Below are 115343 nucleotides of genomic sequence, written 5' to 3' on the forward strand. Positions count from 1 at the left end.
CCAGAAGCCCGCCGCCTTCTGCACAATGCGGCTATGTCGGCGAGTCGAACCGAAGCCTGGAAAGGGTTTTACCAAGAACAAAGAAATCGGGGTTTCAGCACCACTCAAGCCTTGGTGATGCTGGCTCGCAAGCTCGCTCGTATCGTATTCGCCCTGCTGAAGGGGCAGAGTGAATACCAACCGAAAACCAGTTGAGGGCTTCCCCTCAACCATAGAATCTCCCACAAAAAGATCTTCGCTGATCGTTATTTGATCAACCGCCAGGTGAACGGATACCGATATGGCACCCCTTCATTGGCTTTCACACCACCGATGATGGTCAAGACCAGCGCCCCAATCGCCACCAGGCCGAACAGGAAAAACCCGATAATCACCAGCATCAGCAGCAAGCAAATGGCGGAAGCAATGGCGACCGTGATCTGAAAGTTCAGCGCCTCCTTGCCCTGCGCGTCAATGAACGGGTCCATCTCGCGCTTCATCTGCCACAGAACCAGCGGGCCGATCAGCGTACCGAATGGAATCCAGATCCCCAGCAAGGCGGACAAGTGACAAAACATAGCCCACTGCCGAACCTCTTTGCTCGGGGTGGGAAGTAGCTGTTGCTCTTCACTCATGGCGCCCTCCTTGCCTACAGGTATCCAGATCAGTCGGCCAGTGCAGCCTTTTGCAGATCAAAGATTTCGTTCATGCCTTTTTTCGCCAGTTCCAGCATGGCGTTCAGCTCTTCAGGCTGGAACGGCGCGCCTTCGGCAGTGCCCTGGACTTCGATGAAGCCGCCAGTGCTGGTCATCACCACGTTCAGGTCGGTCTCGGCCGCCGAATCTTCCAGGTAGTCGAGGTCGAGCACAGGTTCGCCTTGATACATGCCCACCGACACGGCGCCGATCATTTGCTTGAGTGGGTCGCCGCCTTTCAGGCCGCCACGCTTCTTGATCACTTTCAAGGCATCGACCAGGGCAACCATGGCGCCGGTGATGGAGGCGGTGCGCGTGCCACCGTCAGCCTGGATCACATCGCAGTCAACGTACAGGGTGATGTCACCCAGCTTGGACATGTCCAGCGCAGCGCGCAGGGAACGGCCGATCAGGCGCTGGATCTCCAGGGTACGGCCGCCTTGCTTGCCGCGGCTGGCTTCACGCTGGTTACGCTCGCCGGTGGCGCGCGGCAACATGCCGTACTCGGCCGTCAACCAGCCCTGGCCCTGGCCCTTGAGGAACCGCGGCACGCCGTTTTCGACGCTGACGGTGCAGATGACCTTGGTATCACCGAACTCGACCAGTACGGATCCCTCGGCGTGTTTGGTGTAGTTGCGGGTAATGCGGATCGAGCGGAGCTGATCGGCAGCGCGACCACTTGGACGTTTCATAAGGGATACCTGTACGGGGACGGAAAACTGCGGAGCATTATAGAGCCGCCAGCCACGACTGGGCACTTCTAAAAAAATCCTCGGACGAGCGAAGGCTCTGCACAGCCCGCTGCCGACGACCTGCAGGCCTTTGTCACACCGTGTGTTTGGGCGCATCCACGCCACTGCGCTACAATCCTGCGCCTTTGCTGCCAGTCGGCTTAAATTCATTCATATCGGATTGCCGGAACGTCAGTTGCGCGCCGATCTGCATTGCGAGGTACCTCCATGGTGCACAGCATGACCGCCTTCGCCCGCGTCGAGAAAGCCGGGGGCCAGGGCACCCTGAGCTGGGAGCTGCGCTCGGTCAACAGCCGCTACCTGGAACCCCACTTGCGCCTGCCGGAGTCCTTCCGCGACCTCGAAGGCGCCGTACGCGAAGCGCTGCGCCAGGCTGTCTCCCGAGGCAAGCTCGAATGCACCCTGCGCTTCACCGAAGAAAATACCGGTAAACCACTGCAGGTGGACCAGGCACGCGCAGCACAACTGGTTGCGGCCGCCGAGACCATTGCCAGCCTGATCAAGAACCCGGCTGCGCTCAACCCACTCGAAGTGCTGGCCTGGCCCGGCGTCTTGGTGGGCGACGCGACCGACCCGCAAGCGCTGAACGCCGAGGCACTGGCACTGTTCAACCAGGGCCTCAAAGAGCTCAAGGCCGGCCGCGAGCGCGAAGGCGCGGAGCTGGCACGGCTGATCAACGATCGCCTGACGTCCATTGAAGAAGACGTGGTGACCCTGCGCGAACTGGTTCCGCAGATGCTCGCCACCCAGCGCCAGAAAGTGCTCGACCGCTTTGCCGACATGAAGGCCGAGATGGACCCGCAGCGCCTGGAGCAGGAAATGGTCATGCTCGCGCAAAAAAGCGACGTCGCCGAAGAACTGGATCGCCTGAGCACTCACATCATCGAAGTTCGCCGGGTGCTCAAGTCCGGCGGCGCCGCCGGTCGGCGCCTGGACTTCCTGATGCAGGAACTCAACCGCGAAGCCAACACACTGGGCTCCAAAGCCTTCGACCCGCGCAGCACCCAGGCTGCGGTCAACCTCAAGGTGTTGATCGAGCAGATGCGCGAACAAGTGCAGAATATTGAGTAAGGCAAACCCCATGACCCACAGCACCGGCACCCTCTACATCATTTCCGCGCCTTCGGGCGCCGGCAAGACCAGCCTGGTCAAGGCCTTGATCGACGCCCAGCCGCAGATCCAGGTTTCCGTTTCCCACACCACCCGCGCGATGCGCCCGGGCGAAGTGGATGGCGTGAACTACAACTTCGTCTCGCGCGAAGAGTTCGTGAAGATGATCGAGCACGGCGATTTCCTTGAGCGCGCCGAGGTGTTCGGCAATCTCTACGGCACCTCGCAGAGCCATCTGCAGCAGACGCTGGACGAAGGCCATGACCTGATCCTGGAAATCGACTGGCAAGGCGCCGAGCAGGTGCGCAAGCTGATGCCCCAGGCGCGCTCGATCTTCATCCTGCCGCCGAGCCAGGAGGCCCTGCGCCAGCGCCTGGACAACCGCGGCCAGGACAGCAACGAGATCATCGAAGGTCGCATGCGCGAAGCCGTCAGCGAAATGAGCCACTACGTCGACTACGACTACCTGATCATCAACGACGATTTCGCCCACGCACTGGACGACCTGAAGGCGATTTTCCGCGCCAATCAGTTGCAACAAAAACGCCAGCAGCAACGTTTTGGCAAATTACTGGCTGAATTACTCGGCTAAAGAGCCCTTCCCAAAACAGCTGCAAGGGCTTTACATTGGCACTTGCAGCGCGTTGAAGAGCTTGGTCAAAAAATCAGCGCTTCCCTAAACGCTGGTGATTTTTTAAACTGTTGAGTCCGCTCGCCCATCCGGGCAGCGCGCATATTGCATTTGCTACGAGGAAGACCATGGCCCGCGTAACCGTTGAAGACTGCCTAGAACACGTGGATAACCGCTTTGAGCTGGTCATGCTCTCTACCAAGCGTGCCCGTCAACTGGCCACCGGCGGCAAAGAGCCGAAAGTAGCATGGGAAAACGACAAGCCTACCGTCGTCGCCCTGCGTGAAATCGCTGAAGGCCTGATCGACTACGCAGCTATCGCCGAAGCCGAAATCGTTGAAGATGAACCGCTTTTCGCTGCATTCGAGGACGAGTCCAACGAGGCCGTCTAAGCCTATGCCTGGTCGACGTAGCACGGCGCGGGAACACAGCTTGCGGCAGGAGTCATCATGCCGAGCATAGACGCCCTCGCCGATCGCTTATCGACCTACCTCGGCAAAGACCAGGTCAACCTGGTCCGCCGAGCGTATTTCTACGCCGAACAAGCCCACGACGGCCAACGCCGCCGTAGCGGTGAGGCGTACGTCACGCACCCACTTGCGGTGGCGAATATTCTTGCGGACATGCACATGGACCATCAGAGCCTGATGGCGGCCATGCTGCATGACGTGATCGAAGACACCGGCATTGCCAAGGAAGCGCTGCAAGCACAATTTGGCGAAACCGTGGCCGAACTGGTCGACGGGGTCAGCAAACTGACCCAGATGAACTTCGAGACCAAGGCCGAAGCCCAGGCTGAAAACTTCCAGAAAATGGCCATGGCCATGGCGCGCGACATTCGCGTGATCCTGGTCAAGCTGGCCGACCGCCTGCACAACATGCGCACGCTGGAAGTGCTGTCCGGCGAAAAGCGCCGGCGCATCGCCAAGGAAACCCTGGAAATCTATGCACCCATCGCCAACCGGCTGGGCATGCACGCCATCCGCATAGAATTCGAAGACCTCGGCTTCAAGGCCATGCACCCGATGCGTTCCGCGCGAATCTACCAGGCGGTCAAGCGCGCCCGGGGCAACCGCAAGGAAATCGTCAACAAGATCGAAGAATCCCTCAGCCATTGCCTGGCCATCGATGGCATCCAGGGCGAGGTCAGCGGGCGCCAGAAACACCTCTACGGCATCTACAAGAAGATGCGCGGCAAGCGTCGGGCCTTCAACGAGATCATGGATGTATATGCATTCCGGATCATCGTCGACAAGGTCGATACCTGCTACCGCGTGCTGGGTGCTGTTCATAATTTGTACAAACCGTTGCCGGGGCGCTTCAAGGATTACATCGCGATCCCCAAGGCCAACGGCTATCAGTCGCTGCACACCACGCTGTTCGGCATGCACGGTGTTCCGATCGAGATCCAGATCCGCACCCGCGAAATGGAAGAGATGGCCAACAACGGCATCGCCGCCCATTGGCTGTACAAATCCAGCGGCGACGAGCAGCCAAAAGGCACGCATGCGCGCGCCCGCCAGTGGGTCAAGGGCGTACTGGAAATGCAGCAACGGGCCGGCAACTCGCTGGAGTTCATCGAAAGCGTGAAGATCGACCTGTTCCCGGACGAGGTCTACGTGTTCACGCCCAAAGGCCGGATCATGGAGCTGCCCAAGGGCTCCACGGCGGTCGACTTCGCCTACGCGGTGCACACCGACGTCGGCAACAGCTGCATTGCCTGCCGGATCAACCGTCGCCTCGCGCCGCTGTCCGAACCGTTGCAAAGCGGTTCCACGGTCGAGATCGTCAGTGCTCCCGGCGCACGGCCGAACCCGGCGTGGCTCAATTTCGTGGTGACCGGCAAAGCACGCACCCATATTCGCCATGCGCTGAAACTGCAGCGCCGTTCCGAGTCCATCAGCCTGGGCGAACGCCTGCTGAACAAGGTGCTCAACGGCTTCGACAGCTCGCTGGAAAAAATCCCGGCCGAGCGCGTGAAAGCGATGCTTGCCGAGTACCGCCTCGAACTGATCGAAGACTTGCTTGAAGACATCGGCCTGGGCAATCGCATGGCCTACGTCGTCGCCCGACGCCTGCTTGGCGAAGGCGAGCAGTTACCCAGCCCTGAAGGTCCGTTGGCGATCCGCGGCACCGAAGGTCTGGTCCTCAGCTACGCCAAGTGCTGCACACCGATCCCGGGCGACCCGATTGTCGGTCACCTGTCCGCGGGCAAGGGCATGGTCGTGCACCTGGACAACTGCCGTAACATCAGCGAAATCCGCCACAACCCGGAAAAATGCATCCAGCTCTCGTGGGCCAAGGATGTCACCGGCGAATTCAACGTCGAACTGCGCGTTGAGCTGGAACACCAGCGCGGCCTGATCGCCCTGCTGGCCAGCAGCGTCAACGCGGCCGACGGCAACATCGAAAAAATCAGCATGGATGAACGCGATGGTCGCATCAGCGTGGTCCAACTGGTGGTCAGCGTGCACGACCGTGTGCACCTGGCCCGTGTGATCAAGAAACTGCGCGCCCTGACCGGGGTGATCCGCATCACCCGCATGCGCGCGTAGCCACCCATCCATTACAAGGAGTCATTCATGACCAAGACTGTTATCACCAGCGACAAGGCCCCGGCCGCCATCGGTACTTACTCCCAGGCGATCAAGGCTGGCAACACCGTCTACATGTCGGGCCAGATCCCTCTGGACCCAAAAACCATGGAACTGGTCGAAGGCTTCGAAGCACAGACCGTCCAGGTGTTCGAGAACCTCAAGGCCGTGGCCGAAGCCGCCGGTGGTTCGTTCAAGGACATCGTCAAATTGAACATCTTCCTCACCGACCTGAGCCATTTCGCCAAGGTCAACGAGATCATGGGCAAATACTTCGACCAGCCTTACCCAGCACGCGCCGCCATTGGCGTTGCGGCCCTGCCAAAGGGTTCGCAGGTTGAAATGGATGCCATCCTGGTCATCGAGTAACGCGTCTGGCGCAGCCAATGGCTGCGCCGACCGCTCTGCTGTAAAGAAAGTCTGAAAGGATTCCACCATGCGCAAAGCGCTTGTTCTCTCGCTGCTCGCCCTGTTTTTGGGCGGTTGTGCCAGCAACCCTGCCGACCGTGATATCAGCGGCACCTGGATCAACCAGGCGGCGATCGATGCTGCAGCCAAAGGCGGCCCCCTGCGTGAAGCCCTCCAGGCCTATGGTCCGAACCTGGAGTGGGACGTCAATACCAAGGCCAGTCAGGCCCGCTACACCAATGGTTTTGAAAATGTCGAAGGCAAGTTGCTGGGCGAACAGTCCGGCGCCTGGAAAGTCGACTTTTATGGCAGCTCTGCCAGCGAGCTCAAGCGTGACGGCAAGCAACTGAGCCAGGCCGCCAGCGACAACGAACCCGAGCAGGTCTTCGACCGCGCATTGATTCCGGTTCCGGAAGGCGCACCGATGGGTGCCAGTTTCGAACGCGCGCTGTACACGGCGTACATGGGCGGTAGCTGGAAGGTCGTCAGCGGCCCCGGCGAAGGCAATAGCGTGCAGTTCCAGGCCGACGGCCAGGTCATCGGCTTGCCGGAAGCCGATCGCTATGCGCTGTGCCTGGCGGGTGATTGTGCATCGATGAGCGGTGGCAACGACAACATGTGGTTGCAACTCAACGGACAAGGAAACCCCTGGATCTTTGCACGCAAAGGCAAGGAACTGGAAATCTTCCAGGCGGTGAATACCGCCCAGGCAGACGAAATGCCCCAGTACACACCGGGCAATCGCAAGTGGCTGCTGGAAAAACAGTAATCCACACATGCCCCATGTGGGAGCGAGCCTGCTCGCGAAAGCGGTGTATCAGTCGACATAAATGTTGAATGTTACGACCTCTTCGCGAGCAGGCTCGCTCCCACGATTGATTCGGGCGTCTGGCAGTTAACAATTCCCTTCAATGATCGCCGCATAACCCTCGCGAAAACTCGGATACTTCGGCATCCAACCCAACGCCTTCGCCCGCGCGTTACTACAACGCTTGCTCCCGGTGCGGCGCACAGTGGCGTCCTCCGCCCATTCGGTCACACCCATGTACTCGCGCAACCAGCCCACCACATCCGCCAGTGCGGCGGGTTCGTCATCAACACCTATATAGACATCGTCCAGTGCCACGCCACGCCGGTCCGCCTCGAGCAGACAGGCCATCAAGCCGGCGGCGTCATCGGCATGAATTCGATTGGCGTACAGCGGCGGATCGATCGCCACGCGATACCCGCGGCGAACCTGGGTCAGCAACCATTCACGACCCGGGCCGTAGATACCGGTCAAACGCACGATACTGGCCGGGATGCCGCTATTGAGAGCAATCTGCTCCGCTTCAAGCATCACACGCCCTGAATAACCCGCCGCCACGGCTGGCGAAGTCTCATCAATCCACTCGCCCTGCTGCTGGCCGTAGACACTGCTACTGGAAACGAACAACAAGCGATTGGGCACCTGGCCATAGTCGTCCAGCCACTCCAGCACATGCTGCAAGCCCTGGACATAAGCGGCCCGATAACCCGCTTCATCGTGATCGGTGGCGGCCGCGCAATACACCAGGTAATCCACCGCACCGACCGGCCAAGTTGCCGGGCAGTCCTTGTTGAACAGGTCGCCGGCCACTCCGACAACCCCGTCGGGCAGGCGCGAAACGTCACGGCGCAGGCCATGGACTTCCCACCCGCCAGCCAACAACTGCGTGGCCAGGCGACTGCCGACATCACCGCAACCGGCGATCAAAACAGAGGGTGCGGACATCAGAAAACTCTCCTTGAAAATGGACAAACCAGCGCTGGCAATGGACGAGCGGCTAGCAATGCAGGAAAAAAAGAGACGCTATTACTTCTGTTAACAAGAATTACTTGCAATAATGCGGACCACTTTTGTTCTCGGCCTTACGAGGCCTGGAAGAACATTAACCGTCTTTTTCCTTCAGGTCCGGCCCAGCATGACACGTATTCAACTCTCCGCTTCGCCAACCAAACGACCTCGCGCCTGGAGCGCGGTGGCCGCCCTGCTACTCAGCCTGATGCTGGCGCCAACCGCGGCCTTTGCTGACGCACAAGCCCCCGCCACCCCGACTGCCGCCGCCGCACCTGCCCAGGCCGACCACGCCGGCCCGGCAGCGGCGCCGGTCGCGACCGATCCTGCCCAGGCAGTACCGGCAGACGCGATTGGTGAAGACGCTCCCGAAGTCCTCGAGGCCGACAACACCCTGGGCATGGCCCATGACCTGTCGCCGTGGGGCATGTACCAGAACGCCGACATCATCGTGAAAATCGTGATGATCGGCCTGGCCATCGCCTCGATCATCACCTGGACCATCTGGATCGCCAAGGGTCTTGAGTTGATGGGCGCCAAGCGTCGCCTGCGCGGTGAAATCGCCCAGCTGAAAAAGTCCGCCTCCCTCAAGGAAGCCAGCGCCACTGCGGCAAAGGAAGGCACCCTGGCCAACCTGCTGGTCCATGATGCCCTCGAAGAGATGCGCCTGTCGGTCAACAGCCGTGAAAAAGAAGGCATCAAGGAGCGCGTCAGCTTCCGCCTTGAGCGCCTGGTAGCGGCTTGCGGTCGCAACATGAGCAGCGGCACCGGCGTGCTTGCCACCATCGGTTCCACAGCGCCGTTCGTCGGCCTGTTCGGTACCGTATGGGGCATCATGAACAGCTTCATCGGCATCGCCAAGACCCAGACGACCAACCTCGCCGTCGTCGCCCCCGGCATCGCCGAAGCCCTGTTGGCCACGGCTCTGGGCCTGGTTGCAGCGATCCCTGCGGTGGTGATCTACAACGTGTTCGCCCGCTCCATCGCCGGTTACAAAGCGCAGGTCTCCGACGCGTCGGCAGAGGTCCTGCTGCTGGTCAGCCGCGACCTCGACCACCAGCCTGAGCGCAGCTCACATCCGCACATGGTGAAAGTGGGGTAATCGGCCATGGGCCTGCATTTGAAAGAAGGGGCAGACGACGATCTGTCCGAAAACCACGAAATCAACGTCACGCCGTTCATCGACGTGATGTTGGTGCTGCTGATCATCTTCATGGTGGCGGCCCCGCTGGCTACCGTAGACATTAAGGTCGACCTGCCCGCGTCCACCGCCAAGCCGGCGCCACGGCCGGAGAAACCGGTGTTCCTCAGCGTCAAGGCTGACCAGCGCCTGTTCCTCGGCGAAGACGAAGTGAAGGTCGAAGCACTTGGCGCCACGCTCGACGCCAGGACCCAGGGCAAGAAAGACACGACGATCTTCTTCCAGGCCGATAAAGGCGTGGATTACGGCGACCTGATGAGCGTGATGGACAATCTGCGCGCCGCCGGTTACCTGAAGGTGGGCCTGGTCGGACTCGAGACGGCAGCCAAGAAATGATCAATACGCGCCATAAGCTGACGCGTTACAGCGGTAGCCTGGCCATTGTGCTGGGCGTTCACGCGCTGGCCATCGCACTGGCCGTGAACTGGACTGCCAACCCGCCCATCGAATTGCCACCTCAGGCAATGATGGTCGAACTGGCACCGCTTCCCGCCCCGCCACCGCCTGCACCGCCGAAGGTCGTCACACCACCGCAGCCGCCCGCTCCGGTTGAAGAATTGCCGATACCCAAGCTTGCCGAAGCGCCGAAGGCCGAGATTGCCGTGCCCAAGCCGGTAAAACCCAAGCCGAAGCCTCAGCCGCCCAAACCGGTAGAGAAGAAGCCTGATCCGCCAAAGGAAAAGCCGTCGGAGGAGAAACCCGCCGACACGCAGCCGACCCAGGCGCCGACGGAGAAGTCCGCACAGCCCGCACCAGGCCCTTCAGCGGCTCAAGTCGCGGCCAAGGCGAGTTGGCAAGGCGCATTGCTGGCGCACTTGCAAAAGTACAAGAAGTACCCTGCCAGTGCACAGGCACGGGGCAAGGAAGGCATGAACCGTCTGCGTTTCGTGGTGGACGGCGAAGGCAACGTCCTGTCTTTCGAGCTGGTGGGCGCTTCGGGCACAGCCGATCTGGACCGGGCGACCCTGGACATGATTCGCCGAGCGCAGCCGCTGCCCAAGCCGCCGGCCGACATGCTGACCAATGGCTCCATCGAAATCGTTGCACCCTTTGTGTACTCGATCGACAAGCGCCGACGCTGATCACACCGGCCATCCAGGCCCCTGGCTCTGCAAAAGGCACCGATAAGGTGCCTTTTGCATATCTGGATACGGCAAACCGGTATTGCCCTGTGTTACACGCCACATACCTTCTGATAACGTGCGTCTATCGATTGCAGCCGGTATGCTTGGCTCGCAACTTCATGGACGCTTGCTATGACCCTCACAGAATTACGCTACATCGTTACCCTCGCCCAAGAACAACACTTCGGCCATGCCGCCGAGCGTTGTCACGTCAGCCAACCAACCCTGTCGGTGGGCGTGAAAAAGCTTGAAGACGAACTCGGTGTGCTGATTTTTGAGCGCAGCAAAAGCGCCGTGCGCTTGACCCCGGTTGGCGAAGGCATCGTCGCCCAGGCGCAAAAAGTACTCGAGCAGGCTCAAGGCATTCGCGAACTGGCCCAGGCTGGCAAGAACCAGCTGACCGCGCCGCTCAAGGTCGGCGCGATCTATACCGTCGGCCCATACCTGTTTCCGCACCTGATTCCACAACTGCACCGGGTTGCCCCGCAGATGCCGTTGTACATCGAGGAAAACTTCACCCACGTGCTGCGCGACAAACTGCGCAATGGCGAACTCGACGCGATCATCATCGCCCTGCCGTTCAACGAAGCCGACGTGCTGACCTTGCAGCTCTATGACGAGCCGTTCTATGTCCTGATGCCGGCTCAGCACCCATGGACGCAGAAAGAATCCATCGACGCCAACCTGCTCAACGACAAGAGCCTGCTGCTGCTCGGCGAAGGGCACTGCTTCCGCGACCAGGTACTCGAAGCCTGCCCGACACTGGCCAAGGGCAACGACGGCGCCAAGCACACCACGGTGGAGTCCAGTTCGCTGGAAACCATCCGCCACATGGTGGCCTCCGGCCTCGGCATTTCAATCTTGCCGCTGTCGGCGGTCGATAGCCATCACTACGCCCCCGGCGTGATCGAGGTTCGACCACTGTCGGCGCCAGTGCCATTCCGCACCGTAGCCATTGCCTGGCGTGCGAGCTTCCCGCGACCCAAGGCCATTGAAATTCTCGCTGACTCCATTCGCCTGTGCTCGGTGGCCAAACCCGCCGCACCGGTAACGGCCGGTTAAGCCACGCCATGACCGAGTTGTCGCAAGTGTCGGTGACGGCACTCAAGGGTGTCGGCGAAGCCATGGCCGAAAAACTGGCCAAGGTCGGCCTGGAGAATCTCCAGGACGTTCTGTTTCATTTGCCATTGCGTTACCAGGATCGCACTCGCGTAGTGCCGATCGGCGCACTGCGCCCAGGGCAGGACGCCGTCGTCGAAGGCACCGTCAGCGGCGCAGACGTGGTCATGGGCCGACGCCGCAGCCTTGTCGTGCGCATGCAGGACGGCACCGGCGGCCTGAGCCTGCGCTTCTATCATTTCAGCAATGCACAGAAAGAAGGCCTCAAGCGCGGCACGCGGATTCGCTGCTACGGCGAAGTGCGGCCCGGCGCCTCGGGGCTGGAAATCTACCACCCGGAATACCGCGCCATCACCGGCGACGAACCACCGCCCGTGGATGAAACCCTGACCCCGGTGTACCCGCTCACCGAAGGCCTGACCCAACAGCGTCTTCGGCAGCTGTGCATGCAAACCCTGACTTTGCTCGGCCCGAGCAGCCTGCCCGACTGGCTGCCGAAGGAACTGGCCCGCGACTACCAATTGGCGCCGCTGGCCGATGCGATCCGCTACCTGCATAACCCGCCTGCCGATGCCGATGTCGACGAACTCGCCTTGGGTCACCACTGGGCCCAGCACCGCCTGGCCTTCGAAGAGCTGCTGACCCATCAACTGTCCCAGCAGCGCCTGCGCGAGAGCATGCGTGCCCTGCGCGCGCCAGCGATGCCGAAAGCCACGAAGCTGCCCGGCCAATATTTAGCCAACCTCGGCTTTACCCCGACGGGCGCGCAGCAACGGGTGGGCAACGAAATCGCCTACGACCTCAGCCAGCACGAACCCATGCTGCGACTGATTCAGGGCGACGTCGGCGCGGGCAAGACCGTGGTCGCCGCGTTGGCTGCACTCCAGGCGCTGGAAGCCGGTTATCAAGTCGCCCTGATGGCGCCCACCGAAATCCTCGCCGAGCAGCACTTCATCACCTTCAAGCGCTGGCTCGAACCGTTGGGTATCGAAGTCGCGTGGCTCGCCGGCAAGCTCAAGGGCAAGAACCGTGTCGCCGCGCTTGAGCAGATCGCGGGCGGTGCGCCGATGGTGGTCGGCACCCACGCGCTGTTCCAGGACGAAGTACAGTTCAAGAATCTCGCGCTGGCGATCATCGACGAACAGCACCGCTTTGGTGTACAGCAACGCCTGGCGCTGCGGCAGAAAGGCGTCGGCGGGCGGATGTGTCCACACCAACTCATCATGACCGCCACGCCGATCCCCCGGACGCTGGCCATGAGCGCCTACGCCGACCTCGACACCTCGATCCTCGACGAACTGCCCCCCGGCCGTACTCCGGTGAACACGGTGCTGGTCACTGACACCCGGCGCGTCGAAGTGATCGAACGAGTGCGCGGTGCTTGCGCCGAAGGGCGTCAGGCCTATTGGGTGTGCACGCTGATCGAAGAATCGGAAGAGCTGACCTGCCAGGCCGCTGAAACTACGCACGAAGACCTCACCGCCGCCCTCGGCGAATTAAAAGTCGGCTTGATCCATGGACGCATGAAGCCTGCCGAAAAAGCGGCGGTGATGGCCGAGTTCAAGGCCGGCAACCTGCAACTGCTGGTCGCCACCACAGTCATTGAAGTCGGCGTGGACGTACCCAACGCCAGCCTGATGATCATCGAAAACCCCGAACGCCTGGGCCTGGCGCAACTGCACCAGTTGCGCGGCCGCGTGGGGCGGGGCAGCGCGGTCAGCCATTGCGTGCTGCTTTATCATCCGCCGTTGTCCCAGATCGGACGTCAGCGACTGGGTATCATGCGCGAAACCAACGACGGTTTTGTGATTGCCGAAAAAGACCTCGAACTGCGCGGCCCCGGCGAAATGCTCGGCACACGGCAAACCGGCCTGCTCCAATTCAAGGTCGCCGACCTGATGCGCGATGCCGACCTGCTGCCTGCCGTACGCGACGCCGCCCAGGCCTTGCTGGAACGCTGGCCTGACCATGTCAGCCCGTTACTCGACCGCTGGTTGCGCCACGGGCAGCAATACGGCCAAGTGTGAGCAGCGTCTCAGTTTCCAGGCGATGGCTTTGAGCAAGCTGGTTATACTCCTGAAATTGTTTTGGAACGGATACAGACCATGACCGAAGTTGCCCTCGCACCTGCTGCCCCGCACGCTCCGTCGGTCATTCGGCTGCTGCTGGACAAAATGGGCATTACCTTCGAAGAAGTGCTCGACCATCACGGCCTGAACGCTGCGCGCAAAGTCCAGGCCGTGCTGCTCGATGACAGTGTCGGCGCGCTGATGGTGCTGTATCCGCAGAGTCAATTGCTGGACCTCAATCGCCTGACCGAACTCACAGGCCGCCGCCTCACAGCCGTGTCGACCGAGCGTCTGCAGAAAATGCTCGGCAAACACAGCCTGAGCCTGCTGCCGGGCCTGCCATCGCTGACCAGTTCGCCCTGCCTGTATGAAGAAAGCCTGTTGCGCGAACCCATGGTGCTGGTCAATTCGGGGGAGCCGGGCGTGCTGCTGGAGATCACCAGCGAAGCCTTCAGGTCCATGCTGACCAAGGCCAGCGCCGCCAACTTCGGCGAGAACCTGAGCAGCATCCGCCCCAACCTCGATCGCCCTGACGATGACCGCGATGAGATCTCCCAAGCCGTCCAGGCGTTCACGGCGCGACGTATCCAGCAACGACTGGAAGCGACCATCGAGATTCCACCGCTGGCCGAAACGGCGCAGAAGATCATCAAGCTGCGCGTCGACCCTAACGCCACTATCGACGACATTACCGGCGTGGTCGAAACCGACCCGGCCCTCGCCGCACAAGTGGTGAGCTGGGCCGCATCGCCGTACTACGCCTCACCGGGCAAGATTCGTTCGGTAGAAGACGCGATCGTCCGGGTACTGGGTTTCGACCTGGTGATCAACCTGGCGCTGGGCCTGGCCCTGGGAAAAACCTTGAGCCTGCCCAAGGACCGCCCGCAACACAGCACTCCGTACTGGCAGCAATCGATCTACACGGCCGCGGTCATCGAAGGCCTGACCCGGGCCATGCCCCGCACCCAGCGCCCGGAAGCGGGCCTGACCTACCTGGCGGGCCTGCTGCACAACTTCGGCTACCTGCTGCTGGCCCACGTGTTCCCGCCGCACTTCTCGCTGATCTGCCGTCACATGGAGGTCAACCCACACCTGTGCCACAGCTACATCGAGCAACACCTGCTCGGCATCAGTCGCGAACAGATCGGTTCATGGCTGATGCGCTACTGGGACATGCCGGAAGAACTCACCACCGCGCTGCGCTTCCAGCACGACCCAAGCTACGACGGCACCTACGCCGAATACCCGAACCTTGTTTGCCTGGCCGTACGCCTGCTGCGCAGCCGGGGCATTGGTTCGGGACCGGACGAAGATATCCCGGACGCCCTGCTCGAACGTCTCGGCCTGAGCCGTGCTAAAGCCGAAGACGTTGTCAGCAAAGTGCTGGAGGCTGAAGTGTTATTGCGTGAGCTGGCGTCGCAATTCAGTCAACCCTAAAAGCTTCGCGGGCCAGCATCGCTCCTACAAGGATTTGGATCTTCCTGTGGGAGCAAGCATGCTGGCAATGGGTAAAGGTGGCCGAAGAAATCAAGCCAAGCAGCGCACCACATGGCCTGCTAGACCGCTTACGCGTCCATACCCACAAAAAACCACCCGGTGGTCCGGCAACACTGCGAGAGACGTGAAAAAGCCCTCAGTTGCGTCGAAAGCAATAAACCCTTTTCCGCCACCAAACGTCGTATCAAAAGACCCATCAGGAAGGTAACGCGCAACCAGGTTGACCAGCTCTCTACTATCACCAACAAACACTGCCAGCCCCACTAGGATTCGCCCGTCATCCTGCAAAGCAAGGCTTTTCACCACATTGTTTGAATATCCAGAATAAACAGATAACGCTGGCTGCCCCTCATTGAAATCTTTGGAAAAACTGCCATTCGAAGTTAGTGAAACGAGTAGCGTACTCCTTCCAGAAACGCTTGAGTTATCGCCTGCTGCTACCACCCCCCCGTCAGGCTTTAGTGCCATCGAAGTTAGCGTGCTAGATAAGTTAATACTCGGAATGGTCACAATACCAGTTCCTTTATCACCGTAACTTATGTCAACGCTTCCGTCCTGATTATAGCGAATGACATGGACATAGCCGTTATACTTAAAGAAAACCAAAACTTTACCGTCCTGCTGTAACAGTACCCCACGACTAAAACGCTCCTCCGAGCTAGCGGAAGCAATGAATACATAGCCCTTACCACCAAATGTTTCGTCCAATGAACCATTCTCGCTCAGTCGAATCACGATTACCCTAAAATCGCTTGCGCCGACTTTGATAGTCCGAGTCAAAACAATTTGACCATCCAGTGCAGTTGCGACTCCTCTAACACCGCTTGAGTAACCGGTTGATTTATCGACCTGCTCCCCCTCAGCTTCACTGCTGTGAAAACTGGCACCAGGATAGCTATTGCTATCAAGAAAATTGTAAACGTTATAACTGACTTGACCATCATTATTATCGCCAAACGAGGGATCTGGCGCACCATCCTTTACCTGCCGAACAATGGCGACAGTGTTATTTATCGCGCCACTAACAAGAAACTTGTCATCTGGCAACAAATCCAATGAGTTAGCATAAAAATAACCGATACGGGACGTCGGAACAACGACACTCCCACCACTGGCAAACGACGAGTCAAGTGATCCGTCTTCATTTAGCCTTACCATTTTTAGACTTGTATCGTCACCAGTAGTAACCATCAGCAATTTGTTTTGTGGCAGGGTAGCTATCGCCTGAGGAAAATCACTAGCGGCGACATTATCGATTGGAAAGGTTACAACACCTCCGATACCAAAAGTTTGATCGTAAAAATTCCCAGCTATTTTAGCTTGCGATTGACTCATGATCAGGCTCCACCAGGTCGGCATTGATGTACTAAGACCCCCACAATGGAGCATGTCCTCATTTAAAACACCTGTCAGAAATGATAGCTATACATTCTTTTGAGGCCAGATAACCGACTTATCAGGCCAAAAAATCGGAACTCAGCTACCTTTAGTTGGCTTCTTCCGCGGCTTCAAATACTTGGTCAACCCCTGGAACCAGATCACCAGCGCCGGGTTGCCCTTGATCTGAATCGACTTGTCCTGAATACCCGTCATGAACGCCAACTGCTTGTTCTTGGCCTGCATCGTGGCAAAGCCGTAGGCCGCATCCTTGAAGGCAATCGCAAACGCTGGCTCGGCATACACACCCGCCTTGCTGGTGATGCGCTGATCCTTCACCCGGAAGTGCCGCGCTACTTTCCCGTCCAGGGTCTGCAGTTGAAACACCAGTTCTTTATCACCCAGCTGCTGCTGAAACGCCGGATTGGTCCGACTGGCCTTACCCATCAACAAACCCAGCATCCACAGCAGAAAACGAAATTTCATGCGCAAGCCTCAGAAGAAAAATGAACGGCCGGCGCAGTGTAGCGATTAAATTCCAGAACGCCACCTTCCAGATATGTTTGGAGGAGATGCCTGGATTTTTGACGCCGATGACTACCAAGTCACGGACGAAAGCCTGCCTTTTCTGGACTCAGACGGGGTGTGGTGGGGCGACGTTATCCAGCACTCGATTTACCGCCAGTTCACCGAGCATGATCACCTGCTGAAGCGCCAGCATCGTACTGCGGTGCGCCCCCTCGAGCATTGCGGCGATTTCACTTGCCATCACGTTGGCCGACGCCAACGACTCACAGGCGTGGGCTAATAGCGTCTCGTTGTCGATGTCAGGCGCCACGACAAAGATCGCGCCGGGTGGATGAGCCCCGGTCATGACCAAGGCATTGGGTTTCAGGTAATGGTCCAGGGCGCGGGTGGCGGCATGGTGCAACTTTCTTGAAGTCGCGGACATGTACGGGGTAGTGCTAACGCTTTCTAATCCGGCGGGCAATTCTTTGGCCTTGGGCATGGTATATCTCCGATGAAGATTGGGAGTGACCAAACTAACCGTCGCGCTTCCGAAGGCCAACCTTAAAAAAGCGTCAGATGCTTCCTCAATTTTGTAAGGAAATTCATCATTTTCGAGATACGTTTAACGATTCCAAACCTGCCGTTTGGTAGCATAATCGCCATGGCCATCAGCAGAATGGTAAATAGGTAATTCATCGCACTCGGCTCTGGACTGCCCTCACACACCGATCCTGAACATGAAAAAAATCGTCCTGTAGGAATGGCCTAAGGCTGCGACATTTTGATGTTTGTCCCGCAAGCTTGCCGGAAACTTCCTGCAAGACGCGGGACGTATCTCGGGGTTCTTCATCCGCTAACCAAAGGATCGTTGGCCGTTACTCGATCACCGCGTAGCGATAGTTCACATTTGTCAGCCGCCCATGAATCGCCAGCATCACTTCGAACGTACCAGTGGTGCCGGTCGGCAAATGCACATCATGCCGGTTTGGGTCCAGATGCGTTCCTGGAGCGCCCACGATTTGAACTCCACTCGGCTCATACAGCTTGTCATCCGGTGTTTGGGCCTGAACAAATATTTCAGGCAGCCTGATGGTCAGCGAATTGTTTTGGCGTACTTTGCCCAAGTCGAAAATGCCCAAGGCTTGATTGTGGAAATTAATATTGGTGGTGGAAGGCATGGCATTCAACACAGTCATGTCTTCAAACCCGTTACTTTGAATCAACAGGTTTTTGAGGGCGGTCAGCCTGGCCATTGAGTCTGGCAGTTTTCCGCACAGATTATTGTTATTACCCACGTCGAAGCGTTCCAATCTTGTCAAATTACCGATCGACTCCGGAATACTGCCTCTCATAATGCCCAGCGGCCTTTGAGAGCTCAGATTCAACTGGGTCAGGCTGGTGAGATTCCCTATCCAGTCCGGAATTGATTTGAGTGCGCTGTTGATGAAGTGCGCCGACGTCAACTTTGCCAACGTTCCGAAGTCTTCAGGCAGGCGAGTGACAGGTTGATTTTCTATCATTACGTTTTGCAAATTGCGCAGATGCCCAATGCCTCGCAGGCTGGTGAACTTTCCAGGCGCCCCGCTCAGCACACTCAAGACCGTCACTTTATCAAGCATGTCCTGCGTCACGACATCGTCGATGGTCACCGGTATGCCCGTGGCTTCTGAAATATGTGCGGCCGCAATGTGCGCAAAAGAAAGGTCGTCAAAGAGCGTCCTTATCTTTGCCGGGATTATCACAGGGGAAAAAGCCTTTGCAATAGCAGTGTCCGAAGTCATGTCGTCACCTTGCCCGCATTTAATGAACTCCTTTTATAAACCATCGGTTGAAGTTCGGTAACTGTCATAGCTGACAGTTGACAAAAGCCACTTGGCTACATGCTTGATAAGCAAGACTTCTCGATTAACAAAAAATGGGCACCCAATCTCATTGGCGTGCCCATTCTTCAGTCCGCTCCCCTGAACTGCAGGTTCGCGAAACAGATTACGGATTAACACTGTCCTTCAACGATTTACCCGGTTTGAATGCAACAGTGTTGCTGGCCTTGATCTTAACCGGCTCACCGGTTTGCGGGTTTTTGCCGGTGCGGGCACCGCGGTGGCGTTGCAGGAAGGTGCCGAAACCTACCAGCGTCACGCTGTCTTTGCGGTGCAGGGCGCCGGTGATTTCTTCGAGAACGGCGTTGAGGACGCGGTTGGCCTGCTCTTTGGTTAGATCTGCTTTTTCAGCGATGGCTGCGGCGAGTTCTGGTTTACGCATATTAGTGAAGCCCCTTTGACGGTTTTTTGTTGTTATGTCCGTGCCGCCCTCTATGGAGCAGCGCCCAAAGCGCCGCAGGTGCTCTACTCTGCGGCAGACGGGAGTGAGGATGGCACGCAGTGAGGAGCCGCGCCAGTGTCGGCACGGCCAATGTACGGGCAAAATGGGGGTGATTCCGACAGAACGACCGGTATTTACGCCAGCAGTGCCGGAAGCTCTTTGTTGAGGGCCAGCTTTTCCATCACGGCTGCGCCTGTGAGGGCATAACCGAGCAGTTTGCCGTGGGCATCACGGCATAAAACCTTGATGTCGGCGCCCTGCCCTTCGACTGTCCAGAAGCCCTCCGTACCCCGTGGCGGCGGGGATACCACCAATGGGCACACCGGGGTTTTGACAGTGATCGGCATCGGGCCGTAGTTGACCACCGTCGGGTTGCCGGCAAGGGTCTGTGCCAGCGCTCTCGCACAACTCATCAGGGGCATCACGTACAACAGGTTCAGCCCATCGACCTCGGCACAGTCACCCAGGGCGTAGATGTTGGCATGGGACGTTTGCAGGTGCCGGTCGACCACTACGCCGCGATTGACCTGCAGGCCGGCAGCGGCGGCCAGGTCGATGCGCGGACGCAGGCCAATGGCCGACACCACCACGTCGCACGGTATGACCTGACCATCGGAAAGATGGGCCTCCAGGCCGTCAGCAACCCGCTGCAGGCGATTGAGCACCGGCCCGAGGTGGAAGCGTGCACCCAGGCTTTCCAGCCCGGCCTGGACCGCTGCGGCCGCTGCCGGGTGCAATAGGGTCGGCATGACCTGCTCGCACGGTGCAACCAGTTGCACCTCGTAGCCGCCCAGGGTCAGGTCGTTGGCGAACTCGCAACCGATCAGGCCGGCGCCCAGCAACAAGACCCGCCGCTTGCCGGCCGCAGCCGCGCGAAAGCGCGCGTAGTCTTCCAGATCGTTGATCGGGAACACGCAATCACCTGCATCACCTTCGATGGGTACGCGCACGGTTTCCGCCCCCCACGCCAACACCAGGTCACGGTAGATCACCGCTTCCTCGCCGATCCACAGGCGCTTGTGGCCCGGGTCGATGCCACTGATGCGGGTATGGGTGCGCACCTCGGCCTTCAATTGCTCGGCCATCGCGCCCGGTTCAGCCATGCTCAGGCCGTCGGCGTCCTTGTTTTTGCCGAAACCGGTGGAGAGCATCGGTTTGGAGTAGGAGCGCCCGTCATCGGCGGTAATCAGCAGGAGCGGGGTTTCGCTGTCGAGTTTGCGAAACTCGCGAGCGACGTTGTAGCCAGCCAGCCCGGTACCAACGATTACGACAGGTGCGTTCATTCCTTACTCCTCAGTTGTTCAGGCGGCGATTTCGATCATTTCGAAATCCATTTTGCCCACACCGCAGTCCGGGCACAGCCAATCTGCCGGAACGTCTTCCCAACGGGTGCCCGGCGCAATGCCGTCATCGGGCCAACCGTCGGCTTCGTTATAAATCAGGCCGCAGACGATACATTGCCACTTTTTCATTCAGGTAATTCCTCGGGATTCAGGCTATTGCCGGCGCGGACGGTCGATGGTTACTGCGTTGCCATCCAGCTCAAAGCGTTTTTTTACTGATCGGGCACGACAGATGCAAGCCGGTTCGGAGCATCCGGTGGCCCGGATCAATCAACATTGGTGGCTGACATGGTAAGCTCACAGGCTCCTTTGCTGCCAATAATGACTCATTGTGCAACACACAGAATCCCCCTGCCCTCCCCCAACCTGGCTCTTTCAAAGCCAACTGACGCCTCTCCCCGACACGTCTATCCTCGATTGGTTGTTCGATAATGGCTCGCTGACCAGGCGTCTCATTCATCTGACGAATGATGCGTTTAGCGTCACGCCATTATTCGAAGGGTGGCAGCCCCTGCGCACGGATGAATGCGCCGCGCTCGACCTGGCCGAGGGCAGTGAAGGCTGGGTGCGCGAGGTGTATTTGCGTGGCCACGGGCAAGCCCTGGTGTTTGCCCGCAGCGTAGCGGCGCGCAGTGCGTTGCAGGGCGACGGCTTGCACATGGACGAATTGGGCAGCCGCTCCCTGGGCGAACTGCTGTTTTGCGATCACGCCTTCCAGCGCCGTGCCATCGAGGTTTGCCACTACCCGCAGGCGTGGTTGCCGAGCGAAGTGCGGGCGCCCGGGCTGTGGGCTCGCCGCTCGCGTTTCGACCGTGGCGCCTTGAGTGTGCTGGTGGCCGAGATCTTCCTGCCGACCCTGTGGAGCGCCGCCCGCGTCCATCCGGAGAATTGCTGATGTACCAGAGCCTGCTCAAGTCCTTGAACCGCTTGAATCCCCGGGCCTGGGATTTCATTCAGCTGACGCGCATGGACAAGCCGATCGGCATCTACCTGCTGTTGTGGCCGACGCTATGGGCGCTGTGGATTGCCGGCAAGGGCTCGCCGTCGCTGGCCAATATCGTGATTTTCGTCCTTGGCGTGGTGCTGACCCGCGCGGGGGGCTGTGTGATCAATGATTGGGCGGACCGCAAGGTCGATGGCCATGTGAAGCGCACTGAACAGCGCCCGCTGCCGAGCGGCAAGATCAGCTCCAAAGAAGCGTTGGTGTTCTTTGCATTATTGATGGGCCTGAGCTTCCTGCTGGTGCTATGCACCAACGCGGCAACGGTCTGGCTGTCGTTCGGTGGCTTGGCGCTGGCCTTCACCTATCCGTTCATGAAGCGCTACACCTATTACCCGCAAGTGGTGCTGGGCGCGGCGTTTTCCTGGGGGATGCCGATGGCGTTCACTGCCGAGACCGGAGAACTGCCGGCGGCGGCGTGGCTGCTATGGATCGCCAACCTGATGTGGACGGTGGGTTACGACACTTACTACGCGATGACCGACCGCGACGATGACTTGAAGATCGGCGTGAAGTCCACGGCAATCCTGTTTGGCGAGGCTGATCGGGTGATCATCCTGACCCTGCAAGGGTTGGCGTTGGGTTGCCTGCTGCTGGCCGGGTCTAAATTCGAGCTCGGCGGCTGGTTCCATCTGGGACTGGCGGTGGCGGCGGGCTGTTTTGCCTGGGAGTTCTGGTACACCCGTGACAAGGACCGTATGCGCTGTTTCAAGGCGTTCTTGCACAACCATTGGGCCGGGTTGGCGATTTTTGTCGGGATCGTGCTGGATTACGGGTTGCGTTGACCCGTTTTCCTGTAGGAGCGAGCATGCTCGCGAAGATCTCACAGACGCCGCGGGGTGTCAGGCTTGCCGCGTTATCGTTGACCATCATCGCGAGCATGCTCGCTCCTACACGTTTACTTCTGCGACTCGTGCATGACGTGCCAGACGTCCTTCATTTTGTCGCCTTTCATGTCTCCAGGTTTTTCGTCCTTCACAAAGGTATAAAGTGGTTTGCCGTCATAAGCCCACTGCATCGTGCCGTCATCGCGTTTGATTGGCGTAAATTTGCCCTCGGCCTTGGCGCCCGCCGGTGCCATCATCGGCGGCCAATTCTTGGCACAATCACCATTACACATCGACTTGCCACCCTCGTCCTTGTCGAATGTGTACACCGTCATGCCTTTATGGTCGACCATCATGCCGCCTTTCATCATCGCCGGTTCATCGGCAAAGGCCATGCTCGGCAGCGTTAGCGCAGCAGTCACCAGCAAAGCCTTCCAGGATTGAGCAATGTGTTTCATGGAAACCTTCCGTTTGTGGTTGTCAGGATTCGGACTTAGAGCTTAGCCCAGGTTCATGACAATCGCCGGGTGACTAAAATACTGTCACACGACTGCAATAATTCCGTTATCTAATGCGGCGCAAGACAGTTAAATGACAAGAGGATTAAGGCATGGTTGGCAGGAGCATTCTGATCGTCGACGACGAAGCGCCCATTCGCGAAATGATCGCCGTTGCGTTGGAAATGGCCGGCTACGACTGCATGGAGGCGGAGAACTCCCAGCAGGCCCACGCCATTATCGTCGACCGCAAACCGGACCTGATCCTGCTTGACTGGATGCTGCCCGGCACGTCCGGCATCGAGCTGGCCCGCCGCCTCAAGCGCGACGAGCTGACCGGGGATATCCCGATCATCATGCTCACCGCCAAGGGCGAAGAAGACAACAAGATCCAGGGCCTGGAAGTCGGCGCCGATGACTACATCACCAAGCCCTTTTCCCCGCGTGAGCTGGTCGCACGCCTCAAGGCCGTGCTACGCCGTGCCGGCCCCTCCGATGGCGAAGCACCGATCGAAGTCGGCGGCCTGCTGCTGGACCCGATTGGCCACCGCGTGACCATCGACGGCAAACCGGCAGAAATGGGACCGACTGAGTACCGTCTGTTGCAGTTCTTCATGACCCACCAGGAACGCGCCTACACCCGTGGCCAGTTGCTGGATCAGGTCTGGGGCGGCAATGTGTATGTCGAGGAGCGCACCGTGGATGTGCACATCCGGCGCCTGCGCAAAGCCCTCGGCGATGCCTACGAAAACCTGGTACAAACCGTGCGCGGCACCGGTTACCGCTTTTCAACAAAAGCGTGACCCGGATTTCCCCGTTTTAGAAGTAGACAAGGACGCGCTTTCAAGTGAACCAAAACTGGCATGGCACCCTGATTCGCCACATGCTGCTGCTGGTCACCGCCTGCCTGGTGATCGGCCTGATCACCGGCTACTACGGCTGGAGCCTCGCCGCGGGGCTTGGGGTTTACCTGGCCTGGACCCTCAAGCAACTGCTACGCCTGCACGAATGGCTACGCCTGCACAAACCCGATGAAGCACCTCCCGATGGCTACGGCCTGTGGGGCGAGGTGTTCGACAGCATCTACCATCTGCAACGTCGCGACCAACGCGTTCGCGGGCGCCTGCAAGCGGTCATCGACCGGGTCCAGGAATCCACCGCTGCCTTGAAAGACGCGGTGGTCATGCTCGACAGCGACGGCAATCTGGAATGGTGGAACCGTGCCGCTGAAACCCTGCTGGGCCTCAAGACCCCGCAGGACAGCGGCCAGCCGGTGACCAACCTGGTACGCCATCCGCGCTTCAAGGAATACTTCGAGCAGGACAGCTACGCCGAACCGCTGGAAATCCCTTCGCCGACCAACGACCGGATGCGCATCCAGTTGTACATCACCCGTTACGGCAACAATGAGCACCTGATGCTGGTGCGCGACGTGACCCGTATCCATCAGCTGGAACAGATGCGCAAAGACTTCATCGCCAACGTTTCCCACGAGCTGCGCACGCCGCTGACGGTGATCTGTGGCTACCTGGAAACCCTGCTCGATAACGTCGAGGAAGTGAACCCGCGCTGGACCCGTGCCCTGCAACAGATGCAGCAGCAAGGCGGGCGCATGCAAACCTTGCTCAATGACCTGCTGTTGTTGGCCAAGCTGGAAGCCACCGATTACCCGTCGGACAACCAGCCAGTGGCCATTGATGGCTTGCTGCAGTCGATCAAGGGCGACGCTCAACAGCTGTCGGGCCAGAAGAATCAACAGATCACCCTGGAAGCCGACCCGACGATTCTGCTCAAGGGCAGTGAAGCGGAATTACGCAGCGCGTTTTCCAACCTGGTGTTCAACGCGGTGAAATATACCCCCGCCGAAGGCAGCATCCGCATCCGCTGGTGGGGCGATGAGCAAGGCGCGCACCTGAGCGTACAGGACTCCGGGATCGGCATCGACAGCAAGCACCTGCCGCGCCTGACCGAACGCTTCTACCGCGTCGACTCCAGCCGCAATTCCAACACCGGCGGTACCGGGCTGGGCCTGGCGATCGTCAAGCATGTCCTGCTGCGTCATCGCGCGCGCATGGAAATCAGCAGTGTGCCGGGCCACGGGAGTACATTTACCTGCCACTTTGCACCTGCTCAGGTCAGCAAATCCCGGGTGATCAGCACCGCCGACTGATACCGGCCAGCACACGCCACTAGGCAATTTCACGGTCAGCCGCTACATTGGCTGACTTGTGCCTGCCTTTCAGGTGCACTTTTTTCTTTTCATTCGATTACACGGAACCCGCAAAACTCCATCATGGACCCTTCCCCTGGCTTGACCCTCGCAACAATATTCGCCGACTTCGGCATGATCCTTTTTGCTCTGATCCTGGTTTTGCTCAACGGCTTTTTCGTTGCGGCGGAATTCGCCATGGTCAAATTGCGCTCGACCCGGGTCGAAGCCATCGCTGAGCAGCACGGCTGGCGTGGACACATCCTGCGCACCGTGCACAGTCAGCTCGATGCTTACCTGTCGGCGTGCCAATTGGGTATCACCCTCGCCTCGCTGGGCCTGGGCTGGGTCGGTGAACCTGCGTTCGCGCACCTGCTGGCGCCTGTACTGAGTGCCGTGGGCGTCGATTCGGCCGAAGTGGTCAAGGCCGTGTCGTTCTTCACCGCGTTCTTCATCATTTCGTACCTGCACATCGTGGTCGGCGAACTCGCCCCGAAATCCTGGGCCATCCGCAAACCCGAACTGCTGTCGCTGTGGACCGCCGTGCCGCTGTACCTGTTCTACTGGGCCATGTACCCGGCCATTTACCTGCTCAATGCCAGCGCCAACCAGATCCTGCGCATCGCCGGGCAAGGCGAACCCGGCCCGCACCACGAGCACCATTACAGCCGGGAAGAACTGAAACTGATCCTGCACTCCAGCCGTGGACAGGACCCGAGCGACCAGGGCATGCGCGTACTGGCCTCGGCCGTGGAAATGGGCGAACTGGAAGTGGTCGACTGGGCCAACTCCCGCGAAGACCTGGTGACCCTGGAATTCAACGCGCCACTCAAGGAAATCCTGGCGATGTTCCGTCGCCACAAGTTCAGCCGTTACCCGGTGTACGACAGCGAGCGCCAGGAGTTCGTCGGCCTGCTGCACATCAAGGACCTGCTGCTGGAGCTGGCGGCCCTGGACCACATTCCCGAGTCGTTCAACCTGGCCGAACTGACCCGCCCGCTGGAGCGCGTGTCGCGGCACATGCCGTTGTCGCAGCTGCTGGAGCAGTTCCGCAAGGGCGGCTCGCACTTCGCCGTGGTCGAAGAGGCCGACGGCAACATCATCGGCTACCTGACCATGGAAGACGTGCTGGAAGTGCTGGTGGGCGATATCCAGGATGAACACCGCAAGGCCGAACGCGGCATCCTCGCTTATCAGCCAGGCAAGCTGCTGGTACGGGGCGATACGCCCTTGTTCAAGGTCGAGCGCCTGCTGGGTATCGACCTGGACCACGTTGAAGCCGAAACCCTCGCAGGTTTGGTCTATGAAAGCCTCAAGCGCGTTCCTGAAGAGGAAGAAGTGCTGGAAGTCGAAGGCCTGCGCATCATCATCAAGAAGATGAAGGGACCGAAGATTGTGCTGGCCAAGGTGTTGATGCTCGATTGATGGGCTGATCCAGAGCCGAGTCGATCCCTTCGCGAGCAGGCTCGCTCCCACATTGGAATGCATTTCAAATGTGGGAGCGAGCCTGCTCGCGAAGGCGTCAGATCAGTCAACGCATTATTGTTTGCCCAGCGCGAAGTTGGGTAACGCCCCCATCGGTTGCTTGAACTGGTACGGGATCGACACCAGCCCCATGCCGGTATTGCGCTGCACCACGAAGTGCAGATGCGGCCCGCTGCTGTTGCCGGTATTGCCCGACAGCGCCAGCGGGCTGCCCACGACGACCCGCTGCCCTTCGCGCACGCTGACCGAACCTTTTTGCAGGTGCAGGTACACGCCCATCGTCCCGTCATCATGCAGCACCCGCACGAAATTGCCCGACGGATCGGTACCGCGCCCGGTCTGCCCGTTTTCGGTCTTCACCACGATCCCGCCCCGCGCGGCAATGATCGGCGTGCCTTCCGGCATGGCGATGTCGATGGCGTAGCGATTCCTCGGGCCGAAGTGGCTGTATTGGCCTTCGGCGCCCTGGCTCACGCGAAACGGTCCGCCACGCCAGGGGTACGGGTATCGGTAGGCCACGGCAGCGCCTTCGGGGTCGCCCAGGGAATATTCGAACTTGGGAAGGTAGGCGAGCGGCCGCCCGGCCCTGGTCGGCGTGAGCTGTGCCAGGCGAATGCTGCTTCGCAATGGCATTACCCGACGAATGGGACGACTCGGTGCACCGCTGACGTTGTTCAACCCGGTAAAGCTCAATTCGATTTCGACCGGCGCATACAGGTCATTGCGAACGTAGACGCTGTCCACGCCGTCCTTTTTCATGATCACGAGGTACACCTGACGCTCGAGGTTCTCGACCATGCGATCGCGGAACGTGAACACGCTGGAGCCTTTCGTGGGGCGGTCGCTGTAGGAGACCACGCCACTGGCGTCGGTGGACTTGTAGATGGTCACTGCCATGGCCGAAGTCGAGGCGATGAAAAGACCACAGAAAAACAGTAGGCGCGCGAACATGGGCGGGATTCTGTCGATTCAGGTTTGGGATTGAGCCTAGCAGGCGCAATGGACCTGTGAAGTCGGCAGATGTTCAGATGGATGTACGGTGATTTCGAGGGCCTCTTCGCGAGCAAGCTCGCACCTACAGGTCGGCGCAAACCCTGTGGGAGCGGGCTTGCTCGCGAAGGCGGTCTTAAGCGCCAGGAATGAAATGCTTCTGCGCCGTACCACGAGCGATCAATCGCGAAATGTAGTCGAGTTTCTGCGCATCCTGATCGACAAAGCGGAAGGTCAGCTGCAGCCAGTCGCTGTCGGGTTTGGGCTCGTGGGCCACCACAGCGTGCAGGTAGCCATTGAGGCGGGCCACTTCGGCACTCTCGCCCTGCTCCAGATCCAGTACGGCGCTGTCGAGGACCTGCGGCAGGCTGTCGGTGCGCTTGACCACCAGTAGCGCTTCCTTGAGGCTCAGCGCCTTGATCACGCACGGCTGGATGCCATTGGGCAGCCGCAGCTGACCCTGGCCGCGTCCACCGCCGCCAGTAGCAGCCACCGGAGCCTTGACCGGTGGGCTGTTGAGCAACCCTGGAGATGCTGCCGCGGGCGCCGGGGCACTCACGGCAGGCTTGCCACTGGTCAATGCGTTCAAGGTGTCGTTACCGAACGCCGAGATCGTTTTGGTCGCCGCCACGCTGATCAAGCTGTCGAGTTTGCCGACCTTGTGCAGGGCCTGCTTGACCTTGGTGATCAGTTGCTCGTTGGTGAAGGGTTTGCTGACGTAGCCGGAAACGCCAGCCTGGATCGCCTGGACGACGTTCTCCTTGTCGCCGCGACTGGTCACCATCACGAATGGCATGCCTTTGAGGCTGTCTTGTTCGCGGCACCAGGTCAGCAGCTCCAGGCCGGACATCTCTGGCATTTCCCAGTCGCACAGCACCAGGTCGAATGCCTCCCTGGCCAGCAGCGACTGCGCCTTGCGGCCGTTGACCGCGTCTTCGATGCGCATGCCCGGGAAATAGTTGCGCAGGCATTTCTTCACCAGGTCACGAATGAACGCAGCATCGTCCACGACCAACACACTGACCTTACTCATCCACAACCCCTTTAAAAAATCCCGGCGACCCCCAAACGAAAACGCCCGGCCAATAGGCCGGGCGCTTTAATTGGGCAATCTTACTTATCGTCAGATTTGCCCGGAACATTAGCGGTTTCGCCGCTGGTTCCTTCAACTTCTTCCTTCATGCGCTTGAGGCCCAGGTGACGTACGTCTGTGCCTCGCACCAGGTAAATCACCAGCTCCGAGATATTGCGTGCGTGGTCGCCGATGCGCTCCAGCGAACGCAGTACCCAGATGATGCTCAAGACCCGCGAGATAGAGCGTGGGTCTTCCATCATGTAGGTCGCCAGTTCACGCAGGGCCGTCTTGTACTCACGGTCGATGATCTTGTCGTACTGCGCCACCGACAAGGCCAGGTCGGCGTCAAAACGGGCAAAGGCATCCAGCGCATCACGGACCATGTTGCGCACCTGGTCGCCAATGTGGCGAACCTCGACGTAACCCCGCGGCGCTTCGCCTTCTTCGCACAGCTGGATGGCGCGACGGGCGATCTTGGTCGCTTCGTCACCGATGCGCTCCAGGTCGATCACCGATTTGGAAATGCTGATGATCAAACGCAAGTCGGACGCCGCCGGCTGACGACGGGCCAGGATACGCAGGCATTCTTCGTCGATATTGCGTTCCATCTGGTTGATCTGGTCGTCGATCTCACGCACCTGCTGGGCCAAGCCGGAATCGGCCTCGATCAGCGCGGTGACCGCGTCGTTGACCTGCTTTTCGACCAGCCCGCCCATGGCCAGGAGGTGGCTGCGCACTTCCTCGAGCTCGGCGTTGAACTGCGCGGAAATGTGGTGGGTAAGGCCTTCTTTACTAATCATGTTGGCGTCCTTGGAGCGTCCGGTAAGGTGCGGTGGACCGCAGCGTCAGTTTAGTGAGCAACAACCGCTTACTAGCCATAACGACCGGTGATGTAGTCTTCGGTCTGCTTCTTCGCCGGATTGGTGAACAGGGTATCGGTATCGCCGAATTCCACCAGTTTGCCCATGTACATGAACGCCGTGTAGTCGGAAACCCGCGCGGCCTGTTGCATGTTGTGGGTCACGATGACGATGGTGAACTTGGATTTCAGCTCGTAGATCAGCTCTTCGACTTTCAGCGTCGAGATCGGGTCGAGTGCCGAGCAAGGTTCGTCGAGCAGCAGCACTTCCGGCTCCACGGCGATGGTACGGGCAATCACCAGGCGTTGTTGCTGACCACCGGACAAGCCCAGCGCCGATTCATGCAGACGATCTTTGACTTCGTCCCACAGGGCCGCGCCTTTCAACGCCCACTCAACCGCTTCGTCGAGCACGCGTTTCTTGTTGATGCCCTGGATACGCAGGCCGTAGACCACGTTCTCGTAGATGGTTTTCGGGAACGGGTTCGGCTTCTGGAACACCATGCCGACGCGACGACGCAGCTCGGCCACGTCTTCGCCCTTGCGGTAGATGTTGTTGCCGTAGAGGTTGATCGCGCCTTCGACACGGCAACCGTCCACCAGGTCGTTCATGCGGTTGAAGGTGCGCAGCAGCGTCGACTTGCCGCAGCCGGACGGGCCGATGAAGGCGGTCACGCGCTGTTTCGGGATGTTCATGCTGACGTCGAACAGTGCTTGTTTGTCGCCGTAGAACAGGCTCAGGCCCGGCACTTCGATGGCCACGGTTTCCTGCTCGAGGCTCAGGCTCTGTTTGTCGCGACCCAGGGCCGACATGTTGATGCCGTGGGTATGTGCTTCGTGCTGCATGGGAGGCTCCCTGTGCTAACAAATTCGGTTCAATTTTTGTGGGAGCCAGCCTGCTGGCGAAGGGGCCATCAATGGCGCCAAAAGCTTCGCGAGCAGGCTCGCTCCCACATAGAAATAATTGCTGCTGCTAATCAGCTATCCAGCGCCTTGTACTTCTCGCGCAGGTGGTTACGGATATAAACGGCCGACAGGTTCAACGTCGCGATCACCAGCACCAACAGTAGCGCCGTGGCGTACACCAACGGCCGCGCGGCTTCGACGTTCGGGCTTTGGAAACCGACGTCATAGATGTGGAAGCCCAAGTGCATGATCTTCTGGTCCAGGTGCAGGTAAGGGTAATTACCATCCACCGGCAGCGACGGCGCCAGCTTCACCACACCCACCAGCATCAGCGGCGCCACTTCACCCGCGGCGCGTGCCACGGCGAGGATCATGCCGGTCATCATGGCCGGGCTGGCCATTGGCAATACGATCTTCCACAAGGTTTCCGCCTTGGTCGCGCCGAGGGCCAACGAGCCTTCACGCACGGTGCGAGGAATCCGCGCCAGGCCTTCTTCGGTGGCCACGATCACCACCGGCACCGCCAGCAGCGCCAGGGTCAACGATGCCCACAACAGGCCCGGTGTACCGAAGGTCGGCGCCGGCAAGGCTTCAGGGAAGAACAGGCGGTCGAGTGAGCCACCCAGCACGTAGACGAAGAAGCCCAGCCCGAACACGCCATAGACGATCGCCGGAACGCCCGCCAGGTTGTTCACCGCGATGCGGATCACCCGGGTCAGGGTGTTCTGCTTGGCGTATTCACGCAGGTACACCGCGGCCAGTACGCCGAACGGGGTCACGATCATCGCCATGATCAACGTCATCATCACGGTGCCGAAGATCGCCGGGAAAATCCCGCCTTCGGTGTTCGCTTCACGCGGGTCGTCGCTCAGGAACTCCCAGACCTTGCTGAAGTAGAAACCGATCTTGGTAAAGGTGCCCATGGCGTTCGGCTGGTAGGCGTGAACCACTTTACCGAGGCTGATTTCGATTTCCTTGCCGTTGGCATCGCGGGCAGTAAGGCTGTCGCGGTTGAACTGCGCGTGCAGATCGCCCAGACGGGCCTCGATGTCCTGATAACGGGCATTGAGCTCGGCGCGCTCGGATTCCATGTCCGCTTGCGCAGCGGCGTCGAGCTTGCCGTCCAGTTCCAATTTGCGGCCGTGCAGGCGGATGCGTTCGAGACCGGCGTTGATCGCGCCGATGTCGGACTTCTCCAGGGTCTTGAGCTGGGCAGCCAGCTGATTCACGCGGTTGATCCGCGCCTGCAGCTCGGGCCATGCAGCCTCGCCTTCGGCAATCACCTTGCCGTCCTGTTTGACGTTGACCAGGTAGCCGTAGAAATTGCCCCACTCACGACGCTCAAGCGCCATCAATTCGACCGGCGTTTTCTGATTGGTCAGCCACTCGCCGACGATCCACGTGAAATCGGTGCCGTTCAGGTCACGGTTGCCGACCTTGATCAGCTCGCGGGTCATGAACTCCGGGCCGTCCTCAGGCACCGGCAGGCCGGCACTCTTCAAACGCGCACGTGGCACTTCTTCCTTCTGCACCACTTCGCCGATGACCAAATGATTGGCCTGGCCCGGCACGTCGTAGCTGGCGTGGATCAGGTCCGCCGGCCAGAAGTGACCCAGGCCGCGCACGGCAATCACCGCCAGCAGGCCAATGGTCATGATGACCGCGATGGACACCGCGCCACCGCTGATCCAGACGCCCGGGGCGCCGCTCTTGAACCATCCTTTCAGGGAGTTCTGTTTCACAGACTTCTACCTTTCTTAAAGCGACGAGTATTTCTTGCGCAGACGCTGACGAATCAGTTCCGCGAGGGTGTTCATGACGAAGGTGAACAGCAGCAGCACCAGCGCCGAGAGGAACAGCACGCGGTAGTGGCTGCCGCCGACTTCCGACTCAGGCATTTCCACCGCGACGTTGGCGGCCAGGGTACGCAGGCCTTCGAACAGGTTCATTTCCATGACCGGGGTGTTACCGGTGGCCATCAACACGATCATGGTTTCGCCGACCGCACGACCCATGCCGATCATCAGCGCCGAGAAGATGCCCGGGCTGGCGGTGAGGATCACCACGCGGGTCATGGTCTGCCACGGCGTTGCACCGAGGGCCAGCGAGCCCAGGGTCAGGCCGCGCGGCACGCTGAATACGGCGTCTTCGGCGATGGAGTAGATGTTCGGGATGACTGCGAAGCCCATGGCCAGGCCGACCACCAGGGCGTTGCGCTGGTCGTAGGTGATGCCCAGGTCGTGGGAGATCCACATGCGCATGTCGCCGCCGAAGAACCAGTTCTCCATGAACGGGCTCATGTACAACGACAGCCAGCCGACGAACAGGATCACTGGAATCAGCAGGGCACTTTCCCAGCCGTCAGGGACTTTCAGGCGAATCGATTCCGGCAGTCGGCTGAAGGTGAAACCGGCGACCAGGATGCCGATTGGCAGCAACATCAGCAGGCTGAAGATGCCCGGCAGATGCCCTTCCACATAAGGGGCGAGGAACAGACCGGCGAAGAAACCGAGGATCACCGTCGGCATCGCTTCCATCAGCTCGATCACCGGCTTGACCTTGCGGCGCATGCCCGGAGCCATGAAGTACGCGGTGTAGATCGCCGCGGCGACGGCCAATGGAGCGGCCAGCAGCATGGCGTAGAACGCGGCTTTCAGGGTACCGAAGGTCAGCGGCGACAGGCTCAGCTTGGGTTCGAAGTCGGTGTTGGCGGCGGTCGATTGCCAAACGTATTTAGGCTCGTCGTAGTTCTCGTACCAGACCTTGCTCCACAACGCGCTCCACGATACTTCCGGGTGCGGGTTGTCCAGCAGCAACGGTTGCAGCTTGCCGCCGGCCTCCACGATCACGCGGTTGGCCCGTGGCGACAGACCGAACAAGCCCTGGCCTTCGACCACCTGGTCGACCAGCAGGGTACGGTGTGCGGTGCTGTGGAACACGCCGAGCTTGCCCGAGGCGTCGAGGGCGACGAAGCCCTTGCGGCGCTCTTCGGCGGTGATTTCAACGATGGGCGTGGTGCCCATCTGGAAGGTGCGGATCTGCTTCAGGCGCTGCTCACCATCCGGGTCGCGGGCCATGAACCACTGGGCCAGACCACCTTTGGAGTCGCCAAGGATCAGCGAGATGCCGCCTACGAGCTGGGTACTGGCGGTAATTTCGGCTTCACCGTTTTCCAGCAGTTTGTAGCGACCGTTCAGGCTCTTGTCACGCAAGCTGAAGACGTCGGCCTGGGCACGACCGTTGATCACGTACAGCCACTGCTGACGCGGGTCGACGAAGATGTTCTTCACCGGCTCGGTCATCTGCGGCAGATCGATGCGCTTCTGCTCGCTGGTGATTTCGCCTGTCATCATGTTTTCTTCGCTGGTCAGCGACAAAACATTGAGTTGCGAACCGGTAGAACCCACCAGCATCAGGGTCGAATCGTTGGCGTTGAGGCTGACGTGTTCCAGCGCACCACCCGCCTCGTTCAGCGTGATCGGGGATTCGCCATACGGGTATTCAATGGCTGGCGAGATGGTCTTCTTGCCGTCCGGGTAGCTGACTTTGTAGGTGTGGCGGAACACCATGGCCTGGCCGTTGGACAAGCCCACCGCCACCAGTGGGTGACCTGGCTGGTCGTCACCGATGGACGTCACGCTGGCACCGGCCGGGATCGGCAGATCGACGCGCTTGAGTTCGACACCACTGTCGATGTCGAAGAACAGTGCCTGGCCCTTGTCGGAAACCCGCATCGCGACCTGGTTCTGCTCTTCCAGGGAGATCATCAACGGCTTGCCGGCGTCTTGCATCCAGGCCGGCGTGATGGCGTCCTTGGATGTCAGGCTGGCCCCCTGAAACAGGGGCGCAACGACGTAGGCGAGGAAGAAAAAGATCAGCGTGATCGCGCCGAGAACGGCGAGGCCGCCCACCAGGACGTACCAACGGGTCAGGCGATCCTTGAGCGCGCGGATACGGCGCTTGCGTTGTAGCTCAGGCGTATTGAAATCAATTCGCTTGGGGGGATTTGTAGTCATTGTGGAATTGGCCAGATCATTCATTCGCACACCCTAGCGATCCTGTATGACAGAAAGATGACAGTGCAGTGACGCAACAAATCCGCCGCCCGGTGAAACCGGCAGCGGAGCGAAAAATTTGGGGGTGTTGGAACGCAATTCCGTGGCGAGGGGATAAATCCCCTCACCACACAAGCCCCCCAAAGAGATCCGGGGTTAGCCCCGGATCAGGGTTTTACTTTTTTGCGACTTCGGTACCTTCCTGCAGACCCAGGTCAGCCAGTGCTTTTGCTGCAACCTTGGCTGGCAGCGGGATGTAGCCGTCTTTCACCACGACTTCCTGGCCCTGCTTGGACAGAACCAGCTTCACGAACTCGGCTTCCAGCGGGGCCAGAGGCTTGTTCGGGGCCTTGTTGACGTATACGTACAGGAAGCGGGACAGCGGGTACTTGCCGTTCAGGGCGTTTTCTTCGGTGTCTTCGATGAACTCGCCGCCTTCTTTCTTGGCCAGGGCAACGGTTTTCACGCTGGCAGTCTTGTAGCCGATGCCCGAGTAACCGATACCGTTCAGCGAGGAGCTGATCGACTGCACGACCGAAGCCGAACCTGGCTGTTCGTTGACGTTCGGCTTGAAGTCGCCTTTGCACAGGGCTTCTTCCTTGAAGTAGCCGTAGGTGCCGGATACCGAGTTACGACCGAACAGTTGAAGCGGCTTGTTGGCCAGGTCACCGGTCACGCCCAGATCACCCCAGGTTTTGACGTCGGTCTTGGCGCCGCACAGGCGAGTCGAGGAGAAAATCGCGTCGACTTGAGCCATGGTCAGGCCCTTGATCGGGTTGTCCTTGTGCACGAATACAGCCAAGGCGTCCACGGCAACCGGGATAGCGGTTGGCTTGTAGCCATACTTGGTTTCGAAGGCTTGCAGCTCGTTATCCTTCATCTTGCGGCTCATCGGGCCCAGGTTAGCGGTGCCTTCGGTCAGCGCAGGTGGCGCGGTAGACGAACCGGCGGCCTGAATCTGGATGTTTACGTTCGGGTATTCTTTCTTGTAGTTCTCAGCCCAGAGGGTCATGAGGTTGGCCAGGGTATCGGAACCGACGCTGGACAGGTTGCCCGACACACCAGTGGTCTTGGTGTAGCTCGGGATAGCAGGGTCAACAGCGGCAACCGCGTTGGCAGTCGCAACGCCAGCAGCGACAAAAGTCATTGCCGCCATCAAACGCTTCAGTTTCATGCCTTACTCCTAGCAGATAGGGTGTGTTATTCGGGGCCAAGTATCAGCAGGCCGTGTGAACACTCTATGGCTGAAATATGACAATTGGATGAAAGGCCAGCATCTGCCGACAGATCGTTCCCACGCTCTGCGTGGGAATGCCTCAAGGGACGCTCCGCGTTCCAGCTTTAGGAAGGGCCGCGGAGCGACCTTGGCTGCGTTCCCACGCAGAGCGTGGGAACGATCGGCGGTGAATTAGCGCCCTTTCTTCCAGAGATACGCCCCCACCAAAATCCCGACCCCGCACAGCACCGCCACGTAATACGCCGGTCCCATCGGGCTTTCCTTGAGCAGCAGGCTGACGACCATCGGCGTCAAACCACCGAAAATCGCGTAGGCCACGTTGTACGAGAACGACAGGCCGCTGAAACGCACCACTGGCGGGAACGCCTTGACCATCACGTACGGGACCGCGCCGATGGTGCCCACCAGCAGACCGGTCAGGGCATACAGCGGGAACAACCAGTCGGGATGGTCGGCCAGGCTGTGATAGAACGTCCAGGAACTGGCCAGCAACGCCGTGCATCCGACAACGAACACACGCCCCGCACCAAAGCGATCCGCTAACGCACCGGCAATGATGCAGCCAATGCTCAGGAACACGATTGCCACACTGTTGGACTGCAACGCGGTGGTTGGCGCGAAGTGGTAGACCGTCTGCAGCACGGTCGGGGTCATCAGGATCAACACCACGATGGCGGCGGACAACAGCCAGGTCAGCAGCATCGAAATGGCAATTGCACCGCGATGGTCACGCAGCACCGCGCGCAACGGCACCTCCTCGGCCAGAGCCTTGCGCTGCTGCAGCTCGGCGAACACCGGAGTTTCGTGCAGCCAACGGCGCAGGTACACGGAGAACAGACCGAACACGCCACCGAGCAGGAACGGGATCCGCCAGGCGTAATCCGCCACTTCAACTGGCGTGTAAATGCTGTTGATCGCCGTGGCAACCAGGGAACCCAGCAGGATACCCGCCGTCAGGCCGCTGGTCAGGGTGCCGCAGGCATAGCCGACATGCCGTTGCGGTACGTGTTCAGAAACGAAGACCCAGGCACCCGGCACCTCACCACCAATTGCCGCGCCCTGGATCACCCGCATCAGCAGCAACAGGATCGGCGCCCACATGCCGATCTGTGCATAGGTCGGCAACAGGCCCATGATCAGGGTTGGCACCGCCATCATGAAGATGCTCAGGGTGAACATCTTCTTGCGCCCCAACAGGTCGCCAAAGTGCGCCATCACGATGCCGCCCAGTGGCCGCGCCAGGTAGCCGGCGGCGAAGATGCCAAAAGTCTGCATCAAGCGCAGCCACTCGGGCATGTCCGCCGGGAAGAACAGCTTGCCCACCACCGTGGCGAAGAACACGAAAATGATGAAATCGTAGAACTCCAGCGCGCCGCCCAGGGCCGACAGCGATAGCGTCTTGTAGTCGTTGCGGGTCAGCGGACGTGCGGATGGGGAAGGCTGCGCGATACTCGAGGGCGCTGTGGTCATGGCAAGGGCTTCTCTTATAGTCAGGTCTGCCGCCCCAACAACGCTGGCAAGGGCTCGGGCAGGACCGGCACGATAGCAAATTGTTCGAAAAAGCACATAGAGGCGCGTATTTGATGGGCAAAATGAGAACCGGACGGTCGTATCGGAGTCTATCGACCGATATACTCGCAATTGTGTAATAGCTTGTAAGGGGTTGCTGTGCGAAAACGCCTGTCAGGTTCATAGGCGATTTCGCAGAGTTTCCCTTTAGGCGCCTTACGAAAAACGTGACGAACGCAGTGAGTTCGGGGATGAATCGTTTTTCCAGGACGGCTATTTATCCGCTACACAACGAAGAGTCACGGGTCAGAGGCACCCCCCGCATGATAGAGCTCGAACAAGAAGATCCGATCCCGCAAGGCGACCTGGCCCTGCAAATTACCGCGCTTCCTCGCGAAACCAACGGCTTTGGCGATATTTTCGGCGGCTGGCTGGTGGCGCAGATGGACTTGGCCGGTACTGCGATGGCCAGCAAGGTGGCTGGCGGTCGCGTGGCCACTGTCGCGATCGACCGCATGGCATTCCTGGTTCCGGTCGCAGTGGGCGCCCAGCTCTCCTTCTATACCCAGGCACTGGAAATCGGCCGCAGCTCGATCCAGATGATGGTCGAGGTCTGGAGCGACGATCCACTGTCCAGCGAATGGCGCAAAGTTACCGAAGCGGTGTTTGTGTTCGTCGCCATCGATGGCAGCGGCCGTACTCGTTCGGTTCCGCCCCGGGCACGTTAAAAACGGGCTGCGTTAAACCCGATAAGCGTTTTGCGGTCCATTGCAGTCATTGTTACTGATCGAGAGCTGTCCCATGAGCACGCCCAACGTTGAAGCCGTCAAACTGGATGAACTGAACTGCTGGCGCATCCGCCACGGCCAGGCCGAATTGCTGGTGGCCCAGCAAGGCGCGCACATCCTCAGCTATCAAGTGGCCGGCCAGCCACCGCTGATCTGGCTCAACGACGAGGCCATGTTCAAGGCGGGCAAAAGCATCCGCGCCGGTGTGCCAGTGTGCTGGCCGTGGTTCGGCAACCTGGCGCGCAACCCGCAGAGTGTCCAGGCAATGCGCGTCAGCAGCGAACCCGCCGCCGCTCACGGGCTGGTACGGGCGATCGACTGGGAATTGGGCGGCATCGAGGCCGAGGGCGAAAGCCTGAAGATCGAGTTCCTCTTGCCTTGCCCCGAAGGCGGCTTGCCTGGCTGGCCGCACAAGGTCGACCTGAAGTTGAGCATTCGTCTGGATGAGCAACTGCATATCAGCCTGACCAGTCACAACCAGGGCACCGACACCGTCACGATCAGCCAGGCGCTGCACAGCTATTTCGCCGTCAGTGATGTGCGAAATGTGCATGTCGAAGGGCTGGACGGGCTGAGCTATATCGAGACGCTGGACGACTGGAAAACCGTGACCCAGTCCGGTGACTTGCACTTTACCGGCGAAACCGATCGCATTTACCTCGATACGCCGACCCAGCTCAGCATTGTCGACCCGTCCTGGGAGCGGCGTATCGAGCTCACCAGTTCCGGTTCACGTTCGGCTGTAATCTGGAACCCATGGACCGAACGCGCCGCGGCTTTCAGCGACATGGCCGACGATGGCTGGCAACGCATGCTGTGCATTGAAACGGCAAATGTGATGGGTGATGTGGTGGCTTTGGCTCCGGGGGCCAGTCATACACTCGGCGTGAGTATTGGCAGCAAAGTGCTTTAAGATCAAAAGATCGCGGCCTGCGGCAGCTCCTACACAGATCCCTGTAGGAGCTGCCGCAGGCTGCGATCTTTTTGCTTCACTCGATCACAGGTCCGATTCCTGCACCACCCTCACCTTCGCCGCGTCCAGCGCATACGCCGCATCCGCCAGGTCATTGCTGACCTTCTCGATCTTCAGCGTGCCGGTCACCCACAGCGGCGTGTAGATATCCTCCAGCTTCAAACCCTTGGGATAACGCACCAGCACCAATTGATTGGGTGGCGGCGGCGGTACGTGGATGCAGGCCCCCGGGTATGGCACAAGGAAAAACAAGGTGCTGCGGCCCTTGGCGTCGGACTCCAGCGGTACCGGATAGCCACCGATACGGATTTCCTTGTCGTTCATGGACGCTACGGTCTTGGTCGAATACATCACCGCGGGCAAGCCCTTGCTCTGCTTCATGCCACCTTTTTCAGTGAAGGTGCCATTGGCTTCCGGAGAGTCGTGGTCGATTTCAGGCATGGCCTCGAGGGCTTTCTGGTCCGACTTGGGCATCAGTTCGAGCCAGTCGGTTTCCGGCAGCTCGCCGGCATGGGCAAGGCCCGTACTCAGTAAAACAAGAGTCAGCAGAAGACGTCGCATGAAAATGCCCGGTAGGGTTAAGGAGATCGCCGGGCATTCTAGTCCTCCCGGGCTGCGCAGCCGAGAGGACTTTGTCGCTTGAGTCAGTTCTTTTTGATCAAGCCGTAGATCACCAGCAAGATGACGGCGCCCACCAGTGCGCCGATGAAGCCTGCGCCTTCACCCGCTTGATAGAGACCCAGAGCCTGGCCGCCGTAGGTGGCTGCCAGCGAACCGCCGATACCAAGCAGGATGGTCATGATCCAGCCCATGCTGTCATCGCCCGGTTTAAGGAAGCGTGCCAGCAGGCCGACGATCAAGCCGATAAAGATGGTTCCGATGATTCCCATGGCATTTCCCTCTGATTAAATGGCAGTGTCCAAAGCCTAGTCAGACTTTGGCATCCTGCCATGAGAGAACGGCGGTCCCTGAATGGTTCCGCCGCTGCCACATGAAACTGTTTTACTCGGCGATGAGCGCTTCGACCTTGAGGATCTGTGCGGCCAGCGTTTCGCGGTCTGCACAGCGCAGATTGGCGTGACCCACCTTGCGGCCGACCTTGAATGCCTTGCCGTAGTGATGCAGGTGGCAATCGGCGATGGCCAGGACTTTGTCGGTCTCCGGCACTTTACCGATGAAGTTCAGCATTGCGCTTTCGCCGACCTTGGCGGTTGAACCCAGCGGCAGGCCGGCGACCGCCCGCAGGTGGTTTTCGAACTGGCTGCACTCGGCACCTTCGGTGGTCCAGTGCCCGGAATTGTGTACGCGCGGGGCAATTTCGTTGGCCTTCAGGCCCCCGTCGACTTCAAAGAACTCGAACGCCATCACGCCAACATAATTCAGCTGCTTGAGCACACGGCTGGAATAATCTTCGGCCAAGGCTTGCAACGGGTGATCGGTGCTGGCCACGGACAGCTTGAGGATGCCACTGTCGTGGGTGTTATGTACCAGCGGATAGAACCTGGTTTCGCCATCGCGGGCGCGCACGGCGATCAGCGAGACTTCGCCGGTGAAGGGTACGAAACCTTCCAGCAGGCAAGCCACGCTGCCCAGCTCGGCGAAAGTGCCAACCACATCTTCAGCTGTACGCAGGACTTTCTGGCCCTTGCCGTCGTAACCCAGGGTGCGGGTTTTCAGCACGGCTGGCAGACCGATGGAAGCCACGGCGGCGTCCAGATCGGCTTGCGACTGAATGTCGGCGAACGCCGGGGTTGGAATGCCCAGGTCCTTGAACATGCTCTTTTCGAACCAGCGATCACGAGCGATGCGCAGGGCTTCGGCACTCGGGTAAACCGGCACGAACTGCGACAGGAACGCCACGGTTTCCGCCGGGACGCTCTCGAACTCAAAAGTCACCAGATCGACTTCATCGGCCAGCTGACGCAGGTGATCCTGATCGCCATAATCGGCGCGCAGGTGCTCGCCCAACGCGGCAGCACACGCGTCCGGCGCCGGGTCGAGGAAAGCGAAGTTCATACCCAGCGGAGTTCCCGCCAGCGCCAACATGCGACCCAATTGGCCGCCACCGATTACACCGATCTTCATCGTCAACAACCTCAGGCGATGCGTGGGTCTGGATTTTCCAGGACGCTGTCTGTCTGTTCAGCACGGAAGGTTTTCAGCACCGCGTGGAACTGCGGGTGCTTGGCGCCCAGGATACTCGCCGAAAGCAGGGCGGCGTTGATCGCACCGGCCTTGCCGATGGCCAGGGTGGCGACCGGAATGCCTGCTGGCATCTGCACGATGGAGAGCAGCGAATCGACGCCCGAGAGCATCGCCGACTGCACCGGCACGCCCAGCACCGGCAGATGGGTCTTGGCTGCACACATGCCAGGCAAGTGGGCTGCGCCACCGGCACCGGCGATGATCACCTCGATGCCACGCGCCTCGGCTTCTTCAGCGTACTGGAACAGCAGGTCCGGGGTGCGGTGGGCAGAGACCACTTTCACCTCGTAAGGGATGCCGAGCTTTTCCAGCATATCGGCGGTGTGGCTGAGGGTGGACCAATCGGACTTGGAGCCCATGATCACGCCAACCAATGCACTCATCGTCGTGCCTCTTCTCTCTGGGCGCCCGCAGGCGCATCAAAAAACAACAAGCCACGCAGAATGCGTGGCTTGATTGTACGAATTATGGCCAGGCGAACCGGCCGAAGGCCGCGCAGTATACCTCAATGAAGCAGATAAACAGCCCCCATTGCGACCATCTGTCACCCACCGCAAAGCACCGGATTTATTGACCTGAAGGTCAATCCAGTACACCACGAATTCCTGTTGGAGCTGGCTTGCCTGCGATAACGTCGACACATCACACATTTATGTTGATTTTGCTGGCCCCTTCGCGGGCAAGCCCGCTCCTACAGGGTTTTCATTGTGTTCAAGAATTGGTCGCGCCCTGCGCTGCCCCGCCTTCCAGCTTGCGCCACAACAACCTCACGTTGGCTTTGCGCACCAACGCGCAGCGGTACAAACGAATCTCCAGCGGCACATGCCATTGCGGGCCACCACACACCACCAATTCACCGCGCGCCAGCTCGGCGCGCACACTCAGTTGTGGTACCCAGGCAATCCCCAGGCCTTCCAGGGCCATGCTCTTGAGGCTATCGGCCATGGCGGTCTCATACACGGTGGTAAAGCGCAGCGCGCGCTGGCGCAGCAAACCATTGACCGAACGCCCAAGAAACGCTCCGGCGCTGTAGGCCAGCAATGGCACGCTTGCCTCGCCCTCCAGGTCGAACAGGGGCTTGCCCTGCTCGTCTGCCGCGCACACCGGGAGCATTTCGGTGTGCCCAAGGTGCAAGGAAGGAAAAATCTCAGGGTCCATCTGCATGGCCGCGTCCGGGTCATAGAACGCCAGCATCAAGTCACAACCGCCCTCGCGCAACGCATGCACGGCGTCGCCAACGTTGGTGGCGACCAACCGTGTGGCGATGTTCAAGCCTTCATTGCGCAGTTGCGCGATCCAGCGAGGGAAAAACCCAAGAGCCAGTGAGTGTGCCGCCGCGACTTGCATCACTTCGCCCTGCCCGCCTTCCAGATGATGCAGGTGGCGCAGCACCTCACCGAGCTGCTCGACCACGGTACGCGCGGTAACCAGGAACAACTGGCCTGCCGCCGTCAGCTCGACCGGCGTGCGGGAGCGGTTGACCAGGGTCAATCCCAGCGCGGCTTCGAGGCTGCGGATTCGGCGGCTAAAGGCCGGTTGAGTCACAAAGCGGCGTTCCGCTGCCTGGGAGAAGCTGCGGGTGGCGGCCAGGGCACTGAAGTCCTCCAGCCATTTACTTTCCAGATTCATCACATCCTCCCGGACACGCACCAAATTAGGTCGCACGCTCGCCGTCAACATGGCGTCACATGGGCATTATGCCGAATGTGCATAGGCCAGTGTTTAACAGCATTGGCCCAAAATTCTCCACAAGCCTAGCATTTGCAGTGTTCCGGCACAGCCCGGGTCCATATTGAGATGATTTCTATCATGTCCTCCGCTGCATCATTCCGCACAGAAAAAGACCTGCTTGGCGTACTCGAAGTACCGGCTCAAGCGTATTACGGCATCCAGACCCTGCGAGCGGTGAACAACTTCCGTCTCTCCGGCGTTCCGATCTCGCATTACCCGAAGCTGGTAGTCGGCCTGGCCATGGTCAAGCAAGCCGCCGCTGACGCCAACCGCGAGCTGGGTCACTTGAGTGAAGCCAAGCACGCGGCCATCAGCGAAGCCTGTGCACGACTGATCCGCGGCGATTTCCACGAAGAATTCGTGGTGGACATGATTCAAGGCGGCGCTGGCACTTCTACCAACATGAATGCCAACGAAGTCATCGCCAACATCGCGCTGGAGGCCATGGGTCACCAGAAGGGCGAATACCAGTACCTGCACCCGAACAACGACGTGAACATGGCGCAGTCGACCAACGACGCCTACCCGACCGCGATCCGCCTGGGTCTGCTGCTGGGTCATGACGCGCTGCTGGCCAGCCTCGACAGCCTGATCCAGTCGTTCGCCGCCAAAGGTGAAGAATTCAGCCACGTCCTGAAGATGGGCCGTACCCAGCTGCAAGACGCTGTGCCGATGACCCTTGGCCAGGAATTCCGTGCGTTCGCCACGACCTTGGGCGAAGACCTGGCACGCCTGAAGACCTTGGCACCCGAGCTGCTGACCGAAGTGAACCTGGGCGGTACCGCAATCGGCACCGGCATCAACGCCGACCCGCGTTACCAGCACCTGGCCGTTCAGCGCCTGGCCACCATCAGCGGTCACCCGCTTGTACCGGCAGCCGACCTGATCGAAGCCACCTCTGACATGGGCGCCTTCGTGCTGTTCTCCGGCATGCTCAAGCGCACCGCGGTCAAGCTGTCGAAGATCTGCAACGACCTGCGCCTGCTGTCCAGCGGCCCACGAACCGGCATCAACGAAATCAACCTGCCGGCGCGTCAGCCAGGCAGCTCGATCATGCCAGGCAAGGTCAACCCGGTAATCCCGGAAGCCGTGAATCAGGTAGCGTTCCAGATCATCGGCAACGACTTGGCCCTGACCATCGCGGCCGAAGGCGGCCAGCTGCAACTGAACGTGATGGAGCCGCTGATCGCCTTCAAGATCTTCGACTCGATCCGCCTGTTGCAACGCGCCATGGACATGCTGCGCGAGCACTGCATCACCGGCATCACCGCCAACGAAGAACGTTGCCGTGAACTGGTCGAGCACTCGATCGGCCTGGTGACCGCGCTGAACCCGTACATCGGCTATGAAAACGCCACCCGTATCGCCCGCATCGCCCTCGAAAGCGGCCGCGGCGTATTGGAACTGGTGCGCGAAGAAGGTCTGCTCGACGACGCCATGCTCGCCGACATCCTGCGCCCGGAAAACATGATTGCCCCGCGTCTGGTGCCTCTGAAGGCTTAACCAACGCTGTAGCACCGCTCACCAGGTCGAGGGACTAGACACCTCTCACCTTTTGAGGGCTTGGAGATTTCTCTCCAAGCCCTTTTTTTTACAAGCGAAAAGATCGCAGCCTTCGGCAGCTCCTACGGGGGAATGCGGTCCCTGTAGGAGCTGCCGCAGGCTGCGATCTTTTGATCTTGCACCACAACCGTGCAGACGGACGGCACTGTCATCGGTATAGTGCCGCCCCTCTTCGCGTGAGCGGTCGTCGGTAGCGAGGCCACAACCCATGCGAAACCCGAACTAACAACAAACCCGCGATATGAATCCGGGACGAACTTCGCCTGATCCGTTATGCCGTGCGCGAACGGATGTAACACGATGTTTCTTCCTGGCCAGCATCTGCCTACACAAAAAACAGCGAGGAATAACCATGCTCGAAGTCATTAACGACTTCCTCTCAGGGAAAGTACTGATCGTGCTCATTGTCGGGCTCGGTAGCTACTTCACGATCCGCTCGCGTTTCGTTCAATTGCGTCACTTCTTCCACATGTTCGCGGTGTTCCGGGACAGCCTCAAAAGCAGCGCTGGGCAACTCAGCTCGTTCCAGGCCCTGATGCTCAGCCTTGCCGGTCGTGTCGGCGCAGGCAACATCGCCGGTGTCGGTATTGCCGTGACACTGGGCGGCCCCGGTGCCGTGTTCTGGATGTGGGTGACCGCACTGGTCGGCATGTCCAGCAGCTTCTTTGAATGCTCCCTCGGCCAACTCTACAAACGCACCGATGCCGACGGCACCTTCCGTGGCGGTCCGTCCTATTACATTCAGCACGGCCTGCAGAAGCGCTGGTTGGGGATGATCATGGCGTTCCTGCTGCTGATCACCTTCGGCTTCGCCTTCAACGGCCTGCAATCCCATGCCGTGACCCACTCGCTGAACAACGCTTTCGGCCTCGACACCACCTGGACCGGCCTTGGCCTTGCCGTACTGCTGGGCCTGGTGTTCATCGGTGGGATCAAGCGCATCGCCAAGGTCGCCGACCTGCTGGTGCCAGTGAAAACCCTGGTGTACATCGGCGTGACCATCTACGTGATCGTGCTGCAGTTCGATCAGGTACCGGGCATGCTGATGACCATCGTTAAAAGCGCCTTCGGCCTTGACCAGGCATTTGGCGGCCTGATCGGCAGCGCGATTATCATGGGCGTTAAACGTGGCGTATTCGCCAACGAAGCGGGCCTGGGCAGCGCGCCGAACGTGGCCGCGGTGGCCTCGGTCGAGCACCCCGTCGCCCAAGGCGTGGTTCAAGCGTTCAGTGTGTTCCTCGACACCTTCGTGATCTGCACCTGCACGGCCCTGCTGATCCTGCTCTCGGGTTTCTACACCCCGGGCTTCGAAGGCGACGGTATTGCCCTGACCCAGAACTCCCTGGCTGCCGTGGTCGGTGACTGGGGCCGGATGTTCATTTCCGTGGCGCTGGCGTTGTTCGTGTTCACCTCGATCCTCTACAACTACTATCTGGGTGAGAGCAACCTGCGCTTTTTGATCGGTGAAAACCGCAAGGCACTGATGGGCTACCGTGCGCTGGTTCTGGTGCTGATCTTCTGGGGCGCCATCGAAAACCTCGGGACCGTGTTCGCCTTTGCCGACATCACCATGACGATGCTCGCGTTCGTCAACCTGATCGCGCTGTTCCTGCTGTTCAAGGTCGGCATGCGCATCCTGCGCGACTACGATGACCAGCGTGCAGCCGGGATCAAGACGCCGGTGTTCGATTCGAGCAAGTTCCCGGACCTGGATCTGGATCGCCAGGCCTGGCCAGCCAATCCGCCTACAGTCACCACCAAGGCCGAAGCCGTGCCGCAAGGCGTGCCCGCAGCGCAACGCTGATCGGTTAAAGTGCGAAATCCCTTGTGAGAGCGGGCTTGCTCGCGAAAGCGGTGTATCAGACAACACTAATGTCGCCTGACACTCCCTCTTCGCGAGCAAGCCCGCTCCCACAGGACATCATCGTTCTCGGAGCAGCTCCATGAATTCCTCGACCTACCCTGCCGCCCAGCACGTCATGGTGCTCTACACGGGCGGCACCATCGGCATGCAAGCCAGTGCCCACGGCCTGGCGCCGGCGTCCGGTTTCGAAGCGCGGATGCGTGAGTACCTGCACAGCCAGCCTGATCTCGTGGTACCGCAATGGCGCTTTCGCGAAATGTCGCCGCTGATCGACAGCGCCAACATGACCCCGGCGTATTGGCAGCAATTGCGTGAAGCAGTGGTCGATGCCGTGGACGTGCAAGGTTGCGACAGCGTGCTGATCCTGCACGGCACCGACACCCTCGCCTACAGCGCCGCCGCCATGAGCTTTCAATTGCTCGGCCTGCACGCACGCGTTTGCTTTACCGGCTCGATGTTGCCGGCCGGCGTGACCGACAGCGATGCCTGGGAAAACCTCGGCGGCGCCCTGGTTGCATTGGGCCAGGGCCTGGCTCCGGGTGTGCACTTGTACTTCCACGGTGAATTGCTGGACCCAACCCATTGCGCGAAAGTGCGCAGTTTCGGCCGTCATCCGTTCAAGCGACTGGAACGTCAGGGTGGTGGTGCGAAAGCGTCTTCGATTCCGGCGCAACTGCATTACAACCAAGCCCGGCAACAGGCGAACGTTGCAGTGTTACCGCTGTTTCCCGGCATCGGCGCCGAAATACTCGATGGCCTGATCGACAGCGGTATTCAGGGCCTGGTGCTGGAATGCTACGGCAGCGGTACCGGGCCGAGCGACAATCCCGGGTTCCTCGCCAGCCTGGAACGGGCGCGGGACGCGGGCGTCGTGGTGGTGGCAGTCACGCAGTGCCACGAAGGTGGCGTAGAACTGGACGTGTATGAGGCGGGCAGTCGTTTGCGGGTGGCCGGTGTGCTTTCAGGTGGCGGCATGACCCGTGAAGCGGCGTTCGGCAAGCTGCATGGCTTGCTGGGGGCAGGACTTGAACCTGCGGAGGTCCGGCGGCTAATTGAACTGGACTTGTGTGGGGAGCTGGCCTGATACATCGAAGCTTACCCATCAGCCTGTTTCCCACGCTTTAAAACTTTCCGCCAGACACATCAGGTGTCTGGCGGAAAACCTCGTCGATCAACTTACACCTTGTACTTGAAGCAACCGTGCCAGGGCCTCGGCCTCAACCGGCCGGCTGATCAGATAGCCTTGCACTTCATCACAATGTTCGGCTTTCAAAAATTCAAGCTGCTCCAGCCGTTCCACGCCTTCAGCCACCACTTTCAATTTCAAGCCGTGCGCCATCGCAATGATTGCCCGAGTGATCGCCGCGTCTGCCGTACCCTCTCCCAGGCCCCGGATAAACGCCTGATCGATCTTCACGTAATCCACCGGGATGCGCTTGAGGTAGCTCAGGGACGAATACCCGGTGCCGAAATCGTCGATCGCCAGCGTAACGCCCAAATCACGCAGTTGCTGGAACGTCGCGATAATGTGCTCGACGCTGTCGAGTAACTGGCTCTCGGTCAGTTCCAGCTCCAGATAATGCGGCGCCAACCCGGTTTCTTCCAGGACCTGACGCACCAGGCTTACCAGTTTGCCCTGACGCAATTGGTGCACCGACAGATTGACCGACACCCGAATTCCCTCAAGCCCCAGGCGCTGCCACTCGCAGGCTTGCCAGCAGGCCTGGCGCAAGACGAACTCGCCGATTGGGCCGATCAAACCGGTCTCCTCCGCCAAGCCAATGAAATCCCCCGGCGGCACACGTCCCATGGTCGGGTGGTCCCAACGCACCAAGGCCTCGGCAGCATTGAGCTTGCCCGTGGCGAGGCACAGCTTCGGTTGGTAAAACACCTTCAGTTGCTTCTCTTCGACCGCTTTGCGCAGATGATTTTCCAGCTGCAGGCGCTCAAGGGTGCTGGCTTGCAAGCTATCGGTGTAGAACTGGAAATTGTTACCCCCCAAATGCTTGGCGTGCTGCATAGCCATGTTCGACTGACTGACCAATGCGGATATTTCCCGGGCGTTGTCCGGCAACAGGCTGATACCCATGGATGCGCTGACCACCAGCTCATGACCGTCGACGGTCACCGGCACACGCAATTTGGCCGACAAGCGAGTCGCCACTCGCGCCAGACTGGAGAGGTTGCCGTAGGCATTGAACAGGACGGCGAATTCATCGCCGGACAAGCGTGCGATGGTGTCTGCCTCGGGCAATGCGTTGACCAGGCGCCGGGCCATTTTCTGCAATAGCTGATCGGCCACCTCATGACCCAGGCTGTCGTTGAGCTGCTTGAAGCGATCCAGATTGATGTGCAACAAAGCCAGGCTGCGATAACCGCCCTGGCGTACCCGCTGATGTGCTTCGCTGAGTCGTTCGCGGAACATCGAGCGATTGGCCAGCCCCGTGAGTTCGTCGTGATGGGTCAGGTAGCGCATGCGCTCCTCGGATTCTCGCCTTGCCGAGAGATCCGCGAAGAAGCCCACGATATGACTGACATTTCCCCGAGTATCGCGTACGGCGGTCAATTGCAGCCATTGCGGATACATCTCGCCACTCTTGCGGGTTTCCACCAGCTCACCCTGCCAATTGCCGTGCTGCTCCAGGGTTAGATGGATCGCACCGTAATGCCGGCGCGCATCGCGACTGCAGGGCAACTCGACCACGTTGCGTCCAAGAACCTCCTCGATTTCATAGCCAGTGACCCGGCTGAAGGCTTGGTTGACCGCGATCACGGCATAATTCGGATCGAAAATCACAATGCCTTCGCTGGCGGCCTCGAACACGGTCGCCGCCAGTTGCAGTTGCTCTTCCTGGACCTTGCTGACACTGATATCGCGCCGCGTGCCCACCATGCGAATCACCCGGCCGTTGGCGGCACGTTCCACCGCCCGTCCGCGGTCCTCGATCCACACCCAATGGCCATCGCCATGCCGCACGCGGTACTCGATCTGGTAATCCTCGGTGCGCCCCTTCAAATGCTCGACCAACGCCTTTTTCAGTGCAGGAAGGTCGTCGGGATGCAAGCGCGGTTTGAGGTGGCGCAATAATGCCGTCACCTGGTCCGGCTCCAGGCCGAACAATTCCTGGATCTGCGTGTGATGGACTTCATCGGTTTGCAGGTTCCAGTCCCACAACCCCAGTTCGCTGGCCTTCAGTGCCAGTGCCAGGCGCGCCTCACTCTTGCTCAGCGCCTGGTTGGCCGCGTCCAGCTCCAGACTGCGCTGGGCGACACGGTTTTCCAGGTCGACCTGGATTTCGCGTAATTCGTCTTCGGCACGCCGACGCTGATCGATTTCCCTGGCCAGCTTTTGATTGAGCTGATCGCTGCAGTTCTGCGCCTGCTGCAGATTCTCGATCAGCGCCTGATTCTGGAAGCGTCGCAACAGGCCCCGATCGATCAGCCGGTTCACTTGCCAGGCAACCACACTCAGCGCACCCAGCAAAATCAAGCCGAACCAGCCCCAACCGTGCTCATCCCCACCCCAGAACATATAGGCAATGGCCGGCAACAGGCAGGGTAAGGTGAAGGACAGGAACGCCGGCAAACTCACCGCATAGGCCACGCTGGCCGACAGCGCCGCGGCGCCGATCAGGCCAAAGACCCAGGCTTGTTGAATAAAGTTATCGGCAGGAACCAGAGCAATACCGGCGCCAGCCAGGGTCAGGCCCGTGAGACCCGAGCCCAGTAAAAACATGCGCCGCCAGATCGGATGAGCCTGGCGGTTGGGAATCGCCGAATCGAAGGCCGCCACCTGGATCACCCGCAATGCCACCAGCGACAGCAACCACACCAGCCAGACACTGACCAGGAAGTAGCGCTGCGGACTCCAGAGCAATCCAGCGCAGACCAGGCCATTGATCAACATGAACAGCGTGGGCAGCAAGGACCCCTGATACAACAGACGCGTGCGTTCGACCGCCATTTCCATGGCGTATTGTTTACGAATAACCCTGGGCTCCACAGTAGGGCCCGACAGGTCGAAGCTGAGGGTCATAGGCAGTGTTCTTGTTCTTATAATGATGAGCATGTGCCCGAAACGTCGACGGAGCATACACAAGCCAATGCCCGGACCAAACTGCTCCCGATCAAAAAACAGACCAAAGTATCAGCCGCCAGCGGTGGCAAAATGCCGCCAAACAGGCACGGCAAACGATTGCAGCCGATGACTGACCGGTCGTCCCTTGCGTAACTTTCATCGGCTAAAACGAAGCGGGGTTTGCCCGGGGTGACGCGGCCCCCTAGAATGGCCCGATGCGCGATGATCTCTCCCTTCTGCTGAACTCTCTCAACGATGCCCAACGCCAGGCCGTAGCTGCCTCCGTGGGTCGTCAGTTGGTCCTGGCCGGTGCTGGTTCCGGTAAAACCCGAGTGCTGGTGCACCGTATCGCCTGGTTGATCCAGGTCGAAAACGCCTCGCCCCACTCCATCCTGTCGGTGACCTTCACCAACAAGGCTGCTGCCGAGATGCGCCATCGCATCGAGCAGCTGATGGGTATCAACCCGGCCGGCATGTGGGTCGGCACCTTCCACGGCCTGGCGCACCGCTTGCTGCGGGCGCACTGGCAGGAAGCCGGCCTGAGCCAGACCTTCCAGATTCTCGACAGCGACGACCAGCAACGCCTGGTCAAGCGGGTGATCCGCGAGCTCGGCCTGGACGAACAGCGCTGGCCCGCCCGTCAGGCCCAATGGTTCATCAACGGGCAGAAAGACGAAGGTCTGCGCCCGCAACACATTCAAGCCAGCGGCGACCTGTTCCTGGCGACCATGCGCAGCATTTATGAGGCCTACGAGGCCGCGTGCCTGCGCGCCGGTGTCATCGACTTCTCCGAATTGCTGCTGCGCGCCCTCGACCTGTGGCGCGATCACCCTGGCTTGCTGGCGCACTATCAGAAGCGCTTCCGGCACATTCTGGTGGACGAGTTCCAGGACACCAACGCCGTGCAGTACGCCTGGTTGCGCCTGCTGGCCAAAGGTGGCGACAGTCTGATGGTGGTCGGCGACGACGACCAGTCGATCTATGGCTGGCGTGGCGCGAAAATCGAGAACATCTACCAGTACTCCGAAGACTTCCCGGACGCCGAAACCATTCGCCTGGAGCAGAATTACCGCTCCACCGCAGGCATCCTCAAGGCCGCCAACGCCTTGATCGCCAACAATACCGGGCGCTTGGGCAAAGAGTTGTGGACCGACGGCGGCGACGGCGAAGCGATCAACCTGTACGCCGCGTTCAACGAACACGACGAAGCTCGCTACGTTGTCGAAACCATCGAAAGTGCGCTGAAAACCGGCTTGGCTCGCAGCGATATCGCGATTCTGTACCGTTCCAACGCCCAATCGCGCGTGTTGGAAGAAGCCTTGCTGCGCGAGCGCATTCCCTACCGCATCTACGGCGGCCAGCGCTTCTTCGAACGTGCTGAAATCAAGAACGCCATGGCCTACCTGCGATTGCTCGAAGGCCGTGGCAACGATGCCGCGCTGGAACGGGTGATCAACGTGCCAGCCCGGGGCATCGGCGAGAAAACCGTCGAAGCGATCCGCGACCACGCCCGCCACAGTGATGTGTCGATGTGGGAAGCGATGCGCCAGCTGGTGGCCAATAAAGGCGTTACCGGCCGCGCAGCCGGCGCGCTGGGCGCGTTTGTCGAGTTGATCGAGAACCTTGCCGCCAAGTGCATGGAAATGCCGTTGCACCTGATGACCCAGACCGTCATCGAACAGTCGGGGCTGATCGCCTATCACGAAGCGGAAAAAGGCGAGAAGGGCCAGGCCAGGGTAGAAAACCTTGAGGAACTGGTCAGCGCGGCGCGCAACTTCGAAAACAGCGAAGAGGACGAGGACCTGACGCCACTGGCAGCCTTCCTCGGTCACGCCTCGCTGGAAGCCGGCGATACCCAGGCCGACGAACACGAAGACAGCATTCAATTGATGACCCTGCACAGCGCCAAGGGCCTGGAATTTCCCTATGTGTTCCTGGTGGGCATGGAAGAAGGCCTGTTCCCGCACAAGATGAGCCTGGAAGAACCCGGCCGTCTTGAGGAAGAACGTCGCCTGGCCTATGTCGGCATCACTCGGGCCATGCAGAACCTGGTGATGACCTATGCCGAAACCCGACGCCTCTACGGCAGCGAGACCTACAACAAGGTTTCGCGGTTCGTACGCGAAGTGCCCAAGGGCCTGATTCAGGAAGTACGGCTTTCCAACAGCGTCAGCCGGCCGTACGGCGGCAATCAGTCGATGAGTGGCAGCAATCTGTTCAGCGGCAGCGAGATTCCGCAGACCGGCTTCAGCCTGGGCCAGACTGTACGCCACTCGATCTTCGGTGACGGCGTGATCCTCAACTTCGAAGGCGCCGGAGCGGCGGCTCGGGTACAGGTTAACTTCAGCGAAGGCAGCAAGTGGCTGATGCTGGGGTATGCCAAGCTGGAAGCGATCTAAAGACCGCCGCTCCCACAGGGTTATGCATCGTCTGAACTGAAAGGAAACGACTCATGGGCTCAGGCTTCTTTTCTTCCTGGACATTCTGGGCCCTGTTATCGGCAGCATTCGCGGCAATGACCGCCATTTTCGCGAAGATCGGTGTCGAAAACGTCAATTCAGACTTCGCCACCCTGATACGCACGGTGGTGGTGCTGGTCAGCCTGGCCTTGATTTTGTGCGCCACGGGCCAATATCAGTCTTTAGGATCGATCTCCTCCAGAAGCTACCTGTTCCTGTTGTTGTCGGGCCTTGCCACCGGTGCCTCGTGGATTTGCTACTTCCGCGCACTCAAGGTCGGCCCGGCCTCACTGGTTGCCCCTGTGGACAAACTCAGCGTGGTGCTGGTAGCCGTGCTCGGTGTGGTCCTGCTGGGCGAGAAGCTTGATCTGCGCCAATGGAGTGGGATCGGCCTGATCACGGCGGGCGTCATCATGCTCGCGCTGCGACGATAAACATCTTCCTACAGAACTTATCCACTTTTCCTACAGACCAAAGTTAACAAGCCCTATTGCACTGACTGAAGCTGAATGCAACCTGTCAGGCAAAAGCTCGAAACACTCTGCCGCTAGCCAGTAACACTTCAGCTGTGCAACATGGCGCGCGTGCCTTCCACAAATGGGAATTCCCTTTATGAAACGTTTTCTTAGCATCGCCATGGCGTTGTGCATCGGCTTGACGATGAGCCTCGACGCCAATGCCGCCAAGCGCTTTGGTGGTGGCAAAAGCGCAGGCGCTGCGCCGACACACCAGACCAGCCAGATGGCTCCTTCTTCTCCAGGCATGGGCGGCGCTGCAGCGACCGCTGGTGCAGCCGGTGCCGCGGGCGCCGCAGCCAAGGCCGGTGGCGCTTCGCGCTGGCTCGGCCCTCTGGCCGGCATCGCCGCTGGTGGCCTGCTGGCATCCATGTTCATGGGCGACGGTTTCCAGGGCATGCAGATCCTCGACATCCTGATCATGGCGGTCATCGCGTTCCTGGTCTTCCGCTTCATTGCCGCTCGTCGTCGCAAGCAGCAGCCGCAAATGGCTCCGGCAGGCTACGCGCCGATGCAGCGTGAGGCGTTCGAACAGAAGCCTGCTGGCGGTTCGATCTTCGGTGGCGCGGCAGCACCGGTTGCCGCTCGTCCGGTAATCAACGCTCCGGCCTGGTTCAACGAACACAACTTCATCGAAGCTGCGCGCAATCACTTCCAGTCCCTGCAGCAACACTGGGACGCGAACGAAATGGACAAGATCGCCGAGTTCGTGACCCCGCAAATGCTGGAGTTCCTCAAGCGCGAACGTGCTGACCTGGGTGACGGCTTCCAGTCCACCTACATTGATAACCTGAATGTGCAATTGGACGGCGTAGAAGATCGTGCCGACAAGACCATCGCCACCCTGACCTTCAGCGGCGTGTCGAAGACCTCGCGTTTCGACCAGGGCGAAGTGTTCAGCGAAAGCTGGAACATGGAACGTGCACAGGGCGAAAACCAGCCTTGGCTGGTGGCTGGTATCCGCCAGAACGGCTGATTCCCCTCCGCGCTTCACTTGTTGTAATAAAAACCCCAGCCTCGGCTGGGGTTTTCTATTTCGCGGTTGCATCTATAGCGAGCTACTGTATAAACCGCCCCATATAAACCGCGCCATACAAGCAAGAGGATCCCGGACGTGGAAGAAATCATCGAACAACTGCGTGAAGCCAACGAACCGGTACCGGTCCCCTTGGAGTTGCCCGACGAAGATCTGCTGGTCGAAATCGAAGAACAACTGTTCATCGACATTCCGTTCGTCTTCAGGGAGTTCCTGCTGACCGTCAGCGACGTGGTCTATGGCAGCCTGGAGCCCGTCACCGTCACGGACCCGCAATCCCACACTTACCTGCCGGACGTTGCCGCCAACGCCTGGGATGCAGGCGTCGATCGCAGCCTGATCCCGATCTGCCAGGACGGCGACGACTACTACTGCGTCGAAGAAGACGGCACCGTAGTGCTTTGGCAGGCCGAAGAAGAGCTGATCGCCGAAGAAACCTGGGAATCGGTATGGCACTGGGCGCGGGACGTCTGGCTGGAAAGCTGAGCCGTTCGACGCCCCTCACATGATCAATGCCCCGGCGAATCCTTGTGGTTTTCCAGGGTATCGAGCAAGGCCACCTGCATCCGTGTGTGCACTCGGATGAACCAGCGCCAGAGCAACGCCGCTACGGCGGCCGCGACCACGGCGATCAGGACCAGTAACTTGTTGGTCGGCAGAATACTGGCCGACAAGGCTGCCAGCAGCAGGAAAATCACCAGCAGCGAGAGGATCGGGATCACTTCGGAGATCACCCGGCGCACTCGCTGCGTGTGACGACCCGCCATCTCCGGTTTGACACCCATTTCCGCCAGCAACATCGACAATGCCTTGAGCTTGCGATACGCGGCAATCAGGAAAGGCAGCGACAGCAGCAGCGCCCCACCCCAGATCAGCGCTTTCTGCCAGCTCGAGTCGCTGATCCAGTCTTGCAGATAGGTAGACATGCCTTCGGCAAAGTAAGCACCGGCGAAGAAGATCGCAATCACCAATGCCAGATTGACCCCCACCTGCAGCAAAATCCGCCGAATCATCGAAGCCAGCAACGCACCCTCGCCCTGCGGTTGAATACTGCGCAGCCATTCGCCATACATCCCCAACACCCGAGCCAGCCGTTGCGGCATCACCGCGGCCAGCTTGATCGACAGCGGGTCGGCCGCGCGGATCAGATAGGGCGTCATTAGCGTGGTGAGCACCGAGACCGCCACGGCCACCGGGTAAAGGAAGTTACTGGTGACCTGCAGGGTCATGCCCAGCGATGCAATGATGAAAGAGAATTCGCCAATCTGCGACAGCCCCATCCCGACGCGAAGCGAAGTTCGTCCGTCATTGCCGGCGATGAAGGCGCCAAGGCCGCAGGACAGCATCTTGCCGAGCACCACCGCCACGGTGATCACCGCAATTGGCCAGGCGTATTGCAGCAAAATCATCGGGTCGAGCATCAACCCGATCGCCACGAAGAAGATCGCGCTGAACAAATCGCGAACCGGTTCGATCAAGCGCTCAATTTTCAGCAACTGACGAGACTCAGCCATGATCGCGCCAATCAGGAACGCACCGAGCACCATGCTGTACTCAAGCTTGACCACCAGCAGGCAGAAGCCAAAACACAGGCCCAGCACGGTGATCAGCAGCATTTCGTTGCTCTCGAACCTGGCCACGTACGCCAGCAAGCGCGGCACCAGCAAAATGCCAATGACCAGCGCGACGATCATGAACAGCGAAAGCTTGCCGACAGTGGAGAACACTTCGCCCGAACTGACCGTGCCGCTGACCGCGATACTGGACAGCAAGGCGATGATGCCGATACCGAGGATGTCTTCGACGATCAGTACGCCGAAAATCAACTGCGCAAAGCGCTGGTTTTTCATCTTCAGGTCATTGAGTGCCTTGACGATGATGGTGGTCGAGGAAATGGCCAGGATCGCCCCGAGAAATAGCGAGTCCATTGTGTTCCAATCGAACCAGCGGCCGATTTCGTAGCCGATCCAGATCATCAGAACGATTTCCAGGAACGCCGCGATAAACGCCGTGGCACCGACCTTGAACAGCTTGCGCAGGCTGAACTCCAGGCCCAGGCAGAACATCAGGAAAATCACCCCCAGCTCCGCCAGGGTCTTGATGGTTTCTTCATCGTGGATCAGGCCGAACGGTGGAGTGTGCGGGCCAATAATGAAGCCGGCCACAATGTAGCCCAGCACCACCGGTTGCTTGAACCGATGGAACAGTACGGTCACCACGCCCGCAACCAACATGATCACTGCCAGATCCTGAATAAAACTGATGGCATGCATCGCGTGGGCTCCTTGGGTGCATTGGCTTAATCATCGGACGCGGCTAAGCGTCCGATTCGAGCAGCGTAAAATTCTGCTTTGCGTGTAGGACTTTTCCCTTGGTCCGGGCTTTTGCAGGGTAACACCGCGACTTCCGGCGAAAAGGCGGTGCAATATATGGAAACAGATCGATCAGGCGTGACGGCGGCCGCCCGCGCGGCGTCCCGATATCTGTTGGTTTGAAAAAACCGCTGAAGCGCCCGCAGAGGTGCGTCCCTCAAACCTTGCCTTGACCCGTGAGAACGCTATGGAACCCGGAAACGCCCAGCTGTCGATGACAGTATTGATGACCCCCGACATGGCCAATTTCTCTGGCAATGTTCATGGTGGCACCCTGCTCAAATACCTCGACGAAGTGGCCTACGCCTGCGCCAGCCGCTATGCCGGCCGCTATGTGGTGACCTTGTCGGTAGACCAGGTGATTTTCCGCGAGCCGATCCATGTCGGTGAACTGGTGACCTTCCTGGCGTCGGTCAATTACACCGGCAACACCTCCATGGAGGTGGGCATCAAGGTGGTGACCGAGAATATCCGTGAGCGCTCGGTACGCCATACCAACAGCTGCTTCTTCACCATGGTCGCCGTGGATGACCAGCGCAAGCCCGCCCCGGTGCCGCCACTGCAACCTCAAAACAGTGAAGACAAGCGCCGTTATATGCAGGCCCAGCAACGTCGTCAGATTCGTCAGGAGCTGGAAAAGCGTTATCAGGAAATCAAGGGCGACGCTTGAAGCAAAAGATCGCAGCCTCTGTAGAAGCTACCGCAGGCTGCGATTTTTTTCGCCGTAACCGGATTACAAACTGATCGGCGTGGCCTCGAACCGCACGCGCGGATGGGTGATCCGGTCCTGAGCCCGAACCAGTTCCATTTCGTAACTGGCGCAGGCTTGCGTCTCCAGCAACACTTCATGCACCGCCGACGCGGCGAATTCGAAAGCCGCCACCAGGCTGTCGCCCAGCAGGACGCGGGCCAGGAACAACCCGGACGTCAGGTCGCCAACACCCACCGGCTGACGCGGAAACGCCAGCAGCGGACGCTGCAGGTGCCAGCTGCCTTCGGCCGTCACCAACAACATCTCAAAGACATCGGTTTTTTTGCCGGGATAATCCAGGTGCTTGACCAACACCGCCTTCGGCCCGCGTGCCAGCAGCGCCCGCGCCATCGCCAGGCAATCGAACAGCGACTGCGGCTTGCGCCCCGAGAAGCTGTCGAGCTCCAGTTGATTGGGGCACATGAAATCGGCCACGCTGGCGGCCTCCTCCAGCAGGAAATCGCTGACTTCCGCCGGTACGCTGCAGCCCTTCTCCGGATGGCCCATCACCGGGTCACACAGGTACAACGCCTTGGGATTGATCGATTTGATCTTCGCCACACCCGTCAGGATCGCCCTGCCCTGGGCTGCACTGCCGAGGTAACCGGACAGCACCGCATCGCAATTGCCCAGCTCGCCAATGGCCGCGATACCGTCGACCAGATCGGGAATCTGGTGCGGTGCCAATACGTCACCCGACCACTGGCCGTATTGGGTGTGATTGGAAAACTGCACGGTGTTAAGCGGCCAGACATTCACCCCGACCCGCTGCATCGGGAAAACCGCGGCACTGTTGCCTGCGTGACCGAACACCACGTGGGACTGGATAGCAAGCAGATGGGGTGTACGTTTCATGCGGTGAGTTATCCGTAAAACGATTGAAATTCGTGCCGCGCAGTATGCGACTAAACGCAGCCTGTACGACAGACCAACGACACAGTTAAGCTGACACTATCTTGTTGGAGCGCCCTGTAGATGCTGACCCTTGGAAATATTCTAGTGCTGATGCTTTTCGCTACCGCGGCTGCCTGGCTATGGCACAACCACGGCTTGCGCGAACACGCACTCGAGCGGGTCAAGCAGCATTGCGCCAAGCTTGGGATCGAGTTGCTGGATGGCAACGTAGCATTGAAAAAAATCGCGTTCATCAAGGATGCCAATGGTCGGCGACGATTGGCCCGTGTGTATAACTTCGAATTCACTGTAACCGGCGAAACCCGCCACAACGGTACCATCACCCAATTCGGCCCACACAGCGCACAGATCGAACTGGCGCCTTATCCTGTGCCATTCGACGACACCGCCACGGTGGTCGACGTGGTCAAGCCGCGTGCCGAGGTGATCGAGTTGAGCCAGTGGCGGCAGGAACATACCAAGTGGCGGCCTTGAACTAACGCAACTGGCGATCCCTGTAGAAGCTGCCGCAGGTTCGGGCCGCGTTCGGACAATCTTTTGTTCCTCACCCCAACCGACAGCCATCCAGTCCTCGTTGCAGCACCTCAACATCCTGCATCTGACTGAAAATAAGCTCAATCCGCGAGTCCTGGCGCCATTCGCTGGACCGCCATTCCAGCGCCGCATTATCCAGCGCATTCGCCGACATCCACCCCTCGACGCTGTGGATAACCAGCTTGGCCCGCCGCCAATCAAGGCCTGCGAGCCACCGAGCGATCCTGTTAGTGTCAAAGGTCTGGCTCGGATGCCAGCGCCAACCAATGCTCCAGCTGTCCTCCTGCGCCTGGCTCAAGCAAATCGGTAGCGCCGGATCGGTCCAGATCGCCGGCAACTGTGCCAACCCCTTGGGCGCCACGAAGTTATCCACACCCGCCACAGCCTGCGCGGCCAGGCCAGGCAATTGGCTCAATGGCAAGGCTGCATGGTGCGCCCAATACAATGGGCGTTCCGGCAACTGCGCGACAAGGCGTTGCCGAGCGATTTCATCAAGGTGTTCCGCCTTGTTCAGCAGCAACAGGCCGGCACTCTCCAACGCCTCCTGTTGCGCCGGCGGGAGCGGCTTGCCAGCAGCCAGCGCCTTGGCGTCCAGTACCAGAACGCAGGGCTGGACACTCAGGACACCTTGCCACGGCGCTTCACGCAACTGCCGGAGCAACTGCGCCGGATGCCCCAACCCGGACGGCTCGATGAACAGTCGATCCGGTCGCGCCTTGCGTAATAAACGGCCGAGACCGACCTGAAACGGCGCACCGTTGACGCAACACAAACAGCCCCCGGCCACTTCACCCAGTGCGATACCATCGGCATCACGGGTCAACAACGCGGCATCGATACCGATCTGTCCGAATTCGTTGATCAGCACCGCCCAGCGCTCGCCAGCGGGACGTTGCGCCAGCAGGTGGCTGATCAGGCTGGTCTTGCCGGCCCCCAGTGGCCCGGCGATGACATGGGTGGGAATGTTCTGCAACATGATCGAAGGTGTCTTGGGAGGTAAGAATGCGGTGGATAGGCGTGTCGTTGCTGCTGGCGCTCAATAGTGGCGAGGCGCTGGCCCAGGCTTGCGTGGTCCACAGCCAGGCGGAACGGCTTGACGTGAAAGTCTGCCAGCAAAACCGCAACATTCCGCAAAAACTGTTCGCCGATGGATTCTGCCAGCCAACCCTTGCAGGGCAGAAAGTCGAAGTGCAGTACGTCGACCAATGCCCTGGTGGGGCGTTCGGCCTGTGCAGCAACGCCCAAGTCGCCAATATGCCTTACCGGCAGGATATTCACTATTACGGCGTTGCCACGGATGCGGCGTATTTGAAGCCGTTTTGCGAAGCCCAGAGCCAGGGAACCTGGCTCGAGCCTTGAGGATCAAGCGGCCTCTTCATACCAAGGGCCAAACGGATCAGGCAACGAGCACCAGCTCTCTGCGCCTGGCGCCATCTCTTCATCGCTCAACAGACAATCGTCCAGCTCGGCGGCAAGTTGCGCGAAATCGACGTTCTGGCCGATGAACACCAGTTCCTGCCGGCAATCGCCGCTATCAGCGTCCCAGTTCTGCAGGATGGCGGCGGTGCTTTCCTGATCCTGCGGCCACTGATCCTTCGGCACGAAACGCCACCAGCGCCCGGCAAAACCATAACGCATCATTCCGCCGGCCTGGGACCAACTGCCAGCATCCGTGTGTTTGCTCGCCAACCAGAAGTAGCCCTTGGAGCGCAACAGCTTGCCATTGAGCCACGGGCCATCGATGAAATTGAAGAAGCGTTGCGGATGAAAGGGGCGACGCGCGCGATAGGCGTAGGACGCGATGCCATATTCATCGGTTTCCGGCACGTGTTCACCGCGCATTTCCTGCAACCAGCCCGGTGCCTGCGCCGCTTTCTCGAAGTTGAAACGACCGGTATCGAGGATCTTCTCCAGCGGCACTTCGCCCATGACCATCGGGATGATTAGCGCCTGCGCATTGAGGCGTTCAAGAATCGCCGTCAGTTCCTCGCGTTCTCGGCTGCTGATCAAGTCGATCTTGCTGATCAGGATGACGTCGGCGAATTCGATCTGCTCGATCAACAGATCAGTGATCGCGCGTTCATCTCCCTCGCCCAGCGTTTCGCCACGTGACGCCAGGCTTTCGGCAGCCTGGAAATCGAGCAGGAAATTCATGCCATCGACCACGGTAACCATCGTGTCGAGCCGGGCGATGTCGGTGAGGCTCTGGCCGTTTTCATCGCGGAAGGTAAAGGTCTCCGCTACTGGCAGCGGCTCTGAAATGCCAGTTGATTCGATCAACAAGTAATCAAAACGACCCTCCCCGGCGAGCGAGCTAACCTCCTTCAGCAAGTCTTCCCGCAACGTGCAGCAGATGCAGCCGTTGCTCATCTCCACAAGTTTCTCTTGCGCACGATTGAGACTGACATCGCGCTGGACTTCACTGCCGTCGATATTGATTTCACTCATGTCATTGACGATGACAGCAACGCGCAGACCATTTCTATTACGTAGTATGTAATTAAGAAGTGTACTTTTTCCGGCTCCAAGAAAGCCCGAGAGGACTGTCACGGGAAGGCGATTTGGCATCAGAAGCTCCTCACAGGGTACCCGGTGAAATTATCGGGCTTGTCTTAATGTTATCATATAACATTACACAACAAACTCCACTATGGACCTGCTCATGAATGCGCTGACTCTGCCGGATATCGCCGCGCAGGCTTTACGCCAAGCCCACCCATTGGAATGGGTGGGCATGTGTGGCATTGCTCTTCCTGTTTTACTCGACGGCAAAAAATTGCCTGCGACGGCCGACGCGGGTGTGAGCCTCGATAACGGCGAGGCGCGTGGGATTCATATGTCGCGGCTGTATCTGGGGTTGGAAACGCTTGAGCAAGAAACGCTCTCGCCCGGTCTGCTACGACGGGTTTTGCATAGTTTCCTGATCAGTCACGAAGGGCTATCAAACAACGCCTACCTGACTATTCACACCGATTTGCTGCTGAAAAGACCGGCATTGGTCAGTCCTCTGTCTGGCTGGAAAAGCTATCCCGTCAGCATCGAAGCACGTTTGAAAAACCAGATGTTCCACGTGGAACTAAAAATGGCACTGCCTTATTCCTCAACCTGTCCTTGTTCAGCCGCGCTGTCCCGACAACTGATCCAACAGCAATTCGTCGATGATTTTGCCAACCGGACTTTGCATCACGACGAAGTACTCGCTTGGCTCGGTTCCCCTGAAGGCATTGTTGCGACGCCCCATAGTCAACGCAGTACGGCGCAACTGAGTCTGCGATTGCACGAGAGCCTGGATGAATTGCCGCTGGTCGCAATCATCAACGACGCCGAGGCAGCCCTCGGCACCGCCGTACAAACCGCTGTCAAACGGGCTGATGAACAGGCGTTCGCCTTGGCTAATGGTCAGAACCTGATGTTTTGCGAAGACGCTGCTCGACGCTTGAACCTGGCCCTGAAACGCTCACCCGGCGTCAGTGGGTTCCAGATACGCGTCATCCATGCTGAAAGCCTGCATGCCCACGATGCCGTTGCCGAGAGTCGGTGGAACTGGGAGGCCGCATAATCCATTTACAGGCATTGCGCCAGGCTCTGTACCGAAGTTATGGCGCGCATCAACAATCAATCTGCTGCGCGCCTACAGGGCTTTCTAGAAAGAGTTTTGAGTGGGCACGACAATCGTCTACATGACAGCGGCCGGGTTTTGGATCTAAGGTTAAGCCGCTGACGCATGTGATCGAAGCATTCGAGAACAAAAACTATGATCCAGATCACTCTGCCCGATGGTTCATTGCGTGAATACGATCAACCGCTGTCCGTACATGAGATTGCCGCGAGTATTGGCCCCGGGCTGGCCAACGCTGCAGTAGCGGGTCGGGTGGACGGCCTGTTGGTCGACTGTGAGTTCGTGATCCGGGCCAATGCCAGGGTCAGCATCGTTACGCCCCAGGAACCCGACGGCCTGGAGATCCTCCGGCGCTCCTGTTCGCTGATGCTGGCGATGGCAGTCAAGCAATTGCATTCCCATGCTCAATTGCGAACCGGCTCGGCGTTGGGTGACGGGTTCTATTGTGAGTTCGCTGTCGAACGTCCAATGAGGACCGCTGACCTGCCGCTGATCGAAGCGCGTATGCAATCATTGGCGGCGGCCAACCACTCGATCCGTCGCAATCGCAACCACTCGCCCTCTTGCGCCGATCTGTCGCTGTATCGCCTGGGGGATACCGACTATGTGACGAGCGGCCCTCATGTGCCCACCACCAGGGTCTTACAAGCTTTCGCCCTCGATCACATCAACGGAACCTTGCAGCAAAGGATCTATGGTACCTGCTGGTCCAACCACCACGAGCTGCAGCATTGGCGCCTGCCAGCCCATGTGGTGGTGGTCAGCATGGATGACCGGCAGGCAAGTTACGCACACGCAGTTACCGAACACTTGCGCCGCAGTGGTGTGCGTGCCCTGGCGGACCTGCGTAACGAAAAAGTTCGCCACAAGATTCGACATCACAGTCAGACGGTGCCGTACCTGGTGGTGGTTGGTGAACAGGAAAGAGCTGGCGGGTATGTCAGCGTGCGCAATCGCAATGGAGAGGATTTTGGCAGGATGAAGGTTGAGGCGGTGTGCGAGTGGTTAGGTCAGCCGGGGATTGGAGGTGGCTGAACGGACGTCTTCGCGGGCAAGCCTCGCTCCTACAAAAAAGCAAGGCTCGCCCCGATGAGGTTTAGGCTCTTGGTTTTACGGTGCCGCAGTCCTGTCCCAACCAGACCGCGCGGGTATCGAGGCTACCCTTCTGCTGGATGCCGGTGGCGTTGAACGTACCGTTGACCTTGGTGGTGAACTCACGATCACTGAGGAAGGTGGCTACACCCGCGCCCTGTGCTTTCGGGCAGCTGAAACGGAACTTCCACTGATTACCGGTGCGCTCGGTGATTTCCTGATTGCAGCCCGATTGTGGGTCGGTCAGCGGAATGTTGTCGCTCTTGACCTGCTCTGGCGTCAAGCACGCCCGAATCCCTTTGCCACCCATGGTGATGCCCTGTTTTTCCAGCTGCGCGCGCTGTTCAGGAGTCATCTGGCTTTGTATTTGACCCAGGATCAGTTGCAGATCCGGCAGGTTCTGGTCATCAACTTTCATGTTGCTCGAAGTCAATTCCCACAAACCTGGCTGAAGCATCTGCGCCTGAGCAGCCACAGGAAGTGCCAAACCAAATGCCATGGCCAAACCCAGCAGACGAACGTTCATCGAGTAACTCCTGATCAGTAGTGGCCGTTAGACGTCGCCAGCGGGCTTCGGTTCATGGGCCAATTAAATAGCGACATTCTGCACGGAACATGGTCTGTTAAGCATTGAATCTTCAGGAGCAAGGTTGCCCCCATGGATTATTTTGGACCCCATGTCTTTGGTTATGTCATCGCGCTGCTGCACTCATTGGGCCTGATTGCAGCAATCCATGCCGTGTTGACCGTCCGCACCGCGCAAGGCTCGATTGCCTGGGCCTTGTCATTGTTGTTCATGCCTTACCTGACTCTCATCCCCTACCTGGTATTCGGGCGCAGCTCCTTCGACGGCTACATCAAGGCTCGGCGCCAAGCCAACGAGGAGATGCGCAAGGCGGTCTCCGAGCTGAACTGGCGGCCATGGGTGGAGGAAGCCCTCACCGCTCGCGCATCCAGCGCCTACGCGTCGCTGAGGGCCATGCCGAAACTGGGACGCATGCCGTGCCTGGCAAACAACGAAGTGTGCTTGCTAGTGAATGGACAGGCGACCTTCGAAGCGATTTTCCACGCCATCGACCAGGCCAGGGAAGCCGTACTGGTCCAGTTCTTCATCATCCACGATGACCGGCTGGGCCGTCGCCTGCATGACTTGCTCCTGCACAAAGCCAGCGAAGGCGTGGCGATTTACCTGCTCTACGACCGAATTGGCAGCCACTCCCTGCCCCACGGTTACGTCCAGTCACTGCGCGATGGCGGCGTCAAGGTCAAAGCCTTCGCCACCCGCAGCGGCTGGCTCAACCGTTTCCAGGTCAACTTTCGCAACCACCGCAAGATCGTGGTCGTCGACGGCATGCTCGGCTTCGTCGGTGGCCACAACGTTGGCGATGAATACATGGGCGAGAAACCACCGCTGGCACCGTGGCGCGATACCCATGTGCAAGTACGGGGACCGGTGGTGGCCTGCATGCAAGAGTCCTTCGCCGAAGACTGGTTCTGGGCGGCTCGAGAATTACCGCCGCTGATCCTGCCGCAGGTTTACCCGGACGACGGAGTGCTGTGCCAGGTACTCGCCAGTGGCCCGGCGGACGCCTACGAAACCTGTTCACTGTTCTTCGTCGAAGCGATTCACGCATCGACCGAACGGGTATGGATCACCAGCCCTTATTTCATCCCCGATGAAGCGGTACTCGCAGCGTTGCGCCTGGCGGTCTTGCGCGGGGTGGATGTGCGAATCCTGCTGCCGTCGCGGCCCGACCACCGAATCGTCTACGCCGCTTCCAGCCTCTATGCCTTTGAAGCCGTGCGCGCTGGTGTGCGGGTGTTCCGCTACCAACCCGGGTTCCTGCATCAGAAAGTGGTGTTGATCGACAGTGAAATCAGCGCCATTGGCAGTGCCAACATGGACAACCGATCGTTTCGATTGAATTTCGAAGTGATGCTACTGACGGTCGACAAAGCGTTTGCTGCCCAAGTGGAGCAAATGCTAAACGACGACTTCGACCAGGCTCACGAAATCGCCAAGGAAGAAGGCCGGGAGACCCGTCGCTTGCAGCAAATCGGCATGCGGGTCGCCCGGCTTATTTCGCCCATTCTCTAGGGATCAGGGATTGTAGATATCGTCTCGCGTCCAGGGCAGCTCATGGCTGCCATCGGCGTGGGCCTTCACCGCGAGAATCTGGTGCAGGTTGATCCAGCCGCGGGCGAACGCGTAGGCACAACCGGCCAGGTACAGGCGCCAGATGCGCAGGGCTTGATCCGGCACCAGTTTCGAGGCGGCCTCCAGATTGTCTTCCAGACGTTCGCTCCAGTGATCCAGGGTCCGTGCGTAATGCAGGCGCAGGCTCTCGACATCGACGATCTCCAGGCCTGCCTCACTGATCTCGGCAGAGATCATCGACAGGTGCGGCAGTTCTCCATTGGGGAACACGTATTTCTCAATGAACTCACCCGCACCGCGTCCCACAGGACGCCCATCGGTGTGCTTGGCGGTGATCCCGTGGTTCATCACCAACCCGCCCTCTTTCACTGCGCCGAACAAGGTTTTGCAATACTCGGCCAGGTTCGCGTGCCCGACATGTTCGAACATACCGACACTGACCACCTTGTCGAAGCGTCCGTCTTGAGGCAGGTCGCGGTAGTCGAGTAACTGCAACTCGATCAGGTCCTCCAACCCTTCCTCTTTTACCCGCTCCCGGGCCAGGGCCAGTTGTTCCTTGCTGAGGGTAATACCGAACACCTTCGCACCAAACTCACGAGCAGCGTACCGGGCCAGCCCACCCCAGCCGCAGCCGACATCCAGCAGATATTCGCCAGGTTGCAGGCGCAACTTGCGGCACAGATGACGGAATTTTGCCTGTTGGGCCTGTTCAAGGGATTCACTGCCTGTCTCGAAGTAAGCGCAGGAATACGCCATGTCGCTGTCGAGCCACAGTTGGTAAAAGGCGTTCGAGAGGTCGTAATGGTAGGAGATTGCCTTGGCGTCAGTCTCCTTGTCATGCATGGTGCGGACCGGCTGATTGCCGTCGTCCTCATCCAGCAACGCCTGACTCCATTCATCGCACACGCGGATCACATCGCTGATGGAACCTTCGAGTTCCAGTTTGCCCTCGACAAACGCAGCCCCGAGCGCGTCCAGGCTAGGGTGGGTGAACTGGGTGACCATTTGTGGGTCCTTGACCACAATTGTGACACTGGGCGTCGGCCCCAGATTGAATTCATGACCGTCCCAGAGTCGCAGGCGTAGCGGTAACTGCAGATTCTGTAAGGCCGGTGGAAGTTGCGCGAGCATGGAAAATCCCCCTTGTTTCAGACGTCTGCTGAGAGGTTAGACCATCCTGGAAAAACAACTGGCTATCGATTTCATAGCGGCACTCTACGAATATACAACGGTTGCGAATTCGCAGAAATGACCGCTCTTAGCTAAATGACTGCAAATCCGGCCCACAGTTCTGTATTGTTAAAACCGCTCTTCATTGAGCTTGAACAGCGGCTCCTGAAATCGCAACAAACGCCCAGCATTGCCCAACACCAGCAACGTACTGAGGTTATGCAGCAACGCAGCGATCATCGCCCCTGCTGCCCCGAGCCAGCCGAACGCCGCGAAAGCAACGATCGCCAAAGTCCAGCCCAAACCGATAATCACGTTGACTTGCAAAGTCTGACGGCATTGCCGACTCAAGCGCACGCAGGTGCCAAGGCGCCGCAGGTCGCTACCGATCAACACGATATCCGCTGAAACCAGCGCGATATCCGCCCCGCCTGCACCCATTGCCACACCGACAACGCCAGCCTTGAGCGCCAGGGAATCGTTGATGCCATCGCCGACCACCATAGGCCGAAAGCCGTTACCGATTTCTTTCAACACGCGATTCAATTTGTCCTCGGGCAAGGCCTGCGCCTCAACCTCACTGATGCCGACATCCCGAGCGAGTGTGTGAGCGACGCTGTACCGGTCGCCGGTGAGTAAAAGCTGTCGGCCCAATCCAAGGTCCTTCAGCTCACTTAAGGCAACCTTCGCTTCCGGTTTAACACTGTCGGCCAACAACAGCCAAGCGAGAAACTCACCGTTGAGTGCCAGCCCGGCAATGGGGCCATCGTGGTCGGGAACATTTGGGGTAGCTATACCCAATTGGGCGAACAACTCCGGCCGCCCAAGCGCAGCCTCGCCCTGCTCTGTCATGGCCACCACGCCCAGACCCTGACGCTCGCGAATGTCCGACAGCAACTGAAAATGCTCTGGTGGGACGAGCCCGGCGAGCGCCCGGCTGACCGGGTGACTGCTGGCGGAACCGAGGCTGGCGGCGAGCCTCAAGACGGGGTTGCGATCCGCTAGCGAGCTCTCGATGGATTGCAGGCGCAAGGTGCCGAAGGTGAGGGTTCCGGTCTTGTCGACCACCAGCGATGTCAGGTCTGCCAGCTCTTCGAGAAACGCCGAGCTGCGAATCAGAATGCCGTGCCGAGCGGCTACCGCTACCCCGGCAATCGCCGTAGCGGGTGCCGACAGTACCAGCGCACAAGGGCAAGCAGCCACCAGCACCGCGAGCATGGCCTGGGCATCGTTGGTGATGAACCAGGTGACTGCGGCCAGCAACAACACCAGCACCAGGTAGCTCCCGGCGTAACGCTCCAGCAACCGGGTGATTGGTGGCTTCGATCGTTCGGCGTTTTGCATCAGCGCGATCACTTTGCCGAGGGTCGATTCGTCGCCGGTCCGTGTCACTTCAATGCGCAACAGGCCATCGAGATTGATCGCGCCACCGAACACCGCCATTCCGACACCCGCCTCCATCGGCACCGACTCGCCGGTAATGGATGCGGTGTCCAGACTCGCCTGCCCGGACAACACCTGGCCATCCGCCGGCACCCGATCACCTGCACGGACTTCCACCAGATCGCCGGCCCTGAGCGTGCCATTGTCGACTTCGACGATGGAGCCGTCGGCCTGAACCTTACGCGCGTGGCTGCGGGTCAGTTTGCCGAGGGCGTGAATGGCTTCCTGCGAGCCGATCACGCTGCGCTCTTCCAGCACATGGCCGAAGATCATGATGATCGGCAGCAATGCAGCCGTCAGCAGATCGCCTGTCGCCCATGCGCCAAGCATCGCCAGGGCGATGAGTTGATCGGTGATGCCGTGCAGGCTCGGATACCGCAAGCTGTACCAGGCTGAACGCATCACTGGCACGGCCACCAGTACAGAAGCAAAACCCAGCAACAATTGGCTGACCCCACTTTGCTCCGGGGACAACCAGCGCCATACAAGGCCCAACGCGAGCAAGCCGAGTGCAAGCATGGCCAAAGTCAGTTGGCGAGCAGCGCTGCGTTGTTCGGCCGAGGACAACATGCTCGGTGCGGCGGCAGTTTGAGCGGTCATTGTGCAGCTCCCTGAATGATCAGGCGGGAATCGTCTTGCGGATCGACCGTAATGACTGAGCCGGCCTGGCCAAGAATTTTCGGCATCCGCTCGCGGTAGATTCGCAGCAACATTTGCGGATCGGCGGCCTGTTGTTGCGCATTGGCCAGACTGATCACCGTGGCGGTATCAGCCGAGGCTTTCGCCAGCCGTTCACTCGCCTGAGCGTGTGCGACTTGTAGCGTACGGTCGGCTTGTTCATTGGCGGCCTGGGTCAGCTTCTCTGCTTCAGTGCGCGCGTTGGCCACGTCCTTGTCGGCTTGTTGGCTGGCGGTCAGTACGGCGTTGAAGGCGTTGATCGCAGGCGCCGGCAGGCTCGACTGCACGTCAACCCGCGCCACTTCGATCCCCAGCCCCTGCCCTGTCGCGGCCAATTGCGCCAGACGCTGATTGATGCCTTGCACCAGATCACCCCGTAGACGCTCGCGCCTTTCTGCCGCCTGATTATCAGCGCCGATCAACTCCGGCCGTGCGACCAGAATTGTGTCCAGGTCTCGTGCAGCCGTGAGTGCCAATGCGCTACGGGTCACCAGACGATCCAAGGCCGCAAGCACATGCTCGCCTTGAAGCACGAAGGCATACGGATCTGTGACCTTGTAGAACACCCGCACATCCAGTTGCACCACACCGGCATCCCCCGTCAGCAAATAACCGGATCCTGCCAGCGCATCACTGATCGGCGTTGCAAAACTGGCGGCGCGATCGGCCTGCAATGCGGCGTCAGTTCGCAGCAGGTTCTCCACTCGACGCTCGATGACCCTATCCGCCGCTGGCAGCAAAATCACCTGTTCAAACGGACGCGGCCAGGCCAATAGCAAACCGGCATTCTGGACGCGATCAAGAGCGCCGAAGTGCAAAACCACCGCACGATTTTGCGGGTCGATTTGTCGCACATTGGAGAACGCCCAAGCCAAAGCGGCCAACACTGTCACGGCATACAGAGCGAAAAACGCCAAGCGTCCGGCCTGAATCCACGGGCTACTCAACTCATTTGTTCCACGTGGAACCAAATTCATGGCTGCGACCCGGGTTTATTTTCCAGCGTCGGCGGACCATCAACCAATGCCCGGAAAGGCGCGGCATCGGTACGCAGGATCAGTTTTGTGCCCGGGGTAATCACCGTGCCCAAGGTATCGAGTGAGCGCAGCAAATTGTAAAGCTGCGGTGAACCAGCGTAGGCACGCGCGTAAATCTGCGCGGCTTCGACCCTGGATTGCGCCTCAATGTCCGCCGCTTTCACCGTGGCATCGGCCTGGACGATTCGTGCATCGCGTTCCGCCGCGGAGCGAATTTGCGCCGCTTCGCGCTTGCCAATGGCGGTGCGTTCAGTCGCGATTGTTTCACGCTCGGCGCGCATGCGATCGACCGTCGCAGTGAGCGTGACCGACGGTAAGGTCAGGCGCTCGATGCCAACTTGTAGCACTCGCACGCCATAGGTGTTCAGCAACTGCTGATCGATTTGCTTGCGCAACTGTGCTTCGAAATCGGCGATGCGCACCTGATTGGCATCGGTGTTCACCAGGTTGGCCAAATCGAAACTACTGGCCGTGGTTTCCAGCGCGGAGCCGACGAAGGTGCGAATCTGCCGTGCCGCTTCGTCCGGCTGGTTTTGCACAGCGCGCATAAAGCGCTGCACGTTGTCCGGATCACCCTGCACCTGCCAGGCAACGTAAGACTGAACGATAATGCGCAAGCCGTCCCGCGTGCCCACATCCTGCAGACCGCTGGACGTGGTGCGCAGTCGCAGATCCACCGGGATCGCTGCTTCGAAGGGTGCCGGCCAGCGCCAGCCTAGCCCGGGTTCTACCAGCACCCGCGATGGATTGCCAAAACGTGTGATGACCGTGGCTTCGCCTGAACGCACTTGCACCAGGCTTGCTGCCGCCACGGCAAACGCCACCAACAACGCCGCCCAGCCCATGCGTCGCCAGGGGAACGGGCCGGCTTCTTGCGGATCACCATGATGGTGATGGCCGTGGTGATGGCCGCCATGGCTGTGATCGTGGCCACTGTGGTTGGCATGATCATGGGTATGTAGCTGGCTCAATTGGCGACTCCTGGCTGAGCAGTTTTACGCGACGACGCAGGGTCAGCCGGCAACGTGAATGTACGCAGATCGATGGTCGGAGCATTGCTGCTGCCGCCCAGACGATGATCGAGAACCAGCAAGCTGGCGCTGGCCAGGCCCTGGGAAAGTTGACCGAGGTATTGCTCCAGCACAAAGGCCTGGCCGGCATTGGCGTAAGCCTTTTTCTCGGCGCTGAATTTCAGCTCGCCAGCCTTGGCCGTCGCGTTGATTTCATGGGCGGTAGCCGTTGCCTGATCCCGGGCAATGCTCGCCTGCAACTGCGCCTGGTTGGTGGCTTCGGCGGCGGCTCCGCGTTCACGGGCAATCAACGCCTGCGCGCCGATCTGTGCGGCTTGCACCCCGTGATAAGCATTGGCAGCCCCTGCCGGGGGATGGATCGCTTCAACGACCGTAGCGAGAATTTCCACGCCGCTGTCGAGTTTCTGCAGGTCGGCCTGCACGGCCCGGCCGATTTCCTCGGCAAGCCCTACCCGGTCCTCACCGAGCAAACCGTCAAGGGTGCGTGACGCGAAGTCGTGAACCAGAACTCGGCTCGCGGTGCTGCGGATCAACGACGGCACATCCGCATTGTTATAGGTTGCAGCCAATGCCGCCTGATCGCTCAAACCAATGCGATAAACAAAACGCACGTCCATGTTGACGATCTGAAAGCTCTGCTTGTCTGCGCGGCTACTGGCAATCACCTGGGATTTGTCATTCACATGGCTGGCGTCCCACAACCGGTTGGCGTTTATCGGCGCCGGGCCTTCGGCGGGGTCTGCCTGCACGGGGGCCGATGTTTCGCCGACACTGGTGGCCAATTCGTGAACCACGCCATTTTCGACACTTAGCACCCTCCCCAATGGCCACGGTAAACCCGCATGCAGACCAGGCCCAAACACCGTCACCGGTTTACCGAATCGCTCATAGATCCCCCGCCCTTGCAGCGGAATTTCGTGAACACCGGTCAGCACCCAACCGACGATGCCTACTACCCCCAGCACCGGCAACAATGCCCGGCGCATGTATGTGAAGGCCCAAATTTGCCGCAGGTCGATGCCGAAGCGGTTGTGCAATTCGTTCTGCAATGCCTGCAATGGCCGTGGCGGCCAGCGCAACATGTCGGCGACAAAACTACGCGCCAGCAATGCAGGTTCAAGTTGTTCGCGACGCGGGCTGAACAATGACAGCACGGCACGCAGCAGTAATTCGAAGGCAACGAAGCCCGGCAGCAGGCCGATCAGTACCGCCAGACGCACCGGCCAAACCGAAGTCTCACTGCCGAACAGCAGGCAAAACGCTCCAAGAATCAGGCTGATGATCGCCACGCGGGTCAGCTGCGCCAAGGCGCCTGCCTCGGGCCATTGAGCAGTATTTTCCTGAGCAAGCTGACGCTCGAGAACCAACAGACCAAAGGCCAACAACAACCCCAGGGTCGCGCTGACAGTGGCCGACATGCCCAGCGCTGCGGAAGGCAAAGCAAGGGTCCATGCCTGTTCGACGCACAACAACGCCAGCAGCGCCCAACCGGCCAGCCACAGTGTCGGGGCTCCGATTTGCCTGAGTAGCTTCAGCCAGCGCTGACTGATTCGCTCCAGCAGCCGTTCGTACCAGCCCACTGGTACTTCAGATTCATCAGCGGCGACCACCGATGCCAAGGGATTCATCGCCTGCGCACGCCATTGCGTGACCCACCAGGCCGATTGCAAGCCAGCGACCAGCACCAGCAATGCGGCGCTCTGATTGAACAACAGCGCAGGCCAAAGGGATTGCGGCGCAAACAGCCCGACAAAAAAACCCAGCACCAGGCCCATTGCCGCGAGCGCGCCGAGGCCGATGGCGAGCAGGCGCAATCGTCGCCCCTGAAAAACTGCCTGCTGAAAACGCGGCAGCCTGGCCGCCTGCGCTCCATCACCACCCTCTTCGAGATCGACTTGCATACCACTCCAGTATTTAGCATTGCCCCGCGGGGTATCTCGTAACGATATAACAGTACTGGTGAAATTTTCGTGCTCAATCGCCCTATCTAAAGATGCTCAACCTGTCGCCAAGCTGAAGCCTTGACCGAAATGCATCGGAGCGCACATATTACGCTCGTAATTTTATTCAAAGGCTACTTTTACCCCTCCCCGTCCGCTTTCAATCCAGGAGTACTTCCATGAGCACCTATGACGTCGTGATACTCGGTGGTGGCCCCGGTGGCTATAACGCAGCGATTCGAGCAGGCCAACTGGGATTGAAGGCGGCGTGCGTAGAAGGACGCGCTACGCTCGGCGGTACCTGCCTGAACGTCGGTTGCATGCCGTCCAAGGCATTGCTGCACGCCTCGGAGCTTTACGATGCAGCCATGGGAGCGGAATTCGCCAACCTTGGGATCGAGGTCAAACCCACGCTCAACCTCGCCCAGATGATGAAACAGAAAGATGAAAGCGTGACCGGGCTGACCAAAGGCATCGAATTTCTCTTCCGCAAAAACAAGGTCGACTGGATCAAGGGTTGGGGCCACATCGACGGGCCGGGCAAAGTCACCGTGACGGATAACGCTGGCGGCAAGACCGAACTGCTCGGCAAAGACATCATTATCGCCACCGGTTCCGAACCCACTCCCCTGCCTGGGGTGGACATCGATAGCCAACGCATCCTCGATTCCACCGGCGCACTGTCACTCACAGAAGTGCCGAAGCATCTGGTGGTGATCGGCGCCGGGGTGATTGGGCTGGAGCTTGGTTCCGTCTGGCGGCGCTTGGGGGCTCAAGTGACCGTAGTCGAGTACCTGGACCGGATTTGTCCGGGTGTGGATGGCGAAGCAGGAAAAACCTTGCAACGCTCACTGAGCAAACAGGGCATCAGTTTCAAATTGAGTTCAAAAGTGACCAGCGCCACGACGACCGCAACCGGCGTGCAGCTCAGCGTCGAACCTGCCGCAGGTGGAGCAGCCGAGTCGCTGGAGGCCGATTACGTGCTGGTGGCGATCGGACGTCGGCCTTATACCCAAGGTCTGGGGTTGGAGAACGTCGGCCTCGCCACCGATAAACGCGGCATGCTCGCCAACAAGGGGCACCGTACCGAAGCGGCGGGCGTCTGGGTGATTGGCGACGTCACCTCCGGACCGATGCTTGCCCACAAGGCTGAAGACGAAGCCATGGCCTGCGTCGAACAGATCGTCGGCAAGGCTGGTGAGGTCAATTACGACCTGATCCCCAACGTGATCTACACCAAGCCGGAGCTGGCCAGCGTCGGCAAGACCGAAGAACAGTTGAAGGCCGAAGGTCGCGCATTCAAGGTCGGCAAATTTCCGTTTACCGCCAACAGCCGGGCGAAGATCAATCATGAAACCGAAGGATTCGCCAAAGTGCTGGCCGATGAGCGTACCGACGAAATCCTCGGTGTGCATCTCGTAGGGCCAAGCGTCAGTGAAATGATTGGCGAATATTGCGTGGCCATGGAGTTCAGCGCATCCGCCGAAGACATTGCCCTGACCTGCCATCCTCACCCGACCCGATCCGAAGCCTTGCGCCAGGCCGCGATGAATGTGGAGGGGATGGCGACGCAGATGTAGGCCTCCAGATTTTTGGTGGCTGGGCCTTCGCTTCGCGAGCAGGTGCGCTCCCACATTGGAATGCATTCGTATATGGGAGCGAGCCTGCTCCTGAAGAAGTCTCCTCGGTCTACAGCGGCAAATGCCCCAACGGCAACGCTCCCGGCGTCTTCACCGTGTGGATCGCAAAGTTGCTGCGGATATCGCTCACCCCTGGCAGCTTCAACAAACACCCCGTGAGAAACCGGTCGTAGGCGCGTAAATCCGGTACCACCACTTGCAACAGAAAGTCCGATTCCCCAGATACCAGAAACGCCGAAATCACCTCCGGCAATGCTGTCACGGCCAAGCGAAAAGATTCAGCCTGTTCATCGTTATGGCGCTCGACTTTTACTCCAACGAACACGGTCAGCCCTAGTCCAACTTCATCGCGATCCAGATTGGCCTGATAACCACGAATCACTCCGGCCTCTTCAAGCATCCGAACCCGGCGCAAACATGGCGAGGCGGACAGACCGATTTCTTCAGCTAATTGCACATTACTCAGCCGACCATCCCGTTGCAGAGCGGCAAGAATCTTGCGGTCGTAGGCATCCAGTTTCATCGTTTGGCATATCCCGCTGGTTGAACCGTTATTTGTTGGCAGGTTATGCCAAAACAGCCACCTTTAGAAGCAAACTACGCAAGCACATGCCCTACTCCCTGGCTCTAGACTGGCACCACTGAATCGACTACGGACAGGGGTACGACATGGCGGAACTCGGGCTATTTTTCATGGCGCTGGCGGTGGTCTATCTGTTACCCGGCCCCGATATGATCCTGCTGCTGCAAACCGGTGCCCGCCAGGGCAAAGGCGCAGCGTTGGCCACGGCCGTCGGCCTGGCGATCGCCCGCGGTTGTCATGTAGTGCTGGCGGCGTTGGGATTGGCGGCATTGTTCAAGGCGGCTCCCTGGACATTCGACGCAGTGCGCCTGGTCGGGGCTGCTTATCTGCTGTGGATCGGTATTCAATGCCTGCGGACGACGATGCTGCCATCCCTGAACGGCCCAGGTACAACAGACGAAAAAACACGCTGGGGCGAAGCGATTCGCCGCGGTCTACTGACCAATCTGCTTAACCCCAAGGCGCTGCTGTTTTGCTCGGTATTGCTGCCGCAGTTCATCGATCCACTCAATGGACCGGTACTCGCGCAATTTGCGGTCCTTGGCCTGGTGTTGGTCGGTGTCGGTTTGCTGTTCGATAGCGCCTATGCGTTGACCGGTGCCGCGCTGGGTCGTTGGCTGCAACGCAGCCCCAGCTTCCAGCGCGTTCAACAATGGCTGTTCGGCAGCCTGTTGATCGGTTTCGCCGTGCGGCTGACCTTTGTTCAACAGGCTTGAACCTTATTGCACTTTGCGGCGACGACGCTTGACCTGCACCAGCGCCACCGCCATGACCAACAACACGCCTCCCATCTGCAGAGCTGTCTTGTACGGCCGCAGGGCCGAGCGGGCAGCATCGGTGACCTGCGTGACATAGCGCTTGTCTGCACTTTCAAAGTCGGGATACGGGCATTGATGGCCAAAATCCGCTGCCCACTCCACGAATGGTCCCTCTTTGACATATCGCTGGTAGAGCGCACTTTGTTCTTCAAGGCTGCTGTTCCAGCCGGCCGCTTCACACAGCACAGCGGCGAACGCCTGGCTGGTGTGCGGCAGATTGTCGGCAGCACGGCTGGCCAGTGCCGTCGCCACGAAGCGATAGTGGTAGCGCTGATCGGGTTGGGCGGCGCTGGCTCGCTGGCGCTTCACTTCGTCCTCGGCTACTAGCGGCCCGACCTTGAGTTCAGCACTCTCAAGGCTGAAGTTGCCCCCGAACGTGGCGTAGTCCGGCGCCATTTCATAACCGAGAATATCCATCCCCCATTCACGTGCGGTCCAGGCGGAATTGAACAGTGCCGCGGCACGCCGCGTCGGCCACCATGCCGAATCCGCCGCCATACGTTGCTGGCCGTACAGCCTGGCTTTGTGGCGCAAGCCATCGTTCTCGAAATAAGCCGGCGCTTGCTCGTAGTGTCCTTCGCGCAACAAACGCCGCCCAAGCAGATTGCGCAGGCTCGCCGCCACCGGCAGAGGCACGTAGTTGTCCACATCGTGCTGGCTGAGTGGTGGCGGTGCCGGTACCTGAGTATCGACGTACTGCTTGAGCTCATCCAACGTCAGTACACGCTCGGCAACAGTGGCCGCGTCCAACCAATAGATGCCTTGGCTGCGGTACAACTGGTCGAACGCCTGCAGATAATCCCCGCGTTGCAGGGCCAGGATCGCGCTTTCGCCTTCGACCCGGCATTTGGGTTGCAGCGTTTCGAAATCGTAATCCGGCGTTCTCCGATCACCCCACGATTCATTCTGCGGGAAAGCCTTGGCGGCCTTCGCATACGCTGCAGCCGCCGCCGCTTTATCGCCATCGCGCACCGCCAGTTTGGCCCGAAGCCACCAGGCCAGGCCGCCGTCGCCAGCGCGCTCGAGAAAGGCCTTGGCGCTGTTGAAATCGCCCTGTTGATAATTCAACGCGGCCAGGCGGTCCGCATTGTCGAGGCTGCCGCGCGTACTGCTCTGCAACAGCTTGATCAGTTTTTGCTCGTTAGGTGGTTGATCACCGAATGACCAACCCAGTCGGCTGATCAAGGCGGCGGTCACCAGCTGCTGCACAGGCTTGCCCTTGAGCAACCCAGCCAACTGATCCTCGGGCATCGAAGCCAGTTCAGCCATCAACAGCTTCAACGAGGTGTAACCCACTGCCGAACCCTGAAGGTTCTGCGTCGCATAAAGTTCGATCGCCCCGTTCCAGTCACCTGCCGCCCGGGCCACGCGAGCCTCTTCACCGAGACTGGCGACGCCCAGTTCCAGTGGATCACTGAAGCCGTCGATGCTCAGTTGGCGGGTTTGTTCGTAGGCCTTGCGCGATTGTTCCAGCAGGTTGGGGGCGGCGTCGGCCTGCGAACTCATGGCGAACAACGCCCGCCCCAGCGAGTAGGCAGCCCAGGTACTGCGCAATGCCCGTTGATCGGCGGGCAGCGCCAGCACCTTGCGGAAGTATTCGGCGGCCAGCGTTTGATCGCCGGCATTGAACGCTACCGCGCCCGCCAGATACAACTTGAGCTCGGCGGGAAGGTTCGTACCCTGTACTTCAACCTGCCGGGCATCGGCGAGCCCACGCAACTGTTTCACCTGTGCCTGCTGTTCATGGGTCAAACCAACCTGCTCGGCTTGATCCCGCTGTTCAACATGAGCGGAGGCTTCTCCATAGGCTGCGCCAGGGACAAGGGTGGCTGCCGTAACAGGCTTGAGACCGGCAATCGCATGACCGAGGCGGCTCACCTCGAAACTGAAATTGCCCTCCGGTAATTCCGCAAGGGATTGACCTCGATTGTCCAGCAACCGCATGGGGAAGTCCGGCCCGCATGCCATGGCTGCCAACGGCAGGCCAAGGCTCAGACAAAGCAAGTGACGAGGCCAGTTACGGGTGAACATTCGAAGCTCCTTGATCAATGATTGCGCAGCGTGCCCAACCGATGGCGCGCTGTCCGCCAGCCGCTATCCGGCCGTCGCGCAGGCGGGTGAAGGTAAGCAGGTTCGGTTCTTGTTGCAACGTATAACCGGCCAGCGCATCGGCCCCCTCACAACCCTGTACCGCCAGCGTCACGCGCTCGGGCCAGGCATTGTCGAGGTTGCCCTCATTACTGATACCAATGTCATAGAGGCCTTCGTGCTCCGAAAGATTCAGTGCCAGATGACTCTCAAGGACATCACCACGCGACACGGCGCGCAAGGTCGCCAGGCTCCAGGCTCGACGGTCGTTGGCCAAAGGCAGCCGAAACCAGATCAAACCGGCCAGATGAGCCGGCGGGTCTGCGCGCAACCGCGCAGCAAGCTTGCTCAATTGCAGTGGATCAGCCAACAACTCCCGGCGCTTGCCGTTACGCTCAATGGCTACTTCGCTTTCCACGATGGGAGCGCCACCGACACTCGGCAACAACGCGACGCCATAGGCCGGCAAGGCCAGGAAAAAGGGTTTCGAGGTGATACGACTCCAGGCCATTGCCCATTGGCTAGCGAGATCTGAATCGAACAAGCCGCGCCGGGGATCGCTCACGGCATGAACCTGTAACACGCTGCTATCGACGGTGGATAACAACGCTGGCAACTCGGGACTGTCGAGCCATGCCGGCAATGCAGTGATGCTTAAGGCCATGGGCGCTGGCATCACAGAACGCAGGTGCGCCAGAAACGCGCGATAGGCGGGTAACCGAGCGTTGCCCGCATCGTGGTCGATTTCCACCCCGGCGAGTGTCAGCCCCTTGCCCTGCCAATCGCTGATCAGGCGCTGGATCTGCTCCATGACCTCATCCTGATCCAGCGACTGTAGCTGGCCATCAAGGCGAATCACCGCAATCAGCCGCCGACCATCGCGCTTGAGCAGCGCCGGATCAATCCGCGCGCGACTCCAGCCCGTCTGAGGGAAGGCCTGTAATGCCAGCACCCGCAAGGTGAAAAAATCGGCGCGACTGTCCCGCAATGCAGCGTCATGCGCCTGGGTCCATTGGCGTTGCCACACATAGAGTTGCTGATCGAGTGGCGGTGCGTCGTGCTGCTCGCAACCACCCAGCAGCGCGAGCGCCGTCAGCGAGACGATCACGCGAGTGAGAAAACCCATGAAAAAACGCCTGTCCCTGAAATGCACAAAGGGCCTTTCTTCGGCCCTTTTTCGTACTACCTACCCTACCCAGCCAACGACCGTCGGGCAATGGCTCCCGCGAGTTGACCCGCTAAAGATCCAGGACCAAAGGCTGCGTGCCTTGAGCCGGAACTGCGCAACAAATCAGCACCTGACCTTCATCCGGTATCTCCGCTGGCAGCTGTGGATAATTGACCTGGCCGCTGATCAGCCGTGTCTTACAGGTGCCGCAGGAGCCGCCGCGGCAACTGAATTCCGGGTGCAATCCGCGACTTTCCGCCAGCTCCAACAGACTGCCGCCATCCGGTTGCCAGCGAGCTTCCTTGGCTGAGCGCTGGAACACCACCGGCACCGAGGTGGTAGCCGCTGGCGGTTGCTCAATGACGATGGCATCGGGGTCAGGCCGACGACGCAACGTCGATGGACCGAAGGTTTCAGCGTGAATCCGCGCATCGCGAATATCCAGTTCGCGCAAGGCGTCGTACAACGCCTGGGTAAAACTGCCGGGGCCGCAAAGCACAAAATCCAGCTGATCGTAGTCCTCGACTTCGAGCAGTTCCGAGAGCCGAGCGACATCGATTCGCCCAGTCACATCGAAGTCCTCGCCCTCCCGTGCCTCCGGCTCCGGTTGACTGAGCAGACGCACCACCCTGATCGCGTCACCGGCATGATCGAGCAAGCGATCCACCTCGGGACGAAATGGCTGATCGGCCAGGGTGCGCGAACTCTGGAAGAACCAGGTCGGCCGGATGTGTCGAGTGCGCAAACCTTGATAAACCACCTCACGCAGCATCGACAGCAGTGGCGTAATACCCACACCAGCGGCCAATAACACCAGCGGCCGCCGTTCATGGGGCGCAACGGTGAAATGCCCCTGGGGTGCCCTTGCCTCCAACAAGTTACCGACGCGAACCTGGTCATGCAGGTGCGAAGACACCCGACCGTCACGTTTCACACTGATACGGAAAAAGTCATCCGATGGCGCACTCGACAGGCTGTAGGTGCGGATATGGGTTTCACCATCAATGTTGAAGCGCAGCGGTAGATGTTGCCCGGCTTGAAACAACGGCAACCCGACGTCGTCGGCTGGCTCCATATATATCGAACGGATGTGTTGGCTTTCCGCTTCGATCCGCACCACCCGCAGCGGCCGCCATTGATCACCCAAGGTCTTGGCTTGCAAGCGCGCCTTGGCCTGCTCCCATGTCCCCGTCAGCAAACTGGTCGGCGAAACACCGTCAAAGCGCCAGCGCAAACCGAGGGCAGCGGGACGACGAACAACGTGTTCCACGTGGAACATCCACAAACGTTCAGCACCTTGAAATGCCTCTACCTGCGGGCCTTCAAGGATGATTTCGGTGCGCCCACTTAGCTGTAGCAGATCACCGGAATTGAAATCAATGAACAGCAAACCGGCTTTTGGATTGACCCGCAGATTACCCAAGGTATTGAAAAACAGGTTGCCGGCAAAGTCCGGGATGGTCAGGCAGTTCCCTTCCACCCGGACAAAACCAGACTGTCCACCACGGTGTGAAACATCCACCGACCGTACGCCATCGACATCGACGTAACTGGCGACGAAAAAGGTGTCCGCCTCAGCAATCATGGCTTTGGCCGCGTCATCCAATTCATTGAATTGCTGCGCGGGACGTGTTGCCGGATCCGCCAGGGGCACCGAGCGGAACTGCCTCAATTGGATGTACTGCGGGCAATTACCATAGGACTGATCCACCGTCACAGCAAACCCGCTGGTGGTCATTGCGCCAATATGGCCATTAATGCGATTGCGACGCCTGGTGTGCAGTTCAATGCCCAATAGACCGATCGCCGAACCCGCGCCCAGTTGCGCAGGATCATCAGCAGCCGGCAAGCTGCTAAATTGCAATAAACCTGGATCGGGGGAATGTACGAAACCCGGTTGACCTTCAAGCACACTGGCCCAGGGACGACCATCAGCATCAACCGCGCCGTACAACATGAACGGAAGTTGCTGATAGAAGGTGCGATGTTGATCTGGCATCTGGTCGCGAATCACCCGGCGCCCGAGTACGTCCATTCTTTCACTGACACCGATATGAGCCTGCAACTCTTTCTCGCCAGCATGCCACGGTGAATTATCCATTGCGGCTTCTCCCCTGCGCCATCGGCACAGCGTGAAGGGCCCGACAGCGTCGGGCGAAAAACATCAGGCAGTTTTTTGCAGGCCAGCGACAGTGCGAGGCATGCCGATAAAACCGGGCAAGGCTTCGACCCTCGCCAACCAGGCGCGGATGTTAGCGTAGTCCTCCAGCGAGACGTTGCCTTCCGGTGCATGGGCGATGTAACTGTAGGCAGACACATCGGCGATGGTCGGTTCGCTGCCGGTCAGGAAAGCTGTGTTGGCCAGTTCCTGATCGATCACCTTGAGCACGCTATGAGCGTAAGGAATCACTTCATCAGGATTGTACGGCGCACCAAATACCGTGATCAGCCGTGCCCGGGCGGGCCCGAAGGCGATTGGCCCGGCAGCAACCGACAACCAGCGCTGCACTTTGGCGGCACCGACCGGATCGTCTGGCAGCCAGCGACCTTTACCGTATTTTTTCGCCAGGTAGACCAGAATCGCATTGGAATCCGCCAGTACCACACCTTGATCGTCGAGCACCGGCACTTGGCCAAAAGCGTTGATGGCCAGGAACTCCGGCTTTTTATGCTCGCCCTTTGCCAGGTCGACGAGGACCAGCTCGGTCGGCAGTTGCAGCAGCGAAAGCATCAGTTCCACACGATGCGCGTGGCCGGAACGTGGAAAGTTGTAGAGTTTGATGGCTTGCATGGTCGACTCCGCTGGGCAGTGGCGCTGTCAGGGGAGAGATCAGCACCGATGGCAGCCATCTTCTACCAGTCACGAAAACAACAGAATACCCAGCAAACGCAATCAATTATTTCACCCAGAGAAATAAAGCATCAGTCCCGCAAAGCGAGATGCTCGCGGAGTGCCTTCACCGTAAAGTCGACAAAACTACGAACGCGCGTCGCAGCCTTGTGCCCGCCTTGATAAAGCACATGGATGGGCAAAGGCGGCATTTCGAAATCCGCGAGTACAATTTCAAGCTCACCTGCCGCCACTTTGCTCGCCGACTGATAGGACAGAACCCGGGTAAAACCCAGTCCAAGCCCGGCCGCGGTGATCGCTGCTTGATTCGCCGTTACTGTCAGACGCGGTTCTACCCGGACACTCAGTGGCTCGCCTCGCTCGAGAAAGGGCCAGTGCTTCAACTGTCCAATCGCGGACGTCGCAATAATCGGCGCCTGAGCCAGTTCTTGTGGATGTTTTGGCCGACCATGGATACCCAGAAATTGCGGCGATGCACAGATCACTCGCCGCACTTCGCCCACCCGAATCGCATGCTGGTTGCTGTCAGGCAACTCACCGATGCGGATGGCCACATCGACCCCTTCCTCGACGATACTCACCACCCGATCCACCAGCAGCGCATTGATCGTCACGTCAGGAAACTGCGTGAGAAAACTCACCATCAGCGGAGTGATGAACAACTCACCGAACAAAACTGGCGCCGTAATCGTCAGATGCCCACGGGGCTGGACGTGACTGCCTGCCGCGGAATCCTCAGCTTCCTGCACTTCAGCCAGAATTCTCCGACAGTCTTCCAGATAACGCTGCCCCGCCTCGCTCAAATAAACACTGCGCGTAGTGCGCGTGAGCAACTGCGTGCCAATGCGCTTCTCCAACGCCGCCACCGCCCGGGTAACGCTGGCGGCGGACAAACCCAAACGCCGCGCTGCTGCGGAAAAGCCCTGGTCCTGGGCGACGGCGGCGAAGACCTGCATTTCCTGGAAGCGGTCCATGGGCGTGTCCTCGATTCAGATAAAAAAAATCGCAACCAAGTGGCTGCGATTTTTTAAGGTTCGATCAGCTGTGGATAACTTATTCCACAGTCACCGATTTCGCCAGATTGCGTGGTTGGTCGACGTCGGTGCCTATCGGCGCAGGAACATAGTATGACAGCACGTTTTTGGGGAAGATGTTGGTCGCTACTAAAAATTAGATCTGCCCCTGAAGCGTCCGTTTCTTTGCCCACCACGAAAATATCGAGAATCCAGTGAGTGGACTTCACATTACAACGTTGAAGTGACATGAAAATACGGCAAAACATTACTAATCAACAACTTATAAAAGGCAATTTAATATCGACTAATAAAGCGGCAAAATTAATACTCCACCCCAACACTCCAATTACTGTAAGAAAACTTACCAACCTTTGTAAGCCGCATCCGTAAAATATCAAATCCATAATATCCCCACCTCAAATAATTTGACACCACCAGTGGTATCTGCAAAAAATCATCACCGCTACACAACGATAATTTCTAAAACGAAATATTAGGGAAAGGACACGAAAAATGGATACCACAATCAATAACGAAACCTTCGATCTTGCACTAGATGCAGAAACTGCGGAGAAGTTCTCTGACATTCTTAACGATGAAAGCCTGATGCACGCCGGCTTTGTAGCACACCAGTCAAACAACAACGTGTTGACACTGCCTGAAGACAGTAAAATCGCAGCCTGACAAAATTGGAGGGAAGCGATTCCCTCCATTTTCTCCATTGTGCCTAACATGATACTGACAACTCTTATTAATCAGAGTGGGATAATTTATGCAAAGGCTTAGTTCGAGTCTTCGTCGGCGTAGTGCCGAAAATACATTAGATATTATCATTAACGATATTGCTCCACGACTGGGAATCACCCGAGTTACCGATACAACTTGGTTGGATCGTATTGGAATTCCGGTATTTGCAAGCATACGACCAGATGCATTGAATGGCTCTCTGTGCGTAAACGCCGGCAAAGGATTGAGACCAGCAGAAGCCAAAATAGGCGCATACATGGAGGCTATCGAGTTCAGCCTTGCGCAATATAATACTGCGCAACTTAAACTGATAAAGACCACTCCAAGAAAAATCATTGAAAGCCACGATGGGCAGATAGACTTCAACCAGTTCTGCATGTTGTATGGATTTTTCGCCGACGCCGACTCGCTCATCATGGCCATCGAAGTCGAAGATGTATTGCGCAAGAAAGAAGCGCTTGCGCCCGCAGAACTGGTGTTCATTCCATATTCCGAAAACCCTGGGCAACGACTCTTCGGGGAAAGCTCCAGCGGCTTGGCATCAGGCAATGACTTGGTGGAAGCCTCGGTACACGCTGTTTGTGAACTCATGGAACGCGATGTTCAAGCTTTTAATCACCTACATGATTGTTCCTGCTTCGTTAATCTAGACTGTTACAGTGCAGAAACCGAAGCCCTGATCAATAAAATCAATGCCGCGGGATTGAGCTTGTCGGTTCGTTACACCGAGAATTGTTTTGGTCTAGCCTATTTTCAAGCTTTTATCATGGAAGAGTCCTTCCAGGCTCCCATATCGGTAGCCACCGGCTCGGGTTTGCATCCAATAAAAGAAATTGCATTGATCCGTGCTATCTGTGAGGCAGCCCAAAGCCGTTTAAGCCACATCCATGGAGGCCGGGACGACATCATCGAGCGTGTCAAATACTTCGAGAAAAAAGGCCGTTCGGCCGAGCTTCAGGCTGTATCACGCTTGCGTGCCGAAGCCACTTCCCGGGCCCAGACCATCGATTACTCCTCCATCAATTGCCAGGAAGCGGCGATCCCCACGATCGAGTCAGCTTGGGAGTTACTCATTGAACGTTTGCAGCGTGCAGGGCTGAATACCGTGTTAAGGGTCTTGCTCAGCAAAGCGACTGACGACATTACTGTGGTCAGAGTCATTGTTCCGGGGCTGGAAACGTTCGAACCCGGTTTGAAAAGGATCGGTCCGAGGTTACGTACGTATGTCAAACAAAGCGCTTGAGGTATGCACGCTGTTTGCTGGCCCCTCCCTACAAGGAATCGACAGTCAATTACTGCGGGGTGGCGGACTGGAGTTATGCCCCCCCGTCAAACGCGGCGATATAGAACGCATAGTGCTGCAATCGCCACCGTCGAACCTCGCTATTGTCGATGGAGTGTTTCATTCACACCCTGCCGTCGGTCATTCCGAGATTCTCGCCGCTCTGGGTGCCGGTTGGCGCATTTGGGGATTGTCGTCCATGGGTGCCATTCGCGCATGTGAAATGGATGGGCTTGGAATGACAGGTTTTGGTGAAGTATATAAACAATTTGCGAACGATCCGGATTTTTCCGACGACGAAGTGACGCTGATACATCAAGCACAAGAGCCTTATCTCCCACTGAGCGAACCGCTTATTCATATCAGACAGTTTTTAAAACAGTGGACAGCTGAAAATATAATTACGCCAGCACAAGAACAACACATACTTAGCCATCTAAAAAACATGTGGTACGGACATAGAACCCTTGATTGTTTAAAAAAATCTTTGTTGACGCTCCCGATTGATGCAAAAAAAATAGACTACGCTATTGCTAATTTTTCTACCCACAGAATTAAAACCAATGACTTGAAAAATTTTCTAATAACGCAACCATGGACAAGGACGGAAAAAAATAAATGACTCCATCACAGATTTTGTATGAAATAAATGGCCTGCCCTTTGTGCACCCCGAGTTCAATAGTACAAAACTTTTGACACTTGTCGCTGTCGTACGTAAAAACATCGATGGAGGCGAGTTACATTTAACTACTTATTTGCAACCGGATTTTGCTACTACCCTGTATAACCGGCACGTCGCAGGTGCACCAGAATTTCCGCCTCATCAAGCGCTTAGTAACGCCGAGCAGTTAATGATAGCTGAAGCGAAGAACAATCTAAAAGCGTTGCTGCCGGAATGGAAAAACTTACTGGATATACCGATTAAAATACACAAACTGCTGAATCAACAAGTCAGTCTGACCAACCCCTTACTGCCCCAACAGATGTTCTTAGGTGAAGCCGCGTTTACGACCATTACGGACCTTGAAGAATTTTTGGTGCATGAGCTATCCATATCTGGTCAAGTTTGATCGCCGAGATTTACGATTTCCAACTCAAGAACAGTTCGAACAACTACGTACTGCCATCAGGAACAGGCGGGAAGAACCCTAGGGGTGTCTTGCTGGCTTGCCTGTTTGCGGTCAGCGCAGTGAACTACTATCAGCGCTTGCTGACTAGCGGTTCCGTGAGAGCTCGTTCCGAACGCCTCGTTTACTTGCACCAATATTTCTTCAAAAGTCTGGCCACTCTCCAGGCTTCGGACGAACTGTCCGAAATGGGAAAATTGATCACATCCAGGCTGGATGCGTTTTCTGGCGACCTGACAACCAAATCTATTTAAGGATGACTCATGGCAGTCGTACACTTTCCCCGGCAGTTCATGTCCTACACCAATCAGCATAAAACACATACCACTGAGGGTTCGTGTGTCAGCGATGTGCTAAATAATCTGACTGCACATTATCCCGATCTGATTGGGCCGGTCTTCACTGCGGATCTCCACCCACTGCCGTTCGTGGGGCTGTTCGTCGACGGGATGTCCGTGACCAGTGAGCACGACCGTCTTCGTCCTCTGGACAGTAATGCGCAATTGATTCTGATCAGCGCAGTGGCAGGTGGCTGACATGCAATGCCACCTAAAACCGGAAACAACCCGTTACGCTCGCCAAATCATCCTCTCTGAGGTTGGCACCCAGGGGCAGCAACGCCTTAGAGACAGTAAGGTGCTGGTGGTTGGCGCAGGAGGGTTAGGCTGTCCAGTAATCCTGTATCTGGCAGGTGCCGGTGTCGGGACAATCGGCATCGTTGATAACGACACCGTCGACGTGAGCAATCTACACCGACAAATTCTCTATGCGATTGCCGATGTAGGCGACCTGAAAGTGTTGGCAGCTAAACGCCGCATCAACGAGTTGAATCCGGACATTATGGTCCACACCTTTGACACGACTTTGAACTCGGAGAATGTTCTACCGCTGCTGACGGAATACGACATCATCGTTGATGCAACTGATAACTTCGTCGCCAAATACCTGATAAGTGACGCTTGTATCATTTGCGAAAAACCAATGGTCTATGCCTCGATCAGTCAGTTCGAGGGTCAGGTGGCGGTCTTTAATTATTACAACCGGCATACTCAACAATGGGGGCCGTGTCTCCGGGACCTGTTCGAAACGCCGCCCCCACCGCATTTGACCCAAAACTGCTCGGAAGCAGGCGTTCTTGGCGTCATACCTGGTTTGCTCGGTTGCTTTCAGGCTAATGAAGTACTCAAGCTTATCCTCCGTGTCGGGGAGCCCTTGAGCGGACAATTGTTGTCTATCGACTGCCTCGACAACACTTTCCGCCTGTTGAGTATCAACACAAAAATCCAGGATCGCCCCCCTAGTAAGATGCTTGGTGTTATGACCACGCCTATATGGCGCAATAGCGACTGGCTGTCCCCCGACGCACTACATGACTGGATAGCTAAAAAAGTGCCATTTCAATTGGTCGATGTGCGCGACGTCAGCGAGCATCAACAAGGTTCGCTGGGTGGCCGACTGATTCCGCTCAAAGACATCATCAAGCGCCAAGCAGAACTCGATACCACCCGCCGTATCGTTTTTTATTGCAGATCCGGCGTCAGGAGCAAGGCCGCCCTACTGGCAGTTCGCAGCCTCGACCAGGAAGCGGAACTCTATAGCCTGGAGGGTGGCATAGAACGATATCTGGCGATTTATCCTGATGAACACTACCCCGTCGCTTATTGAACGCCCCTGATTACGCAGTCCCCCTATCCGCACTAAGGAACGTCAATGTCTGCACATTTTTCGGGTAATGCGTGGGTCTTTCCCGGCACCGACCGCCGTTTGCTGAAAGTGCAATTCAGCTTCTTGCTGATGGTCCTGGGGGGACGTTGCAATCAACTGGCGGTCGCCTGGTGGGCATTACAGGAAACAGGCTCTGCGCTCTATTTTGCCAACATGGTCGCTTGTTCCATCGCGACGGAGGTCTTAGCCAAACCCTTGCTGGGATGGCTGGGAGACAAATACAACAAAATCCTGATCATCAAGCTGGCCTCATTGATAAGCTTGCTGACAGCGCTGTTGATGATGATGCTGTCAGCTATGGGGTCGTTTAACCCCTGGACGGTTGGCACGCTAATGATGATCAGCAGCGCGATTGTCGGCGTGCGCGACCCTCTCCAAGCATCGATCATTCCTTTATTTGCAGATGACGATAAAGTTTCCCTCGCCTTTCGGACCAAAAGCGTGATGTCGTCATTTTCAATTTTGCTCGGGCCGGCTCTGGCCAGCGGGTTGATTTACGGATTCGGTATCACCTTCGCCTTTGTCGCCGACTTTATTGCGATTCTCGTCGCTGGAGCGCTGATAGCGACCATCCCGAATCGCATCGGTGCCACTGATCAAGGCGAAAAGGCCGAGTGTGTCAGCGGCTTCAACATGATTTATTCCGGGTTCAAAGTTATTTACGGAGTGAAGGTCGAATTTTATCTGGCGATCATCGCAATGCTTATTAACTTTGCACTATTTCCATTCTTCACCATCCTGATCCCACTATATGTAAAGGACGTCATCCAGTTCCCGGTCACTTATATCGGTCTCCTGGATTCTTGTTTCGGGCTGGGTATTTTAGCGGGCAGCTACAAAATCATCGGCTGGCTATCCGACTGCGTCCCCCGTGATATGTGTGTGTCTGCCGGTTTTGCATTATTGGGATGCAATCTGGTGGTAGTTGGCACCGTTTCATCGTCATTAATCGTACCTGCTGCCTTCTTCTGCGGCGGTGTCGGCTTGATGTTGATCAACATCCCAACTTCAGCTGTGAGGTTATTGGCGACGCCAAAGCTCCACCGCAACCGGATTTTTGCCACCGTGTCATTTCTGTCGGCAGCGGCCAGCCCCTTGGGCAGTTTCGCGATGAATACCCTAGTTGCCTCTTTGGGAGTCGAAATGACAATCACGCTTCTGGGCGTCATGGTGCTGTTGTTGTCTCTGCTCGTCTTTCTGGTACCCGACTTCAAAACTTTCATGCGTTCCCAAGATATGCAGCTCAACGATGCCTACCTCGATAAATACCCTAAAGCGTTTGCGCACTGAAGCGCTTCGTCGCCCTTCGCATCTCACAAACGGAGTGACTTCCAGATGCCCGACCTAAAGGATCGACCTGAATCTGTCCGACACAAACAGATCTTCTGCGGCCAATACTATGACGACTTGGGCTGCACGGGTTTCCTGGGGGATCCATCCAAGGATCGTATCTCGGTTCTGATGCTGGGACTTTCGGACGGTGTGGCGCTGGCGCCAATCGGCGCCAGTACTAGAGTGGCCAGTCTGTTGGCCGTTGATATGGATGAGACCGCACTGGTGCGCAGCCTGGACAATCGGAACCGACTTGCAGCGCATATCGACTTTGAAAGTGTGGTGGCCGATGCCGCTAACTTCCTAGTCGTCACCTCCGACCGGTACGACGTCATTATTGTCGACCTCTATACCCAGAGCGGTTATGCCTCGATCGTGTTTGATCACGGGTTCCACCAACTTTTGAAATGCCGACTCCAACCCCTCGGTCATGTGGTGTTCAACGGTTTTGGCGTCCCTATGAATTTGGACCCGTTCAATGGACCAACGCCCCAAGCTTGGCTCGCTCACTGTTTGAATGACAGTTGGGGCGACATTCATTACCTTCCTCACCGCCGCAATGCGACTTTCGTTATCGGCCCACCGCCTGCAACTAAACTGGATACCATTCCTTCAGCGGAGTTTTTATGCCCCAGTGACCGGCTCTTTATGGACATCATGAGCCTTCGCTTGCGCTATCTGACACCCGCGGTTATCCGTCACGCGTCGCTTGTACCCCCCGCACTGGACTTCGTCGGAATCGATCTGGAAGTGCGAAAACGCTGGATGGAATCGTTACCGGCCTTATCTGCATTGCTTCCAGCCTCACTAAAGCTGAGCGCGCCCAGCGATCTTCGCGAGTTACTGGATGACCCGGATGCATGCCAAGCGCTTCAAGAGCGATTATTTAAGGAGAAGTCACCGTTGCGCATCACCCTGGCCTTGCTGATCGCAGGCGAAGTCAACTTCTCTGACCGAGATGTATCGTGGCTACCAGACTGGGTCGTAGCGACAATTGAGAACAGTGTAGAGATCCACCCACGAGAGTGGCTGGAGGGTTTATTCCCCTACGCCTTTGGCGTCATTACGCACAGAGCTCAAGTAGACGCATCTAAAGTGGAAGGATTTCGAAGGGCGCTAGCACGATTGTCACCTAGTGCCACCTACACACCCACAGCGACAAAATTGCTTGAAAATATCGACTTGTCGGGGGCGACGCCAAACCGCCACCCCCCACTCGTTTAGTCAATGCTCCGGAAAAATTTTCGAAAGCATCAACTCGATCAGCTGTGGATAACTTATTCCACGGTCACCGATTTCGCCAGATTGCGCGGTTGATCAACGTCGGTGCCTTTCAGCACAGCCACGTAGTACGACAGCAACTGCAGCGGGATGGTGTAGAGGATTGGCGACAGGATGTCGTGGATGTGCGGCATGTGCACAACGTGCGTGCCTTCACCATTGGTCATGCCAGCCTTCTCATCTGCGAAAACGATCAGTTGGCCACCCCGGGCGCGGACTTCCTGGAGGTTGGACTTCAGTTTCTCCAGCAGCTCGTTGTTTGGCGCTACGGTCACCACTGGCATGTCGTTATCCACAAGCGCCAGCGGGCCGTGCTTCAGCTCGCCAGCCGGGTAGGCTTCGGCGTGGATGTAGGAAATTTCCTTGAGCTTGAGGGCCCCTTCCATCGCGACCGGGAACTGTGCGCCACGCCCCAGGAACAGGGTGTGGTTCTTCTCGGCGAACAGTTCAGCAATTTTCTCCACGGTGCTGTCCATCGCCAGCGCTTCACCCAGGCGGGTTGGCAAGCGACGCAGTTCTTCGACCAGTGTCGCTTCAACGCCTTTGGCCAACGATCCGTGAACCTGGCCCAGGGACAGGGTCAGTAACAGTAGACCCACCAATTGCGTAGTGAAGGCTTTGGTAGACGCCACGCCGATTTCGCGGCCTGCCTGGGTCAGCAGGGTCAGGTCGGATTCACGCACCAGAGAGCTGATGCCGACGTTGCAGATCGCCAGGCTGGCGAGGAAACCCAGTTCCTTGGCATTGCGCAACGCAGCCAGGGTGTCGGCGGTTTCGCCGGACTGAGAGATGGTCACGAACAGGGTGTCGGGTTGCACCACGACTTTACGGTAGCGGAACTCGCTGGCAACTTCGACTTGGCAGGGGATGCCGGCCAGTTCTTCGAGCCAGTAACGCGCAACCATGCCGGCGTGATAGCTGGTGCCGCAGGCAACGATCTGCACATTGCGCACTTTGGCGAACAGTTCAGCGGCCTGTGGACCGAAAGCCTGTACCAGCACGCCGTTCGGGCTCAAACGACCTTCCAGGGTGCGCTGCACCACGGACGGTTGCTCGTGGATTTCCTTGAGCATGAAATGGCGGAACTCGCCTTTTTCAGCCGCTTCGGCGCCATCGCGATACTGCACGGTCTCACGCTCGACAGCCTTGCCGCTGACATCCCAGATCTGCACGCTGTCGCGGCGAATTTCGGCGATATCACCCTCTTCAAGGTACATGAAACGGTCAGTCACCTGACGCAGTGCCAATTGGTCGGACGCCAGGAAGTTCTCACCCAGGCCCAGGCCGATCACCAGCGGGCTGCCACTGCGGGCTGCCACCAGGCGATCAGGTTGCTTCGCGCTGATGACTGCCAGGCCATAAGCACCGTGCAGTTCCTTTACTGTTGCCTTGAGGGCCTCGGCCAGGTCAGGAAGGTCCTTGAGTTTGTGGTTCAGCAGGTGGGCGATGACTTCGGTGTCAGTGTCTGAAGTGAAAACGTAACCCAGAGACTTGAGTTGTTCACGCAGGGCTTCATGGTTTTCGATAATGCCGTTGTGCACCACGGCCAGATCGCCAGAGAAGTGCGGATGCGCGTTGCGTTCGCACGGTGCACCGTGAGTAGCCCAGCGAGTGTGGGCAATACCCAGACGACCAACCAGTGCTTCTTCGGCCAAGGCCTGCTCGAGTTCGCTGACCTTGCCCGGGCGACGCGCGCGCTCGAGCTTCTGATCGTTGGTGTACACCGCCACGCCGGCGCTGTCATACCCACGGTATTCCAGGCGCTTGAGGCCCTCGACCAGGATGGCGGTGATATTACGTTCTGCAACTGCGCCGACAATTCCACACATGTTATTTCTCCTGACTGACAGCCGCGCAAATCAAAGTGATACCGCGGGCTTGAATCTGATCCCGCGCTTCGAGCGACAGGCGATCATCGGTAATGAGGGTATGGATGCTGCTCCAGGGCAGTTCCAGGTTGGGAATCTTGCGACCGATCTTGTCGGCCTCCACCATCACGACCACTTCACGGGCGACTTCTGCCATCACTCGGCTAAGTCCCAGCAGTTCGTTGAAGGTGGTTGTACCGCGGACCAGATCAATACCATCGGCGCCGATGAACAATTGATCGAAGTCGTAGGAGCGTAGTACCTGCTCGGCGACCTGCCCCTGAAAGGACTCGGAATGCGGGTCCCAGGTGCCGCCGGTCATCAACAGCACCGGCTCATGCTCGAGTTCGCTCAAGGCATTGGCGACGTGAAGGGAGTTGGTCATCACCACGAGGCCCGGTTGCTGCCCCAGTTCCGGAATCATCGATGCGGTGGTGCTGCCGCTGTCGATGATGATGCGTGCGTGTTCGCGAATCCGTGCAACAGCTGCGCGGGCAATGGCCTGCTTGTACCTGGAGACCGGTTGACTCAGGTCGGCCACTAATTCCTGAGGCAAGGTGATGGCGCCGCCATAACGACGCAGCAGCAGACCGTTGCTTTCAAGTGCGGCCAGATCCTTGCGAATCGTAACTTCAGAGGTTTCGAAGCGCTTTGCCAATTCATCCACACTGACTTCGCCCTGCTCGTTGAGCAAGGCCAGGATGTTGTGGCGCCTTTGAGGTGTGTTGCGCTTCGACATGATTTGATAAGTTTCGATTCGAAAGATAACGGAAGCAATCAAAACCTATCGAGGAAATTTCGTCAAGCGCGGATCGATCAAAAGACTCTATGGATAAAATAATTAACAGCAAGCCCCCTGAGGTAAGCGAGGCCAGCCGGTTAATATTATTAACAGCCATTTTGCTGTGAATAACTTCCACAAAACACCGAGGTGTGGATAACTTAGCTCTTCTTGAGCTTCTCTGGTCGCTTCCAACCGTCGATGTTCTTCTGGCGAGCACGGGCTACTGCCAACTGCGCTTTATCCACAGTAGAGGTAATAGTCGAACCGGCTGCCGTAGTCGCACCAGACAAGATATCCACAGGTGCCACCAACGAGTTGTTGGAACCGATGAACACGTCTTCACCCAGCACCGTTTTCCACTTGTTGGCGCCATCGTAGTTACAGGTAATGGTGCCCGCACCGATGTTGGTGCGTGCGCCCACTTCGGCATCGCCAAGGTAGGTCAAATGGCCTGCCTTGGCACCTTCGCCCAGGTGAGCATTTTTCAACTCGACAAAGTTACCCACATGCGCCCGCGCTTCGAGCACAGTGCCTGGACGCAAACGCGCGAACGGACCGGCATCGCTGCCTTCACCGAGAATCGCCCCTTCGATATGGCTGTTGGCCTTGATCACGACGCCTTTACGCAAGGTGCTGTCCTTGATCACGCAGTTCGGGCCAATGACCACGTCGTCTTCAATGACGACGTTACCTTCGAGGATCACATTGATATCGATCAGCACGTCGCGACCCACACTGATATCACCCCGGACATCGAAACGGGCCGGGTCGCGCAAGGTCACGCCTTGAGCCATCAAGCGACGGCCGGCGCGCAGCTGATAATGACGCTCAAGATCGGAAAGCTGCTTACGGTCGTTGGCGCCCTGCACTTCCATGGCGTCGTGGGGCTGTTCGGTGGCCACCACCAGACCGTCGCTGACTGCCATTTCAATCACGTCGGTCAAGTAGTACTCGCCCTGCGCGTTGTTGTTCGACAGGCGACCCGTCCAGTCGGCCAGGCGATCGGCCGGAACCGCGAGGATCCCGGTATTGCCTTCCTTGATGGCGCGCTGGGCTTCGTTGGCGTCCTTGTGCTCGACGATGGCAGAGACCTTGCCATCATTGTCGCGAACGATGCGGCCGTAACCGGTTGCGTCATCCAGTTCGACGGTAAGCAGGCCCATCTGCCCAGGCACTACAAGCTTGAGCAAACGCTGCAGGGTTTCGATTTCAATCAAGGGCACATCACCGTATAGCACCAGCACGGTGTCGGACTTGATGAAAGGAACGGCCTGGGCCACGGCATGACCGGTACCCAATTGTTTGTCCTGGAGGACGAAGTTCAGATCGTCAGCGGCCAAACGCTCGCGTACCACATCGGCACCATGGCCAATCACCACGTGAATGCGCTGTGGATCAAGTTGTCGGGCGCTGTGGATAACATGGCCGAGCATCGAATTGCCGGCAATCGGGTGCAAGACCTTTGGCAGGGCCGAACGCATGCGGGTGCCCTGGCCAGCAGCGAGGATAACGATTTCAAGAGACATGACTGGCTACCAATCCTGGGTGGTCAGCGGCTGCGACCAACGTGATGAATATCGGGAAAATAAAAAAGGGTAGCCGAGGCTACCCTTTTTAATCAATCACACAACAAGCGCTGCCTTAGTGGCCGAACTTCTTGCGGATCTGCTGGACGGTACGCAGCTGGGCTGCGGCCTCGGCCAGACGTGCGGCAGCGGAACCGTAATCGAACTCCGCGCCCCGCTCATGCAAGGCCTTTTCGGCAGCCTTGACGGCTTCCTGAGCGGAAGCTTCGTCCAGGTCGGCAGCACGTTGCACGGTGTCGGCAAGAACCTTGACCATGTTCGGCTGAACCTCGAGGAAACCACCGGAGATGTAGTACACCTCCTCTTCCCCGCCCTGCTTGACCAGGCGGATCGGACCTGGCTTCAGATTAGTGATCAGCGGCGCGTGACCCAGGGCGATACCAAGATCACCCAGTGCACCGTGCGCAATCACCATCTCGACCAGACCGGAAAAGATTTCCCCTTCCGCGCTGACGATATCGCAATGGACTGTCATAGCCATCTGATTGCCTCAACCTAAATTAGCGCCCGTTTCCGGGCGCCGGGATTACAGTTTCTTGGCTTTCTCGATCGCTTCTTCGATGCCGCCAACCATGTAGAACGCTTGTTCTGGCAGGTGGTCGTAGTCACCGTTGAGGATGCCTTTGAAGCCAGCAATGGTGTCTTTCAGGGAAACGTATTTACCCGATGCACCGGTGAAGACTTCAGCCACGAAGAACGGCTGCGACAAGAAACGCTGGATCTTACGAGCACGGTTTACCAACTGCTTGTCGGCTTCCGACAGCTCGTCCATACCCAGGATCGCAATGATGTCCTTCAGTTCTTTGTAACGCTGCAGAACGTACTGGACGCCGCGAGCGGTGTCGTAGTGGTCCTGGCCGATAACGTTCGGGTCCAGCTGGCGCGAAGTCGAGTCCAGTGGGTCTACCGCTGGGTAGATACCCAGGGAAGCGATGTCACGGGACAGAACGACGGTGGCGTCCAAGTGGGCGAAGGTGGTCGCTGGCGACGGGTCGGTCAAGTCGTCCGCAGGTACGTATACCGCTTGGATCGAAGTGATCGAACCTTCCTTGGTCGAAGTGATACGTTCTTGCAGAACGCCCATCTCTTCAGCCAGGGTCGGCTGGTAACCTACTGCCGAAGGCATACGGCCCAGCAGTGCGGATACTTCAGTACCGGCCAGGGTGTAACGATAGATGTTGTCGACGAACAGCAGAACGTCGTTACCTTCGTCACGGAACTTCTCGGCCATGGTCAGGCCGGTCAGTGCTACGCGCAGACGGTTACCCGGCGGCTCGTTCATCTGACCGTAAACCAGTGCCACTTTGTCCAGAACGTTGGAGTCCTTCATCTCGTGGTAGAAGTCGTTACCCTCACGAGTACGCTCACCCACACCGGCGAACACGGAATAACCGCTGTGCTCGATGGCGATGTTACGGATCAGTTCCATCATGTTTACGGTTTTGCCTACACCGGCACCACCGAACAGACCAACTTTACCACCCTTGGCGAACGGGCAAACCAGGTCGATAACCTTGATGCCGGTTTCCAGCAGGTCGTTGCCGCCTGCTTGTTCAGCGAACGAAGGCGCTGCACGGTGGATACCCCAACGCTCGTCGGTGGCGATTGGGCCAGCTTCGTCGATCGGGTTGCCCAGTACGTCCATGATCCGGCCCAGGGTCGCTTTACCGACCGGTACGGAGATGGCTGCGCCAGAGTCGGTCACTTCCAGACCGCGCTTCAAGCCCTCGGTGGAACCCATCGCAATGGTACGAACCACGCCGTCGCCCAGCTGCTGCTGAACTTCCAGGGTGGTTTCAGCCGCGCTCACTACTTTCAGCGCGTTGTAGATGCTCGGTACGCTGTCGCGTGGAAATTCCACGTCGATAACGGCGCCGATGATTTGAACGATACGTCCGCTACTCATAGCTGGATCCTCTGAATATTTGAACCGTTAAACCGCGGCAGCGCCGCCGACGATTTCCGAGATCTCTTGGGTGATCGCAGCCTGACGCGCCTTGTTGTAGACCAGCTGCAAATCGCTGATCAAATCACCGGCGTTGTCGGTAGCGTTCTTCATCGCGATCATCCGCGCAGCTTGTTCAGCCGCGTTGTTCTCGACCACCGCCTGGTAGACTTGCGACTCAACGTAGCGGACCATCAAGCCGTCAAGCAGCTCTTTGGCATCCGGTTCGTAGAGATAGTCCCAGTGGTGCTTGAGGTCCTGATCCGGGGTTGCCACCAGTGGAATCAATTGCTCCACGGTAGGCTGTTGCGTCATGGTGTTGATGAACTTGTTGGAAACCACGGACAGGCGGTCAATACGGCCGTCCAGGTAGGCATCCAGCATCACTTTGACGCTACCGATCAAGTCGTTGATCGACGGCTCTTCACCCAGGTGGCTGATAGCTGCTACGACGTTGCCGCCGAAGTTGCGGAAAAAGGCCGCACCCTTGCTACCCACTACACACAGATCAATCTCGACGCCTTTCTCGCGGTTTACCGCCATGTCCTTGACCAGGGCCTTGAACAGGTTGGTGTTCAAGCCACCGCACAGACCACGGTCACTGCTCACTACGACATAACCAACACGCTTGATTTCGCGGTCGATCATGAACGGGTGGCGGTATTCCGGGTTGGCGTTGGCCAGATGCCCAATAACCTGGCGGATGCGCTCCGCATAAGGACGGCTAGCAGCCATGCGCATTTGTGCCTTGCGCATTTTGCTGACCGCCACTTTTTCCATGGCGCTGGTAATTTTTTGCGTGCTTTTGATGCTCGCAATCTTACTGCGAATCTCTTTTGCGCCTGCCATGTAACACCTATCAGGTTAGCAAGCGGGAGCCTTGCGGCTCCCGCTGCGGCTTACCAGGTTTGGGTGGCCTTGAACTTCTCGATACCGGCTTTCATGCCAGCGTCGATATCGTCATTGAAGTCACCCTTCACGTTGATCTTCGCCATCAATTCGGCGTGATCGCGGTTGAAGTAAGCAATCAGCGCTTGTTCAAAGCTGCCGACCTTGGCGATTTCGACGTCAGTCAGGAACCCACGCTCAGCGGCATACAGCGACAACGCCATGTCAGCGATCGACATTGGGGCGTATTGCTTCTGCTTCATCAGCTCGGTAACGCGCTGACCATGCTCAAGTTGCTTACGGGTCGCTTCGTCCAGGTCAGAAGCGAACTGGGCGAATGCCGCCAGTTCACGGTACTGAGCCAGAGCGGTACGGATACCACCGGACAGCTTCTTGATGATCTTGGTCTGAGCGGCACCACCCACACGGGATACCGAAACACCGGCGTTCACTGCAGGGCGGATGCCCGAGTTGAACATGGCCGATTCCAGGAAGATCTGACCGTCGGTGATGGAAATCACGTTGGTCGGAACGAACGCGGAAACGTCGCCAGCCTGGGTTTCGATGATCGGCAGTGCGGTCAGGGAACCGGTTTTGCCGGTCACTGCGCCGTTGGTGAACTTCTCTACGTACTCTTCCGAAACGCGGGATGCGCGCTCCAGCAGACGGGAGTGGAGATAGAACACGTCGCCTGGGTAAGCTTCACGGCCTGGTGGACGGCGCAGCAGCAGGGAAATCTGGCGGTAAGCCACTGCTTGCTTGGACAGATCGTCATAAACGATCAGCGCGTCTTCACCGCGGTCGCGGAAGAATTCACCCATGGTGCAACCGGAGTACGGTGCCAGGAATTGCAGCGCAGGAGATTCCGAAGCACTGGCAGCCACGATGATCGTGTTGGCCAGGGCGCCGTTTTCTTCCAGCTTGCGAACCACGTTGGCGATGGTCGATTGTTTCTGACCAATGGCTACGTATACGCAGAAAATGCCGCTGTTCTTCTGGTTGATGATCGCGTCGATCGCCAGAGCGGTTTTACCGATCTGACGGTCACCGATGATCAGCTCACGCTGGCCACGGCCGACAGGGATCATGGCATCGACAGCCTTGTAGCCAGTCTGTACAGGCTGGTCTACCGACTTACGCCAGATCACGCCTGGAGCAACTTTCTCGACCGCGTCGGTCTCGGTGTTGCCCAGTGGACCTTTGCCGTCAACAGGGTTACCCAGTGCGTCGACTACGCGACCCAGCAGTTCCTTACCAACTGGAACTTCGAGGATGCGGCCGGTGCACTTGGCGCTCATGCCTTCAGCCAGAGACTGGTATGCGCCCAAAACAACGGCACCTACGGAGTCTTGCTCCAGGTTGAGGGCCATACCGTAGACGCCGCCCGGAAACTCGATCATCTCGCCGTACATGACGTCGGCCAGACCGTGAATCCGCACGATGCCGTCAGATACGCTGACGACAGTGCCTTCGTTACGGGCTTGGGAGGTCACATCGAGCTTGTCGATGCGGCCCTTGATAATTTCACTTATTTCGGAAGGATTGAGTTGCTGCATTGCTCTGCTGCCCCTTCAAACTCAAGATTTCAATGCTTCGGCAAGTTTCGCGATTTTGCCGCGAATCGAGCCATCGATAACCAGGTCGCCGGCGCGGATTACGACACCACCTATCAGGGCGGCATCCTCCGCAACTTGCAGGCGCACTTCCCGGTTGAGTCGTGCACTGAGAACCTTGGCGAGTTTGTCTTGCTGTTCTTGGTTCAATGCAAATGCACTGGTCACTTCAACGTCTACCGACTTCTCTTGCTCGGCCTTGTACAGGTCGAACAGAGCGGAAATCTCCGGCAACAGCGGGAGACGGTCGTTTTCGGCAACGACGTTGATGAAATTCTGTGCCTTGGCATCGAACTTGTCGCCGCACACGTCAATGAACGTGGCGGCCTTTTCTGCGCTCGTCAGTCGCGGGGCCTTGAGCACGCGCTGCAGGGTATCGTCTTGCGATACCGCTGCTGCCAGGCCGAGCATGGCTGACCAATTGGCCAGTTGCTGGTGGGCCTGAGCGTGCTCGAAGGCCGCCTTAGCGTAAGGTCGGGCCAACGTGGTCAGTTCTGCCATGATCGCCCTCGCTTAGATTTCAGCAGCCAGTTGGTTAACCAGCTCTGCGTGCGCGTTTTGATCGATTGTGGCACCCAGGATCTTCTCGGCGCCGCCGACTGCCAGCAAGCCCACTTGGGCACGCAGCGCGTCTTTGACACTGTTCAGTTCCTGTTCGATCTCGGCCTGAGCCTGAACCTTCACACGGTCAGCGTCGATACGGGCTTTTTCAACAGCCTCTTCAACAATCTGATTACCGCGTTTCTTGGCTTGCTCGATGATTTCAGCTGCCTGAGCTTTCGCTTCGCGCAGTTGCTGACCCGCTTTCTCTTGGGCCAACTCCAGGTCGCGAGCTGCACGGCTGGCAGCGTCCAGACCATCAGCGATCTTCTTTTGACGTTCGTGCAATGCCGCAATGACCGGAGGCCATACGAACTTCATGCAGAACAGTACAAAAATCAGGAACGCAACGGACTGGCCAATCAGGGTCGCATTAATGTTCACGCCAACACCTCGCAGTTACGTTGTCCATCACACCAAATTACCCGGATTATCCGAGTAATTAGCCAGCGATCTGACCAACGAACGGGTTCGCAAAGGTGAAGAACAGAGCGATACCAACACCGATCATGGTTACGGCGTCGAGCAGACCGGCAACGATGAACATTTTAACTTGCAGCATTGGAACCATTTCTGGCTGACGCGCTGCGCCTTCCAGGAACTTGCCACCCAACAGGCCGAAACCAATTGCGGTACCCAGTGCGCCCAGGCCGATCAACAGTGCAACAGCGATAGCGGTTAGACCAACTACAGTTTCCATCTTTCCTCCCGACTTTTACGTCGTATGGTTTAGGTTTTTTTAATTTAAAGCGGTAAAACAAATCGTTTCAGATGCCCCGTGAGGAGCACCCTCCCGTTTGACCGGGAGGGACATCAGACTAGTCGAGACTGGTCTTAATGGTTTTCTTCGTGCGCCATCGACAGGTAAACAATGGTCAGCATCATGAAGATGAACGCCTGCAGGGTGATGATCAGGATGTGGAACACAGCCCACGCCCACTGCAGAACAACGCCCAGGCCACTAAGCCAGAGCAGGCCGCTGCCGAACATCACAGCGATCAGAATGAACACCAGCTCGCCGGCATACATGTTGCCGAACAGACGCAGGGCCAGGGAGATCGGCTTGGCGATCAGGGTCACGAATTCCAGCAGGAAGTTCACCGGGATCAGCAGGGCCTGAACGAAGATGTTCTTGCTGCCGAACGGGTGCAGGGTCAGCTCGCCGATGAAACCGCCGAGGCCCTTGACCTTGATGCTATAGAAAATGATCAGTGCGAAAACCGAGAACGCCATGCCCAGGGTCGCGTTCGGGTCGGTCGTCGACACGGCGCGGAACGGGATGTGGGAGTCGCCGGAGATCAGGATGGCCAGCTGAGGAATCCAGTCGACCGGTACCAGGTCGACGGCGTTCATCAGGAACACCCAGACGAAGATGGTCAGTGCCAGCGGTGCAATCACCGGGCTACGGCCATGGAAGCTGTCTTTCACGCTGCCATCGACGAATTCGACCAATACTTCAACGAAGTTCTGCAAAGCACCTGGTTGCCCGGAAGTCGCTTTCTTTGCCGCCATGCGGAAAAGAAGAACGAAGATCAGACCCAATGCGACCGACCAGCCGAGGGTATCGACGTGGAAAGCCCAGAAGCCCATTTCCTTGGCTTCTGCTGCGGTGTGGGCAAAGCCCCAGCCGCCGGTAGGGTGCTGACCGAAGGTCAGGTTCTGCAAGTGGTGCTGGATATAGCCCGAAGCGGTTGTTTCTGCCATGGTTGCCTCAAACGCCCTAAGGTCTCGAAAGTCTTGTTCTCATCAGCAGGGGAGCGAACCAGCTGACTGACTGAGTCAGCACGAAGACACCGAATACTGCAATCGGTGCCAGTGGCTTCACACCTGCGAACACCAGTGCAAACAGCACTGCCGTCAAAATCAGTTTGCCTGCCTCGCCGGCATAAAAAGACCGGACGATGGACTGGGCTGCTCGGGCGCCGGAAAACCGAAATGCCCTGTGAGCAAAATAAACATTGGGCAGCAAGGCTATCAGGCCTCCGCAAAGTCCCGAGTACCCGGCAACGACTCCATGCCATTGCCAGAGCGCCAAAGCAGCAATCAGCAAAACGACAAATTGAGCCATTAACACCGGAAAAACTGCCAGGCGATGGAAGGGCAAGCGGTTTGGCGTGCGGGTTTCCATCACTATTGCTCTCCAATGGTCGGCTGCCAGAATTCAATAACTTGGCATAATTTGTGCCGACAAAATGCGCGCAGAGTATAGGGGCGGTTCTGCCCCTATTCAACTGTCAGGTAGTGATTTCCGACTGCGCGCTACATAAGGAATTGTTTCAGCGAATGTGTGCGAGCACACCCTGAAGTTCATCCAAAGAGTTGTAGCCGATAACCAGTTGTCCTTTACCCTTCTTCCCGTGGCGGATCTGCACCGCAGAGCCTAGGCGCTCGGCCAGGCGCTGTTCCAGGCGAGCAATATCCGGGTCCGGTTTCGAGGGTTCCACGGGCTCCGGTTTGCCACTCAACCACTGGCGAACCAGTGCTTCAGTCTGGCGCACGGTCAGTCCGCGTGCGACAACATGTCGCGCCCCTTCAACCTGCTGATTATCCGGCAAACCGAGCAATGCACGCGCATGACCCATTTCCAGGTCACCGTGGGACAGCATGGTCTTGATGACTTCCGGCAGCGAAATCAAGCGTAGCAGGTTGGCCACGGTTACCCGGGACTTGCCCACGGCTTCGGCGACTTGTTGCTGGGTCAGCTGGAATTCGGTCTGCAGGCGCTGCAAGGCCACCGCTTCTTCGATCGGATTGAGGTCTTCGCGCTGGATGTTCTCGATCAGCGCAATGGCGATCGCGGTTTCATCCGGTACATCACGCACCATCGCCGGGATAGTTTCCTGGCCAGCTTGCTGGCTGGCACGCCAGCGGCGTTCCCCGGCAATGATTTCGTAGCGACCACTACCGATCGGCCGCACAACGATCGGCTGCATCACGCCTTGTGCCTTGATCGATTGCGCCAGCTCTTCGAGCGCCTGGGGATCCATATCGCGACGCGGCTGGTACTTGCCGCGCTGCAGCAGATCCAGCGGCAGGTGCTGCAGCTCTCGCTGATCGGCCTGCACCGCCTGTTCTTCCAGCGCGCTGACACTCGGACCACTCAGCAGTGCATCCAGTCCACGTCCGAGACCTCGTTTCTTGACGGCCATGGGGATTCCTTAAGTTGCCTGAGCAGCGGCGATGCGTGAGTTTTTGCGTTGGCGACGGACCATTTCGCCCGCCAGGGCCAAATAGGCCACGGCACCGCGCGATGATTTGTCGTACGCCAGGGCCGGCATGCCGTAGCTCGGCGCTTCCGCCAGGCGAATGTTGCGCGGAATGACCGTGTCGTACAGCTGATCGCCGAAGTGTTCCTTGAGCTGGGCCGATACATCGTTCATCAGGCTCAGGCGCGGGTCGTACATCGTACGCAACAGGCCTTCAACCTTGAGGTTCGGATTGAGCAGCTCGGCGATGCGCTTGATGTTATCCACAAGGTCGCTCAAGCCTTCGAGTGCGAAGTACTCACACTGCATGGGGATAATCACCCCGTCGGCGGCTACCAGTGCGTTCAAGGTCAGCATCGAGAGTGACGGCGGGCAGTCGATCAAAATGTAATCGTAGTTTTCGCGGATCGGCGCCAACGCACTGCGCAGGCGGCTCTCCTTCATCTGCATTTCCAGCAGAACCACTTCGGCCGCGGTCAGGTCCCGGTTGGCCGGCAACAGCTGGTAACCGCCGTGCTCGGAGAAATGCATGGCCTGGGCCAGGTCGCATTCCCCGATCAACAGGTCATAGACCGAGTTTTCCAGGCCGTGTTTATCCACACCGCTACCCATGGTGGCGTTGCCCTGTGGATCGAGATCGATCAGCAATACCCGACGCTTGGTTGCGACCAGGGATGCTGCGAGGTTGATACAGGTGGTGGTCTTGCCCACACCACCCTTTTGGTTCGCTATCGCGAATACCTTAGCCATTCTTGCTTGTGTTCCCAATCATGCCGTGCGGCGCAGTATCAGCAGATGGCGTTGGCCTTGGCAACCAGGAACGGCCAGGGCGTGTTCGCTATCGAGGTGGAAGTCTGTCGGCAATGCTACCAGCTCATCGGCGGGATGAACGCCCTTCATTGCCAGCCAGCGTGTATCGGTGTCACCGAGGTGGCGCGTCCAGTTGCTGAAGTTTTCCATGCTGCTGAAGGCCCGGGAGATGATCCCGTTGAAGGGTTGTGCAGGCTGGAACGCTTCGACGCGACTGTGGATAACTTGCAGGTTATCCAGTTTCAGCTCGAGTTTGACCTGGGTCAGGAAGCGGGTTTTCTTGCCGTTGCTGTCCAGGCAGGTCACTTGTGACTCGGGAAAGAGGATGGCCAGGGGAATGCCCGGCATACCGCCACCGCTTCCAACGTCGAGCCAGCGACCGTTTTCGACGAACGACATCACGCTCAGACTATCGAGCAAATGACGGGACACCATTTCGTCAGGATCGCGGACCGCGGTGAGGTTGTAGGCCTTGTTCCATTTTATCAACAGGGCCAGATAACCCAGCAGCTGTGCATGCTGGGTTTCGGTCAGGGCGACACCGAGCTGACGAGCGCCTGTGGATAACTCTTCTGCGTGTTGCGGGGTGACCAACGAACTCAAGCGCTTTGCTCCAACTGACGGCCCGCGCCGCGTTTTTTCAGATGAATCATCAACAGGGAAATGGCTGCTGGTGTCACGCCCGGGATGCGCGACGCCTGACCCAATGTCTCTGGACGGGTCGCGCCGAGCTTGCTCTGGATCTCTTTGGACAGACCGGAAATGTTCGTGTAATCGATATCCACAGGCAGTTTGGTGTCTTCGCTGGCCCGCAAACGCGCGATTTCATCCTGCTGGCGGTCGATGTAACCCGCGTACTTGGTCTTGATTTCGACCTGCTCGGCAACCTGTGGATCTTCTGCGCCCCCACCGGTCACGGCGATCAGACCAGCGTAGTCGATTTCCGGACGGCTCAGCAGATTGAGCAAGTTGTATTCGTGGGTCAGTGGCGTACCGAATTTTTCGGCAATCGCATCGCCCTGTTCGGTGCCCGGCCGTACCCAGGTGCTTTTCAGACGCTGCTCTTCCAGCTCGATGCTTTCGCGTTTTTTGCAGAACGCTGCCCAACGCACGTCATCGACAAGACCCAATTCGCGGCCTTTTTCGGTCAAGCGCAGGTCAGCGTTGTCTTCACGCAGGATCAGGCGATATTCGGCACGGGAGGTAAACATCCGGTACGGCTCCTGGGTCCCGAGCGTAATCAGGTCGTCGACCAATACGCCGATGTAGGCTTCGTCTCGACGCGGGCACCAGGCATCTTTTCCTTGGGCACGCAGTGCGGCGTTGGTCCCGGCCAGCAAACCCTGGGCGCCGGCTTCTTCGTAACCGGTGGTGCCATTGATTTGCCCGGCAAAAAACAGACCACCGATGACTTTGGTTTCCAGGCTGTACTTCAGGTCACGCGGGTCGAAATAGTCGTATTCGATCGCGTAGCCCGGACGCACGATGTGTGCGTTTTCCATGCCGCGGATCGATTGCACGATCTGCAATTGCACATCGAACGGCAAGGAAGTGGAAATTCCGTTCGGGTACAGCTCGTTTGTCGTCAAGCCTTCCGGTTCGATGAAGACCTGATGGCTCTGCTTGTCAGCAAACCGATGGATCTTGTCTTCGATCGACGGGCAATAACGCGGGCCGATACCTTCGATCTCACCAGCAGCGGAATACATCGGCGAACGGTCGAGGTTCGCGGCAATGATTTCGTGAGTGCGTGCATTGGTGTGGGTAATCCAGCAACTGACCTGTCGCGGATGCTGCTCTTTGGACCCCATGAACGACATCACCGGAATCGGCGTATCGCCTGCTTGCTCGGTCATCACGGAAAAATCCACGGACCGTGCGTCGATACGCGGCGGTGTTCCGGTTTTCAGGCGACCAACACGCAGTGGCAATTCCCGAAGACGCTGAGCTAGCGCAATCGATGGCGGATCACCAGCGCGACCGCCGGAGAAATTCTGCAAACCGATGTGGATAAGTCCGCCAAGGAAGGTACCTGTGGTCAAGACGACCGAATCGGCGAGGAAACGCAGGCCCATTTGGGTGACAACACCACGGACTTGTTCTTGCTCGACGATCAAGTCATCAGCTGCCTGTTGAAATATCCACAGGTTCGGCTGGTTTTCCAGGATTTCGCGTACGGCCGCCTTGTACAGAACCCGATCCGCCTGAGCGCGGGTTGCACGTACGGCTGGGCCTTTGCGGCTATTCAACACGCGAAACTGGATGCCGCCCTTATCGGTAGCAATGGCCATCGCACCGCCGAGGGCGTCGATTTCCTTCACCAGATGGCTTTTGCCTATCCCGCCAATGGCCGGGTTGCAACTCATGGCACCGAGGGTTTCCACGTTATGCGTCAGCAATAGGGTCTTGACCCCCATACGTGCTGAGGCCAGTGCTGCCTCGGTACCGGCATGACCGCCGCCGATGACGATCACTTCAAAACGGGAAGGGAAATCCACCACGCACCTCGTGCCTGCTTAAGTAGGTAATTCAGGAATAGTTTGAGCTCAGGTTTTCGGACCTGGTCGACAAGTATAGGGACTTCGCCCTTCCTAAAGAACCCTTTGCACAAAATTTAACCAGCTGTGGAAAAGTGGCGGTTATAGAAATTAAAAAGAGAGAAATTTATTAAATCTTTGTTTTTATGTTTATTTCTACTGACCGACCTTTCTGTGGATAGATTGCTACAGCCCAATAAATACCTTGTGTACAGAGTTTCAAAACCCTGTGGTCATGTGCCAATGAGGCCCTTGGATAACCGGTTTAAGCCTGTGGATGAATGGGGCGCTTATCCACAGGGGCGGTTATCTTCAGTTTTGAGGCCCTGTTATCAACTGCCCTTAGCCGCGGTTATTAACAGGGCTTAATCCACAGAAAAGCGTCGATCGAAGGAAATTCGGGCAAGGAAAAACCGCTCAAGCAGAAAAATCTGCTCGGCACTGGAGGGGATGGTTTTGAAAATGGAGGGGGCAGACAGGCCAGGACGGCCTGCCTGTAGATAACAGAAAGACTATTTACCGATGCAGAAGCTGGAAAAAATTCGTCCCAACAGGTCATCGGAGCTGAATGCACCGGTGATTTCTCCCAGCGACTGCTGAGCCTGGCGCAAATCCTCGGCAAGTAATTCGCCGGCACCCGCCAGGGTCAATTGCGCGCGGCCGTGCTCAAGGGATGCACTGGCATGACGCAATGCTTCCAGGTGGCGCCTGCGAGCACTGAAACTGCTTTCCGAGGTCTGTTCGTAGCCCATGCAAGCCTTCAGGTGGTCGCGCAGCAACTCCAGGCCAACACCTGCAGACTTGGCGCTGAGGCTAATGGTGACGTGTCCGTCATCGCTGACTTCCAGGGCCATGGCCTCGCCTGTAAGGTCGGCTTTGTTGCGGATCAACGTGACTTTCGCCGGATCGGGGCGGGTTTCAAGGAACTCAGGCCATAGTGCGAAAGGATCGAGCGCTTCCGGCGCGGTTGCATCGACAACGAGCAGCACCCGATCGGCCTCGCCGATGGCTTTCAATGCCCGCTCCACCCCAATTTTTTCCACATGGTCATCGGTATCGCGCAACCCGGCAGTATCCACCACGTGCAGCGGCATGCCATCGATGTGGATATGTTCGCGAAGGACGTCCCGCGTGGTGCCGGCGATCTCGGTGACGATGGCCGCTTCACGGCCGGCCAGCACATTGAGCAGGCTGGACTTACCCGCATTCGGACGACCGGCGATGACCACGGTCATGCCGTCGCGCAGCAAGGCGCCCTGTCCGGCCTCCCGCATCACGGTGGATAACTCATCGCGCACTTTGTCGAGCATGCCCAGTACGTGGCCGTCGGCCAGGAAGTCGATTTCCTCTTCCGGAAAATCGATCGCCGCTTCGACATAAATACGCAACCCGATGAGTTGTTCCGTGAGGTTATGCACACGAGCCGAAAAGGCGCCTTGCAGGGAGCGCAATGCGTTGCGAGCCGCCTGTGCAGAACTGGCTTCGATCAGGTCGGCGATGGCTTCGGCCTGGGCCAAGTCGAGCTTATCGTTCAGGAACGCACGTTCGCTGAATTCTCCCGGTCGGGCCAGACGACAGCCGAGTTCAAGACAGCGTTGAAGCAGCATATCCAGGACAACCGGGCCTCCGTGCCCCTGTAACTCCAATACATCTTCGCCAGTGAAAGAGTTCGGTCCTGGAAAATACAACGCGATGCCCTGATCGAGCACTTCGTCGTTTTCACCAAGAAACGGTCCATAGTGAGCGAATCGCGGTTTGAGTACACGACCGCTAAAGGCCACGGCCGCAACGCTGGCCAACGGCCCGGAAATACGAACGATGCCTACACCACCCCGACCTTGAGCGGTGGCGACGGCGGCAATGGTTTCACGAGGAGCGCTCATAAACCGGTATCCAGACAAAAGTGACAGATAGCAAAACGCCCCACTAGGGGGCGTTTTGAGTGGTTACCCACAGTGTAAGTCAGGCAGTCGCTTTGGCAGCTGCTTCGATCTTACGAGTGATGTACCACTGTTGGGCGATCGACAGGCAGTTGTTCACTACCCAGTACAGTACCAGACCGGCCGGGAACCACAGGAAGAAGAAGGTGAAGATGATTGGCATCAGCTTCATCACCTTGGCCTGCATCGGATCCGGTGGAGTCGGGTTCAACTGCTGCTGGATGAACATGGTTGCACCCATGATGATCGGCAGAATGAAGAACGGATCCTTGATCGACAGGTCGGTAATCCACAGCATGAACGGCGCCTGGCGCATTTCAACGCTTTCCAGCAGAACCCAGTACAGCGAAAGGAATACCGGCATCTGCACGAGGATTGGCAAGCAACCACCCAGCGGATTGATCTTCTCTTTCTTGTACAGCTCCATCATGGCTTGCGACATTTTCTGCCGGTCATCGCCATGTTGCTCTTTCAGTGCAGCCAGTTTCGGTGCTACTGCACGCATGCGCGCCATGGATTTGTAGCTGGCAGCCGACAGAGGGAAGAAGATCCCCTTGATCAGCATGGTCAGGAAGATGATCGACCAGCCCCAGTTACCCACAATCGCGTGGATGTGTTGCAGCAGCCAGAAGATCGGTTGCGCGATAAACCACAGGATGCCGTAGTCGACGGTCAGTTCCAGGCCTGGGGACAACTCTTTCAGGACAGCCTGGCTTTTCGGACCGGCGTACAGCACAGCGCTGGTTTCAGCCTTGGCACCCGGAGCAACGGTCAACGAAGGACCGGTGTAACCGATGATGTAGTTGCCTTTGCTGTCTTTACGGGTCTGGACGACGTTGTTTTCGCCCTTCGCCGGAATCCACGCGGTCACGAAGTAGTGTTGCAACCAGGCAACCCAACCACCGGTGACGGTTTCTTTCAGCTGAGCCTTATCCATGTCGCTCATCGACACTTTTTTGTACGGCTCGTTACTTGTCCACAGGGCAGCGCCCAGATAAGTCGCGGTGCCAGTGGCGGTGCTGGAAGATGGATCGGAGCTGGCGTCACGCTTCAATTGCGCAAACATTGCACCGGACCAGGGCTGTGCGCTCTGGTTGTCGATCAGGTAGGAAACGGTTACGTCATACAGGCCGCGTTTCAGGGTGAAACGCTTGATGTAGTTGACGCCGTCCTTGCTGAACTTCAGGTCCACGACCAGTTGGTCCTGGCCATCAGCCAGTTGATAAACCTTCTTCTCCGCCGAGTAAACCGGACGACCGGCAGGACTTGCATCCGGGCCGTTGCTGCCAATCAGGCCACTTTGCGCCAGATAAGTCCGCTCGTTGCCGTTGTCGAACAGCTGGAATGGAATTTCCGGATGGTCCTGGCGACGTGGATACAGCGGCAATCTCAGTTGGGCGACATCACCACCTTGTGGATCGATGGCCAGATCGAGCACATCCGTTTTGATCTGGATGAGGTCGGTGCTTGCAGCAACCGGAGTTTCGGCAGGTGCGCTGGTATCGTTTGCGGCGTGTGGAATGTCGTCACTGACGGACGCTTTATTGCCAGTGGCCGTATCCGGGAGGCCCGGTGCGGTCGTACTGGAAGCAACATTCTGAGTCGGCAAGGCAGCTTGGCCATAGTCCTGGTTCCATTTAAGAACCATAACGTAGGACACGATTGCCAGGGCGACGATCAGGATCGTGCGTTTGATATCCATGATTACTCGGCCATCGAAGAAGAACGGGAGGTAGGGATAGATGGAACCGGGTCATAACCACCGGGATTCCACGGATGACAGCGACCTAAACGACGAAAGGTCAGCCAGCCACCGCGCAGAAGGCCATGATTTTCAATGGCTTCTAACGCGTAGCAGGAACAACTGGGGTAGAAACGACAGTGACTGGCCATTAGGGGACTAATGGCGTAGCGATAAAACTGGATCGGAACGAGTGCCAGTTTACGCATCTGGACTGTCTACCCCTACAGTTTCGGTTTTGACTGCTGGTACCGGCGTGCTGCGTGCCAGACGCTTCCAGAGTTTGCCGAAATGCTGAATCAATTCGGGGTTTTCTACGTCACCCAAACCTTTGCGCGCGACGATAACGATGTCCCAGCCGACCAGCAAATCCTGGTTCAGGCGAAACGATTCGCGCATCAGACGTTTGAGGCGATTGCGCTCGACGGAGAGCTTTACGCTCTTTTTCCCGATAACCAGCCCGAGACGGGGGTGATCAAGATCGTTGTTGCGCGCAAGGAGCAGGAGATTTTTCCCCGGTACCTTGCCGGTAGGGGAGTCAAAGACTGCCTTGAAATGCCGGGGAGTAAGCAGACGCTTTTCCCGACTGAAGTCCTGACTCACCTCCAGTGCCGGCTTATCAAACTGCCAGACGCGCACGACCTTTGGCGCGACGACGCGACAGAACGGCACGGCCGTTCTTGGTAGCCATGCGAGCACGGAAACCGTGGGTACGAGCGCGTTTGATAGTGCTTGGTTGGAAAGTACGTTTCATTGTCGTGTTACCTGGTTCGTCCACAACGGGCCGGAATGGCCCCCGTTTTAAGAGACCGGGGATTCTAGAGAAAGCAAGCCTCTAGGTCAATTTCCAACCAACGTTTCCTTATAAATAGATCTCCAGAGGTTTTCTCCGACCCTGATCCTTCGACAAACATAAAAATAAAGAAGGAAAGTATTTAAAGCTTTTCTGTAAAGCTTATAAAGGCTAGGGCGACCCTCATCTGTGGATAACTGCCTTAAGCCCTTGTCTTACACGCTGTACAGAGAATGACAACTACAGTGGAAAACCGTGTTCAGCCTGTGCTGCACTGTCGGAAAACCTGTGTGTGAAAGGCAGCCTTATCCACAGGCAGGTTATCCACCGAGTTTCGCCCCCACTTGTGCAATGAGCTTAGAGGGGGTTATCCACAGACCTTATGCACAGACCATTGGTCGTCTTTTTACCGTATGGAACCTTGATTCTTCTCGGTGCACGACTCACCTACGTGTGGATAAGTCGGCGTCTGGCCGTTACAATGGCCGCTTGTTTTTGCCTCACCGGCTTTCAACTTAGGGGATCTCCGTGTCAGTGGAACTTTGGCAGCAGTGCGTGGAGCTTTTGCGCGATGAGCTGCCTGCCCAACAATTCAACACTTGGATCCGTCCACTACAGGTCGAAGCCGAAGGCGACGAGTTGCGTGTCTATGCACCCAACCGTTTCGTCCTGGACTGGGTCAACGAGAAATACCTGAGTCGCGTCCTGGAATTGCTCGACGAGCACGGCAACGGTATGGCGCCTGCGCTTTCCTTATTAATAGGCAGCAAACGCAGTTCCGCTCCGCGCGCTGCGCCGAATGCGCCACTGGCCGCAGCGGCGGCCTCCCAGGTTCAGGCTGCTGCCGCGCCTGCAGCTGTGCCACCTCCTGCACCATCGAACAAGCGTTCGACGCCCAAGCCCGCTGAAGTCAGCGAGCAAGAACCTTCGCGTGACAGCTTCGACCCCATGGCCGGCGCCAGTTCGCAACAGGCTCCGGTTCGCGCCGAGCAACGTACCGTCCAGGTTGAAGGCGCGCTCAAGCACACCAGCTACCTGAACCGCACCTTTACCTTCGAGAACTTTGTTGAGGGTAAGTCCAACCAACTGGCCCGGGCCGCAGCCTGGCAAGTGGCGGACAACCCCAAGCACGGTTACAACCCGTTGTTCCTTTATGGCGGTGTAGGCTTGGGTAAAACCCACTTGATGCACGCTGTGGGTAACCACCTATTAAAGAAGAATCCGAACGCCAAGGTCGTGTACCTGCATTCCGAGCGCTTCGTGGCCGACATGGTCAAGGCTCTGCAGTTGAACGCGATCAATGAATTCAAGCGCTTCTACCGTTCGGTGGATGCATTGCTCATCGATGACATTCAATTCTTCGCCCGCAAGGAACGTTCCCAGGAAGAGTTTTTCCACACCTTCAACGCTCTGCTTGAAGGTGGCCAGCAGGTCATTCTTACCAGTGACCGCTACCCGAAAGAGATTGAAGGCCTTGAAGAGCGCCTGAAGTCTCGCTTCGGCTGGGGCCTCACGGTGGCTGTAGAGCCGCCGGAACTGGAAACCCGTGTCGCGATCCTGATGAAGAAAGCCGACCAGGCCAAAGTCGATCTGCCCCACGATGCAGCGTTCTTCATTGCCCAACGCATTCGCTCCAACGTCCGTGAACTGGAAGGTGCGCTCAAACGCGTGATCGCCCATTCGCACTTCATGGGTCGCGATATCACCATTGAGCTGATCCGCGAGTCCCTGAAGGATTTGTTGGCGCTGCAAGACAAACTGGTCTCTGTGGATAACATTCAGCGCACCGTCGCCGAGTACTACAAGATCAAGATCTCGGATTTGCTGTCCAAACGTCGTTCACGTTCGGTTGCCCGCCCACGTCAGGTCGCCATGGCGTTGTCCAAGGAACTGACCAACCACAGCTTGCCGGAAATCGGTGATGTGTTTGGTGGGCGTGACCACACGACTGTTTTGCACGCCTGCCGCAAGATCAACGAACTTAAGGAATCCGACGCGGACATCCGCGAGGACTACAAGAACCTGCTGCGTACACTGACCACTTGATGAACACCAGCGCAGCTTTTAAGGCAAGGGACTAGACCATGCATTTCACCATTCAACGCGAAGCCCTGTTGAAACCCCTGCAACTGGTCGCAGGCGTCGTCGAGCGCCGACAGACCTTGCCGGTGCTCTCCAACGTGCTGCTGGTTGTCGAAGGCCAGCAATTGTCGCTGACCGGTACCGACCTTGAAGTCGAGCTGGTTGGTCGAGTGCAGCTCGAAGAGCCTGCTGAAACAGGTTCCATCACTGTGCCTGCACGTAAACTGATGGATATCTGCAAAAGCCTGCCGAACGACGCGCTGATCGACATCAAGGTCGATGAACAGAAGCTGGTAGTGAAGGCCGGTCGAAGCCGCTTCACCCTCTCGACCTTGCCAGCCAACGATTTCCCTACCGTGGAAGAAGGTCCGGGTTCGCTGACGTGCAGCCTGGAACAATCCAAACTGCGTCGCCTGATCGAACGCACCAGCTTCGCCATGGCCCAGCAGGACGTACGGTACTACCTCAACGGCATGCTGCTGGAAGTCTCGGCAGGCGTTATTCGCGCCGTGGCCACCGATGGTCACCGCCTGGCGATGTGTTCGATGCAGGCTGATATCGGCCAGCCGGACCGCCATCAGGTGATTGTGCCGCGCAAGGGTATCCTTGAACTGGCACGTTTGCTGACCGAGCCGGACGGTATCGTCAGCATCGTCCTGGGTCAGCACCACATTCGCGCAACCACCGGTGAGTTCACCTTCACCTCGAAACTGGTAGACGGCAAATTCCCGGACTACGAGCGTGTTCTGCCAAAAGGCGGGGACAAGCTGGTGTTGGGTGATCGTCAGGCGCTGCGCGAGGCATTCAGCCGCACGGCGATCCTGTCCAACGAGAAATACCGCGGCATCCGCCTGCAACTGGCCCCTGGTCAGCTGAAGATCCAGGCGAACAACCCGGAGCAGGAGGAAGCGGAAGAAGAAGTTGGCGTAGAGTACAACGGCGGCTCCCTGGAAATCGGCTTTAACGTTAGCTACTTGCTCGACGTATTGGGCGTGATGACCACCGAGCAGGTTCGCCTGATCCTGTCCGACTCCAACAGCAGTGCGCTGGTACAAGAGTCCGACAACGACGACTCGGCCTACGTCGTCATGCCGATGCGTCTGTAATCATGTTCAGCAGAAGCTAGATGTCCTTAAGTCGCGTCTCGGTCACCGCGGTGCGCAATCTGCATCCGGTGACCTTCTCCCCCTCCCCCCGAATCAATATTCTTTACGGCGCCAACGGCAGCGGCAAAACCAGTGTCCTGGAAGCCATTCATCTGCTGGGGCTCGCGCGTTCGTTTCGCAGCACCCGCCTGTTACCTGTCATTCAATACGAACAATTGGCGTGCACGGTATTCGGCCAGGTCGAACTCGCCGAAGGCGGACACAGCGCCTTGGGCATTTCGCGGGACCGCCAGGGGGAGTTCCAGATCCGGATCGACGGGCAGAACGCGCGTAGCGCGGCGCAACTGGCCGAGATCCTGCCGCTGCAATTGATCAACCCGGACAGCTTCCGCTTGCTGGAGGGGGCGCCGAAGATTCGCCGACAGTTCCTCGACTGGGGCGTGTTCCACGTGGAACCTCGGTTCATGTCTACCTGGCAACGCCTGCAGAAGGCCCTGCGCCAGAGAAACTCTTGGCTGCGGCATGGTACACTTGACGCCGTTTCGCAAGCGGTTTGGGACAGGGAGCTGTGCCAGGCCAGCGCTGAAATAGATGAATACCGCCGCGCCTATATCAAAGCCTTGAAACCGGTGTTTGAACAGACCTTGAGCGAACTGGTTGAGCTTGAGGGCCTAACGCTCAGCTATTACCGGGGCTGGGACAAAGACCGTGAACTGAGCGCTGTGCTCGCCGGATCCCTTCAGCGGGATCAGCAGATGGGGCATACCCAGGCAGGACCGCAACGAGCTGATTTGCGCCTCAGATTGGGCGCTCACAATGCCGCGGACATCCTGTCCCGAGGACAGCAAAAGTTGGTGGTCTGCGCATTGCGGATTGCCCAAGGTCACCTGGTCAGCCAGGCCCGACGCGGTCAGTGTATTTATCTGGTGGATGACTTGCCGTCCGAACTGGACGAGCAGCATCGCCGTGCGCTTTGCCGCTTGCTGGAAGACTTACGCTGCCAGGTGTTTATCACCTGTGTAGACCACGAATTATTG

At 58.4% G+C, this 115343-nt stretch carries 107 protein-coding genes and 2 pseudogenes (1 of these 109 running past the window's edge); 46 read left to right on the forward strand and 63 right to left on the reverse strand.

Going from position 1 to position 115343, the window contains the following annotated elements; translation table 11 throughout:
* Positions 1–195 (forward strand): annotated as a pseudogene (locus tag AC3WWR_RS00005) (IS110 family transposase); the annotation flags it as partial.
* Between the two features lie 50 nt (positions 196–245).
* Here AC3WWR_RS00005 and AC3WWR_RS00010 read toward each other — a convergent pair.
* Both AC3WWR_RS00010 and rph read right to left on the reverse strand, forming a co-directional pair.
* Entirely contained in the window at positions 246–614 is a 369-nt protein-coding gene (locus AC3WWR_RS00010) for a DUF4870 domain-containing protein (RefSeq protein WP_020797906.1), read from the reverse strand.
* Between the two features lie 29 nt (positions 615–643).
* Positions 644–1366: a ribonuclease PH gene (rph, locus tag AC3WWR_RS00015; protein ID WP_020797907.1), complete on the reverse strand. Its 723-nt coding sequence runs from the start codon at positions 1364–1366 to the stop codon at positions 644–646.
* 267 nt (positions 1367–1633) lie between these two features.
* Between rph and AC3WWR_RS00020 the strand changes: the two genes are divergently transcribed.
* The 6 genes from AC3WWR_RS00020 (at position 1634) to AC3WWR_RS00045 (ending at position 6938) form a co-directional block, all read left to right on the forward strand.
* Positions 1634–2497 carry a YicC/YloC family endoribonuclease gene (locus tag AC3WWR_RS00020; RefSeq protein ID WP_020797908.1) on the forward strand — a complete coding sequence of 288 codons (864 nt, stop codon included), beginning with the start codon at positions 1634–1636 and terminating at the stop codon, positions 2495–2497.
* A 10-nt stretch (positions 2498–2507) separates the two neighbouring features.
* Positions 2508–3128, forward strand: coding sequence for a guanylate kinase (gene gmk / locus AC3WWR_RS00025; protein ID WP_008062825.1), 621 nt, complete (start codon positions 2508–2510; stop codon positions 3126–3128).
* Between the two features lie 167 nt (positions 3129–3295).
* Positions 3296–3559 carry a DNA-directed RNA polymerase subunit omega gene (rpoZ, locus tag AC3WWR_RS00030; protein ID WP_007921129.1) on the forward strand — a complete coding sequence of 88 codons (264 nt, stop codon included), beginning with the start codon at positions 3296–3298 and terminating at the stop codon, positions 3557–3559.
* Positions 3560–3616: 57 nt separating this feature from the next.
* A complete protein-coding gene (gene spoT / locus AC3WWR_RS00035; RefSeq protein ID WP_008062824.1) occupies positions 3617–5722 on the forward strand; it encodes a bifunctional GTP diphosphokinase/guanosine-3',5'-bis pyrophosphate 3'-pyrophosphohydrolase in 2106 nt (701 codons plus the stop codon).
* A gap of 27 nt (positions 5723–5749) precedes the next feature.
* Positions 5750–6130, forward strand: coding sequence for a RidA family protein (locus tag AC3WWR_RS00040; RefSeq protein WP_003229509.1), 381 nt, complete (start codon positions 5750–5752; stop codon positions 6128–6130).
* Between the two features lie 67 nt (positions 6131–6197).
* The gene (locus AC3WWR_RS00045) at positions 6198–6938 is read left to right on the forward strand and encodes a hypothetical protein (protein ID WP_492598382.1); all 741 of its coding nucleotides are present in this window, start codon (positions 6198–6200) and stop codon (positions 6936–6938) included.
* 126 nt (positions 6939–7064) lie between these two features.
* Here the strand turns inward: AC3WWR_RS00045 and AC3WWR_RS00050 are convergent, their stop codons facing one another.
* Positions 7065–7922, reverse strand: a complete 858-nt coding sequence (locus AC3WWR_RS00050) for an SDR family oxidoreductase (protein WP_020797911.1) — start codon at positions 7920–7922, stop codon at positions 7065–7067.
* Between the two features lie 190 nt (positions 7923–8112).
* On the opposite strand from AC3WWR_RS00050, the gene exbB reads away from it, so the two are divergent.
* The 6 genes from exbB (at position 8113) to AC3WWR_RS00080 (ending at position 14935) form a co-directional block, all read left to right on the forward strand.
* Positions 8113–9087 (forward strand): tonB-system energizer ExbB, encoded by a 975-nt coding sequence (gene exbB / locus AC3WWR_RS00055; RefSeq protein ID WP_033045207.1) that lies wholly within the window; start codon positions 8113–8115, stop codon positions 9085–9087.
* Between the two features lie 6 nt (positions 9088–9093).
* Positions 9094–9522, forward strand: coding sequence for a TonB system transport protein ExbD (exbD, locus tag AC3WWR_RS00060; protein ID WP_020797913.1), 429 nt, complete (start codon positions 9094–9096; stop codon positions 9520–9522).
* A complete protein-coding gene (locus AC3WWR_RS00065; RefSeq protein ID WP_020797914.1) occupies positions 9519–10268 on the forward strand; it encodes a TonB family protein in 750 nt (249 codons plus the stop codon). Before exbD ends, AC3WWR_RS00065 begins: the two co-directional genes overlap by 4 nt.
* 174 nt (positions 10269–10442) lie before the next feature.
* Complete coding sequence (locus tag AC3WWR_RS00070; RefSeq protein ID WP_008064487.1) at positions 10443–11372, forward strand: hydrogen peroxide-inducible genes activator; 930 nt, start codon at positions 10443–10445, stop codon at positions 11370–11372.
* An 8-nt stretch (positions 11373–11380) separates the two neighbouring features.
* The gene (recG, locus tag AC3WWR_RS00075; protein ID WP_020797915.1) at positions 11381–13456 is read left to right on the forward strand and encodes an ATP-dependent DNA helicase RecG; all 2076 of its coding nucleotides are present in this window, start codon (positions 11381–11383) and stop codon (positions 13454–13456) included.
* A 78-nt stretch (positions 13457–13534) separates the two neighbouring features.
* Positions 13535–14935 (forward strand): aminoacyl-tRNA deacylase and HDOD domain-containing protein, encoded by a 1401-nt coding sequence (locus AC3WWR_RS00080; RefSeq protein ID WP_033045203.1) that lies wholly within the window; start codon positions 13535–13537, stop codon positions 14933–14935.
* A 90-nt stretch (positions 14936–15025) separates the two neighbouring features.
* Here the strand turns inward: AC3WWR_RS00080 and AC3WWR_RS00085 are convergent, their stop codons facing one another.
* The 7 genes from AC3WWR_RS00085 to AC3WWR_RS00115 all read right to left on the reverse strand — a co-directional run bounded on the left by AC3WWR_RS00085 (position 15026) and on the right by AC3WWR_RS00115 (position 20676).
* Complete coding sequence (locus AC3WWR_RS00085; RefSeq protein WP_432668758.1) at positions 15026–16330, reverse strand: NHL repeat-containing protein; 1305 nt, start codon at positions 16328–16330, stop codon at positions 15026–15028.
* A gap of 141 nt (positions 16331–16471) precedes the next feature.
* The gene (locus tag AC3WWR_RS00090; protein WP_020797918.1) at positions 16472–16858 is read right to left on the reverse strand and encodes a hypothetical protein; all 387 of its coding nucleotides are present in this window, start codon (positions 16856–16858) and stop codon (positions 16472–16474) included.
* A gap of 148 nt (positions 16859–17006) precedes the next feature.
* Positions 17007–17381: a DUF6124 family protein gene (locus tag AC3WWR_RS00095; protein ID WP_020797919.1), complete on the reverse strand. Its 375-nt coding sequence runs from the start codon at positions 17379–17381 to the stop codon at positions 17007–17009.
* A gap of 376 nt (positions 17382–17757) precedes the next feature.
* The gene (locus tag AC3WWR_RS00100; RefSeq protein WP_042955426.1) at positions 17758–18663 is read right to left on the reverse strand and encodes a leucine-rich repeat domain-containing protein; all 906 of its coding nucleotides are present in this window, start codon (positions 18661–18663) and stop codon (positions 17758–17760) included.
* 205 nt (positions 18664–18868) lie between these two features.
* Entirely contained in the window at positions 18869–19144 is a 276-nt protein-coding gene (locus tag AC3WWR_RS00105) for an HU family DNA-binding protein (protein ID WP_003213368.1), read from the reverse strand.
* A gap of 194 nt (positions 19145–19338) precedes the next feature.
* On the reverse strand, positions 19339–20487 hold the full coding sequence (locus tag AC3WWR_RS00110) for an NAD(P)/FAD-dependent oxidoreductase (RefSeq protein ID WP_020797922.1): 1149 nt from the start codon (positions 20485–20487) through the stop codon (positions 19339–19341).
* An 18-nt stretch (positions 20488–20505) separates the two neighbouring features.
* On the reverse strand, positions 20506–20676 hold the full coding sequence (locus AC3WWR_RS00115) for a rubredoxin (RefSeq protein WP_007995385.1): 171 nt from the start codon (positions 20674–20676) through the stop codon (positions 20506–20508).
* Between the two features lie 202 nt (positions 20677–20878).
* Here AC3WWR_RS00115 and AC3WWR_RS00120 point away from each other — a divergent pair, with 202 nt between their 5' ends.
* Together AC3WWR_RS00120 and ubiA are read left to right on the forward strand one after the other, a co-directional pair.
* Entirely contained in the window at positions 20879–21442 is a 564-nt protein-coding gene (locus tag AC3WWR_RS00120; RefSeq protein ID WP_033045499.1) for a chorismate--pyruvate lyase family protein, read from the forward strand.
* Entirely contained in the window at positions 21442–22332 is an 891-nt protein-coding gene (gene ubiA / locus AC3WWR_RS00125; protein WP_083349916.1) for a 4-hydroxybenzoate octaprenyltransferase, read from the forward strand. The genes AC3WWR_RS00120 and ubiA overlap by 1 nt, the downstream gene beginning before the upstream one ends.
* 113 nt (positions 22333–22445) lie before the next feature.
* Here the strand turns inward: ubiA and AC3WWR_RS00130 are convergent, their stop codons facing one another.
* Positions 22446–22832 carry a COG4315 family predicted lipoprotein gene (locus AC3WWR_RS00130; RefSeq protein ID WP_033045501.1) on the reverse strand — a complete coding sequence of 129 codons (387 nt, stop codon included), beginning with the start codon at positions 22830–22832 and terminating at the stop codon, positions 22446–22448.
* 152 nt (positions 22833–22984) lie between these two features.
* Here AC3WWR_RS00130 and phoB point away from each other — a divergent pair, with 152 nt between their 5' ends.
* The 3 genes from phoB (at position 22985) to AC3WWR_RS00145 (ending at position 26505) form a co-directional block, all read left to right on the forward strand.
* On the forward strand, positions 22985–23674 hold the full coding sequence (phoB, locus tag AC3WWR_RS00135) for a phosphate regulon transcriptional regulator PhoB (protein ID WP_020797927.1): 690 nt from the start codon (positions 22985–22987) through the stop codon (positions 23672–23674).
* A gap of 80 nt (positions 23675–23754) precedes the next feature.
* Positions 23755–25041: a phosphate regulon sensor histidine kinase PhoR gene (phoR, locus tag AC3WWR_RS00140; protein ID WP_218646489.1), complete on the forward strand. Its 1287-nt coding sequence runs from the start codon at positions 23755–23757 to the stop codon at positions 25039–25041.
* A gap of 123 nt (positions 25042–25164) precedes the next feature.
* Positions 25165–26505 carry a hemolysin family protein gene (locus AC3WWR_RS00145; RefSeq protein WP_008064508.1) on the forward strand — a complete coding sequence of 447 codons (1341 nt, stop codon included), beginning with the start codon at positions 25165–25167 and terminating at the stop codon, positions 26503–26505.
* 114 nt (positions 26506–26619) lie between these two features.
* Here the strand turns inward: AC3WWR_RS00145 and AC3WWR_RS00150 are convergent, their stop codons facing one another.
* The 8 genes from AC3WWR_RS00150 to AC3WWR_RS00185 all read right to left on the reverse strand — a co-directional run bounded on the left by AC3WWR_RS00150 (position 26620) and on the right by AC3WWR_RS00185 (position 37157).
* Positions 26620–27516, reverse strand: coding sequence for a peptidoglycan DD-metalloendopeptidase family protein (locus AC3WWR_RS00150; RefSeq protein WP_083349918.1), 897 nt, complete (start codon positions 27514–27516; stop codon positions 26620–26622).
* A gap of 175 nt (positions 27517–27691) precedes the next feature.
* Positions 27692–28588, reverse strand: coding sequence for a response regulator (locus AC3WWR_RS00155; protein ID WP_020797930.1), 897 nt, complete (start codon positions 28586–28588; stop codon positions 27692–27694).
* 80 nt (positions 28589–28668) lie between these two features.
* Positions 28669–29430, reverse strand: a complete 762-nt coding sequence (gene phoU / locus AC3WWR_RS00160; RefSeq protein WP_008064514.1) for a phosphate signaling complex protein PhoU — start codon at positions 29428–29430, stop codon at positions 28669–28671.
* 71 nt (positions 29431–29501) lie between these two features.
* Entirely contained in the window at positions 29502–30335 is an 834-nt protein-coding gene (pstB, locus tag AC3WWR_RS00165) for a phosphate ABC transporter ATP-binding protein PstB (protein ID WP_020797931.1), read from the reverse strand.
* 131 nt (positions 30336–30466) lie between these two features.
* A complete protein-coding gene (pstA, locus tag AC3WWR_RS00170; RefSeq protein ID WP_020797932.1) occupies positions 30467–32137 on the reverse strand; it encodes a phosphate ABC transporter permease PstA in 1671 nt (556 codons plus the stop codon).
* 15 nt (positions 32138–32152) lie between these two features.
* Positions 32153–34435, reverse strand: coding sequence for an ABC transporter permease subunit (locus tag AC3WWR_RS00175; protein WP_033042684.1), 2283 nt, complete (start codon positions 34433–34435; stop codon positions 32153–32155).
* A 190-nt stretch (positions 34436–34625) separates the two neighbouring features.
* Positions 34626–35624, reverse strand: coding sequence for a phosphate ABC transporter substrate-binding protein PstS (locus AC3WWR_RS00180; RefSeq protein ID WP_020797934.1), 999 nt, complete (start codon positions 35622–35624; stop codon positions 34626–34628).
* A 234-nt stretch (positions 35625–35858) separates the two neighbouring features.
* The gene (locus tag AC3WWR_RS00185; protein ID WP_020797935.1) at positions 35859–37157 is read right to left on the reverse strand and encodes an MFS transporter; all 1299 of its coding nucleotides are present in this window, start codon (positions 37155–37157) and stop codon (positions 35859–35861) included.
* A gap of 362 nt (positions 37158–37519) precedes the next feature.
* Between AC3WWR_RS00185 and AC3WWR_RS00190 the strand changes: the two genes are divergently transcribed.
* Both AC3WWR_RS00190 and AC3WWR_RS00195 read left to right on the forward strand, forming a co-directional pair.
* Positions 37520–37924: an acyl-CoA thioesterase gene (locus AC3WWR_RS00190; protein ID WP_007896491.1), complete on the forward strand. Its 405-nt coding sequence runs from the start codon at positions 37520–37522 to the stop codon at positions 37922–37924.
* 73 nt (positions 37925–37997) lie between these two features.
* The gene (locus AC3WWR_RS00195; RefSeq protein WP_033043510.1) at positions 37998–38897 is read left to right on the forward strand and encodes a D-hexose-6-phosphate mutarotase; all 900 of its coding nucleotides are present in this window, start codon (positions 37998–38000) and stop codon (positions 38895–38897) included.
* An 84-nt stretch (positions 38898–38981) separates the two neighbouring features.
* Here the strand turns inward: AC3WWR_RS00195 and AC3WWR_RS00200 are convergent, their stop codons facing one another.
* The 5 genes from AC3WWR_RS00200 to AC3WWR_RS00220 all read right to left on the reverse strand — a co-directional run bounded on the left by AC3WWR_RS00200 (position 38982) and on the right by AC3WWR_RS00220 (position 42791).
* Positions 38982–39518: a DUF3299 domain-containing protein gene (locus AC3WWR_RS00200; protein WP_020797937.1), complete on the reverse strand. Its 537-nt coding sequence runs from the start codon at positions 39516–39518 to the stop codon at positions 38982–38984.
* Between the two features lie 83 nt (positions 39519–39601).
* Positions 39602–39847, reverse strand: coding sequence for a GlsB/YeaQ/YmgE family stress response membrane protein (locus AC3WWR_RS00205; RefSeq protein ID WP_020797938.1), 246 nt, complete (start codon positions 39845–39847; stop codon positions 39602–39604).
* A gap of 112 nt (positions 39848–39959) precedes the next feature.
* Positions 39960–41042, reverse strand: a complete 1083-nt coding sequence (locus AC3WWR_RS00210; protein WP_020797939.1) for a 5-(carboxyamino)imidazole ribonucleotide synthase — start codon at positions 41040–41042, stop codon at positions 39960–39962.
* Between the two features lie 11 nt (positions 41043–41053).
* Entirely contained in the window at positions 41054–41545 is a 492-nt protein-coding gene (purE, locus tag AC3WWR_RS00215; RefSeq protein WP_007971731.1) for a 5-(carboxyamino)imidazole ribonucleotide mutase, read from the reverse strand.
* A gap of 328 nt (positions 41546–41873) precedes the next feature.
* Entirely contained in the window at positions 41874–42791 is a 918-nt protein-coding gene (locus tag AC3WWR_RS00220; RefSeq protein ID WP_033045512.1) for a LysR substrate-binding domain-containing protein, read from the reverse strand.
* 180 nt (positions 42792–42971) lie between these two features.
* Between AC3WWR_RS00220 and aspA the strand changes: the two genes are divergently transcribed.
* The 3 genes from aspA to AC3WWR_RS00235 all read left to right on the forward strand — a co-directional run bounded on the left by aspA (position 42972) and on the right by AC3WWR_RS00235 (position 47404).
* Entirely contained in the window at positions 42972–44396 is a 1425-nt protein-coding gene (gene aspA, locus AC3WWR_RS00225) for an aspartate ammonia-lyase (protein WP_020797941.1), read from the forward strand.
* A gap of 412 nt (positions 44397–44808) precedes the next feature.
* Entirely contained in the window at positions 44809–46260 is a 1452-nt protein-coding gene (locus AC3WWR_RS00230) for an alanine/glycine:cation symporter family protein (RefSeq protein WP_020797942.1), read from the forward strand.
* A 139-nt stretch (positions 46261–46399) separates the two neighbouring features.
* On the forward strand, positions 46400–47404 hold the full coding sequence (locus tag AC3WWR_RS00235) for an asparaginase (RefSeq protein ID WP_020797943.1): 1005 nt from the start codon (positions 46400–46402) through the stop codon (positions 47402–47404).
* 87 nt (positions 47405–47491) lie between these two features.
* On the opposite strand, the gene AC3WWR_RS00240 is transcribed toward AC3WWR_RS00235, so the two are convergent.
* Positions 47492–50356, reverse strand: coding sequence for an EAL domain-containing protein (locus tag AC3WWR_RS00240; protein WP_083349921.1), 2865 nt, complete (start codon positions 50354–50356; stop codon positions 47492–47494).
* 257 nt (positions 50357–50613) lie between these two features.
* Here AC3WWR_RS00240 and uvrD point away from each other — a divergent pair, with 257 nt between their 5' ends.
* From uvrD to AC3WWR_RS00260, 4 genes are all read left to right on the forward strand, one after another.
* Positions 50614–52797 (forward strand): DNA helicase II, encoded by a 2184-nt coding sequence (gene uvrD / locus AC3WWR_RS00245; RefSeq protein ID WP_020797945.1) that lies wholly within the window; start codon positions 50614–50616, stop codon positions 52795–52797.
* Positions 52798–52850: 53 nt separating this feature from the next.
* Positions 52851–53291, forward strand: coding sequence for an EamA family transporter (locus AC3WWR_RS00250; protein ID WP_033038816.1), 441 nt, complete (start codon positions 52851–52853; stop codon positions 53289–53291).
* Between the two features lie 178 nt (positions 53292–53469).
* Positions 53470–54348 (forward strand): Tim44 domain-containing protein, encoded by an 879-nt coding sequence (locus AC3WWR_RS00255; RefSeq protein WP_033038818.1) that lies wholly within the window; start codon positions 53470–53472, stop codon positions 54346–54348.
* A 138-nt stretch (positions 54349–54486) separates the two neighbouring features.
* Positions 54487–54894, forward strand: a complete 408-nt coding sequence (locus tag AC3WWR_RS00260) for an SMI1/KNR4 family protein (protein ID WP_003187120.1) — start codon at positions 54487–54489, stop codon at positions 54892–54894.
* Between the two features lie 23 nt (positions 54895–54917).
* Here the strand turns inward: AC3WWR_RS00260 and AC3WWR_RS00265 are convergent, their stop codons facing one another.
* Positions 54918–56681, reverse strand: coding sequence for a cation:proton antiporter (locus AC3WWR_RS00265; protein WP_083349922.1), 1764 nt, complete (start codon positions 56679–56681; stop codon positions 54918–54920).
* 286 nt (positions 56682–56967) lie between these two features.
* Here AC3WWR_RS00265 and AC3WWR_RS00270 point away from each other — a divergent pair, with 286 nt between their 5' ends.
* Positions 56968–57450: an acyl-CoA thioesterase gene (locus AC3WWR_RS00270; RefSeq protein WP_041073853.1), complete on the forward strand. Its 483-nt coding sequence runs from the start codon at positions 56968–56970 to the stop codon at positions 57448–57450.
* 63 nt (positions 57451–57513) lie between these two features.
* Here AC3WWR_RS00270 and pdxY read toward each other — a convergent pair whose 3' ends face one another.
* Entirely contained in the window at positions 57514–58386 is an 873-nt protein-coding gene (pdxY, locus tag AC3WWR_RS00275) for a pyridoxal kinase PdxY (RefSeq protein WP_020797951.1), read from the reverse strand.
* 120 nt (positions 58387–58506) lie between these two features.
* Here pdxY and AC3WWR_RS00280 point away from each other — a divergent pair, with 120 nt between their 5' ends.
* A complete protein-coding gene (locus AC3WWR_RS00280; protein WP_020797952.1) occupies positions 58507–58920 on the forward strand; it encodes a DUF3301 domain-containing protein in 414 nt (137 codons plus the stop codon).
* Positions 58921–58990: 70 nt separating this feature from the next.
* Here AC3WWR_RS00280 and AC3WWR_RS00285 read toward each other — a convergent pair whose 3' ends face one another.
* Positions 58991–59956: a CobW family GTP-binding protein gene (locus AC3WWR_RS00285; protein WP_033041040.1), complete on the reverse strand. Its 966-nt coding sequence runs from the start codon at positions 59954–59956 to the stop codon at positions 58991–58993.
* Positions 59957–59982: 26 nt separating this feature from the next.
* Here AC3WWR_RS00285 and AC3WWR_RS00290 point away from each other — a divergent pair, with 26 nt between their 5' ends.
* Entirely contained in the window at positions 59983–60339 is a 357-nt protein-coding gene (locus AC3WWR_RS00290; protein ID WP_042955427.1) for a hypothetical protein, read from the forward strand.
* 3 nt (positions 60340–60342) lie between these two features.
* Here the strand turns inward: AC3WWR_RS00290 and zigA are convergent, their stop codons facing one another.
* A complete protein-coding gene (gene zigA, locus AC3WWR_RS00295) occupies positions 60343–61548 on the reverse strand; it encodes a zinc metallochaperone GTPase ZigA (protein WP_033041042.1) in 1206 nt (401 codons plus the stop codon).
* A gap of 94 nt (positions 61549–61642) precedes the next feature.
* Between zigA and folE2 the strand changes: the two genes are divergently transcribed.
* On the forward strand, positions 61643–62539 hold the full coding sequence (gene folE2, locus AC3WWR_RS00300; RefSeq protein ID WP_083349927.1) for a GTP cyclohydrolase FolE2: 897 nt from the start codon (positions 61643–61645) through the stop codon (positions 62537–62539).
* A gap of 195 nt (positions 62540–62734) precedes the next feature.
* Positions 62735–63634: a His/Gly/Thr/Pro-type tRNA ligase C-terminal domain-containing protein gene (locus AC3WWR_RS00305; RefSeq protein ID WP_020797957.1), complete on the forward strand. Its 900-nt coding sequence runs from the start codon at positions 62735–62737 to the stop codon at positions 63632–63634.
* Between the two features lie 61 nt (positions 63635–63695).
* On the opposite strand, the gene AC3WWR_RS00310 is transcribed toward AC3WWR_RS00305, so the two are convergent.
* Positions 63696–64217, reverse strand: a complete 522-nt coding sequence (locus tag AC3WWR_RS00310) for a DUF3617 domain-containing protein (RefSeq protein WP_151143757.1) — start codon at positions 64215–64217, stop codon at positions 63696–63698.
* Positions 64218–64349: 132 nt separating this feature from the next.
* Here AC3WWR_RS00310 and cls point away from each other — a divergent pair, with 132 nt between their 5' ends.
* Positions 64350–65789, forward strand: a complete 1440-nt coding sequence (gene cls, locus AC3WWR_RS00315; RefSeq protein ID WP_432668769.1) for a cardiolipin synthase — start codon at positions 64350–64352, stop codon at positions 65787–65789.
* Positions 65790–65792: 3 nt separating this feature from the next.
* Here cls and cfaB read toward each other — a convergent pair whose 3' ends face one another.
* The 5 genes from cfaB to hflK (AC3WWR_RS00340) all read right to left on the reverse strand — a co-directional run bounded on the left by cfaB (position 65793) and on the right by hflK (AC3WWR_RS00340) (position 73109).
* Complete coding sequence (gene cfaB / locus AC3WWR_RS00320) at positions 65793–66980, reverse strand: C17 cyclopropane fatty acid synthase CfaB (protein ID WP_020797960.1); 1188 nt, start codon at positions 66978–66980, stop codon at positions 65793–65795.
* 168 nt (positions 66981–67148) lie between these two features.
* Positions 67149–69062, reverse strand: a complete 1914-nt coding sequence (locus AC3WWR_RS00325) for a heavy metal translocating P-type ATPase (RefSeq protein ID WP_432668771.1) — start codon at positions 69060–69062, stop codon at positions 67149–67151.
* The gene (hflK, locus tag AC3WWR_RS00330) at positions 69059–70117 is read right to left on the reverse strand and encodes a protease modulator HflK (RefSeq protein WP_492598383.1); all 1059 of its coding nucleotides are present in this window, start codon (positions 70115–70117) and stop codon (positions 69059–69061) included. The genes AC3WWR_RS00325 and hflK (AC3WWR_RS00330) overlap by 4 nt, the downstream gene beginning before the upstream one ends.
* Entirely contained in the window at positions 70114–71148 is a 1035-nt protein-coding gene (hflC, locus tag AC3WWR_RS00335) for a protease modulator HflC (protein ID WP_492598384.1), read from the reverse strand. Before hflC ends, hflK (AC3WWR_RS00330) begins: the two co-directional genes overlap by 4 nt.
* Positions 71145–73109 carry a protease modulator HflK gene (gene hflK / locus AC3WWR_RS00340; RefSeq protein ID WP_492598385.1) on the reverse strand — a complete coding sequence of 655 codons (1965 nt, stop codon included), beginning with the start codon at positions 73107–73109 and terminating at the stop codon, positions 71145–71147. Before hflK (AC3WWR_RS00340) ends, hflC begins: the two co-directional genes overlap by 4 nt.
* Before the next feature lie 218 nt (positions 73110–73327).
* On the opposite strand from hflK (AC3WWR_RS00340), the gene lpdA reads away from it, so the two are divergent.
* Positions 73328–74728, forward strand: a complete 1401-nt coding sequence (gene lpdA / locus AC3WWR_RS00345; RefSeq protein ID WP_492598386.1) for a dihydrolipoyl dehydrogenase — start codon at positions 73328–73330, stop codon at positions 74726–74728.
* Positions 74729–74837: 109 nt separating this feature from the next.
* On the opposite strand, the gene AC3WWR_RS00350 is transcribed toward lpdA, so the two are convergent.
* The gene (locus tag AC3WWR_RS00350; protein WP_008064568.1) at positions 74838–75311 is read right to left on the reverse strand and encodes an Lrp/AsnC family transcriptional regulator; all 474 of its coding nucleotides are present in this window, start codon (positions 75309–75311) and stop codon (positions 74838–74840) included.
* Between the two features lie 146 nt (positions 75312–75457).
* On the opposite strand from AC3WWR_RS00350, the gene AC3WWR_RS00355 reads away from it, so the two are divergent.
* Complete coding sequence (locus tag AC3WWR_RS00355; protein ID WP_492598387.1) at positions 75458–76087, forward strand: LysE family translocator; 630 nt, start codon at positions 75458–75460, stop codon at positions 76085–76087.
* Positions 76088–76090: 3 nt separating this feature from the next.
* Here the strand turns inward: AC3WWR_RS00355 and AC3WWR_RS00360 are convergent, their stop codons facing one another.
* From AC3WWR_RS00360 to AC3WWR_RS00385, 6 genes and pseudogenes are all read right to left on the reverse strand, one after another.
* Positions 76091–78220, reverse strand: a complete 2130-nt coding sequence (locus AC3WWR_RS00360) for a hypothetical protein (RefSeq protein ID WP_454866381.1) — start codon at positions 78218–78220, stop codon at positions 76091–76093.
* Entirely contained in the window at positions 78207–79403 is a 1197-nt protein-coding gene (locus AC3WWR_RS00365; RefSeq protein WP_492598388.1) for a DUF3142 domain-containing protein, read from the reverse strand. Before AC3WWR_RS00365 ends, AC3WWR_RS00360 begins: the two co-directional genes overlap by 14 nt.
* A 112-nt stretch (positions 79404–79515) precedes the next feature.
* The gene (locus AC3WWR_RS00370; protein WP_492598389.1) at positions 79516–81546 is read right to left on the reverse strand and encodes a 2Fe-2S iron-sulfur cluster-binding protein; all 2031 of its coding nucleotides are present in this window, start codon (positions 81544–81546) and stop codon (positions 79516–79518) included.
* A 63-nt stretch (positions 81547–81609) separates the two neighbouring features.
* Entirely contained in the window at positions 81610–82236 is a 627-nt protein-coding gene (locus AC3WWR_RS00375; RefSeq protein ID WP_083349935.1) for a glutathione S-transferase family protein, read from the reverse strand.
* 131 nt (positions 82237–82367) lie between these two features.
* Positions 82368–83270, reverse strand: a complete 903-nt coding sequence (locus AC3WWR_RS00380; RefSeq protein WP_020797972.1) for a LysR family transcriptional regulator — start codon at positions 83268–83270, stop codon at positions 82368–82370.
* Between the two features lie 79 nt (positions 83271–83349).
* Positions 83350–83442, reverse strand: a pseudogene (locus AC3WWR_RS00385) (hypothetical protein); the annotation flags it as partial.
* Positions 83443–83825: 383 nt separating this feature from the next.
* On the opposite strand from AC3WWR_RS00385, the gene AC3WWR_RS00390 reads away from it, so the two are divergent.
* The 8 genes from AC3WWR_RS00390 (at position 83826) to AC3WWR_RS00425 (ending at position 90750) form a co-directional block, all read left to right on the forward strand.
* Positions 83826–83996: a hypothetical protein gene (locus tag AC3WWR_RS00390; RefSeq protein ID WP_020797973.1), complete on the forward strand. Its 171-nt coding sequence runs from the start codon at positions 83826–83828 to the stop codon at positions 83994–83996.
* An 88-nt stretch (positions 83997–84084) separates the two neighbouring features.
* Positions 84085–85302 (forward strand): YcaO-like family protein, encoded by a 1218-nt coding sequence (locus tag AC3WWR_RS00395; protein ID WP_020797974.1) that lies wholly within the window; start codon positions 84085–84087, stop codon positions 85300–85302.
* Positions 85283–85963, forward strand: coding sequence for a TfuA-like protein (locus tag AC3WWR_RS00400; RefSeq protein ID WP_083349937.1), 681 nt, complete (start codon positions 85283–85285; stop codon positions 85961–85963). The genes AC3WWR_RS00395 and AC3WWR_RS00400 overlap by 20 nt, the downstream gene beginning before the upstream one ends.
* The gene (locus AC3WWR_RS00405; RefSeq protein ID WP_492598390.1) at positions 85960–86412 is read left to right on the forward strand and encodes a hypothetical protein; all 453 of its coding nucleotides are present in this window, start codon (positions 85960–85962) and stop codon (positions 86410–86412) included. Before AC3WWR_RS00400 ends, AC3WWR_RS00405 begins: the two co-directional genes overlap by 4 nt.
* 320 nt (positions 86413–86732) lie before the next feature.
* Positions 86733–87005 (forward strand): MoaD/ThiS family protein, encoded by a 273-nt coding sequence (locus tag AC3WWR_RS00410; RefSeq protein WP_020797977.1) that lies wholly within the window; start codon positions 86733–86735, stop codon positions 87003–87005.
* A gap of 1 nt (position 87006) precedes the next feature.
* On the forward strand, positions 87007–88134 hold the full coding sequence (locus AC3WWR_RS00415; RefSeq protein WP_020797978.1) for a HesA/MoeB/ThiF family protein: 1128 nt from the start codon (positions 87007–87009) through the stop codon (positions 88132–88134).
* A gap of 45 nt (positions 88135–88179) precedes the next feature.
* A complete protein-coding gene (locus tag AC3WWR_RS00420) occupies positions 88180–89484 on the forward strand; it encodes an MFS transporter (RefSeq protein ID WP_020797979.1) in 1305 nt (434 codons plus the stop codon).
* A 45-nt stretch (positions 89485–89529) separates the two neighbouring features.
* Positions 89530–90750 (forward strand): spermidine synthase, encoded by a 1221-nt coding sequence (locus tag AC3WWR_RS00425; protein WP_020797980.1) that lies wholly within the window; start codon positions 89530–89532, stop codon positions 90748–90750.
* Between the two features lie 53 nt (positions 90751–90803).
* Here the strand turns inward: AC3WWR_RS00425 and glmS are convergent, their stop codons facing one another.
* The 21 genes from glmS to rpmH form a co-directional block, all read right to left on the reverse strand.
* Positions 90804–92636 (reverse strand): glutamine--fructose-6-phosphate transaminase (isomerizing), encoded by a 1833-nt coding sequence (glmS, locus tag AC3WWR_RS00430; RefSeq protein WP_020797981.1) that lies wholly within the window; start codon positions 92634–92636, stop codon positions 90804–90806.
* Between the two features lies 1 nt (position 92637).
* Entirely contained in the window at positions 92638–93417 is a 780-nt protein-coding gene (locus AC3WWR_RS00435) for a DeoR family transcriptional regulator (protein ID WP_173667189.1), read from the reverse strand.
* 200 nt (positions 93418–93617) lie between these two features.
* Positions 93618–94985 carry a bifunctional UDP-N-acetylglucosamine diphosphorylase/glucosamine-1-phosphate N-acetyltransferase GlmU gene (glmU, locus tag AC3WWR_RS00440; protein WP_020797983.1) on the reverse strand — a complete coding sequence of 456 codons (1368 nt, stop codon included), beginning with the start codon at positions 94983–94985 and terminating at the stop codon, positions 93618–93620.
* Between the two features lie 115 nt (positions 94986–95100).
* Positions 95101–95526, reverse strand: coding sequence for a F0F1 ATP synthase subunit epsilon (locus tag AC3WWR_RS00445; protein WP_007969909.1), 426 nt, complete (start codon positions 95524–95526; stop codon positions 95101–95103).
* 45 nt (positions 95527–95571) lie between these two features.
* Entirely contained in the window at positions 95572–96951 is a 1380-nt protein-coding gene (atpD, locus tag AC3WWR_RS00450) for a F0F1 ATP synthase subunit beta (protein ID WP_020797984.1), read from the reverse strand.
* Positions 96952–96978: 27 nt separating this feature from the next.
* Positions 96979–97839, reverse strand: coding sequence for a F0F1 ATP synthase subunit gamma (gene atpG, locus AC3WWR_RS00455; protein ID WP_008064595.1), 861 nt, complete (start codon positions 97837–97839; stop codon positions 96979–96981).
* Between the two features lie 50 nt (positions 97840–97889).
* On the reverse strand, positions 97890–99434 hold the full coding sequence (atpA, locus tag AC3WWR_RS00460) for a F0F1 ATP synthase subunit alpha (RefSeq protein WP_020797985.1): 1545 nt from the start codon (positions 99432–99434) through the stop codon (positions 97890–97892).
* A gap of 21 nt (positions 99435–99455) precedes the next feature.
* Positions 99456–99992 carry a F0F1 ATP synthase subunit delta gene (locus tag AC3WWR_RS00465; protein WP_008064599.1) on the reverse strand — a complete coding sequence of 179 codons (537 nt, stop codon included), beginning with the start codon at positions 99990–99992 and terminating at the stop codon, positions 99456–99458.
* Between the two features lie 12 nt (positions 99993–100004).
* Positions 100005–100475 (reverse strand): F0F1 ATP synthase subunit B, encoded by a 471-nt coding sequence (locus tag AC3WWR_RS00470; protein ID WP_008064601.1) that lies wholly within the window; start codon positions 100473–100475, stop codon positions 100005–100007.
* 58 nt (positions 100476–100533) lie between these two features.
* Complete coding sequence (gene atpE / locus AC3WWR_RS00475) at positions 100534–100791, reverse strand: F0F1 ATP synthase subunit C (RefSeq protein ID WP_003097235.1); 258 nt, start codon at positions 100789–100791, stop codon at positions 100534–100536.
* Between the two features lie 134 nt (positions 100792–100925).
* Complete coding sequence (atpB, locus tag AC3WWR_RS00480) at positions 100926–101795, reverse strand: F0F1 ATP synthase subunit A (protein WP_020797986.1); 870 nt, start codon at positions 101793–101795, stop codon at positions 100926–100928.
* Positions 101796–101811: 16 nt separating this feature from the next.
* Positions 101812–102219 carry a F0F1 ATP synthase subunit I gene (locus AC3WWR_RS00485; protein ID WP_008064605.1) on the reverse strand — a complete coding sequence of 136 codons (408 nt, stop codon included), beginning with the start codon at positions 102217–102219 and terminating at the stop codon, positions 101812–101814.
* A 148-nt stretch (positions 102220–102367) separates the two neighbouring features.
* Positions 102368–103240, reverse strand: a complete 873-nt coding sequence (locus AC3WWR_RS00490) for a ParB/RepB/Spo0J family partition protein (protein WP_008064607.1) — start codon at positions 103238–103240, stop codon at positions 102368–102370.
* 9 nt (positions 103241–103249) lie between these two features.
* Positions 103250–104047, reverse strand: a complete 798-nt coding sequence (locus AC3WWR_RS00495) for a ParA family protein (protein ID WP_008064610.1) — start codon at positions 104045–104047, stop codon at positions 103250–103252.
* A gap of 18 nt (positions 104048–104065) precedes the next feature.
* Entirely contained in the window at positions 104066–104710 is a 645-nt protein-coding gene (gene rsmG / locus AC3WWR_RS00500; RefSeq protein WP_008064612.1) for a 16S rRNA (guanine(527)-N(7))-methyltransferase RsmG, read from the reverse strand.
* The gene (mnmG, locus tag AC3WWR_RS00505; protein WP_020797988.1) at positions 104707–106605 is read right to left on the reverse strand and encodes a tRNA uridine-5-carboxymethylaminomethyl(34) synthesis enzyme MnmG; all 1899 of its coding nucleotides are present in this window, start codon (positions 106603–106605) and stop codon (positions 104707–104709) included. Before mnmG ends, rsmG begins: the two co-directional genes overlap by 4 nt.
* A 551-nt stretch (positions 106606–107156) precedes the next feature.
* Complete coding sequence (gene mnmE / locus AC3WWR_RS00510) at positions 107157–108527, reverse strand: tRNA uridine-5-carboxymethylaminomethyl(34) synthesis GTPase MnmE (protein ID WP_033041604.1); 1371 nt, start codon at positions 108525–108527, stop codon at positions 107157–107159.
* A gap of 79 nt (positions 108528–108606) precedes the next feature.
* Positions 108607–110286 (reverse strand): membrane protein insertase YidC, encoded by a 1680-nt coding sequence (gene yidC / locus AC3WWR_RS00515; RefSeq protein WP_020797990.1) that lies wholly within the window; start codon positions 110284–110286, stop codon positions 108607–108609.
* 2 nt (positions 110287–110288) lie between these two features.
* The gene (yidD, locus tag AC3WWR_RS00520) at positions 110289–110534 is read right to left on the reverse strand and encodes a membrane protein insertion efficiency factor YidD (RefSeq protein ID WP_080725322.1); all 246 of its coding nucleotides are present in this window, start codon (positions 110532–110534) and stop codon (positions 110289–110291) included.
* Positions 110527–110928: a ribonuclease P protein component gene (gene rnpA, locus AC3WWR_RS00525; protein ID WP_197677877.1), complete on the reverse strand. Its 402-nt coding sequence runs from the start codon at positions 110926–110928 to the stop codon at positions 110527–110529. The genes yidD and rnpA overlap by 8 nt, the downstream gene beginning before the upstream one ends.
* Positions 110929–110944: 16 nt before the next feature.
* Positions 110945–111079, reverse strand: a complete 135-nt coding sequence (gene rpmH / locus AC3WWR_RS00530) for a 50S ribosomal protein L34 (RefSeq protein ID WP_003213577.1) — start codon at positions 111077–111079, stop codon at positions 110945–110947.
* A 567-nt stretch (positions 111080–111646) separates the two neighbouring features.
* Between rpmH and dnaA the strand changes: the two genes are divergently transcribed.
* The 3 genes in view from dnaA to recF are tightly spaced (at most 38 nt apart) and all read left to right on the forward strand, a layout consistent with a single transcriptional unit that may run on beyond the window.
* Positions 111647–113164, forward strand: a complete 1518-nt coding sequence (dnaA, locus tag AC3WWR_RS00535; RefSeq protein WP_033041071.1) for a chromosomal replication initiator protein DnaA — start codon at positions 111647–111649, stop codon at positions 113162–113164.
* Positions 113165–113202: 38 nt separating this feature from the next.
* Positions 113203–114306 (forward strand): DNA polymerase III subunit beta, encoded by a 1104-nt coding sequence (gene dnaN / locus AC3WWR_RS00540; RefSeq protein ID WP_020797992.1) that lies wholly within the window; start codon positions 113203–113205, stop codon positions 114304–114306.
* A gap of 20 nt (positions 114307–114326) precedes the next feature.
* Positions 114327–115343 carry the 5' portion of a DNA replication/repair protein RecF gene (recF, locus tag AC3WWR_RS00545; RefSeq protein WP_008064628.1) on the forward strand. The gene runs 87 nt beyond the window's last position, so 1017 of the gene's 1104 nt are visible here — the first part of the coding sequence; it begins with the start codon at positions 114327–114329; its stop codon lies off the right edge, out of view.

The organism is Pseudomonas sp. EB271-G4-1, from assembly GCF_058791355.1.

Coding starts and splice junctions, on each gene's coding strand:
- AC3WWR_RS00065 (WP_020797914.1), top strand. CDS start 9,519: ATGATCAATACGCGCCATAAGCTGACGCGTTACAGCGGTAGCCTGGCC.
- AC3WWR_RS00265 (WP_083349922.1), bottom strand. CDS start 56,681: ATGCATGCCATCAGTTTTATTCAGGATCTGGCAGTGATCATGTTGGTT.
- AC3WWR_RS00405 (WP_492598390.1), top strand. CDS start 85,960: ATGACTCCATCACAGATTTTGTATGAAATAAATGGCCTGCCCTTTGTG.
- AC3WWR_RS00050 (WP_020797911.1), bottom strand. CDS start 7,922: ATGTCCGCACCCTCTGTTTTGATCGCCGGTTGCGGTGATGTCGGCAGT.
- AC3WWR_RS00420 (WP_020797979.1), top strand. CDS start 88,180: ATGTCTGCACATTTTTCGGGTAATGCGTGGGTCTTTCCCGGCACCGAC.
- AC3WWR_RS00285 (WP_033041040.1), bottom strand. CDS start 59,956: ATGTTGCAGAACATTCCCACCCATGTCATCGCCGGGCCACTGGGGGCC.
- AC3WWR_RS00230 (WP_020797942.1), top strand. CDS start 44,809: ATGCTCGAAGTCATTAACGACTTCCTCTCAGGGAAAGTACTGATCGTG.
- uvrD (WP_020797945.1), top strand. CDS start 50,614: ATGCGCGATGATCTCTCCCTTCTGCTGAACTCTCTCAACGATGCCCAA.
- pstB (WP_020797931.1), bottom strand. CDS start 30,335: ATGCAGCACGAAGCACATACCCACGGCATCAACATGTCGGCCCTGGGT.
- AC3WWR_RS00280 (WP_020797952.1), top strand. CDS start 58,507: ATGCTGACCCTTGGAAATATTCTAGTGCTGATGCTTTTCGCTACCGCG.
- AC3WWR_RS00145 (WP_008064508.1), top strand. CDS start 25,165: ATGGACCCTTCCCCTGGCTTGACCCTCGCAACAATATTCGCCGACTTC.
- pdxY (WP_020797951.1), bottom strand. CDS start 58,386: ATGAAACGTACACCCCATCTGCTTGCTATCCAGTCCCACGTGGTGTTC.
- rph (WP_020797907.1), bottom strand. CDS start 1,366: ATGAAACGTCCAAGTGGTCGCGCTGCCGATCAGCTCCGCTCGATCCGC.
- AC3WWR_RS00175 (WP_033042684.1), bottom strand. CDS start 34,435: ATGAATGATCTGGCCAATTCCACAATGACTACAAATCCCCCCAAGCGA.
- AC3WWR_RS00425 (WP_020797980.1), top strand. CDS start 89,530: ATGCCCGACCTAAAGGATCGACCTGAATCTGTCCGACACAAACAGATC.
- atpG (WP_008064595.1), bottom strand. CDS start 97,839: ATGGCAGGCGCAAAAGAGATTCGCAGTAAGATTGCGAGCATCAAAAGC.
- AC3WWR_RS00070 (WP_008064487.1), top strand. CDS start 10,443: ATGACCCTCACAGAATTACGCTACATCGTTACCCTCGCCCAAGAACAA.
- AC3WWR_RS00210 (WP_020797939.1), bottom strand. CDS start 41,042: ATGAAGATCGGTGTAATCGGTGGCGGCCAATTGGGTCGCATGTTGGCG.
- AC3WWR_RS00200 (WP_020797937.1), bottom strand. CDS start 39,518: ATGCGACGTCTTCTGCTGACTCTTGTTTTACTGAGTACGGGCCTTGCC.
- AC3WWR_RS00190 (WP_007896491.1), top strand. CDS start 37,520: ATGATAGAGCTCGAACAAGAAGATCCGATCCCGCAAGGCGACCTGGCC.
- AC3WWR_RS00380 (WP_020797972.1), bottom strand. CDS start 83,270: ATGGACCGCTTCCAGGAAATGCAGGTCTTCGCCGCCGTCGCCCAGGAC.
- rpmH (WP_003213577.1), bottom strand. CDS start 111,079: ATGAAACGTACTTTCCAACCAAGCACTATCAAACGCGCTCGTACCCAC.
- AC3WWR_RS00400 (WP_083349937.1), top strand. CDS start 85,283: ATGTCAAACAAAGCGCTTGAGGTATGCACGCTGTTTGCTGGCCCCTCC.
- AC3WWR_RS00365 (WP_492598388.1), bottom strand. CDS start 79,403: ATGGGTTTTCTCACTCGCGTGATCGTCTCGCTGACGGCGCTCGCGCTG.
- AC3WWR_RS00180 (WP_020797934.1), bottom strand. CDS start 35,624: ATGAAACTGAAGCGTTTGATGGCGGCAATGACTTTTGTCGCTGCTGGC.
- AC3WWR_RS00040 (WP_003229509.1), top strand. CDS start 5,750: ATGACCAAGACTGTTATCACCAGCGACAAGGCCCCGGCCGCCATCGGT.
- hflK (WP_492598383.1), bottom strand. CDS start 70,117: ATGAATTTGGTTCCACGTGGAACAAATGAGTTGAGTAGCCCGTGGATT.
- AC3WWR_RS00310 (WP_151143757.1), bottom strand. CDS start 64,217: ATGAACGTTCGTCTGCTGGGTTTGGCCATGGCATTTGGTTTGGCACTT.
- AC3WWR_RS00085 (WP_432668758.1), bottom strand. CDS start 16,330: ATGAGTCAATCGCAAGCTAAAATAGCTGGGAATTTTTACGATCAAACT.
- cls (WP_432668769.1), top strand. CDS start 64,350: ATGGATTATTTTGGACCCCATGTCTTTGGTTATGTCATCGCGCTGCTG.
- AC3WWR_RS00270 (WP_041073853.1), top strand. CDS start 56,968: ATGGAACCCGGAAACGCCCAGCTGTCGATGACAGTATTGATGACCCCC.
- AC3WWR_RS00495 (WP_008064610.1), bottom strand. CDS start 104,047: ATGGCTAAGGTATTCGCGATAGCGAACCAAAAGGGTGGTGTGGGCAAG.
- AC3WWR_RS00130 (WP_033045501.1), bottom strand. CDS start 22,832: ATGAAACACATTGCTCAATCCTGGAAGGCTTTGCTGGTGACTGCTGCG.
- AC3WWR_RS00020 (WP_020797908.1), top strand. CDS start 1,634: ATGGTGCACAGCATGACCGCCTTCGCCCGCGTCGAGAAAGCCGGGGGC.
- AC3WWR_RS00155 (WP_020797930.1), bottom strand. CDS start 28,588: ATGAGTAAGGTCAGTGTGTTGGTCGTGGACGATGCTGCGTTCATTCGT.
- AC3WWR_RS00250 (WP_033038816.1), top strand. CDS start 52,851: ATGGGCTCAGGCTTCTTTTCTTCCTGGACATTCTGGGCCCTGTTATCG.
- cfaB (WP_020797960.1), bottom strand. CDS start 66,980: ATGCTCGCGCAACTTCCACCGGCCTTACAGAATCTGCAGTTACCGCTA.
- gmk (WP_008062825.1), top strand. CDS start 2,508: ATGACCCACAGCACCGGCACCCTCTACATCATTTCCGCGCCTTCGGGC.
- AC3WWR_RS00355 (WP_492598387.1), top strand. CDS start 75,458: ATGGCGGAACTCGGGCTATTTTTCATGGCGCTGGCGGTGGTCTATCTG.
- atpD (WP_020797984.1), bottom strand. CDS start 96,951: ATGAGTAGCGGACGTATCGTTCAAATCATCGGCGCCGTTATCGACGTG.
- AC3WWR_RS00080 (WP_033045203.1), top strand. CDS start 13,535: ATGACCGAAGTTGCCCTCGCACCTGCTGCCCCGCACGCTCCGTCGGTC.
- AC3WWR_RS00485 (WP_008064605.1), bottom strand. CDS start 102,219: ATGGAAACCCGCACGCCAAACCGCTTGCCCTTCCATCGCCTGGCAGTT.
- AC3WWR_RS00195 (WP_033043510.1), top strand. CDS start 37,998: ATGAGCACGCCCAACGTTGAAGCCGTCAAACTGGATGAACTGAACTGC.
- AC3WWR_RS00370 (WP_492598389.1), bottom strand. CDS start 81,546: ATGGATAATTCACCGTGGCATGCTGGCGAGAAAGAGTTGCAGGCTCAT.
- AC3WWR_RS00305 (WP_020797957.1), top strand. CDS start 62,735: ATGATCCAGATCACTCTGCCCGATGGTTCATTGCGTGAATACGATCAA.
- AC3WWR_RS00360 (WP_454866381.1), bottom strand. CDS start 78,220: ATGTTCACCCGTAACTGGCCTCGTCACTTGCTTTGTCTGAGCCTTGGC.
- AC3WWR_RS00465 (WP_008064599.1), bottom strand. CDS start 99,992: ATGGCAGAACTGACCACGTTGGCCCGACCTTACGCTAAGGCGGCCTTC.
- AC3WWR_RS00490 (WP_008064607.1), bottom strand. CDS start 103,240: ATGGCCGTCAAGAAACGAGGTCTCGGACGTGGACTGGATGCACTGCTG.
- spoT (WP_008062824.1), top strand. CDS start 3,617: ATGCCGAGCATAGACGCCCTCGCCGATCGCTTATCGACCTACCTCGGC.
- atpB (WP_020797986.1), bottom strand. CDS start 101,795: ATGGCAGAAACAACCGCTTCGGGCTATATCCAGCACCACTTGCAGAAC.
- AC3WWR_RS00095 (WP_020797919.1), bottom strand. CDS start 17,381: ATGCCCAAGGCCAAAGAATTGCCCGCCGGATTAGAAAGCGTTAGCACT.
- dnaN (WP_020797992.1), top strand. CDS start 113,203: ATGCATTTCACCATTCAACGCGAAGCCCTGTTGAAACCCCTGCAACTG.
- exbB (WP_033045207.1), top strand. CDS start 8,113: ATGACACGTATTCAACTCTCCGCTTCGCCAACCAAACGACCTCGCGCC.
- folE2 (WP_083349927.1), top strand. CDS start 61,643: ATGAATGCGCTGACTCTGCCGGATATCGCCGCGCAGGCTTTACGCCAA.
- phoB (WP_020797927.1), top strand. CDS start 22,985: ATGGTTGGCAGGAGCATTCTGATCGTCGACGACGAAGCGCCCATTCGC.
- AC3WWR_RS00010 (WP_020797906.1), bottom strand. CDS start 614: ATGAGTGAAGAGCAACAGCTACTTCCCACCCCGAGCAAAGAGGTTCGG.
- yidC (WP_020797990.1), bottom strand. CDS start 110,286: ATGGATATCAAACGCACGATCCTGATCGTCGCCCTGGCAATCGTGTCC.
- yidD (WP_080725322.1), bottom strand. CDS start 110,534: ATGCGTAAACTGGCACTCGTTCCGATCCAGTTTTATCGCTACGCCATT.
- recG (WP_020797915.1), top strand. CDS start 11,381: ATGACCGAGTTGTCGCAAGTGTCGGTGACGGCACTCAAGGGTGTCGGC.
- AC3WWR_RS00220 (WP_033045512.1), bottom strand. CDS start 42,791: ATGAATCTGGAAAGTAAATGGCTGGAGGACTTCAGTGCCCTGGCCGCC.
- lpdA (WP_492598386.1), top strand. CDS start 73,328: ATGAGCACCTATGACGTCGTGATACTCGGTGGTGGCCCCGGTGGCTAT.
- AC3WWR_RS00395 (WP_020797974.1), top strand. CDS start 84,085: ATGCAAAGGCTTAGTTCGAGTCTTCGTCGGCGTAGTGCCGAAAATACA.
- AC3WWR_RS00185 (WP_020797935.1), bottom strand. CDS start 37,157: ATGACCACAGCGCCCTCGAGTATCGCGCAGCCTTCCCCATCCGCACGT.
- AC3WWR_RS00290 (WP_042955427.1), top strand. CDS start 59,983: ATGCGGTGGATAGGCGTGTCGTTGCTGCTGGCGCTCAATAGTGGCGAG.
- AC3WWR_RS00350 (WP_008064568.1), bottom strand. CDS start 75,311: ATGAAACTGGATGCCTACGACCGCAAGATTCTTGCCGCTCTGCAACGG.
- AC3WWR_RS00445 (WP_007969909.1), bottom strand. CDS start 95,526: ATGGCTATGACAGTCCATTGCGATATCGTCAGCGCGGAAGGGGAAATC.
- phoR (WP_218646489.1), top strand. CDS start 23,755: ATGCTGCTGCTGGTCACCGCCTGCCTGGTGATCGGCCTGATCACCGGC.
- AC3WWR_RS00150 (WP_083349918.1), bottom strand. CDS start 27,516: ATGTTCGCGCGCCTACTGTTTTTCTGTGGTCTTTTCATCGCCTCGACT.
- AC3WWR_RS00410 (WP_020797977.1), top strand. CDS start 86,733: ATGGCAGTCGTACACTTTCCCCGGCAGTTCATGTCCTACACCAATCAG.
- phoU (WP_008064514.1), bottom strand. CDS start 29,430: ATGATTAGTAAAGAAGGCCTTACCCACCACATTTCCGCGCAGTTCAAC.
- AC3WWR_RS00390 (WP_020797973.1), top strand. CDS start 83,826: ATGGATACCACAATCAATAACGAAACCTTCGATCTTGCACTAGATGCA.
- glmU (WP_020797983.1), bottom strand. CDS start 94,985: ATGTCTCTTGAAATCGTTATCCTCGCTGCTGGCCAGGGCACCCGCATG.
- hflK (WP_492598385.1), bottom strand. CDS start 73,109: ATGCAAGTCGATCTCGAAGAGGGTGGTGATGGAGCGCAGGCGGCCAGG.
- AC3WWR_RS00205 (WP_020797938.1), bottom strand. CDS start 39,847: ATGGGAATCATCGGAACCATCTTTATCGGCTTGATCGTCGGCCTGCTG.
- ubiA (WP_083349916.1), top strand. CDS start 21,442: ATGTACCAGAGCCTGCTCAAGTCCTTGAACCGCTTGAATCCCCGGGCC.
- AC3WWR_RS00105 (WP_003213368.1), bottom strand. CDS start 19,144: ATGCGTAAACCAGAACTCGCCGCAGCCATCGCTGAAAAAGCAGATCTA.
- glmS (WP_020797981.1), bottom strand. CDS start 92,636: ATGTGTGGAATTGTCGGCGCAGTTGCAGAACGTAATATCACCGCCATC.
- mnmE (WP_033041604.1), bottom strand. CDS start 108,527: ATGAGCGCTCCTCGTGAAACCATTGCCGCCGTCGCCACCGCTCAAGGT.
- atpA (WP_020797985.1), bottom strand. CDS start 99,434: ATGCAGCAACTCAATCCTTCCGAAATAAGTGAAATTATCAAGGGCCGC.
- AC3WWR_RS00045 (WP_492598382.1), top strand. CDS start 6,198: ATGCGCAAAGCGCTTGTTCTCTCGCTGCTCGCCCTGTTTTTGGGCGGT.
- purE (WP_007971731.1), bottom strand. CDS start 41,545: ATGAGTGCATTGGTTGGCGTGATCATGGGCTCCAAGTCCGATTGGTCC.
- atpE (WP_003097235.1), bottom strand. CDS start 100,791: ATGGAAACTGTAGTTGGTCTAACCGCTATCGCTGTTGCACTGTTGATC.
- AC3WWR_RS00110 (WP_020797922.1), bottom strand. CDS start 20,487: ATGAACGCACCTGTCGTAATCGTTGGTACCGGGCTGGCTGGCTACAAC.
- aspA (WP_020797941.1), top strand. CDS start 42,972: ATGTCCTCCGCTGCATCATTCCGCACAGAAAAAGACCTGCTTGGCGTA.
- AC3WWR_RS00325 (WP_432668771.1), bottom strand. CDS start 69,062: ATGACCGCTCAAACTGCCGCCGCACCGAGCATGTTGTCCTCGGCCGAA.
- AC3WWR_RS00100 (WP_042955426.1), bottom strand. CDS start 18,663: ATGACTTCGGACACTGCTATTGCAAAGGCTTTTTCCCCTGTGATAATC.
- AC3WWR_RS00090 (WP_020797918.1), bottom strand. CDS start 16,858: ATGAAATTTCGTTTTCTGCTGTGGATGCTGGGTTTGTTGATGGGTAAG.
- AC3WWR_RS00235 (WP_020797943.1), top strand. CDS start 46,400: ATGAATTCCTCGACCTACCCTGCCGCCCAGCACGTCATGGTGCTCTAC.
- AC3WWR_RS00240 (WP_083349921.1), bottom strand. CDS start 50,356: ATGACCCTCAGCTTCGACCTGTCGGGCCCTACTGTGGAGCCCAGGGTT.
- AC3WWR_RS00375 (WP_083349935.1), bottom strand. CDS start 82,236: ATGCAAGCCATCAAACTCTACAACTTTCCACGTTCCGGCCACGCGCAT.
- exbD (WP_020797913.1), top strand. CDS start 9,094: ATGGGCCTGCATTTGAAAGAAGGGGCAGACGACGATCTGTCCGAAAAC.
- zigA (WP_033041042.1), bottom strand. CDS start 61,548: ATGCCAAATCGCCTTCCCGTGACAGTCCTCTCGGGCTTTCTTGGAGCC.
- AC3WWR_RS00115 (WP_007995385.1), bottom strand. CDS start 20,676: ATGAAAAAGTGGCAATGTATCGTCTGCGGCCTGATTTATAACGAAGCC.
- AC3WWR_RS00255 (WP_033038818.1), top strand. CDS start 53,470: ATGAAACGTTTTCTTAGCATCGCCATGGCGTTGTGCATCGGCTTGACG.
- rpoZ (WP_007921129.1), top strand. CDS start 3,296: ATGGCCCGCGTAACCGTTGAAGACTGCCTAGAACACGTGGATAACCGC.
- AC3WWR_RS00415 (WP_020797978.1), top strand. CDS start 87,007: ATGCAATGCCACCTAAAACCGGAAACAACCCGTTACGCTCGCCAAATC.